The 114285-nt window shown below is 69.1% G+C and carries 95 protein-coding genes, 3 tRNA genes and 1 pseudogene (2 of these 99 only partly in view); 60 read left to right on the top strand and 39 right to left on the bottom strand.

Annotated elements, in window-relative coordinates; genetic code table 11:
- Positions 1 to 688, top strand: partial view of a prephenate dehydratase gene (gene pheA, locus D187_RS09910; RefSeq protein ID WP_002625137.1) — the 3' portion only. 173 nt of this gene lie to the left of the window's left edge; only the last 688 of its 861 coding nucleotides appear in the window; the start codon falls outside the window, past its left edge; it ends in the stop codon at positions 686 to 688.
- 6 nt (positions 689 to 694) lie between these two features.
- On the top strand, positions 695 to 1837 hold the full coding sequence (locus D187_RS09905; RefSeq protein ID WP_002625136.1) for a bifunctional chorismate mutase/prephenate dehydratase: 1143 nt from the start codon (positions 695 to 697) through the stop codon (positions 1835 to 1837).
- Positions 1838 to 1873: 36 nt separating this feature from the next.
- Here the strand turns inward: D187_RS09905 and gspC are convergent, their stop codons facing one another.
- Positions 1874 to 2737 carry a type II secretion system protein GspC gene (gene gspC / locus D187_RS09900; RefSeq protein WP_002625135.1) on the bottom strand — a complete coding sequence of 288 codons (864 nt, stop codon included), beginning with the start codon at positions 2735 to 2737 and terminating at the stop codon, positions 1874 to 1876.
- A 123-nt stretch (positions 2738 to 2860) separates the two neighbouring features.
- Positions 2861 to 3616, bottom strand: coding sequence for a toxin-antitoxin system YwqK family antitoxin (locus D187_RS09895; RefSeq protein ID WP_155893275.1), 756 nt, complete (start codon positions 3614 to 3616; stop codon positions 2861 to 2863).
- 126 nt (positions 3617 to 3742) lie between these two features.
- On the opposite strand from D187_RS09895, the gene D187_RS09890 reads away from it, so the two are divergent.
- Positions 3743 to 4609: a CapA family protein gene (locus tag D187_RS09890; protein WP_002625133.1), complete on the top strand. Its 867-nt coding sequence runs from the start codon at positions 3743 to 3745 to the stop codon at positions 4607 to 4609.
- A gap of 70 nt (positions 4610 to 4679) precedes the next feature.
- Here the strand turns inward: D187_RS09890 and D187_RS09885 are convergent, their stop codons facing one another.
- Positions 4680 to 5768 (bottom strand): YARHG domain-containing protein, encoded by a 1089-nt coding sequence (locus D187_RS09885; protein ID WP_002625132.1) that lies wholly within the window; start codon positions 5766 to 5768, stop codon positions 4680 to 4682.
- Positions 5769 to 5798: 30 nt separating this feature from the next.
- Between D187_RS09885 and D187_RS09880 the strand changes: the two genes are divergently transcribed.
- From D187_RS09880 to D187_RS09845, 8 genes are all read left to right on the top strand, one after another.
- The gene (locus tag D187_RS09880; protein ID WP_245591662.1) at positions 5799 to 6581 is read left to right on the top strand and encodes a M15 family metallopeptidase; all 783 of its coding nucleotides are present in this window, start codon (positions 5799 to 5801) and stop codon (positions 6579 to 6581) included.
- Positions 6582 to 6612: 31 nt separating this feature from the next.
- The gene (locus D187_RS09875) at positions 6613 to 9015 is read left to right on the top strand and encodes a hypothetical protein (protein WP_155893274.1); all 2403 of its coding nucleotides are present in this window, start codon (positions 6613 to 6615) and stop codon (positions 9013 to 9015) included.
- Positions 9016 to 9099: 84 nt separating this feature from the next.
- Positions 9100 to 10773: a M20/M25/M40 family metallo-hydrolase gene (locus D187_RS09870; protein ID WP_002625129.1), complete on the top strand. Its 1674-nt coding sequence runs from the start codon at positions 9100 to 9102 to the stop codon at positions 10771 to 10773.
- Positions 10774 to 10833: 60 nt separating this feature from the next.
- Positions 10834 to 12999, top strand: a complete 2166-nt coding sequence (uvrB, locus tag D187_RS09865) for an excinuclease ABC subunit UvrB (protein ID WP_002625128.1) — start codon at positions 10834 to 10836, stop codon at positions 12997 to 12999.
- Positions 13000 to 13005: 6 nt separating this feature from the next.
- Positions 13006 to 14943, top strand: a complete 1938-nt coding sequence (gene uvrC / locus D187_RS09860; RefSeq protein WP_002625127.1) for an excinuclease ABC subunit UvrC — start codon at positions 13006 to 13008, stop codon at positions 14941 to 14943.
- Positions 14944 to 15083: 140 nt separating this feature from the next.
- On the top strand, positions 15084 to 15602 hold the full coding sequence (locus tag D187_RS09855; protein WP_002625126.1) for a DUF507 family protein: 519 nt from the start codon (positions 15084 to 15086) through the stop codon (positions 15600 to 15602).
- 102 nt (positions 15603 to 15704) lie between these two features.
- Positions 15705 to 17402, top strand: coding sequence for a hypothetical protein (locus D187_RS09850; protein ID WP_002625125.1), 1698 nt, complete (start codon positions 15705 to 15707; stop codon positions 17400 to 17402).
- Between the two features lie 78 nt (positions 17403 to 17480).
- The gene (locus D187_RS09845) at positions 17481 to 17849 is read left to right on the top strand and encodes a hypothetical protein (protein WP_155893273.1); all 369 of its coding nucleotides are present in this window, start codon (positions 17481 to 17483) and stop codon (positions 17847 to 17849) included.
- Here the strand turns inward: D187_RS09845 and D187_RS09840 are convergent.
- The 3 genes from D187_RS09840 to D187_RS09830 are packed head-to-tail and all read right to left on the bottom strand — an operon-like array spanning position 17839 to position 21303.
- Positions 17839 to 18741, bottom strand: a complete 903-nt coding sequence (locus D187_RS09840; protein ID WP_002625123.1) for a DUF3108 domain-containing protein — start codon at positions 18739 to 18741, stop codon at positions 17839 to 17841. The genes D187_RS09845 and D187_RS09840 overlap by 11 nt on opposite strands.
- 31 nt (positions 18742 to 18772) lie before the next feature.
- Positions 18773 to 20452, bottom strand: a complete 1680-nt coding sequence (locus tag D187_RS09835) for a DUF4091 domain-containing protein (RefSeq protein ID WP_211241483.1) — start codon at positions 20450 to 20452, stop codon at positions 18773 to 18775.
- Between the two features lie 35 nt (positions 20453 to 20487).
- Positions 20488 to 21303 carry a DUF3108 domain-containing protein gene (locus D187_RS09830; protein ID WP_002625121.1) on the bottom strand — a complete coding sequence of 272 codons (816 nt, stop codon included), beginning with the start codon at positions 21301 to 21303 and terminating at the stop codon, positions 20488 to 20490.
- A 283-nt stretch (positions 21304 to 21586) separates the two neighbouring features.
- On the opposite strand from D187_RS09830, the gene D187_RS09825 reads away from it, so the two are divergent.
- A complete protein-coding gene (locus D187_RS09825; RefSeq protein WP_002625120.1) occupies positions 21587 to 21793 on the top strand; it encodes a hypothetical protein in 207 nt (68 codons plus the stop codon).
- Positions 21794 to 21806: 13 nt separating this feature from the next.
- Here the strand turns inward: D187_RS09825 and D187_RS09820 are convergent, their stop codons facing one another.
- Together D187_RS09820 and D187_RS09815 are read right to left on the bottom strand one after the other, a co-directional pair.
- The gene (locus tag D187_RS09820) at positions 21807 to 22472 is read right to left on the bottom strand and encodes a YggS family pyridoxal phosphate-dependent enzyme (protein ID WP_002625119.1); all 666 of its coding nucleotides are present in this window, start codon (positions 22470 to 22472) and stop codon (positions 21807 to 21809) included.
- Positions 22469 to 23068: a Maf family protein gene (locus D187_RS09815; protein WP_002625118.1), complete on the bottom strand. Its 600-nt coding sequence runs from the start codon at positions 23066 to 23068 to the stop codon at positions 22469 to 22471. Before D187_RS09815 ends, D187_RS09820 begins: the two co-directional genes overlap by 4 nt.
- A 45-nt stretch (positions 23069 to 23113) precedes the next feature.
- On the opposite strand from D187_RS09815, the gene D187_RS09810 reads away from it, so the two are divergent.
- A complete protein-coding gene (locus D187_RS09810; RefSeq protein ID WP_002625117.1) occupies positions 23114 to 24208 on the top strand; it encodes a GGDEF domain-containing protein in 1095 nt (364 codons plus the stop codon).
- Between the two features lie 66 nt (positions 24209 to 24274).
- On the opposite strand, the gene D187_RS09805 is transcribed toward D187_RS09810, so the two are convergent.
- Complete coding sequence (locus D187_RS09805) at positions 24275 to 25840, bottom strand: peptidylprolyl isomerase (protein WP_002625116.1); 1566 nt, start codon at positions 25838 to 25840, stop codon at positions 24275 to 24277.
- Positions 25841 to 26074: 234 nt separating this feature from the next.
- Between D187_RS09805 and mreC the strand changes: the two genes are divergently transcribed.
- From mreC to rodA, 4 genes are read left to right on the top strand one after another with little or no spacing between them, the layout of a single operon-like run.
- Positions 26075 to 26938, top strand: coding sequence for a rod shape-determining protein MreC (mreC, locus tag D187_RS09800; RefSeq protein WP_002625115.1), 864 nt, complete (start codon positions 26075 to 26077; stop codon positions 26936 to 26938).
- Positions 26935 to 27441 (top strand): hypothetical protein, encoded by a 507-nt coding sequence (locus tag D187_RS09795; RefSeq protein ID WP_002625114.1) that lies wholly within the window; start codon positions 26935 to 26937, stop codon positions 27439 to 27441. The genes mreC and D187_RS09795 overlap by 4 nt, the downstream gene beginning before the upstream one ends.
- Positions 27438 to 29465 (top strand): penicillin-binding protein 2, encoded by a 2028-nt coding sequence (mrdA, locus tag D187_RS09790; protein WP_002625113.1) that lies wholly within the window; start codon positions 27438 to 27440, stop codon positions 29463 to 29465. The genes D187_RS09795 and mrdA overlap by 4 nt, the downstream gene beginning before the upstream one ends.
- Positions 29449 to 30600 carry a rod shape-determining protein RodA gene (gene rodA, locus D187_RS09785; protein WP_002625112.1) on the top strand — a complete coding sequence of 384 codons (1152 nt, stop codon included), beginning with the start codon at positions 29449 to 29451 and terminating at the stop codon, positions 30598 to 30600. The genes mrdA and rodA overlap by 17 nt, the downstream gene beginning before the upstream one ends.
- A 1-nt stretch (position 30601) precedes the next feature.
- Here the strand turns inward: rodA and mgtE are convergent, their stop codons facing one another.
- Positions 30602 to 31981: a magnesium transporter gene (gene mgtE, locus D187_RS09780; protein WP_002625111.1), complete on the bottom strand. Its 1380-nt coding sequence runs from the start codon at positions 31979 to 31981 to the stop codon at positions 30602 to 30604.
- Between the two features lie 94 nt (positions 31982 to 32075).
- Here mgtE and D187_RS09775 point away from each other — a divergent pair, with 94 nt between their 5' ends.
- The gene (locus D187_RS09775; protein WP_002625110.1) at positions 32076 to 32819 is read left to right on the top strand and encodes a PilZ domain-containing protein; all 744 of its coding nucleotides are present in this window, start codon (positions 32076 to 32078) and stop codon (positions 32817 to 32819) included.
- A gap of 73 nt (positions 32820 to 32892) precedes the next feature.
- On the opposite strand, the gene trxA is transcribed toward D187_RS09775, so the two are convergent.
- Entirely contained in the window at positions 32893 to 33222 is a 330-nt protein-coding gene (trxA, locus tag D187_RS09770; protein ID WP_002625109.1) for a thioredoxin, read from the bottom strand.
- Positions 33223 to 33421: 199 nt separating this feature from the next.
- Here trxA and D187_RS09765 point away from each other — a divergent pair, with 199 nt between their 5' ends.
- The 8 genes from D187_RS09765 to D187_RS09730 all read left to right on the top strand — a co-directional run bounded on the left by D187_RS09765 (position 33422) and on the right by D187_RS09730 (position 42605).
- Positions 33422 to 33793 (top strand): hypothetical protein, encoded by a 372-nt coding sequence (locus D187_RS09765; RefSeq protein WP_002625108.1) that lies wholly within the window; start codon positions 33422 to 33424, stop codon positions 33791 to 33793.
- A 30-nt stretch (positions 33794 to 33823) separates the two neighbouring features.
- Positions 33824 to 34633, top strand: a complete 810-nt coding sequence (locus D187_RS09760; RefSeq protein WP_002625107.1) for a cytochrome C assembly family protein — start codon at positions 33824 to 33826, stop codon at positions 34631 to 34633.
- A gap of 2 nt (positions 34634 to 34635) precedes the next feature.
- Complete coding sequence (gene hemA, locus D187_RS09755) at positions 34636 to 35946, top strand: glutamyl-tRNA reductase (protein ID WP_002625106.1); 1311 nt, start codon at positions 34636 to 34638, stop codon at positions 35944 to 35946.
- Entirely contained in the window at positions 35943 to 36884 is a 942-nt protein-coding gene (gene hemC, locus D187_RS09750) for a hydroxymethylbilane synthase (RefSeq protein WP_002625105.1), read from the top strand. The genes hemA and hemC overlap by 4 nt, the downstream gene beginning before the upstream one ends.
- 40 nt (positions 36885 to 36924) lie before the next feature.
- A complete protein-coding gene (locus D187_RS09745) occupies positions 36925 to 37656 on the top strand; it encodes a uroporphyrinogen-III synthase (protein ID WP_245591670.1) in 732 nt (243 codons plus the stop codon).
- 142 nt (positions 37657 to 37798) lie between these two features.
- On the top strand, positions 37799 to 39646 hold the full coding sequence (locus D187_RS09740) for a GspE/PulE family protein (protein ID WP_002625103.1): 1848 nt from the start codon (positions 37799 to 37801) through the stop codon (positions 39644 to 39646).
- 98 nt (positions 39647 to 39744) lie between these two features.
- The gene (locus tag D187_RS09735) at positions 39745 to 41256 is read left to right on the top strand and encodes a metallopeptidase TldD-related protein (protein ID WP_002625102.1); all 1512 of its coding nucleotides are present in this window, start codon (positions 39745 to 39747) and stop codon (positions 41254 to 41256) included.
- Between the two features lie 11 nt (positions 41257 to 41267).
- A complete protein-coding gene (locus tag D187_RS09730) occupies positions 41268 to 42605 on the top strand; it encodes a TldD/PmbA family protein (RefSeq protein ID WP_002625101.1) in 1338 nt (445 codons plus the stop codon).
- Positions 42606 to 42623: 18 nt separating this feature from the next.
- Here D187_RS09730 and D187_RS09725 read toward each other — a convergent pair whose 3' ends face one another.
- From D187_RS09725 to D187_RS56715, 6 genes are all read right to left on the bottom strand, one after another.
- Positions 42624 to 42995: a VOC family protein gene (locus D187_RS09725; RefSeq protein ID WP_002625100.1), complete on the bottom strand. Its 372-nt coding sequence runs from the start codon at positions 42993 to 42995 to the stop codon at positions 42624 to 42626.
- A gap of 44 nt (positions 42996 to 43039) precedes the next feature.
- On the bottom strand, positions 43040 to 45565 hold the full coding sequence (locus tag D187_RS49725) for a DUF1592 domain-containing protein (RefSeq protein WP_002625099.1): 2526 nt from the start codon (positions 45563 to 45565) through the stop codon (positions 43040 to 43042).
- 47 nt (positions 45566 to 45612) lie between these two features.
- Complete coding sequence (locus tag D187_RS09715; protein WP_002625098.1) at positions 45613 to 46911, bottom strand: DUF1552 domain-containing protein; 1299 nt, start codon at positions 46909 to 46911, stop codon at positions 45613 to 45615.
- A gap of 293 nt (positions 46912 to 47204) precedes the next feature.
- A complete protein-coding gene (locus D187_RS09710) occupies positions 47205 to 47426 on the bottom strand; it encodes a hypothetical protein (RefSeq protein ID WP_155893272.1) in 222 nt (73 codons plus the stop codon).
- 137 nt (positions 47427 to 47563) lie between these two features.
- On the bottom strand, positions 47564 to 48481 hold the full coding sequence (locus tag D187_RS09705; RefSeq protein WP_002625096.1) for an aldo/keto reductase: 918 nt from the start codon (positions 48479 to 48481) through the stop codon (positions 47564 to 47566).
- Positions 48482 to 48490: 9 nt separating this feature from the next.
- Entirely contained in the window at positions 48491 to 49177 is a 687-nt protein-coding gene (locus D187_RS56715) for a hypothetical protein (RefSeq protein ID WP_002625094.1), read from the bottom strand.
- Positions 49178 to 49477: 300 nt separating this feature from the next.
- Here D187_RS56715 and D187_RS09690 point away from each other — a divergent pair, with 300 nt between their 5' ends.
- On the top strand, positions 49478 to 49972 hold the full coding sequence (locus D187_RS09690; protein ID WP_043428973.1) for a GbsR/MarR family transcriptional regulator: 495 nt from the start codon (positions 49478 to 49480) through the stop codon (positions 49970 to 49972).
- 30 nt (positions 49973 to 50002) lie between these two features.
- Here the strand turns inward: D187_RS09690 and D187_RS09685 are convergent, their stop codons facing one another.
- Both D187_RS09685 and D187_RS09680 read right to left on the bottom strand, forming a co-directional pair.
- A complete protein-coding gene (locus D187_RS09685; protein ID WP_002625088.1) occupies positions 50003 to 51151 on the bottom strand; it encodes an SDR family oxidoreductase in 1149 nt (382 codons plus the stop codon).
- 57 nt (positions 51152 to 51208) lie between these two features.
- Complete coding sequence (locus tag D187_RS09680; RefSeq protein WP_002625086.1) at positions 51209 to 52495, bottom strand: NTP/NDP exchange transporter; 1287 nt, start codon at positions 52493 to 52495, stop codon at positions 51209 to 51211.
- A 231-nt stretch (positions 52496 to 52726) separates the two neighbouring features.
- Here D187_RS09680 and D187_RS09675 point away from each other — a divergent pair, with 231 nt between their 5' ends.
- The 7 genes from D187_RS09675 to D187_RS09645 all read left to right on the top strand — a co-directional run bounded on the left by D187_RS09675 (position 52727) and on the right by D187_RS09645 (position 61218).
- Positions 52727 to 53401 (top strand): NUDIX hydrolase, encoded by a 675-nt coding sequence (locus tag D187_RS09675; protein ID WP_002625084.1) that lies wholly within the window; start codon positions 52727 to 52729, stop codon positions 53399 to 53401.
- A gap of 56 nt (positions 53402 to 53457) precedes the next feature.
- Entirely contained in the window at positions 53458 to 54849 is a 1392-nt protein-coding gene (locus D187_RS09670; RefSeq protein WP_043428972.1) for an MFS transporter, read from the top strand.
- A 125-nt stretch (positions 54850 to 54974) separates the two neighbouring features.
- On the top strand, positions 54975 to 56540 hold the full coding sequence (locus tag D187_RS09665; RefSeq protein WP_002625080.1) for a hypothetical protein: 1566 nt from the start codon (positions 54975 to 54977) through the stop codon (positions 56538 to 56540).
- A 49-nt stretch (positions 56541 to 56589) separates the two neighbouring features.
- Complete coding sequence (locus tag D187_RS09660; protein WP_002625078.1) at positions 56590 to 57333, top strand: HAD family hydrolase; 744 nt, start codon at positions 56590 to 56592, stop codon at positions 57331 to 57333.
- A 116-nt stretch (positions 57334 to 57449) separates the two neighbouring features.
- On the top strand, positions 57450 to 58574 hold the full coding sequence (pdhA, locus tag D187_RS09655) for a pyruvate dehydrogenase (acetyl-transferring) E1 component subunit alpha (RefSeq protein ID WP_002625077.1): 1125 nt from the start codon (positions 57450 to 57452) through the stop codon (positions 58572 to 58574).
- A 44-nt stretch (positions 58575 to 58618) separates the two neighbouring features.
- Positions 58619 to 59605 carry a pyruvate dehydrogenase complex E1 component subunit beta gene (locus tag D187_RS09650; RefSeq protein ID WP_002625075.1) on the top strand — a complete coding sequence of 329 codons (987 nt, stop codon included), beginning with the start codon at positions 58619 to 58621 and terminating at the stop codon, positions 59603 to 59605.
- A gap of 5 nt (positions 59606 to 59610) precedes the next feature.
- Positions 59611 to 61218 carry a pyruvate dehydrogenase complex dihydrolipoamide acetyltransferase gene (locus tag D187_RS09645; RefSeq protein ID WP_002625072.1) on the top strand — a complete coding sequence of 536 codons (1608 nt, stop codon included), beginning with the start codon at positions 59611 to 59613 and terminating at the stop codon, positions 61216 to 61218.
- Between the two features lie 66 nt (positions 61219 to 61284).
- Here the strand turns inward: D187_RS09645 and D187_RS09640 are convergent, their stop codons facing one another.
- Positions 61285 to 61497 (bottom strand): hypothetical protein, encoded by a 213-nt coding sequence (locus D187_RS09640; protein WP_002625070.1) that lies wholly within the window; start codon positions 61495 to 61497, stop codon positions 61285 to 61287.
- 128 nt (positions 61498 to 61625) lie between these two features.
- Here D187_RS09640 and D187_RS09635 point away from each other — a divergent pair, with 128 nt between their 5' ends.
- Both D187_RS09635 and D187_RS09630 read left to right on the top strand, forming a co-directional pair.
- Positions 61626 to 61904 carry a DUF2795 domain-containing protein gene (locus tag D187_RS09635; RefSeq protein WP_245591659.1) on the top strand — a complete coding sequence of 93 codons (279 nt, stop codon included), beginning with the start codon at positions 61626 to 61628 and terminating at the stop codon, positions 61902 to 61904.
- Between the two features lie 178 nt (positions 61905 to 62082).
- Positions 62083 to 63240: a sensor histidine kinase gene (locus D187_RS09630; RefSeq protein ID WP_002625066.1), complete on the top strand. Its 1158-nt coding sequence runs from the start codon at positions 62083 to 62085 to the stop codon at positions 63238 to 63240.
- On the opposite strand, the gene D187_RS09625 is transcribed toward D187_RS09630, so the two are convergent.
- Entirely contained in the window at positions 63212 to 63808 is a 597-nt protein-coding gene (locus tag D187_RS09625) for a hypothetical protein (RefSeq protein ID WP_002625064.1), read from the bottom strand. The genes D187_RS09630 and D187_RS09625 overlap by 29 nt on opposite strands.
- A 66-nt stretch (positions 63809 to 63874) precedes the next feature.
- Between D187_RS09625 and D187_RS09620 the strand changes: the two genes are divergently transcribed.
- Positions 63875 to 64849 (top strand): response regulator, encoded by a 975-nt coding sequence (locus tag D187_RS09620; RefSeq protein ID WP_002625062.1) that lies wholly within the window; start codon positions 63875 to 63877, stop codon positions 64847 to 64849.
- A 75-nt stretch (positions 64850 to 64924) separates the two neighbouring features.
- Here the strand turns inward: D187_RS09620 and D187_RS09615 are convergent.
- From D187_RS09615 to gltX, 5 genes are all read right to left on the bottom strand, one after another.
- A tRNA-Glu gene (locus D187_RS09615) sits at positions 64925 to 64996 on the bottom strand.
- 50 nt (positions 64997 to 65046) lie between these two features.
- A tRNA-Glu gene (locus D187_RS09610) sits at positions 65047 to 65118 on the bottom strand.
- 23 nt (positions 65119 to 65141) lie between these two features.
- Positions 65142 to 65212, bottom strand: a tRNA-Gln gene (locus tag D187_RS09605).
- Between the two features lie 70 nt (positions 65213 to 65282).
- Positions 65283 to 65702 (bottom strand): hypothetical protein, encoded by a 420-nt coding sequence (locus D187_RS09600; RefSeq protein ID WP_043428967.1) that lies wholly within the window; start codon positions 65700 to 65702, stop codon positions 65283 to 65285.
- A 70-nt stretch (positions 65703 to 65772) separates the two neighbouring features.
- Positions 65773 to 67215 carry a glutamate--tRNA ligase gene (gltX, locus tag D187_RS09595; RefSeq protein ID WP_043428965.1) on the bottom strand — a complete coding sequence of 481 codons (1443 nt, stop codon included), beginning with the start codon at positions 67213 to 67215 and terminating at the stop codon, positions 65773 to 65775.
- Positions 67216 to 67326: 111 nt separating this feature from the next.
- Between gltX and D187_RS09590 the strand changes: the two genes are divergently transcribed.
- From D187_RS09590 to D187_RS09580, 3 genes are read left to right on the top strand one after another with little or no spacing between them, the layout of a single operon-like run.
- The gene (locus D187_RS09590) at positions 67327 to 67911 is read left to right on the top strand and encodes a hypothetical protein (protein ID WP_002625055.1); all 585 of its coding nucleotides are present in this window, start codon (positions 67327 to 67329) and stop codon (positions 67909 to 67911) included.
- A complete protein-coding gene (locus D187_RS09585; protein WP_002625053.1) occupies positions 67908 to 68828 on the top strand; it encodes a myxosortase-dependent metalloprotease, MXAN_2677/MXAN_2678 family in 921 nt (306 codons plus the stop codon). Before D187_RS09590 ends, D187_RS09585 begins: the two co-directional genes overlap by 4 nt.
- A complete protein-coding gene (locus D187_RS09580; RefSeq protein ID WP_002625051.1) occupies positions 68825 to 69769 on the top strand; it encodes a myxosortase-dependent metalloprotease, MXAN_2677/MXAN_2678 family in 945 nt (314 codons plus the stop codon). The genes D187_RS09585 and D187_RS09580 overlap by 4 nt, the downstream gene beginning before the upstream one ends.
- A 51-nt stretch (positions 69770 to 69820) precedes the next feature.
- Here D187_RS09580 and D187_RS09575 read toward each other — a convergent pair whose 3' ends face one another.
- On the bottom strand, positions 69821 to 71779 hold the full coding sequence (locus tag D187_RS09575) for a protein kinase domain-containing protein (RefSeq protein WP_043428964.1): 1959 nt from the start codon (positions 71777 to 71779) through the stop codon (positions 69821 to 69823).
- A gap of 251 nt (positions 71780 to 72030) precedes the next feature.
- On the opposite strand from D187_RS09575, the gene D187_RS09570 reads away from it, so the two are divergent.
- The 9 genes from D187_RS09570 (at position 72031) to D187_RS09530 (ending at position 83172) form a co-directional block, all read left to right on the top strand.
- Positions 72031 to 72594: a chemotaxis protein CheW gene (locus tag D187_RS09570; RefSeq protein ID WP_002627892.1), complete on the top strand. Its 564-nt coding sequence runs from the start codon at positions 72031 to 72033 to the stop codon at positions 72592 to 72594.
- Positions 72595 to 72608: 14 nt separating this feature from the next.
- Positions 72609 to 73970 carry a CheR family methyltransferase gene (locus D187_RS09565; RefSeq protein ID WP_245591658.1) on the top strand — a complete coding sequence of 454 codons (1362 nt, stop codon included), beginning with the start codon at positions 72609 to 72611 and terminating at the stop codon, positions 73968 to 73970.
- 28 nt (positions 73971 to 73998) lie between these two features.
- Positions 73999 to 75609 (top strand): methyl-accepting chemotaxis protein, encoded by a 1611-nt coding sequence (locus D187_RS09560; RefSeq protein WP_002627890.1) that lies wholly within the window; start codon positions 73999 to 74001, stop codon positions 75607 to 75609.
- A gap of 31 nt (positions 75610 to 75640) precedes the next feature.
- On the top strand, positions 75641 to 76018 hold the full coding sequence (locus D187_RS09555) for a response regulator (protein WP_002627889.1): 378 nt from the start codon (positions 75641 to 75643) through the stop codon (positions 76016 to 76018).
- Positions 76019 to 76026: 8 nt separating this feature from the next.
- Positions 76027 to 76605 (top strand): chemotaxis protein CheW, encoded by a 579-nt coding sequence (locus D187_RS09550; RefSeq protein ID WP_002627888.1) that lies wholly within the window; start codon positions 76027 to 76029, stop codon positions 76603 to 76605.
- An 11-nt stretch (positions 76606 to 76616) separates the two neighbouring features.
- Entirely contained in the window at positions 76617 to 79142 is a 2526-nt protein-coding gene (locus D187_RS09545; protein WP_002627887.1) for a hybrid sensor histidine kinase/response regulator, read from the top strand.
- A 61-nt stretch (positions 79143 to 79203) separates the two neighbouring features.
- Positions 79204 to 79677, top strand: coding sequence for a hypothetical protein (locus D187_RS09540; protein ID WP_002627886.1), 474 nt, complete (start codon positions 79204 to 79206; stop codon positions 79675 to 79677).
- On the top strand, positions 79677 to 81062 hold the full coding sequence (locus D187_RS09535) for a tripartite tricarboxylate transporter permease (RefSeq protein ID WP_002627885.1): 1386 nt from the start codon (positions 79677 to 79679) through the stop codon (positions 81060 to 81062). Before D187_RS09540 ends, D187_RS09535 begins: the two co-directional genes overlap by 1 nt.
- Before the next feature lie 118 nt (positions 81063 to 81180).
- On the top strand, positions 81181 to 83172 hold the full coding sequence (locus D187_RS09530) for an ankyrin repeat domain-containing protein (protein ID WP_245591656.1): 1992 nt from the start codon (positions 81181 to 81183) through the stop codon (positions 83170 to 83172).
- Positions 83173 to 83219: 47 nt separating this feature from the next.
- On the opposite strand, the gene D187_RS09525 is transcribed toward D187_RS09530, so the two are convergent.
- Together D187_RS09525 and D187_RS09520 are read right to left on the bottom strand one after the other, a co-directional pair.
- Positions 83220 to 84212, bottom strand: coding sequence for an extracellular catalytic domain type 1 short-chain-length polyhydroxyalkanoate depolymerase (locus D187_RS09525; RefSeq protein WP_043429151.1), 993 nt, complete (start codon positions 84210 to 84212; stop codon positions 83220 to 83222).
- A gap of 76 nt (positions 84213 to 84288) precedes the next feature.
- On the bottom strand, positions 84289 to 84921 hold the full coding sequence (locus D187_RS09520; protein WP_043428962.1) for a TetR/AcrR family transcriptional regulator: 633 nt from the start codon (positions 84919 to 84921) through the stop codon (positions 84289 to 84291).
- Between the two features lie 128 nt (positions 84922 to 85049).
- On the opposite strand from D187_RS09520, the gene D187_RS09515 reads away from it, so the two are divergent.
- The 3 genes from D187_RS09515 to D187_RS49720 all read left to right on the top strand — a co-directional run bounded on the left by D187_RS09515 (position 85050) and on the right by D187_RS49720 (position 94181).
- Positions 85050 to 85859: an alpha/beta fold hydrolase gene (locus D187_RS09515; protein ID WP_245591655.1), complete on the top strand. Its 810-nt coding sequence runs from the start codon at positions 85050 to 85052 to the stop codon at positions 85857 to 85859.
- 485 nt (positions 85860 to 86344) lie between these two features.
- Positions 86345 to 87925: a M4 family metallopeptidase gene (locus D187_RS09510; RefSeq protein ID WP_002627879.1), complete on the top strand. Its 1581-nt coding sequence runs from the start codon at positions 86345 to 86347 to the stop codon at positions 87923 to 87925.
- 154 nt (positions 87926 to 88079) lie between these two features.
- The gene (locus D187_RS49720; RefSeq protein WP_002627877.1) at positions 88080 to 94181 is read left to right on the top strand and encodes an Ig-like domain-containing protein; all 6102 of its coding nucleotides are present in this window, start codon (positions 88080 to 88082) and stop codon (positions 94179 to 94181) included.
- Positions 94182 to 94186: 5 nt separating this feature from the next.
- Here D187_RS49720 and D187_RS49715 read toward each other — a convergent pair whose 3' ends face one another.
- The 3 genes from D187_RS49715 to D187_RS09485 form a co-directional block, all read right to left on the bottom strand.
- The gene (locus D187_RS49715) at positions 94187 to 95884 is read right to left on the bottom strand and encodes a CHASE3 domain-containing protein (RefSeq protein WP_162159633.1); all 1698 of its coding nucleotides are present in this window, start codon (positions 95882 to 95884) and stop codon (positions 94187 to 94189) included.
- A gap of 172 nt (positions 95885 to 96056) precedes the next feature.
- Positions 96057 to 97091 (bottom strand): M48 family metallopeptidase, encoded by a 1035-nt coding sequence (locus D187_RS09490; RefSeq protein WP_002627874.1) that lies wholly within the window; start codon positions 97089 to 97091, stop codon positions 96057 to 96059.
- The gene (locus tag D187_RS09485; protein WP_002627872.1) at positions 97088 to 97855 is read right to left on the bottom strand and encodes an EcsC family protein; all 768 of its coding nucleotides are present in this window, start codon (positions 97853 to 97855) and stop codon (positions 97088 to 97090) included. The genes D187_RS09490 and D187_RS09485 overlap by 4 nt, the downstream gene beginning before the upstream one ends.
- 179 nt (positions 97856 to 98034) lie before the next feature.
- On the opposite strand from D187_RS09485, the gene D187_RS09480 reads away from it, so the two are divergent.
- Complete coding sequence (locus tag D187_RS09480; protein ID WP_002627869.1) at positions 98035 to 98667, top strand: DedA family protein; 633 nt, start codon at positions 98035 to 98037, stop codon at positions 98665 to 98667.
- 4 nt (positions 98668 to 98671) lie between these two features.
- Here the strand turns inward: D187_RS09480 and D187_RS09475 are convergent, their stop codons facing one another.
- Positions 98672 to 99691 carry a histidine kinase dimerization/phospho-acceptor domain-containing protein gene (locus tag D187_RS09475; RefSeq protein WP_051256280.1) on the bottom strand — a complete coding sequence of 340 codons (1020 nt, stop codon included), beginning with the start codon at positions 99689 to 99691 and terminating at the stop codon, positions 98672 to 98674.
- Between the two features lie 201 nt (positions 99692 to 99892).
- On the opposite strand from D187_RS09475, the gene D187_RS09470 reads away from it, so the two are divergent.
- From D187_RS09470 to rpsD, 5 genes are all read left to right on the top strand, one after another.
- Positions 99893 to 101968, top strand: a complete 2076-nt coding sequence (locus D187_RS09470; RefSeq protein ID WP_020917910.1) for a heparinase II/III family protein — start codon at positions 99893 to 99895, stop codon at positions 101966 to 101968.
- 57 nt (positions 101969 to 102025) lie between these two features.
- Positions 102026 to 103351 carry a nucleotide sugar dehydrogenase gene (locus tag D187_RS09465; protein ID WP_043428961.1) on the top strand — a complete coding sequence of 442 codons (1326 nt, stop codon included), beginning with the start codon at positions 102026 to 102028 and terminating at the stop codon, positions 103349 to 103351.
- A 172-nt stretch (positions 103352 to 103523) separates the two neighbouring features.
- The gene (locus tag D187_RS09460; protein ID WP_002627862.1) at positions 103524 to 104063 is read left to right on the top strand and encodes a hypothetical protein; all 540 of its coding nucleotides are present in this window, start codon (positions 103524 to 103526) and stop codon (positions 104061 to 104063) included.
- 319 nt (positions 104064 to 104382) lie between these two features.
- Positions 104383 to 104844, top strand: coding sequence for a hypothetical protein (locus D187_RS57630; protein ID WP_043428960.1), 462 nt, complete (start codon positions 104383 to 104385; stop codon positions 104842 to 104844).
- A 150-nt stretch (positions 104845 to 104994) separates the two neighbouring features.
- A complete protein-coding gene (gene rpsD / locus D187_RS09450; RefSeq protein ID WP_002627856.1) occupies positions 104995 to 105627 on the top strand; it encodes a 30S ribosomal protein S4 in 633 nt (210 codons plus the stop codon).
- Between the two features lie 22 nt (positions 105628 to 105649).
- Here the strand turns inward: rpsD and D187_RS09445 are convergent, their stop codons facing one another.
- Complete coding sequence (locus tag D187_RS09445; protein WP_002627855.1) at positions 105650 to 106408, bottom strand: SDR family oxidoreductase; 759 nt, start codon at positions 106406 to 106408, stop codon at positions 105650 to 105652.
- Between the two features lie 100 nt (positions 106409 to 106508).
- On the opposite strand from D187_RS09445, the gene D187_RS09440 reads away from it, so the two are divergent.
- A complete protein-coding gene (locus tag D187_RS09440) occupies positions 106509 to 108242 on the top strand; it encodes a TldD/PmbA family protein (RefSeq protein WP_002627854.1) in 1734 nt (577 codons plus the stop codon).
- A gap of 774 nt (positions 108243 to 109016) precedes the next feature.
- Here D187_RS09440 and D187_RS51590 read toward each other — a convergent pair.
- The 4 genes and pseudogenes from D187_RS51590 to D187_RS09420 all read right to left on the bottom strand — a co-directional run bounded on the left by D187_RS51590 (position 109017) and on the right by D187_RS09420 (position 113385).
- A pseudogene (locus tag D187_RS51590) lies at positions 109017 to 109818 on the bottom strand (hypothetical protein).
- Positions 109819 to 110380: 562 nt separating this feature from the next.
- On the bottom strand, positions 110381 to 110761 hold the full coding sequence (locus tag D187_RS53720) for an AMP-binding protein (RefSeq protein WP_002627849.1): 381 nt from the start codon (positions 110759 to 110761) through the stop codon (positions 110381 to 110383).
- A gap of 458 nt (positions 110762 to 111219) precedes the next feature.
- Positions 111220 to 112227 (bottom strand): C2 family cysteine protease, encoded by a 1008-nt coding sequence (locus tag D187_RS09425; protein WP_002627848.1) that lies wholly within the window; start codon positions 112225 to 112227, stop codon positions 111220 to 111222.
- A gap of 177 nt (positions 112228 to 112404) precedes the next feature.
- Positions 112405 to 113385 (bottom strand): hypothetical protein, encoded by a 981-nt coding sequence (locus D187_RS09420; RefSeq protein ID WP_002627846.1) that lies wholly within the window; start codon positions 113383 to 113385, stop codon positions 112405 to 112407.
- 157 nt (positions 113386 to 113542) lie between these two features.
- Between D187_RS09420 and D187_RS09415 the strand changes: the two genes are divergently transcribed.
- Complete coding sequence (locus D187_RS09415; protein WP_043428958.1) at positions 113543 to 113767, top strand: hypothetical protein; 225 nt, start codon at positions 113543 to 113545, stop codon at positions 113765 to 113767.
- 136 nt (positions 113768 to 113903) lie between these two features.
- Here the strand turns inward: D187_RS09415 and D187_RS59700 are convergent, their stop codons facing one another.
- A protein-coding gene (locus tag D187_RS59700; protein WP_002627842.1) for a T3SS effector IpaJ family cysteine protease crosses the window boundary here: on the bottom strand, positions 113904 to 114285 show its final stretch. 992 nt of this gene lie beyond the right edge of the window; only the last 382 of its 1374 coding nucleotides appear in the window; its start codon lies beyond the right edge, outside the window; the stop codon is at positions 113904 to 113906.

Below are 114285 nucleotides of genomic sequence, written 5' to 3'. Positions count from 1 at the left end.
GGGCTCGGTCAGCCAGCACCTGGACTGGCTCGTGCACGAGGTGGATCTGCCCATCCAGGCCGAGTGGGTGTACCCCATCACCATGAACCTCATCGGCCGTGGCCGGGTGGGGGAGGGGGATTCCCAGGCCCGGCTGGCGCTCGTGCGCGAGGTGCTCTCGCATCCGGTGGCGCTCGGGCAGTGTCGCGAGTTCCTGCGCACCCGGCTGCCCCATGCCCAGGTGGTGCCGGTGAGCTCCACGGCGGAGGGCGCGCGCCAGGTGCGCGAGCGTGCGTCGGAACAGGGCCTCGCCGCCATCGGCAGCGCCGCGTCCGCGACCCTGTATGGGTTGGACATCCTGGCGGCGCACATCGAGGACCACCCCGACAACGCCACGCGCTTCGTGCTCGTGGGACCCCGGCCCTTGTCGCTCGCGCGGCCGGGACGCCCGAAGACGAGCCTGCTCATCACCCTGCCCGCGGACTTCCCCGGGGCGCTCCACCAGGTGTTGTCCGTGTTCGCCCGTCAGCAGGTCAACCTCGTGCGGATCGAGTCCCGGCCCACCCGCAAGCGCCTGGGCAACTACTTCTTCTTCATCGATGTCGATGCCGCCCTGTCCGCCGAGCCCCTGTCCACGGCCCTCACCGAGATAGAATCGCTGGGTTGTTCGGTCCGGGTGCTCGGTTCGTACCCCAGTCACGGAGTGTAGGCCGCCATGTCCGATGTCGTGGATTTGCAGCAACTGCGTGTCGCCATCGAGCAGGTGGACGAGGAGCTCCTCGACGCCCTGCGCCGCCGCATGGATCTGGCCGAGGAGATTGCCCGGTCCAAGCTCGCCACCGCGTCGCCCATCCGGGATCAACGGCGCGAGGATCTGCTCCTGCAGCGCATCCGGGCCGCGGCGCTGGCGCGCAAGCTGGACCCGCATGAGGTGGAGCGGCTCTACCGCTTCATCATGGAGATGTCCGTCGCCCGGCAACACGCCTGGGTGACGGGGTTGGACACCATCCCGCTGCGCGTGGCCTACCCCGGCATCGAGGGCTCCTACAGCCACCAGATGGCGCACAATCGCTACGCGGGCCGCTCCGGGGGCGTGCTCCTGTCCGGCTTCGACACGCCCCGCCAGGCGGTGGACGCGCTGCGCCAGGGCGAGGTGGATCTGGCCCTGCTGCCCATCGAGAACACCACCGCGGGAGCCATGTACGACACGTACGACGCGCTCGCGGAGGAGGGTGTCACGCTCATCGCGGAGCTGGTGGACGAGGTGCACCACCGGCTGCTGGGCCTGCCCGGCGCGAAGCTCGAGGCGCTGCACTCCGTGCGCTCCCATCCCCAGGCGCTCATCCAATGCGAGTCCTTCCTGCGCGAGCGGCTGCCCCATCTGCGGATCCTGCCGGAGCTGGACACGGGCATCGCGGCGCAGCGGGTGCGCGAGTCCAATGATCCGGGCATCGCGGCGATCGCGAGCGACTCGGCGGCGCAGCGCTTCGGGTTGGTGGTGCTGGAGCGCGACCTGCAGGGCGCCAAGGGAGACTTCACCCGCTTCGTCGAGGTGGCGCGCGAGGCCTCGCCCCTGCCGGCGGAGGTGCCCTGCAAGACGTCCCTGGTGATGGTGCTGGAGAACAAGCCCGGCACGCTCGGCAAGGCCCTGCTGGTGCTCGCCGAGCGCGGGGTGAACCTGGCCAAGCTGGAGTCGCGCCCCCTACCGGGTTCGCCCTGGGCCTACCGTTTCTTCCTCGACCTGGAGGGCCATGCCGCCTCCGCTCCCCTGGAGGCGGTGCTGCGCGATCTCCAGCCCTATACCCAGTCCATGCGCCTGCTCGGCACCTACCCGCGCGTGGATCTGAAGCCGGCGTGAGTCCTCCCGGGGACGGGCGGTCAGGTCCAGCTCCCGTCAGCCCTCGACCGTGTAGGTCTGGTGCTGCACCTGTCCGTCCCGCTCCACCTCCAGCTCGATGCGTGGGGCGTCGCGCAGGCGCGTGAAGGCCTCGAGCGCGTGCTCCATGCTGGTCAGGGACAGGCCATTGATGCGCCGCAGGACGTCCCCGTTGCGCAGCCCGAGCCGTGTGTAGAGGGAGTCCGGGCGGATGGAGAAGAGCTTGAAGCCCTTGGCCACTCCGTCCTGGAAGGCGGGGACCACCCGGGCCTGCATGGCGACCTGGTTGAGGTTGGCGAGGGTGTCGGCCACTTCCTGGCGGGAAATCTTGTAGTTGCCGGGACTCACCTGCCGGATGGACGAGGATGGCGCCAGGGGGGCGGGAGCGGCCGGGGCGTCGAGCGCGATGGCCGACCGGGACTCGATGGCCTCGAACCGCCCGTCACGCGAGAGCAGGACCCGGGTGCGATCGATGGCGATCACCCGCGCCCCCTGCCACTCCCCGCCGAGCCACAACGAGCGCGTGCGTTGGGTGGGAGTCTCGAGCACGGAGGCGAAGGTGTGGAGCGAAGAGGCGCCACGCATCGTGCCCAGCAGCCGCAGATCCGTGCGCGTGGGCACGGACTCCGGGTGGGAGGGGATGACCTCCCGGCGTAGCTTCTCCGGAAGTCCGAGGTAGCGACGCAGCGGGACGAGGGCCAGGGGCGTGGGGATTTCTTCCCGGCGTGGAGACACCTTCCGGACCACCGCGTCCGGGTCGGGTGGAGGGGGTTGCAACCAGGCATCCACGACGGAGTTCAGCGCGGAGGCGAGCATCAGGCACGCGCAGGCCACGCACAGCAGGCAGAGGGCGGGAAAGGCACGGCGGAGCAGGAGGTTCATGCGGCGCCTCCAGAGCAAGCCCGGGACCAACGGCCGCTCCCGAGGGGTACGCTTCCCCTCTCACCCTTCCGATGCGCCGGTTTGTCAGGAGCGCGCGCGCGGGAGCTGACAGAACGTCGGCCCTCAGTCGATTCCGTCCTCGGGAGTTGGCATCCGCATCAGGTGGGCCCGGATGTCCTTTCGTATCCACGCGTGCGGCAGCCCGTCGTGCATCGGGCGCTCACGCCTGTCATCCTGGCGGCGATACGCTGGCAGTTCCGGTCTGGTCTTGCGTGCGCGAAGGTACTCCGCTCGGGACACCTCCTCGTCGTCGACGAAGTAGTGCGGGTATCCCGGCTCCAAGGTGGACCCCTTCCACCGCCGGGAGATCCCCGCTCGCCTGCCGCGGAGGTAGTGATTTTCCTCGTATGGGAACAACGGATGTCCCCAGCGCTCGACACCATGCAGCTGGCTGTTCTCGTGCTCGCGAAGCTCGGAGATGAAGCCACCACTGACCCACAAGTCGATTCCCGAGCCACGGATGAAGCGCGTCCGGACGAGTTCGCGTCCCGCCTCATCGAACTGCCGCGCGAGGCCGTGCATCTGTCCCCTGACCCAGGGAACCCGCCATTGCACCGTCCCGTCGTCGTGGCGGGACACCTCGAGCCCGTGCGCCCGGCCCTGGGCGTCGAAGTAGCGCTCCGAGAAGATGGTCCCCTCGGAGGACCATGAAATCGAGGCTCGCCCCCTGGCGTGGATGAACTGGCCCCAGAGGCCATTGTCGTTGCGCCCGAATTCCTCGAACCGGGCCGAACGGGGAACACCCGGTGGCCAGACCAGACGCCTGCCCGCCAGGCGCACACGTGATGGCCGGCTCTTCGTCAGCGGTGTCTTTCGCATCGGGGCCCCTGACGGGAAGCTCCTGGTGACCTGACTGGATTCTCCCCGTGAAGACGGGCGAGACCCGCGCCATCATGTCCCATGTCCATGTTAGGGCTTCTCTTGTTGTGCCTGGGGGCGGCCCCCGTGACGGTCTCCGCCGCGGGCGATCTGCACCTGGGTTCCTCCTCCACCGAGGCGCACGTGAAGCCGCTGTCCCGGCTGCTCCAGGGCGACGTGCGTCTGGTGAACCTCGAGGGTCCCCTGTCGACATCGGGCCGTGAATCCGGAATGGCGGCGGATGGGACGCCCACGGGCCCGCTGCGCTTCAACGGGCCTCCGGCGGCGGCGAGGTGGCTCGCGGGCCGCGTGGATGCCGTCTCCCTGGCCAACAACCATGCGCTGGACCAGGGGCCCGAGGGCCTCGCGGAGACGGTCTCCGTGTTGCGCGAGCAGGGCATCCAGGCGGCCACCGGGACCACGGACGCGGAGTTGGTGCGCGGGGGCCGGCGGCTGCGTCTCATCGCGCGCGAGCTGCCCGAGTCCTGGTCCCCCGAGGACGAGTCCGCGCTGGAGTCACGGGTGCGCGAGGCGCGCGCGGTGGGCCCGGTGCTGGTGTCGCTGCACTGGGGCCGCGCGGGGGAGCTGTTGCCCACGGTGGATCAGCGCCAACTGGCGGCGAGGCTCATCGACGCGGGGGCCACGGCGGTGCTGGGGCATGGCCCGCACACGGCGCAAGGCATCGAGCGGCACGGGCGCGGCATCATCGCGTACTCGCTGGGCAACCTGGCCTTCGCCTGTGGCTGCACGGACGAGCGCGACGCCTACGTGCTGCGCTTCCGCATCGATGGCGCGGGGGCGGCGGTGGACGTGGAGGCGGTGCCGCTGCGGGCCGGACTGCGCGAGCCTCCCCGGCGCGCGGACGATCCGGGCGTGGCCCAGCTGCTGCGGAGCCTCTCGGAGGACCTCGGCAGCCAGGTGCGCCTGAAGGGCGGACGGGTGCTCATCCGCTGACCGGAGCCCGGCGCGGCGTCTGCTGTCTTCTCTGTCTCGGCACCACCCACACGGGGCGGTCAGGGGCTCATCAAGCCCCGGAGATGAAGGCGGGGTCGGGCGCGCGCTGCTCGGGGTCGGCGATGAGGAAGTCCTCGTCCTTGAGGGCTCCGCCGAGTTCCTTCTCCACCGATTGGATGAGCTTCGCGTTGCGCTGGTCGTTCTTCGTGAGGCGCGCGTCGGTATAGGTGGGGTCCGGCTTGTACCAGGGCATGCGCGCGAAGTGCTCCTGGAGCAGGGGGGATTTGAAGGGCCGTCCCCGCCGGGCGTAGATGGTGTTGCGCAGCAGGCGCAGGTCGCGCAGCGACAGCTCGCGCAGGTCCTTGAGCGAGAGCACCTCGTCCAGGGACCTCTCCATATACCCGCGCGAGGCGTCATCCGAGGCGAAGCTCCCCAGGGCCCGGCTGATCAGCCCCAGCTCGATGCGCTCCTCGGCGGAGAGCTTCTTGATGTCCGGTGCGACGGCGTCCACCTGCTGGCGCTTCTCGCGCGCGGAGAGCTCGGCCTCGTGGTACTTGCAGTCCTTGGACTTCTCGGCGTCCTGCTCGAAGGACCAGACCCAGCCCAACGGATGGCCCAGGACTTCGTCCTCGGTCTGTCCCGTGTAGCCGCGTAGGGAGCACGCGTAGACGGTGCGGCCCTTGACGTCGTCCTCGTAGGAGGGGACGTCGCCCCACCACTTGCCGGCCTCGCTCAGCAGGGCATCCTGTCTCTCCTCCAGGTCCTGATAGGTGAAGCCCAGCTCGTACCTCGCGATGTGCTGCACGTTCTCGCGGTCGACGGGTGACAGGAGCTTGTAGGTGAAGTTCTTGTTGGGCTTGAACCAGGGCTGCTTCTGGAAGTGCTCGCGCAGCCAGGTCTTGCGGAAGCCGGCCCAGCCATAGCGGGCGAAGATGGTGTTGCGCAGCAGGGACAGCTCGCGCAGGTTCTTTCCCTCCAGGCTGGGGCAGAGGGGAGGCGTCGACTCGTCGTCATCGGTCTCCGGGTCGTCTTCCTTTCCCGGTGTGCATAGGGGGGATTCGGAGTACCCGGGAATGTCCCGGGCCGCGGCGGGGACGTAGGGCTCCGCCCCGAGGGCGGGCGCCGACGCGACGAGGGTGGCCAGCACGAGGACGCGCATGTGTGTCACGCTAGGTCAATGCATTGGCGGTTGCACAGTCCCTGGCCCCTCCTGTTCTCGCTCGTGGTGGCGGTCCGTGCCGGGGGGGCGGAGCCTTCCGTTCCCGCCGCATCCGGGGCCGACTCCCCCCCACGCGCCCTGGCGTGTCTGGCGAAGTGGTACCCGGTGGAGCCGGTGAAGGTGGAGGGCGCGTGGCACTACAAGCTCGGCGCGGCCACGTACCCCTGGGATGACGGGAAGACGAAGTCCTTCGCGCAGAAGCTGGAGTCCCCGGACCTGGAGGACACGTTCTCCATTCCCTATGTCTCCGGGCCCATCCAACCGGTGACGCGCGAGAACGAGGACCCCGGACGCATCCGCTTCGATCCGCTCTTCCACGCGGCCTACGGAGACTCCGAGGCGAAGGTGGACGTGGTGGGCATCGACTTCCTGGGGCAGACGCTGAAGGTGCACCGCGCGGTGGCGCCGGCCTTCGGGCGCGTGGCGAAGCGGCTCGACGCGGTGTTGAAGCGGGAGCCATCGCTGCGGCCATACCTGCGCGGCCTGGGCGGCACCTTCGTGTGGCGGAAGATCGCCAATACCCAGCGACAGAGCGCGCACTCCTATGGTGTGTCGATCGATGTGAACGTGAAGCGCTCGCACTACTGGGAATGGGCGAAGCCGAAGGAGCCGGTGCGCTGGGCCAACCAGATTCCCCAGGTGCTCGTGGACGCCTTCGAGGCCGAGGGCTTCATCTGGGGCGGGCGCTGGTATCACTACGACACGATGCACTTCGAATACCGGCCGGAGTTGTTGGATCCCGCGTGCCGGTAGGATGAAGCGGTTGGAACCCGAGGGGGATTGAATGCGACGGATGGACCTGCGGCCGGTGGGGCGCGTGTTCGTGCTCCTGGTGGCCACGATTGTCTTCACGGGGGCGGCTCCCCAGGGCCAGGCGGCGCGGGAGGCGGAACTCACGTCATTGCTCCGCCATCTCGCGACGCAGGGGGCGGATGCGTCCGATTCCAAGGGGTGGAGCCACCTGGCGCTGCCGGGTCCGAACGACGTCATCCTGGGAAAGGGCGCCAGGACGCTCGGGGCCGCCGCGGCTCGTCTCCAGAAGGCCTACGCCCTGACACCCGAGGCCGCCCGGCACTTCCTGGCCGCGCGGCTCTGGCTCGTTCCACCGGGTGAGTCGTGGGAGTCGCTGTCCGAGGAGCAGGCCCTGCGCGCGTTGGAGGCCCACCGGGCGGCATTGCACGAGGCGCCGGGACATCCCGCGCTCGTTGCCTCCCTGATCGACAATGTGTCTGAACTCCTCAACGTTCCCGGGTATGCGCGAGCCGTGGCCGAGGCACTCGACACGGCGCCCGATCCAGCGGCGCTGGCGCTCCGATTGGCCCGGCTCGGACATTACACCTGGTCCTCCGAGTTCGCCGCGTACGCGGTGAGCCGCGAGCCCGAGACGCTGCCCCAGGCCCTGGACATCTTCGGACTGGACTCGCATGACGAGCGGGCGACCCAGTTCTACCTCGCGGCCTGGCGCGCGCTCACCGCGAGCAAGCAAGCCGCCTTCCCGCGGGAACTCGCGGAGCGCCTGGTCCGCAACCTCCTCGCGCAGTCACGGCCAGCACTGGCATTGAAGGTGCTGGATGCATTTCCGGCCGACGCCCGTCAGGCGCTGCTCGCGAAGGACGGGGAGGCGCTGTCGGAGAAACAGCGGCTGGCGCGGGACGAGCTGGGCCTGAGCATCGCCCTGACGTTGTTGGCCTCGGGCCGGGAAGCCGAGGCGCGCCTCTGGCACGAGGCGGTGAGGGCTCGGCCGGTGGTGGCTCCCGAGGAGGAGGGTGACGACGAAGGGCTCGGGGAGCGCGCGACGCTCCATCGCGAGCTGGCTGACTTTCTCTTCGCGTGGAAGCCCGGGGCGGATTCCTTCGAGCTGCTCCTGCTGCGAGTGGATGACGCGTTCGGGACGGCGGGCGCCATTCTCTGCGCGCGAGCGCTGGCTGCTCGCTTCCCGGAGCATGCGCGTAATGAGTTGGACTGGGCAGGGCGAATCGGTGACCGTTCCATGGTCAAGGAGTTGTTGTTCCTCCCGGCTGATCGTTTGAGCTTCCTCTCCGCCGCGCGAGCGGAGATGGAGGCGGCGCTCCAGGAGGAGCGGGCCCGGCTCGAGAAGGCACGCGCCCAGCTCACACCGCCCACCGAGCCGCGAGGCACGGCCGCACCGGACCCGATGGCCGCGCGCATCTCGGCCCACCTGGCCACTCCCGCCCTCCAGGTCTTCAGCGAGAAGGAGCTCCCGAAGGCGCGCGGGAAGACCGCCTGGAAGCCCATGAAGACACTGACGTTGCCGGAGGGCTTCCGGCTCGTGCGGGCCGAGCGCTCGAACCAGAAGGTCGTCGTGGTGGCGCTGTCGCAGCGGTTGGATCCGGTGGGTGAGCTGTCGGGTGGAGGGTACTGGGTGTTGCTGTCGGAGGACGGAGGCCAACACTGGGAGGCGCCGCTCTACACCGGTCTGCGGCAGTACCAGCCGTACGAGCTGGAGAAGGCGTCGCCCGTGCCCCTGCTGGACGGGCAGGTGTTGCGCCTCGCCGCCTCGGTGCGACAGCTCGACGAGAAGTCCGTCACCTTCCCGCCCATCGATCTCGAGGTGAAGCGCGAGGTGAAGAATCGGATGCTGGAGGCGCCGCTCGCCGCGCTCCGCCAGGACACCGATGGTGATGGACTCACGGACCTCGTGGAGGACCGGTTGCTACTCGACGCGAAGGCCGCCGATACGGACGGAGATGGCACGCCCGATGGCAACGACACGCTGCCGCAGGTGCCCGCGGTCTCGTCGGCGCCGCCAGCGGATGTGCGGGCCGAGCTCGTGTCCACGCTGCTCTTCGAGCTGGCCGGGAAGAAGGATGTCCCACCGGGCCTGGTGACCGGAGTTCCCCCGGGGGAGTCGCGGGCGGATCCCCTCCGGCTGCCCCAATTCCAGGCGCCCACCTCGCTCGAGGATCTCTCCTTCCTGTCGCTGGACCGGTCGGAACTCCGAGGCGTCCACGCTCCGGCCACGACCGTGACGTTCAGCGAGGCGGAGCTTCAACGTGCCCGGGAACGCTTCGGCATGTTCTTCCCGCTGGACATCGAGATCCACGTGAACCTCGCGGGGGATCGGGCGCTCCTCGTCTGGAACGAGCGGTGGCGCGGGGGGTCCTTCCTGGCGCGTCGCGACAAGGGGCGCTGGGTGCTCGAATCGCGCGGGAACTGGGTGACCTGAGCAGGCGTGCTCCCCTGGCGGTTGCCCACTTCGGAGCGCACGAGGAACGCGTGCTCCGCCGCCGGGCGTGGTAGGGCTTCGGGGATGAAGCGATTGCCGTTGCTCCTCGCCCCCCTGGTGCTCCTCGCCTCCGCCGCCCGGGCCCAGTCCACGCCCCCCGCGGAGAAGGCCGCGGCCCGGTCCCTGGACGCTTCCCGGCTGCGCGCCCATATCGAGTTCCTGGCTTCGGATCTGCTCGAGGGCCGGGGGCCGGGCACGCGCGGCGACGCCCTGGCCCAGCTCTACATCGCGACGCAGTTCCAGTTGCTCGGGCTCCAGCCCATGCCCGCGGGGCGGGGCTACCTCCAGCCCTTCGAGCTGGTGGGCATGACGGGGCATCCCGAGACGATGGCCTTCACCGGCCCCTCGGAGACGCTGCGGCTCCAGTCCGGCGCGGACTTCATCGCCCACGCCGGGCAGCCGTCCGAGAACATCGAGTTGAAGGACTCGGAGCTGATCTTCGTGGGCTACGGCATCCAGGCGCCGGAGTTCGACTGGGACGACTTCAAGGGCGTGGACGTGCGGGGCAAGACGCTGCTCATCCTGAACAACGATCCCGAGGATGACCCCTCGCTCTTCGCGGGGAGGACGCGGCTGCGCTACGGCCGGTGGGACTACAAGTACGAGCAGGCGGCGAAGGTGGGCGCGGCGGGGGCGATCCTCCTGCACACGACGCCGAGCGCGGGCTACCCCTGGCAGGTGGTGCGCACGTCCTGGTCGGGAGAGCAGTTCGAGCTGCCCTCGGGAGATGTCCCTCGCCTGCGGGTGAAGGGCTGGACGACGGAGGAGGCCACGCGCCGGGTGCTGCACCTGACGGGCAAGGACCTGGACGTGCTGCGCGCGGCGGCCCAGAAGCGCGACTTCCAGCCCGTGCCGCTGGGCGTGAAGGTGTCCACGCGCTTCGCCAATCAGGTGCACCGCCGTCCCACGGCGAACGTGCTGGGCCTGCTGCCCGGGAGCGATCCGGTGCTGTCCAGGGAGGTGGTGCTCTACACGGCGCACCATGATCACCTGGGCATCAAGGAGGACGCGCAGCCGGGCGAGGACGCCATCTACAACGGGGCGGTGGACAACGCGTCCGGCGTGGCGGCGATGCTGGAGGTGGCGCGGGCCTTCACCGCGCTGCCCAGGCGCCCGGCGCGCTCCATCCTCTTCGCCGCGGTGGCCGCCGAGGAGCAGGGCCTGTTGGGCTCGCGCTACCTCGCCGAGCACCTGCCGGTGCCGCCCGGACGCGTGGCGGCCAACCTCAACATCGACGGGCTCAACATCCACGGGCGCACCCGGGACGTGACGGTCATCGGCCTGGGCAAGTCCTCACTGGACAAGCCCCTCATCGCGCTGGTGCGGGAGCAGGGCCGGGTGGTGAAGCCGGACCAGTTGCCGGACCGGGGCTTCTTCTACCGCTCGGACCAGTTCAACTTCGCGAAGCTGGGAATTCCCGCCGCCTATTTCAGCAGTGGCCTGGACTTCATCGGCCGCCCGGCGGGCTGGGGGCGCGAGCGCCGGGAGAAGTGGGAGGCCGGGCACTACCATCAGCCCTCGGACGAGGTGGGTCCGGAATGGGACCTGTCCGGCGCGCTGGAGGACGTGCGCTTGTTCTTCCTGCTGGGGGCTCATGTCGCCCGCACCCGGGAGGCTCCGCGCTGGAATCCGGGCGACGAATTCGAGGCGCCCCGCCGCCAGGCGCTCGAGGCGCTGGACTCCGGGGGAGCGAGGTAACGAACGCTTTCCATTCATCCCTACGGCACCCACTCACTCTGGGTGTTAAGGCTTACAGCCATGCCTGAATTCCAGATCGTCAGCGACTACAAGCCCCAGGGCGATCAACCGCGCGCCATCGGTGAGCTCACCGAGGGGATTCTGCGGGGAGATCGCTACCAGACGCTGCTGGGCGTCACCGGCTCGGGCAAGACCTTCACCATGGCGAACCTCATCGCCAACGTGAAGCGCCCCACGCTGCTCATCGCGCACAACAAGCTGCTCGCCGCCCAGCTCTACGGGGAATACAAGGCGCTCTTCCCCCACAACGCCGTCGAGTACTTCGTCTCGTACTTCGACTACTACCAGCCCGAGGCCTACATCCCCACCTCGGACACCTTCATCGAGAAGGACTCGTCGGTGAACGACGAGATCGAGCGCATGCGCCACTCGGCCACGCACTCGCTGCGCACGCGTGACGACGTGCTCATCGTGGCGAGCGTGTCGTGCATCTACGGCCTCGGTACGGCGCGCTCGTACGTGGATCTGGCGGTGACGGTGAACGTGGGCGCGGAGCTGGGCCGCGACAGCTTCATCCGCCGGCTGGTGGAGAGCCAGTACGAGCGAAACGATCTCGACTTCCACCGCGGGACGTTCCGGGCCCGGGGCGACACGGTGGAAGTGTTCCCCGCCTACGAGGAGGAGCGCGCGGTGCGCGTGAGCTTCTTCGGCGACGAGGTGGAGAAGATCACCGAGTTCGATCCGCTGCGCGGCGTGACGCTGGGCGCGCTGGAGAAGGTCGTCATCTTCCCCGCGAGCCACTACGTCACCGAGGCGGACACGCGCAAGAACGCGCTGCAGACCATCCGCGACGAGCTGAGCGAGCGGCTCCAGGAGTTCCAGCGCGAGGGCAAGCTCTTGGAGGCGCAGCGGCTGGAGCAGCGCACGATGTACGACCTCGAGATGATCGAGCAGATCGGCTACTGCAACGGCATCGAGAACTACTCGCGGCACTTCTCGGGGCGGCGGACCGGAGAGCCACCGCCGTGTCTCATCGACTACTTCCCGCGCAACATGCTGGTGCTCATCGACGAGAGCCACCAGACGGTGCCGCAGATTGGCGCCATGTACCGCGGGGATCGGGCGCGCAAGGAGACGCTGGTGGCGCACGGCTTCCGCCTGCCCAGCGCCCTGGACAACCGTCCGCTCAAGTTCACCGAGTTCGAGGAGATGGTGCAGCAGGCCGTCTTCGTGTCGGCGACGCCGGCCGAGTACGAGCTGCAGAAGTCCAAGGGCGTGGTGGTGGAGCAGATCATCCGCCCCACGGGCCTGACGGATCCCGAGGTGGAGGTCCGCCCGGCGCGCAACCAGGTGGACGACGTGCTGGAGGAGGTGCGCCAGCGCGTGACGAAGAACGAGCGCGTGCTGGTGACCACCCTCACCAAGCGCATGGCGGAGGACCTGACCGAGTACCTCACCGAGGTGGGCGTCAAGGTGCGCTACCTGCACTCGGACATCGGCGCCATCGAGCGCACGGCGATCATCCGCGACCTGCGCAAGGGCGAGTTCGACGTGCTGGTGGGCATCAACCTGCTGCGCGAGGGGCTCGACATCCCCGAGGTGTCGCTGGTGGCCATCTTCGACGCGGACAAGGAAGGCTTCCTGCGCAGCCACGTGTCGCTCATCCAGACGATCGGCCGCGCGGCGCGTAACCTGAATGGCCACGTCATCATGTACGCGGATGCCGTGACGGACTCGATGCGCGTCGCCCTCGAGGAGACCAACCGCCGCCGCGAGGTGCAGCGCGCCTACAACACGGAGCACGGCATCACCCCCAAGGCGGTCAAGAGCAACATCCTCGACCTGTCCGAGCACCTCTACGACGGCGACCCCACGGCGCTGCCCATGGCGGCCGACTCGGCCAACGACGTGCTCGAGCCGAAGGAGATCAAGAGCCTCATCGCGCAGACGACCAAGGACATGCAGCACTACGCGGACGAGATGGAGTTCGAGAAGGCCGCGGCGATGCGTGACCGGTTGCTGATCCTCAAGGACATGGACCTGGGGCTCAAGGCGCCCAGCCGCGCGCTGCTCAACGCTCCGGCGAAGGCGGACGACGAGCCCAAGGCGGGCACTCCGGGAGGCCGCAAGGGCAAGGGCTACAAGCGCGCGAGCGGCTCCTCCCGGGGGAAGGGTGGGGGACCGCCCCACGGCAAGACGGGAATCGGCCCGAGGAAGAGCCGCTAATCACCCATGGACGCGAAGCTCGAAGCCAAGCTGGAAGCGCTGCCCACCGAGCCCGGCGTGTACCTGATGAAGGACCGCCGGGGCGAAATCATCTACGTGGGCAAGGCCATCAACCTGCGCAACCGGGTGCGCTCCTACTTCACCCGCACCGGGGACGCGCGCGCCTTCGTGTCCCTGCTGGACAAGTTCCTCGGGGACCTGGAGACGGTGATCGTTCACAACGAGAAGGAAGCCCTCCTCCTCGAGAACGAGCTCATCAAGAAGCACAAGCCGCGTTTCAACGTCCTGCTCAAGGACGACAAGCAGTACATCTCCCTGCGGTTGGACAGGAAGCAGTTCTATCCGCGGTTGGAGGTGGTGCGGCGCTACGAGAAGGACGGGGCGCGCTACTTCGGCCCATACTCCAGCGCGAGCGCCATCCGCGAGACGCTGCGCGTCATCAACCGCTTCTTCCACCTGCGCACGTGCACGGACCACGTGCTGGCCAACCGCAAGCGGCCCTGCCTGTTGCACCAGATTGGCCGGTGTCCGGCACCGTGCGTCTACCCTGTACCGGAGGACGAGTACCGCAAGAGCGTGGACGAGGTGGTGCTCTTCCTGGAGGGCAAGGCGGGAGAACTGGTGGACGGGCTGCGCGCGCGCATGAAGCAGGCCTCGGCGGAGCTCAAGTTCGAGGAGGCCGCGCGCATCCGCGACCAGTTGCGCGCCATCGAGCGCAGCCTCGAGCGGCAGAAGGTGGCCACCACCGACTTCAAGGATCAGGACGTCTTCTCCTTCCACCGGGAGGGCGACCGTCTGCTCGTCTACGTTCTCTACGTGCGGCAGGGGCGGCTCAATGGAGGCCAGGCGTTTCCCCTGGGCAGCCAGGAGTTCCCCGACGAGGAGCTGCTGCCCTCCTTCGTGAACCTCTACTACGACCAGGGCAACTTCGTGCCCGAGGAGGTGCTCATGCCCCTGGACGTGGAGGAGCGCGAGGGCCTGGAGGCGCTGCTGACCGAGCGCAAGGGCGACCGGGTGCGGGTGATGGTGCCCAAGCGCGGCGAGAAGCGCGACCTGGTGGAGATGGCGCAGAAGAACGCCGAGCAGGCCGCGCTCGAGCGCCGCCGCACCAAGGACGAGACGGAGAACGTGCTGCGCCGGCTCCAGGAGCGGCTGGGGCTGCGCCGCCTGCCTCGCCGCATGGAATGTTTCGACATCTCACACTTCCAGGGCGCGAGCATCGTGGCCTCCCAGGTGGCCGCCACGGATGGGGAGATCGACAAGTCGCGCTACCGGCGCTACCGCATCAAGACGCTGGAGAAGCAGGACGACTTCGCGAGCATGCACGAGGTCATCACCCGCCGGCTCAAGCGGGGCCAGGAGGAGGAGGACCTGCCGGACCTGCTGGTCATCGACGGAGGCAAGGGACAGCTCGCCAGCGCGCTCGCCGCCGCGAAGGACCTGGGCGTGGAGGGGGTGGACATCGTCTCGCTGGCCAAGAGCCGGGACCTGGAGGTGCATGACCGCGACGAGGAGAGCGCCCAGAGCCCCGAGCGCGTCTTCCTGCCCCACCGCAAGGATCCCATCGTGCTGCGTCAGAACTCGGCGGAGCTCTACCTGCTCACGCGGCTGCGCGACGAGGCCCACCGCTTCGCGATTACCTTTCAACAGAAGAGCATGCGCCGGGGCAATTTCCGCTCGGCGCTGGACGACATTCCGGGCGTGGGCGCGACGCGCAAGAAGCTCCTGCTGCGCCACTTCGGCTCGCTCAAGCGCGTGCGCGAGTCGACCATCGAGGAGCTGGCCGAGGTGCTCGGGCCCACCGTGGCCGAGCGCGCTCACGCGGCGCTCCATGGCCATCAGGACGAGGACGAGGCCGACCCGATCCGCGAGGCGTCCCTGGCGGATGCGGATGATTTGATCAACGAAAAGTCAGAAGAAGGCTCGCCACCCGGCTCGCCGTGATTAATTTCCGGTTTAACGCGGGGCTGATGAGGCCGCTGCATCCGCGAAGTTCTTGGGGTTTTTCATTGCGACCGGGCTCGGCGCTGATTTATAGCGGAAAGGTCCAGTCGAGACGTCTTCAAGGGGCGAGGGACCTAATTATGAGGCTCTATCCGAAGGTGATCCCAATCATCTCCCGGGAGGTCGTCCAGAGGCTGATGCAGGACGGCGATGTCGAGGTGGAGCAGATGCGCGTCGCCGACGCCGAGATGGATCTGTCCGCCATCATGCGCGAGTACCTGGCGAACGAGGAGCGTGTGAATCAGGCCACGCGCGAGGCCCTGGAGCGCCGGGGCTACGACTACTCCAAGTTCAATCAGGTCAAGCGTGAGATGGCCGACGTCCGCGGCTTCAAGATGGGCGACGAGGGCATCGAATACGTCATCAACCAGATGATTGAATTCCTGCTCATCAGCCGCAACGTGGAGGAGGTCTACGCCGCCGATAACGTGCTGCGGCAGAAGATCCACGTGGTGATGAAGAAGCACCTGGACGTGGACGAGGAGATCGACCGCGAGGCCCGCTCCCGCCTGCGCCACCTGCAGGAAGGCACGAGCGCCTTCGACATCGAGTACAACAAGACGGTGGAGCAGATCCGTCGGGCGCGGGGCCTCATCTAGTCGGAGAGGAGGCAGGCGCAGCGGGCCCCTCGTTTTCCGGCCCCCCCCAGCCTCCATCCGCTGCCTCCGCTGCTTACCCTCTTTTCAGAGGAGGCAGCGTCGATGGTCGGAATCTTCTCCCCCTTCATGGTCGCCGGGTTGCTCACCGCCAGCCCGGCCGGCTTCACCTTCGATGGTCCCGAGGTCACCGCGCGCACGGTGGGGAACGTCGGCTACTTCACTCAAGGTCCCACGCCCTTCGCGGACCTCTTCGAACGGGGAGCGGGCTCGGTCCAGTTCTCCGCGCGGGAGCGAATCGCGGACCCGCGGGCCACCTACGGGGACGCCGGGCGCCTGGAGGCCACCTTCACTCTCGGGGCCACCACGTACCGGGTGGAGTTGGATCAACCGGGCTTTCCTCCCGCCCAGGGCACCGGCTCCCTGCCTCCGCCTCCCGCCCAGCCCATCTCCGGCGGGGTGGTGGTGAACCAGGCGCTGCATGGAGGGGCGGCGCTCGGCTCCCCCGCCATGTCCCGGGTGCATGCGGCCGCGGCGCTCTGGGGGGTGGGGCGACTGTGGCGCAATGGCCAGTTGATCACCGACAAGGCCATCATCCACGCCGCCGCCCTGTCGCACGGCGCCCATGCGGACGATGACACCTTCCGGTTGCTCCCGGTGGCGCGCGAGGGAGACACGGAGCTGAGCGTGCTGGTGTGGAACCTGCCCCTCCAACTCGAGCCCCGCGGCTTCATCCAGTTCGACTTCGATGACGTGGCCATCTCCGTGAATGGGCTCGAGGTGCCCGCGCTCGCGGCCGTGCCCACCGCCGGGGCGTTCGTCGGAGTCTCTCCGCCGAGCACGCCGGTTCCGGGCGGTGTGTTCCTCGGGGGCGTGGCCACCCCCACTGCGTCCTCCCCGACGTCGCCGCAGCAGGGAACGGGAGGCTCGGGTCTGGCGAACGCGGGACAGGGAACGGCTGGCTCGGGCACGGTCCAGACCGCGACCTCGCCCCTGGCGGGCACGGGGCAGACCGGTGCCTCCCCCCTGGCGAGCACGGGCCAGGCCGGTGTCACGCCCCTGGTGAACACGGGACAGAGCGGAGCCACGCCCCTGGCGAACGCGGGACAGACCGGGACGTCCGCGTTGGATCGGCAGCGCCTCGGGCCGGAGGTCTTCGATCGGACCACGGAGCGGGTGGCGACCGCCACCTCCAACGCGCTGCCGACCGATGTGGCGGCGAGCACCACGAGCTCGGCGAACATCTCCGAGACCTTCCAGAGTCCGGAGCGGGTGGCGATCTCCACCCAACCCGCGGGGGGGACCGGTGTCATCTCGCCCCCCACGGTGCCCAACGGCTTCCTGAATGATCAGCGGGTGAGTCTGTCCGACAACCGGCCTCCGCCCGCGCTCAATGGCTTCGTTCCGCTCTCCCCGGGCGCGTCGGGCGTGCCTTCCGCCGTGTCCACCCAGGGCTCGTTCTCCGTCGTCCCGCTGGTGCCAGGGGTGGCGGGTCCGGAGTTCGCCTTCGGGGGCAATCGCGTGTCGACCGACGTGGTGGCGACGCCGGGCCCGCTGACTTCTCGCGCGGTGGCGGTGCCCCTCGTGGCCACGCCGCAGCCGCTCAATGGCCAGCCGCCAGCGCCCCTCGTGGCCACACCGCGGCCGCTCAACGGGACGGCCGCGGTGCCGCTCATCGCCACGCCGCCGCCGCTCAACACGCAGCCCCTGTCCGTCGGGGCGGCCGGTGGCGCCGTGGTGCCCGGGAGTGCCGTGGCGCCCGGTGCCGCCGCGGCGCCCGCCGTGGGCGGCTCGGGGCGGTGAGGCTCCGGCCCGGCTCCGCTCGAGGGGGGAGCCGGGCGAAAAATTGACCCCTCGCTACGCACCTGTAGCTTGATGGGCATGACGACACCCGCTCTCGCTCGTGGTGCCGCTCCCGCGAAGCTGCGCCGCGTGGGGGCGGATCCGCTCCGCCAGTCCATGCTGTACTTGGCCCACCTGCTGCCCGAGCGGGCCGATGCCACCGTGATGATGGACTTCCTGGAGGACGATCTGCGCGAGGGGCTCGACGCGCTGAGCGACGTGGAGGCGCACTTCACGGAGCTGCTCGAGGCGCTCCGGCCAGAGGCCGTCTGCCCGAGGGGGCTGATCGAGGCGGGGGATGATCTGCTCGTGCAGGAGCGGCTGGAGCTGCTGATGGACGTGGTGATGCGCCTGCGCCGCCGGCTGTCGCAGGCGGCGGGGCTGATGCGTCAGACGCCTACCACTTGAGGGCTTCCTTACCCTGGGACTGCCGCGCCTGTTCGCCCGGACGGGAGAACGAGGTGAGCGTGGCGCGCACGGCGCCCAGGTCGATGCTGCCCACGGCCGCGAGCGGCAGGCGGCGCGCGTCGTCGGAGATCCACACGTGGACCTCGCGCGACTGCGAGGGCTTGTCCAGGCGCACCGCGGTGCCCGACAGGTGCCAGGCCTCGAACTCACCCAGGGGCATGGACACGTGCTCACGCTTGAGCACGGTGCCCGCCATGCGCCACATGCGGCGCACCCCGTAGACGTCGAAGCACACGGGCAGGCCTTCCTTGAGCGGCAGCTGGCGCAGCATGTAGATGGCGCCGGCCACGTCCAGGCCATCGTGCTCGTAGGTCAGGTCGTTGTGGCCCTTCTTGCCCTTGAGCGTGTAGTCCACGCGGACGCTGCGCCGGTTGGGGTTGAAGGCCACCTCCACCGTGCGCCGCACCTCGTTCTCCATGGCGTCCTCGGTGTAGCGCGAGCTGCGCAGCGTCTTGGGGTGCAGGTAGCTCACGGCGGTGGCATCCACCCGGCGCACCTTGGAGAAGAAGGAGTTGGTCTGCACCTTGATCTGCACGGGCAGCACGCCGTCCTGCTTCTTCTGCACCTGCATGGTCATCTTCCCGGCGGTGGCGCCCATGGCGTCGAGGTCGAAGTCGAGCAGCTCGCCGGGAGCGAACGCCATGGGGTTGCGCGGCTGGGGCAGGACCTGGGTGCAGCGCGGCACCGAGACCGGAGCCGCGGGGGCCGCCGGGGCCGCCGTCACCGGTTGGGCCTTGTGTTCCTCGGGCCCATCGGTGTCCGGAAGCTGGGCCCAGGCCGCGGAGGAGAAGCACAGCAGCAGGGGGGCGAGGGCGGTACGCATGGGGTTCATCCTTGCTTCTCCAGGTGAGGGGGCTCCAACGTCACTTCGGATGGACGCCCGAACGCTTCGCTTCTTCAGCCGCGTTCCAGCGCTGGCGCAAGCGCGCCGTCATCTCGCGGCGCACCTGCTCCCATCGGCCGCCATTCAACTCCACCTCGTACCCCGAGCGGGTGAGCCGTCGAGCGGCCTCGCGGGCGAAGGCGCGCTCCCCCAGCGACTCCAGGAGCTGGAGGTACTCGTAGTCCTCCAGCCCATCGCGCAGGTGCTTGAGGCGCAGGGACACCACGGGCTGGTGGCGGGAGAGGCCCGTGTGCGCCGGGGTGCCCGGGTAGAAGAAGGTGCCGTCGCCGTTGCCGCCGAACTCGAACACCTCCTTCCAGGGGTCCTTCGTGTTGTAGGCGAAGACGGTGTCGAAATAGAGCTCGCCGTCCACGCCGGAGAGGAAGGCCAGCGGCCCCATGGCGCGGTTGAGCGGGGCGGGGTGATCCACCATGTACGAGGCCCAGCCGCTGTAGGCCTTCTCCGTGGCGGAGTCCTTGGCGGGGCCGCCCGTGCAGCCGTGCGAGTTGCAGCTCTGGTACCACCACACCTTCACGTTCGGCGCGAGCTTGCCGCGCAGGGTCTGCAACGGGACGACGTTGCGGCACGTCTGGGGGCCGGGGCGGGGGAAGAAGCAGTTGAGGGTGGGGGCGAGGATGTCCGCCGAGCCGCGCAAGGCCTCGTCCAGGGGCGAGGTGACGAGCACCGGCACGTCCTTGCCGGCCGTGCGCACGCGCAGGGCCTGGGCGCGCACGAGCGGCACGTCCTCGGGCTTGGGCTCGTCCTTGGCGTAGAAGAAGAGCTGGGCGGGCCAGCCCTTGTCCTTGGCGTGCTCGGCGAAGGCCCGGTAGTACGCGGCCTTCTGCTCGTCGGTGCGGGCGGCCTTCGAGTCGCGCACGTCCACGGTGGTGAAGCGGGCGCCCGAGGGCAGCGCCGAGCCGTCGAGGAAGGGCCCCACCTCGGCGTCATAGGCGCGGAAGTCCAGCACCGCGCGGCCCTCCTCGAAGCGCACCGGCGGGGGCTCCATGCTCATGCCATGGGCGCTGACGCGGTGGGCGAGCAGCGCCGTCACGTAGTCGCGCAGCAGCGTCTGGGCCTCGGGTGACTCGGGCTTGAGTCCATGGCCCTTGGCGATGCTGTAGAGCGAGATGCCGAAGCTGTTGGGCAGCGACGAGGTGGCGGGCAGGACGAAGGGTTGCACCTCGGCGGTGAAGGGCACGCTCGCCGCGGGCGCGCCTTCCATGTCCAGCTTCAGCGCGCCCTGGTAGGTGCCGGGCCGCTGGGTCTTGGGTGCGCACAGCTCCACGTAGAGCACCAGGGGGGCCTGGGTGTCCTTCCGGGGCGCCTCCACCGGAACGAGCGGGTCCGGCCACGCGCCCGTGCCTCCCTGGGAGTTGGAGGGCGTCTTCACCTCCAGGAATTCCTCGCGCCACACCGAGGCCTCCAGGGGCGTGCCCGGTCCCCGCAGCGCGAGCGGCGCCACCTGGACGCGCGACACGCCGGGCGGCAGCACCACCTGGGCCCCCTCGCACTCTCCGCGAGCGAGGCTCAACCGGGCTTCCTTCTCACCCGGGAGGGACACGCCCGGCCGCACCTTCTCCAGGGCCGACACCACCCGTGGCGCGGGCGCCACGGTCATCATCCCCGCCAACCACCAACCGACCATCCCCACTGCCGCCATGTCACCCCTCGGTTCGCGGCCGCCGGCGTGCCGCGCTAGATGCCGTTCTTGGCCGTCACCGCCGGCGCTGGCGTGACGACCTTGCCCTGCTTGTAGTCCTGCAGTTCCGCCACCACCGCGCCCAGGGCGAGCTCCGCCTCGATGCGCACGGGCAGGTGCCGCGCGTCCGCCGTCAACCAGGCCACCATGTCGCGCTTGGAGGCCATGTTGCCGGAGAACTCGGTGTGCACGCGCAGCCGCAACACCTCCTGGCTCCCCTGCGCCGTGGTGAGCGTTTCCTTCGCTTCCACCTTCGCCTTCATCACGAAGTTCTTCGAGCCGGTGAAGACGGGATAGGTGTACTCCTGGCCCACCTCCAGCACGCGGTTGCGCAGCGCGAAGGTCGCCCCGGTCACGTCGAGCGCGCCCTCGAGCACCTCGAGGTTCTTCTCCGAGGGGGCCTCGCCTTCCTTCTGCTTCACCACCTGGGCGCTCCGGCCATCGTCGCTCAGCTTCACGCGCACGCGGCGGCGCTTGTGGTTCTGGTCCTCGTGCATGTCCGAGCCCAGCACCCGCTGCGAGTTGAAGTCCCAGTAGCTGACGTACTTGTCCTTCACGGGCCACACGCCCGCCACCGCGTCCGACTTCGCCAGCGACACGATGGGCCACACGTCCTTGCCCCACTGCCGCATGGGGGCGCCCACCGTCACCTGCGCCGAGCCCGCCGTCATCCCAAGGTAGTGCACCCGGTAACTCGCTTGTTCACCGGGGCCGAACGCGGACACTCCCGTCGTCCCCTGGGCCAACGCCCCTCCCGCCCCCAGGAGGCTCAACAGCACGCCGCTGAACACTCCCTTGAACTGCTGATGCATCTGATGGCTCCTGGCTCGGTAACCCCGCCACCTGGCCAGTGGGCAGGTGCGGAAGGTAGGTAGCGGTATCCTGGCATGGCAACGCCTCGTCACCAGTCCGCCCACCGGCTGATTCCTCGTGGACGAATCGCCGGAGCCGCCATTCAATCCCGGATTGGTCCGGCCGTGTGCGTCTCACGCGGAGAGTGTGAGTTCCTGGCGGCACAGCTTCCGGCCAGCCAGGCCTCCCCCTCCCGGGCTCGCCGGGCTGCTAACGTCGCCCGGCTGGCCCAGGAGGGACGCGATGCCGCTGGACTACTACGACGACGACGAGGACAAGGCCTCCGCGGGCAAGGGCGCCCGGAAGGACTTCGACTGCCCGGAGTGCTCCGCCAACAACCCGACCGATGACGCGCTCAAGGACGGGCAGGAAGTGATGTGCAACTACTGCGGCTGCTCCTTCCTGGTGAAGGCCACGGACGACGGCCGCTTCAAGTTCCGGGAAATCTGAGCCCCCGGAGGCCTCACGCGCGCTCGCCGAAGAGGGCGGTGCCCACCCGGACCAGGGTGGCTCCCTCCTCGATGGCGAGCTCGTAGTCATGGGTGGTCCCCATGGACAGGCCCGGCAGTCCATGGCGCTCCGCCAACGCCCGCAGGGCGCGGAAGTAGCCGCGCGCCACCTGCTCGTCGTCGGTGGGAGGTGGCAGCGACATGAGGCCGTCGATCCGCAGCCCGGGCAGGGCGCGCACGGTCTTCAGGAAGGACTCCACCTGCTCGGGCGCGAGACCACTCTTGCTGGCTTCCCCGCCCACGTTCACCTCCACATGGCAGGGCAGGGGAGCCTCCAGCCGGCGCCGCGACAGCTCCTCGGCCACCTCCAGCCGCTCCAGCGCGTGGTAGGCGTGCGCCGCCTTCGCCACGTACTTCACCTTGTTCGTCTGCAGGGGGCCAATGGCGTGCCAGCGCAGCTCCTTCAGGTCCGCCAGCTCCGCGGCCTTGTCCCGCAGCTCCTGGGCGTAGTTCTCCCCGAAGTCGCGCTGCCCCGCCGCGTATGCCTCGCGGATGAGCGCCGCCGGCTTGAGCTTGGACACGGCCACCAGGGTGACGGATCCGGGCGGCCGGCCCACCCGCGCACACGCCGCCGCCATCCGCTCGCGCACCTCCGCCAGGCGCTCCGCGATGCCGCTCATGACGCGCTCCAGGGAAGTACCACGCCCGCCCGGGCGAGCAGCTCGAGCGTCTCGCCCAACGGCAGGCCAATCACGTTGGTGGGGCTGCCCTCCACCGCCGCCACCAGGAAACCGCCCTTGCCCTGCATGGCGTAGCTGCCCGCCTTGTCCAGCGGCTCCCCCGTCCCCGCGTACCAGGCGATTTCACCGGGACCGAGGGTGCGGAAGGTGACGCGGGTGCGCACCAGGGTGGACTGCCCGGCGCCGGGGCCCGCGAGCGCCACGCCGGTATAGACTTCGTGGGTCCTGCCCGACAGCCGACCCAACATGTCGCGCGCCTCGGCGGCGTCCCGGGGTTTGCCGAGCAGTGCCTCTCCGAGCGACACGGTGGTATCCGCCGCGAGGACCCAGGCCTCCGGGTGCCGGAGCGCCACCACGCGGGCCTTCTCCTGGGCCAGCCGCAGCACGTAGGCGCCGGCGGGCTCGCCCGGCTGGGGGGTCTCGTCGATGTCCGCCGCGGAGACCTCGAAGGTGAGGCCGAGCTGACCGAGCAGCTCGCGCCGCCGCGGCGAGGCGGACGCGAGAACGAGCCGAGTTTGACCCACTGGTGTGTGCATGTTACGGCTCGCCTCTAGCAGAACTGCGCCCTGGAGTGGATCTGGATGAACTCCGCGGAACTCCTCGCGGCCATGACGCGTACGGTGGAGCAACTGGCCGCCTACAACGACATCGCCAAGGCGCTCACCTCGACGCTCGAGCTGCGCGAGGTACTCAACCTGATGATGGAGAAGATCCGCAGCCTGTTGCGTCCGCGCAACTGGTCGCTGCTCCTGCAGGACGAGCGCACGGGCAAGCTCTACTTCGAGATCGCCGTGGGCGAGGGCGCCGAGGTGCTCAAGGGCCTGCAGCTCGCGCCGGGCGAGGGCATCGCCGGCACCGCGTTCGCCACGGGGACGGCCCGGCTGGTGGAGGACGTGTCCCATGACCCGGCCTTCGCCTCGCGCTTCGACGACGCGTCCACCTTCCGCACCCGCTCCATCGTCGCCGTGCCGCTCATCGCGCGCGGCCAGGTGCTCGGCGTCATCGAGCTGGTCAACGGCGTCATCGACAGGCCCTTCACCCAGGAAGATTTGATGGCGCTCACCGCGATTGCCGACTTCGCGGCCATCGCCATCGAGAACGCGCGCAACTTCCGCCGGGTGCAGGAGCTCACCATCAAGGACGAGCACACGGGCGTCTACAATGCCCGGCACCTGCGCGCCCAGCTCGAGCACGAGGTGCGGCGCTCCCAGCGCTTCCACCACCCGGTGTCCCTCATCTTCCTGGATCTGGATCGCTTCAAGTCCATCAACGACGCCCACGGGCACCTGGTGGGCAGCGCCGTGCTGCGCGAGGTGGGCGAGCTGCTCATGTCCTGCTGCCGGCAGCTCGACTATGTCTTCCGCTATGGCGGCGACGAGTTCGCCCTGCTGCTCGTGGAGACGAGCACGGATGGGGCGGTGACGACCGCCACGCGCATCCGCGATGCCTTCCGCAAGCAAGTGTTCCAGCAGGCGGCGGAGCTGGAGCTCCGGGTGACGGCGAGTCTCGGGGTGGCCACCTACCCGGAGCACGCCCTGTCCGCGGTGGACCTCGTCCGGGCGGCGGACTTCGCCATGTACGCCGCCAAGGCCCGGGGCCGCGATGACATCTGCGTCGCCGTGCCCCAGGGGGAGCGGCCCTCCGGGGGGCCGGGCTCCATGATGGGCAAGAAATGAAACAGGGGGCGCTCCCCGGAATGGGAGACGCCCCCTGGGGTGGCGAGCCACGGAGCCCGCCGGGGCTCAGCCGCCGGCCACCTGATCGAGCGCGGCGGGGTTGGTCTCCACCTTGCCGCTCTTCTTCAGCGCCTTGATGAAGGAGTCGGCCACCTCGTACTGCTTGGCCTGCTGGGCCTGCTGGCGCAGCTCGTCGCGCTTCTCGGCGAACTTCGCATCATCCGGCAGCTGGCGCTCGGTCACCTGGGCCACGACGAAGCCCTCGCCCACGGGGTAGACCTGCTCGAGCACGCTCGGCCCCTGGGTGGCGAACACCGCGGTGAGCAGCTCCGGCGCCGGGCCGAGGTTGGGCACGTTGGGGCTGGCGGCGTTGAAGGTGTCCGTCTGCACCGCCTCCGGACGCGTCTCCTGCTCGAAGCGCAGGAGCGCCGGCTGGCCCTCCTTCTCCGGGGGGAACAGGGCGGTGAGCGTCTGGCCGCCCTTCACCGTGGCGAGCGCCTTGTCCGCCTCGACCCGGGCGAGCTCCTTGGCCTTGTCCTTCTTGTACAGGGTGGTGGCGATCTCGTCCTGCACCTCCTCGAGCTTCTTGTCCTGCGCCGGCTTCTTCTCCTCCACCTTCACCAGGTGGATGCCGTACTTCGTCTCCACGGGCTGGGTGAGCTTGCCGGGCTCGAGCGCGAAGGCGGCGTTGGCGAGCGCGGGCTCCCAGTTGCCCCGCTCCACCCAGCCGAGATCTCCCCCGCTGGCCTTGGTGCCCGGATCCTCGCTGCTCGTGCTCGCCACCTCGGCGAAGTCCTTGCCACCCTCGATCTCCTGGCGCAGCGCCTGGGCGCGCGCGAGCACCTGGGCCTTCTGCTCCGGCGTGGCGTCCGGGGCGAGCTTGAGGAGGATCTGCCGCGCGTGGACGCGCTCGGGCTGCTGGTACACGAAGCGGTTGGCCTCGTAGTACTCCTTGATGGCCTTCTCCTGGGCCTGCTTGTAGGCGGTCAGGTCCGCCGGGGTGGGGGCGGGGACCTTGTCGGCGTACATGGAGGGCAGGAAGCGGGCGAACACGACGCGGGCCTGGTTGCCCTCCTTGGCGAAGCGCGTGCGCACCTCGTCATCGGAGACGACCACGCCGGCCTGCACCACGCCGAGCAGCTTCTGCGCGGACAGCCGCTTGCGCAGGTCCTCCTCGTAGTCCGCGGGCGACTGGCGGAAGAAGTCGCGCAGCACCTGCTGGTAGGTGGCGTAGTCGAACTGGCCGTCCTTCTGGAAGTCCGGGCTGCGCTGCAGGATGCGGAGGATCTCCTCGTCCGACGCCCGCAGGCCCTGGCGCGCGGCGGCCTGGGCGAGCAGCTCCGTGTTCACCAGCCGGTCCAGCACCGTCTGGGGGAGACCGAACTGCCGGGCGACCGCCTCGGTGATGGGCTGGCCCTGCTGGCGCAGGTACTGCAACTGTCCGGCATACTCGCGGCGGAACTCGTTGATGGGGATTTCCTTGCCGTTGACCACCGCCGCGGCCGCGGGGGCGCCGGCGGGGTTCACGTCGCTGAACCCGTTGCTCCCCGGGCCGAACTGCACGGTGAACACCACCGCGATCGCGATGATGAAGAGGAGCGAGACGACCTTTCGGAGATCCAAAGAGCCCATGATGCCGTAACCGTTTCCGTACCTTGAAACGCGCCGATCAGCTCTTCCCGTGGAAGGTTTCGCGGCGCGCGTGTGTTGGGTGCCCGGTTCGGATGGTGGACGTTGTGACGCCCCCCACCGTGAAGACCTTGACTGCCTAGAGCAACACCCCGGAAAATGCAAGCGATTCAGAGTAGTTAGCGAGCCCCCCGACCCATCCGTCGCCCCCCCCTCTCCCACACGGACCTCCACGAAGTGCTGTCGCTTCTCAAGCGCTACCGGACCTTGCTGATCGTGAGTGCCCTCCTGCTCTACCCGTTCGGGGCCTTCCTGACGACGGGTGGCCGACGCGGGCGGGATCCCAATGTCGTGGACCGGCTCGTCATCGGACTGACGGCCCCCGTGCAGCGGGGGCTCGTGGGGCTCATCGACGGGGTGAAGGCCGTGGTGTTCGGCTACATCGACCTGCGCGAGGTGCGTCAGGAGAACGAGCAGTTGCGCGCGGAGAACCTCCAGTTGAGGGCGAGCGTGCACGCGCTGGGCGAGACGCGGATGGAGAACGAGCGGCTGCGCGGCCTGCTCGCCTACGCCGAGGCGTCGCCCGGGCCGGACATCCCCGCGCGGGTCATCGGGGTGAACCCGGTGGCCAAGCTGCTGTCGGTGCGCATCAACCGGGGCGAGTCGGACGGGGTGTTCCGCGGCATGTCGGTGGTGACGCCGGACGGCATCGTGGGCCAGGTGGTGCGCACGACGGGCGGGTGGGCGGACGTGGCGCTGGTGACGGACGTGCAGAGCCGGGTGGCCGCGCAGGTGCAGCGCTCGCGGGCGCGAGGCACGGCGGCGGGCGCCGGCAAGGGGCCGCTGCAATTGGAGAACATGTTGCGCATCGAGGACGTGCAGGAGGGAGATCTCATCATCACCTCGGGCACGGACGGCGTGTACCCGCCCGGGCTGGTGGTGGGCAAGGTGACGCGCCTGGAGAAGACGGAGCACGGCATGTTCCTGGGCGGTCACATCGTGCCCGCGGTGGACACCACGCGGCTGGAAGAGGTGCTCGTGCGCGGCAATCCCTTTGGCGCCAGCGCGCAGGGTGGCGCGGGTGAGGGGGGCGGACGATGAAGTTCCTCGTCACCCTGGCCCTCGCGCTGCTCTTGCTCACCCTGGAGTCGGTGCTGGTGCAGCAGCTCGGCCTGGCCATCAGCCGCATCGACGTGACGGTGGTGCTGGTGGCGTTCCTGGCGCTGCGCGCGAGCCTGCTCGAGGGCTCCTTCTCCGCCTTCGCGGTGGGCTACCTGCTGGACTTGATGAGTGGCCAGCCCACCGGGCTCTTCACCTTCCTGGCCGTCTTCACCTTCCTGGCGTGCAAGCTCGTGGTGCGCCTGACGGACGTGCGCAGCCGCGCGGCCTTCGTCCTCTTCGCCATGGGCGCGGACCTGGGCCATGGCGCCCTGGTGAGCTTCTTCACCTGGCTGACCATCAAGGATGGCTCGGCCTCGGCGCTGCTGCCGGGCCTGCCGCTGCAGGTGACGCTCACCGGCGTGGCGGCCGCGCTGCTCTATCCGCTGCTGCGCCGCTTCGAGGTGTCGCAGGATCGCTCTTCTTCCGCGGGGTTGCTGCGTTGACGCCTCCTACTCTGTCCGAGACGACTCCTGGGCGCGACCTCAGGCACCGCTTCCTCTGGCTGGGTCTGGCCATGGTGGCGGGCCTGACGGTGCTCTCCATCCAGCTCTACCGGCTGCAGATCACCCAGGGCGAGGAGTACGCCGCCAAGAGCGTGGCCAACTTCGTCAAGGAAGTGCGGCTGCGCGCCGACCGCGGCCTCATCATGGACCGGCGCGGCACCATCCTCGTGGACAGCCGCCCCTCCTTCGACGCCTTCGTCACCCCGGCCTTCTGCGCCCAGTGCTCCGAGGCGGTGCTGCCCCGCCTGGGTGAGCTGCTCGGGTGGGATGACGCCACGCGCAAGCGCATGGACGATCAGGTGCGCGTGGCGCGCCGCGCGGCGCCCTTCCTGCCGCTGCCCGTGCGCGTGGACCTCACGCGCGACGAGTACGATCGCATCAACGCCCGGCGCGACATCCTCGACGGCGTGGAAGTGGTGCCCGTGCCCCACCGCTACTACCGCACCGGCAGCGTGCTCTCGCACGTGCTCGGGTACATGAATGAAATCAACCCGGACGAGCTCGAGCGCCTGAACGCGGATGGAGCCCACTACGCCCTGGGGGACTACGTCGGGCGGCGCGGCCTGGAGCGCACCTTCGAGTCCACGCTGATCGGCACCGACGGCGTGCGCAAGGAGGTCGTCAACGCGCGGGGCCGGGTGCTCGAGGAGTTCAACGACAAGCTGGGCGAGGACTCGGTGGTGCCGTCGCGGCCGGGCAACAACCTGGTGCTGTCGCTCGACATGCGCCTGCAGGAGGAGGCCGAGCGCGCGTTTCCGGGCTCGGCGGGCGCCCTGGTGGTGGTGGACGTGAAGACGGGCTTCATCCGCGCGCTGGTGTCGCGCCCGGGCTTCGATCCCAACCTGCTCACCGGCCGCATCACCCCCGCGCAGATGGCGGCCTTGTCGAGGGATCCGCTCCAGCCGATGGTCAACCGCGTCTCGGCCAACCACTTCAGCCCTGGCTCCACCTTCAAGGTCATCTCCACCCTGGCCGCCTACAAGTCGGGCCTGTTCCGGCCGGAGTCGCTGGTCAACTGCACGGGCAGCTACCGGCTCGGCGCGCGCGCCTGGCGCTGCCACAAGGACAGCGGCCACGGGCCGGTCAACGGCAAGACGGCGTTGCAGTACTCGTGCGACTGGTGGTTCTACAAGGTGGCCGACACCATCGGGTTGGATCCCATCGCGGACATGGGCAAGGCCCTGGGCATGGGCTCCCCCACGGGCATCGGCGTGCTCGCCGAGGTGCCGGGGATCATGCCCTCCAGCGAGTACCACGACAAGGTCTCCCCCGGGGGCTACACCAAGGGCATGGCGCTCAACAGCGTCATGGGCCAGGGCGACGTGAACGCCACGCCGCTGCAGGTGGCCATGATGTACGCGGCCATCGCCAATGGCGGCACCCTGCTCAAGCCGCAGCTCGTCGAGCGCGTGGAGGGCCTGGATGGCGGGGTGCTCGAGAAGTTCGAGCCCCAGGTGGTGCGCACGGTGGAGATCCCCGAGGCGCACCGCAAGTCGGTGATGGAGGCGCTCGTGTCGGTGGTGCAGGAGCCGGGCGGCACGGCCTTCCGCTCGTGGCTGCCGTACCGCGAGCGGCTCGCGGGCATCACGGTGGCGGGCAAGACGGGCAGCGCCCAGGTGGCGGCGATCGGCGCGATTCGTCTCAAGGAACACCAGATGGACTTCTTCCAGCGCGACCACGCGTGGTTCGCGGCGGTGGCGCCCGCCAATGATCCGGAGATCGCCGTGGTGGTGCTCAACGAGCACGGAGGCCACGGTGGCGTGGACGCCGCGCCCGCCGGCATGGCGGTCATCACCCGGTACTTCGAGCTGAAGAAGGATGACGCGGCCCATGCGCCGCCGCGCCAGAGCACCCCCTATGTGCCGGGGCTGCCCACCACGCCGGCCCAGGACGGCGCGGCGCTCACCCGGGGCGCTGTCAAGGCCACCGGTGGGACGGGAGGCTCGGATGCAACTGCGGATTGAGCGGCGCATGCTGCCCCACGTGCCGTGGGGCCTCATCCTGAGCGTGCTCGCGCTGATGGGGCTGGGCATCTTCAACCTGGCCTCGGCCTCGCGCTCGCAGGCCTCGCCGGTGTGGACGAGCCAGGCGGTGTACGCGGGCGTCAGCGTCCTGGCCGCGCTCATCGTGTGCCTGGTGGACTACCGCGTCATCAAGAACCTGGCGCTGCCCATCTACGTGCTCAACATCGCGGCGCTGCTCGCGCTGCGAGTCATCGGCCACAAGGCCAAGGGCGCCGAGAGCTGGTTCGTGATCGGCCCCATCCGCATCCAGCCGGCGGAGTTCATGAAGATCGGCGTGCTGCTGATGCTCGCCAAGGTCTACCACGACGACTTCAAGCCCGGAGACGGCTCCTATGGCCTCAAGCGCCTGGTGAAGCCGGTGCTCGTCGTCATGGTGCCCACCGCGCTGGTGCTGGTGCAGCCGGACCTGGGCACCGCGCTGATGATCCTCCTGTCCTCGGCGACGGTCATCCTGTTCGGCAAGGTGCGCTGGTACCTGGTGGCGGTGCTGCTGGTGGGCTTCTTCGCCGGCGCGGGCATCATCTGGAACGACTACGTGCGGGACGTGCCCGAGCCGCGCACCACGATCGTGCGGCACATGCTCAAGCCGCACCAGAGCAAGCGCATCTCCGGGTGGTTGGATCCCGAGTCGGACCTGCGCGGCAGCGGCTACCACGCGGCCCAGTCGAAGATCGCCGTGGGCTCCGGAGGGCTGCACGGCAAGGGATGGAAGGAGGGGACCCAGACGGGCCTGTCCTTCCTGCCCGAGCAGCACACGGACTTCATCTTCTCCGTGTGGGCCGAGGAGCACGGCTTCGTCAAATGCGTGATGCTGCTGGTGCTCTACGGCTTCCTGTTCATCTTCGGGCTGGGCGTGGGGTTCACCGCGCGCGACCGCTTCGGCGCCTTCGTGGCCGTGGGCGTCGTGGCGATGATCTTCTGGCAGGTGTTCGAGAACATCGGCATGGTCATCGGCCTCTTGCCGGTGACGGGCATCACCCTGCCGCTGCTCAGCTACGGCGGCTCCTCGCTGGTGAGCGTCATGCTGTGCATCGGGCTGCTGGTGAACATCAGCATGCGCCGCCACATGTTCTGAGCTACAGCACGCGGCCGGTGAGGATGAGCGTGGCCACGGTGAAGTAGATGACGACGCCGGTGACGTCCACCAGCGTGGCCACGAAGGGGGCGGACGCGGTGGCGGGATCCAACCCGAGCCGCCGCAAGAGGAAGGGCAGCATCGAGCCGCACAGCGTGCCGAACGTCACCACGCCCACCACGCTCAGGCCCACCGCCATGCCCACCCAGGCGAAGTGCGGCCCGTAGAGCGACTCGTGCTCGGGCCAGACGAGGATGCGCAGGAAGCCCAGCGCCCCGAGGAAGACGCCCAGCGCCACGCCACTGGTCATCTCCCGCGCGGCGACCTTCCACCAGTCCTGGAGCGTGACGTCGCGCACCGCCAGCGCGCGGATGATGAGCGAGGTGGCCTGGGAGCCCGAGTTGCCGCCCGAGGAGATGATGAGCGGCACGAAGGTGCCGAGGAACACCGCCTGGGCGATGGCGTCCTGGTAGTGCGCCATGGCGGTGGCGGTGAACATCTGCCCCACGAAGAGCACCGTCAGCCACCCCACGCGCTTCTGCAACATGCCCAGGATGCCGATGTCCAGGTAGGGCGCCTCCAGGGCCTCCATACCGCCGATGCGCTGGATGTCCTCGGTGGCCTCCTCCTCGGCCGCGTCCAGCACGTCGTCCACCGTGATGATGCCCACCAGCACGCCCCGCGAGTCCGTCACCGGCAGCGCCACCCGGTCGTACTTCTCGAACAGGCTGATGAACTCCTCGCGGTCCGCCGTGGCCGGGATGCTCACGAGCTGCCGATCATGGATGTCCGTCACCGGCGTGGAGGGCGCCGCGAGCACCAGCGACGCGAGCCGCACGTCGTCCAAGAGCCGGCCCTTCTCGTCCACGATGTAGAGCACCGCCAGCGTCTCGCGGCCCTGGCCGTGGGTGCGCACGTACTCGAGCGCCTCCCCCGCGGTGAGGTTGCCCGGCAGCGTGAGGTACTCGGGCGTCATGTAGCGCCCGGCGCTCTTCTCCGGATAGCCCAGCAGGGTGCGCGCCAGCTTGAGTTGCTCGGGCGACAGCGACGTGAGGATCCGCTTGGTGACTTCCGCCGGCAGCTCCTCCAACAGGCGCGTGCGATCGTCCGGCGCCATCTCGTCGAGCAGGTTCTTGAGCTGTTCGCGGCCCAGCGTGTCGACGATCTCCGTCTGCTGCGAGGGCGGCAGGTACTCGAACACCAGCGCCGCCGAGTCCCGGGGCAGCAGCCGGAAGAGGATGCCGCTCTCGTCGGCGGGGAGATCCTCGATCACCTCGGCCATGTCCGCCGGGTCCATGTCCGAGAACGCATCGCGCAGCGCGTTCCAGTCCTTGGCGGCGATGAGCGCGTCGAACTCGGGCTTCAGGAGGTTTCCCAACATCTCAAGACTCCACGCGCGGACGAAGTGGCGCATGGTGTATGAATCCCGGCGCCGGGGGTATGCAAATCTGTCCGGGTCCCCCAGGAGGTAGAAGATGGAGCGCAAGGGCTCGAGAAAGAAGGTTCCCGCCCAGGCCGTGGCCCCCGAGCAACCGGCGGCCGCCCCGCCGCCCCCCGTGGTCCGGCCCGAGCCGCCGCGCACGGTGGTGCCTCCCCGGCCCGAGCCCCGGGCGGAACCCTTCTGGCGTCCAGCGTCCTCGCTGCCCGCCGCGCGTCCCGGGTCTCCCTCCCGCTTCTCGCCGACCCCCATCGCCGCGCGCAGTCCCTCCGCTCCCATCATCGGGGTGGGGAGCGAGGAGGAAGTGGAGCACCGGCGCTTTCCCCGCGCGCAACTCGCCACGAGCTTCGAGTTGTGGATCGACGAGGGGGGAGCGAGGCGCTTCACGGCCACGCTGCGCTCGGTGAACGTGAGCGTGGGGGGGGCCTTCCTGGAGAGCACCTTCTTCCTGCCCCTGTCCACGGAGCTCCGGGTGCGCTTCTCCCTGGCGCCCGGGGCCGCGCCCGTGGAGGCCCGGGCCCTCGTGGTGCGTGAGCAACGGCCGATGCGGGACGGGATGCCCTCCGGCTTCGGCATCCATTTCGAGGAGTTCTACGGCCAGACGGAGGTGGCGCTGGCGCGGCTCTTCCTGGACCTGCGGCTGCGCGCGTTCGCGGAGGAGTACCTCGCCTCGCCCCGGGCCCGTGGGCTGTCCGACGGGCTGGAGCGGGTGGTGGACGCACTCGCCGCGTGGGAGTTGCTCAAGGCCCAGACGTCCACGGACCTGTGGCGGGGCGAGTGAGTCCCGCGCGGAGCCCCGAAGGCAACCCCCCAGGGGAAGCTCAAGGGGTGCTCCGCGCGGAGGACGGCGGGAACTACAGGGCCTTCTTCACGGCCTCTTCGATCTTCGACCGGGGCACGGAGCCGACGATCTGATCCACCACCTTGCCGCCCTTGAAGACGAGCAGGGTGGGGATGGAGCGGATGCCGTACTGCTGGGGGGTGTCCTGGTTCTGGTCGATGTCGATCTTGGCCACCTTGAGCTGGCCCTTGTACTGGGTGGCCAGCGCGTCGATGGCGGGCGCGATGGCGCGGCACGGGGCGCACCACGTGGCCCAGAAATCCACCAGCACGGGCTGGGTGGAATCCAGCACTTCCTTCTTGAAATCCCCATCTCCAACAGTCAACACGTCAGCGCCTGCCATGGTGTCTCCTCTCGCTCGTGGGCCGCTTCGGCTGGCGCGTCCTCTAATACGCGCCTACCTGGCCTGCAAGCATGGGACCTCGCCGGGTCCATTGCCTGCCTACGTAGATGCGGACGGGGCTCGGACGTCGCACCCCATCCGCCTCCGTGTGGTAGTTGGCACTTCGGCCCAGGGCCGGGCGGTGTAGAATGGGACCTTCATGAAGCTCTTCCTTCCCCAGACCCAGCTCGAGGAGTGGGCGCTGGAAGACAAAGCGGACGTCAAGGACGGGGTCCTGGTGGTGACGGGTGAGCCGGGTGTGTACCCGGTGGTGCCCGCCGTCCACATCGTCCAGTTGGTTACGGGCGAGGACACCAACCGCCTGGTGTCCAAGGTGAAGACGGAGGAGCAGCTCGAGTCCCTGGGGGCCGAGCAGATGGCCGACTCCGTGTTGCTCGGAGAGACGGCATATGAGGTGGTCCCCGGTTATGTAGCCGAGGTTCCATCCCCCTCGGATGCTTCCTCGGAGGACGGCAAGGCAGGCTCGGAGACGGACCTGCTCGCCGCATTTCTTTTGAACAAAATGGGCTGACGCGCTCAGTCCAGTGGGTTGTTAGCCGCCATGAACCACGCGTTGGTCTCACTCGCCTGCCACGCCTATGTCGTCGCGGCGCTCGTCTATCTGGTGTACCTCGTCCGCCAATGGGAAGCGCTGGCGACCGCGGGCCGCGTGCTCGTGGGCACCGGGCTGGTGCTGCACGGAGTGGCCCTCTTCGGGCTCTTCGGCGCCCAGGGAGGCCGCCCGGTGGGAATGGCCCAGGGCTTCTCCACCTTCGCCTTCCTGCTGCTGGCCATCTTCCTGGTGGTGGATGTGCGCTACCGCCGGCCGGTGATGGGGGCCTTCATCACTCCCCTGGCGGTGGCGGTGCTCCTGCCGGGGCTGTTGCTGGATGGGGGCACGCCCCTGCCGCCGTACGTGCAGCGGCCCCTGTTGCCCGTGCACATCACCATCGCCCTGTTGGGCGTGGCCGCCTCGGCGGTGGCCGCGGGCGTGGCGGGCATGTACCTGCTCATGGAGCGGCAGGTGAAGGGCAAGCGCTTCGGCCTGCTCTTCGCGCGCCTGCCCTCGCTCGAGTTCCTCGACACCCTCAACCGCCAGCTCGTGGTGGTGGGCTTCATCGCGCTGTCGGTGACGCTGGTGACCGGGGCCTTCTTCTCCAGCGCGGCGCCGGGCTTCGTCTGGTCCTGGCAGTCCAAGCAGATCGCCACCCTGGTGGCCTGGGTCGTCTTCGCCGCGCTCGTCAGCGCGCGCTCCTTCGGGGGGTGGCGGGGCCGGCGTGTCGCGCTGCTGACCATGACGGGGTTTGGCTTGTTGCTGCTGTGTTTCCTGTCGTCGTACGACTTCACGCACGTGGGTGGAGGCTGGCGCTAGCTATGGAGTTCCTGTGCATGGGTGTGTCGCACCGGACGGCGCCGCTGTCCGTGCGCGAGCGGCTCGCACTGCCCGAGTCCCAGCAGGTGGAGTTGTTGCGGCGCCTGGCCCAGGCGCCCCACGAGGCGATGCTCGTGTCCACGTGCAACCGGGTGGAGCTGTACATGGCCTCGCCGGACGTGGCCCAGGCCCGCGAGGGCGCGCTGCGCGAGCTCCAGGCGCTCGGCGGCCCCGAGACGATGGAGCACCTCTACGAGCACCGGGGCGAGGACTCGCTGGTGCACCTCTTCCGGGTGTCGGCGAGCCTGGACTCCATGGTGCTCGGCGAGGCGCAGATCCTCGGTCAGGTGAAGGACGCGTTCGAGCGGGGGCAGGGCTCGGGGGCGGTGCGCGGCGAGCTGACGCGGGTGTGCGCCGCGGCGTTCGGCTGTGCCAAGCGCGTGCGCACCGAGACGGCCATCGGCCGCTCCGCCACCTCCATGGCCAGTGCGGCCGTGGCGCTCGCGAGCAAGGTGTTCGACGGGCTGCGCGACAAGACGGTGTTGCTGGTGGGCGCCGGGGAGATGTCGGAGCTGGCCGCGCGCCACCTCAAGCAGGCCGGGGCCACGCGGATGCTGGTGACCAACCGCACCTTCTCGCGCGCCGAGGCGCTCGCGGCGGAGGTGGGTGCCACCGCGCGGCCCTTCGAGGAGCTGCTCGCGCTGCTCGCCTCGGCGGACGTGGTGGTGTGCAGCACCGCCTCGCCCGTGCCCCTCTTCACCCAGGAGAACGTGGCCTCGGTGGGCAAGGCGCGCCGCTTCCGCCCGCTCTTCATGGTGGACCTGGCCGTGCCGCGCGACATCGCCCCCGAGGTGGGAGCGCTGGACTGGGTGCACGCCTACGATCTGGACGACATCCAGAAGTTCGTGGCGGACAACGCCGCCGCCCGCGCCGAGGAGGCGCAGAAGGCGGGGGTGCTCGTGGCCCAGGAGGTGGCCCGCTTCGTGCGCGAGCGCGCCGTGCGCCAGGGCGTGCCGGTGCTCGCCCAGCTGCGGCAGCGCGGCGAGGCCATCGCCCGCGCCGAGGTGGAGCGCACGCTCGCCGCGCTCGGTGAGAGCCTCAACGACAAGCAGCGCAAGAGCGTGGAGGCCATGGCGCGCGCCATCGTCAACAAGCTGCTGCACGAGCCCACCGCGCGGCTACGGGCGGTGGGGCCCGAGCACGAGGGCAACCGGTTGGCGGGCGCCGCCGCCGAGCTCTTCGGGCTCGAGGGCTCGCCCAACGCGCCGGACGCCTCCGCTCCCAACGTGGTGGCCACGGGAGGCAAGGGATGAAGTCCATCCGCATCGCCACCCGGCAGAGTCCGCTGGCGCTCTGGCAGGCCCGTCACGTGGGCGCGCTGCTCACCCGGCTCCATCCCGAGCTGCAGGTCTCCTTCGTGGAAATGACCACCGCGGGTGACCGCTTCCTCGCCGCGCCCCTGTCCACCGTGGGCGGCAAGGGGTTGTTCGTGAAGGAGATCGAGCAGTGCCTGCTCGATGGCCGCGCGGACCTGGCCGTGCACAGCCTCAAGGACATGACGTCCGTGCTGCCCCCGGGCCTGCTGCTCGCGGCGCTGCCCACGCGCGAGGATCCCCGCGACGCGCTCTGCGGCCCTCCCGGCTTGTCGCTGGAGCGGCTGCCTCCGGGCGCGCGCCTGGGCACGTCCTCGCTGCGGCGCAGCTGCATCCTGCGCGCGCGGCGGCCGGACCTGGAGATCGTCAGCCTGCGCGGCAACGTGCAGACGCGGCTGGCGCGCATGCGCGAGTTGCAACTGCATGGCGCGGTGCTCGCCTTCGCGGGCCTCAAGCGCCTGGGCCTGGAAGCGGAGATCGCCGAGGTGCTGCCCACCAGCGTGAGCCTGCCGGCGGTGGGGCAGGGCGTGCTCGCCATCCAGTGCCGCACGGAAGACGCCGCGGTGCGCGGCCTGCTCGCGCCGCTCGAGGATGCCACCACGCGCGTGGCGGTGACGGCCGAGCGCGCCTTCATGGCCCGCCTGGAAGGGGGCTGCACCGTCCCACTCGCGGGACATGCCACCGTGCAGGGCCAGACCGTCCACTTGCGTGGACTGGTGGGGCGGCCGGATGGCACGAAGGTGGTGCTGGGCGAGCGCAGTGGCCCGGTGGAGGCGGCGCTCGCGGTGGGCGACGCGCTCGCGGAGGAATTGTTGTCGCGTGGCGCGGCGGACATCCTGCGTGATTTTGGTCGCCTCGCTTCCGCGCGGGAGTCCTAGAGTCGAGTCCGTGGACAGGCGACTCGAAGGTATCCGCGTTCTGGTGACGCGCCCCCGTGACCGTGCGGAGGAGCTGTGCTTCCTCCTCGAGGACGAGGGCGCGCAAGTGCTGCACGTGCCGTTGCTGGAGCTGGTGCCTCCGGAGGATTCGCGCCCGTTGATGGCGGCCGCGGAGTCCATCCAGCGCTACAAGTGGGTGGTGTTCGCCAGCGCCTCGGCGGTGGACGCGTTGATGGAGGCGCTGCGCGAGGCGGGCACGACGCAGTTGTTGTCGCCCGTGCGCTTCGCCGTGGTGGGGCCGCGCACCGCGCGCGCCGTGGAGGGCTACGGGCTCAAGGTGGCCGCCGAGTCCCCCAGCGGCACGGGCGAGGCGCTCGCCGAGGTGCTGCGCCCCGCGCTCAACCCCGAGGACGAAGTGCTGCTGCCCGCGGCGGAGGAGGGGCGGCGCGAGCTGGAGGACGCCTTGCGCGAGCACGGCGCGCGGGTGACGCGGGTGACGGCCTACCGCGCCCGGCCCACGGTGCTGCCCGACGAGACGCGGGCCCTGCTCGAGGCCTCGCCGCCCGACGTGGCCCTCTTCGCCTCGCCCCGGACGGCGGAGGCCTTCCTGGAGGACGCGGGCCGTGAGCGGCTCGGCGCGGCCCGGCTGGTGGCCATTGGCCCCACCACCGCCGCGGCGCTGTCCCAACTGGGGCTCGTGGTGGCCGCCGTGGCCGAGCGTCCCACCCCCGAGGCGCTCGTGGAGGCGACCGTCCGGGCGGTTCGCGGATAGACTGCTCCTCCGGGCTGTCTCCGGAACAGGAGCAAGTGGCTGGAAGCCCGGGTCCCGGGTGTGGTTGCCTGGGAACCGCCGTGAACGCGCCGGGATTGCCTGGCTCGCTGGCCGTGTTGCTCGTGGCCGCAAGGAGATGCTTTTGCCCGCGCCCGTGACCCCGTCCGCTCCCTCTCCGAACCGGAGCAGAACCGACTTCTCGCTGTCCTTCGTGCTCGACGCGCTCGTCTCCCAGCGGGTGCTCACCGCCGAGCAGGCGCAGAACATCCTCGCGCGCGAGCAGGCCGCCCGGGCCCGGGTCCTCAAGAACCAGGGCGTCGCGGCCAAGGACACGACGCGCTACGACGTGTCTCCCGTGGAGATCGTCGCCGCCTTCCAGGTGCCGCTGGCGGAGGGCCGCGGCGTGCTCGACGAGGACCGGGTCACGGAGATCGCCGCGCGCGCCGCCGGCATCCCCTACAAGAAGGTGGATCCGCTCAAGCTGGACATGGCGCTGGCCACCCGCACCGTCTCCCGGCCCTTCGCGCAGAAGAACGTGCTGCTGCCGCTCGAGCGCGGCCAGGACGGCCGGCTGGTGGTGGCGGTGGCCAACCCCTTCGATCAGGAGCTCTTCGAGAGCATCCACGTGCTCACCGGCATGCCCATCGATCCGGTGCTCGCCTCCAAGGGCGACATCCTCCGGGCCATCGCGGACATCTACGGCTTCAAGCGCACGCTGGCCAAGGCCGCGGATGACTTCAGCGCCAATCCGGGCAACTCGCCGCAGGTGAGCAACTTCGAGCAGCTCGTCACGCTCAGTGGCCGCCAGGAGCTGGACGCCGCGGACCAGCCCGTGGTGCAGGCGGTGGACTACCTCTTGCGCTACGCCTTCGACAACCGCGCCTCGGACATCCACATCGAGCCCAAGCGCAACACCTCGCTCGTGCGCCTGCGCATCGACGGAGTGCTGCACCCCGTCTACACCCTGCCCGCGGGCGTGCACCCGCCCATCGTGTCGCGCGTGAAGATGCTCTCGCGCATGGACATCTCCGAGAAGCGCAAGCCCCAGGACGGCCGCATCAAGACGGAGAAGGACGGGCGCGAGGTGGAGTTGCGCGTGTCCTGCCTGCCCACCGCCTTCGGCGAGAAGGTGGTCATCCGCGTGTTCGACCCGGAGACGCTGGTGCAGGACATCGCCCAGCTCGGCTTCGATCAACAGGAGAAGGGCGTCTTCGAGTCGTGGATCGATCAGCCCCACGGCATCATCCTCGTCACCGGCCCCACCGGCAGCGGCAAGACGACCACGCTCTACTCGGCGCTCAAGGCCGTGGCGGGGCCGGACGTGAACGTCACCACCATCGAGGATCCCATCGAGATGGTGTGGGACGGCTTCAACCAGGTGCAGGTGCAGCCCAAGGTGGGGCTCGACTTCGCCAACGCCCTGCGCAGCATCCTGCGCCAGGACCCGGACGTCATCATGGTGGGAGAAATCCGCGACGAGGAGACGGCGGAGAACGCCGTGCAGGCCGCGCTCACGGGCCACCTGGTGCTCTCCACGCTGCACACCAATGACGCCATCGGCTCGGTGGCCCGGCTCAAGGACCTGGGCGTGCCGCCCTTCCTGCTCGCCCAGAGCCTCATCGGCATGATGGCCCAGCGCCTGCTGCGGCGCGTGTGCCCGCACTGCGCCCAGCAGACGTCGCTCACCCAGGACGAGCTGGCCATGCTGGGCACCCCCATCCCCCTGCTGCCCAACGGGGTGCGCATCGTCAAGGGCGTGGGGTGCGTGCGCTGCCGGGGCACCGGTTACTGGGGCCGCACGGGCGCCTTCGAGATCGTCAACATGAACAACGAGCTGCGCGAGTTCATCTCGCGCGGCGCCAACCACACGCAGATCCTGGACGCCGCGCGCCGGGCGGGCACGCGCACGCTGCGCGAAGCCGCCGTGCGAAAGCTCGCCATGGGTCTTACTTCCTTCGACGAGGTGGTGCGCATGACGTCCCTGAGTTGAGCCGGGGCCGCTGGGAAACTCCCGGTGGCGACCTCCTGGTTCCACCGGGGTGCGCGAAGATGGGTACTCGAGAAGTGCACGGTAGGAGGAGACACGGGATGACGCGACAGGACCTGGTGGGTGGCGGCACGGACGAGGCACTGCTTGGCGGTGCGGAGGCGGAGCGGACGGGCACTCGAGGGCCCGCGGAGGGAGTCGGGTACTTCGCCCGCTTCGGCGTCACCGAGACGCTCATCCGCGAGACACTCGCCGCGGCGCTGTCGCGCGGCGGGGACTACAGCGACTTGTTCTTCCAGCACCGCGTCTCCACCTCCATGTCCCTGGAGGACGGCGCGGTGAACCGGGCGTTCACCACCGTGGAGCTCGGCGTGGGGGTGCGCGTCGTCAAGGGAGACCAGACGGGCTACGCCTATACCGAGGAACTGTCCCAGGAGGCGATGCGCAGCGCCGCGCGCACGGCGGCGGCGATCGCGGATGGACCCTCGCGCGCCGGCCCCCAGCACTTCCACGTCTTCAAGGATCTCCCCCAGCGCTACGTGCTCCAGGCCGGCTGGGACGCGGTGCGCCCCGAGCAGAAGCTGCCCATCCTCGAGGGGCTCAACTCGGCGGCCTTCCAGGCCGACGGCCGCGTCGCCAAGGTGAGCCTGTCCTTCTCGGATGAGCATGGCGCGGTGCTCGTGGCCGACAGCACCGGGCGCATCGTCGAGGACGTGCAGCCGATGACGAGCCTCTACCTGTCGTGCGTCGCCGAGCAGAACGGCAAGCGCGAGCAGAACGCGTACGGCGTCGCCGGCCGCGCGGGGTTGGAGTTCTACTCGCGCGACAGGCTGGAGCGCATCGTGCGCGAGGCGGTGGCGCGCACCACCATCCTGTTCGACTCCGTGCAGCCGCCGGCCGGGGAGATGCCGGTGGTGCTCGCCGCGGGCTCCTCGGGAATTCTCCTGCACGAGGCCATCGGCCACGGCATGGAGGCCGACTTCAACCGCAAGGGCACGTCCATCTACGCGGACAAGCTCAACAAGCCCATCGCCCACCCCTTCGTGAACATCGTCGACGACGGCACGAACGAGCACGCGCGTGGCGCCATCAACGTGGACGACGAGGGCAACGTGCCGGACAAGACGATGCTCGTGGAGAATGGGGTCCTCACCACCTTCCTCCACGACTCCATCTCCGCCCGCCACTACAAGGTGAAGCCCACGGGCAACGGCCGGCGCGAGAGCTACCGCCACGCCCCCCTGCCGCGCATGCGCTCCACGTACATGCTGCCGGGGCCCCACACGCCCGACGAGATCATCGCCTCCGTGAAGAAGGGCATCTACTGCTCCAACTTCACCAACGGCCAGGTGAACATCGGCGCCGGCGACTTCACCTTCTACGTGAAGAACGGCTACCTCATCGAGGACGGCAAGCTCACGCGCCCCATCAAGGACGTGAACATCATTGGCAACGGGCCCAAGGTCCTGGAGAAGGTGGACATGGTCGCCAATGATCTCGTCATCGACGAGGGCGGCTGGACGTGCGGCAAGGATGGACAGGGCGTGCCCGTGTCCCAGGGCATCCCCACCGTCCGGGTCGCGTCCATCACCGTGGGCGGGCGCAACGCGTGAAAGAGGCCGGCATGAGCACGACGAACAGCACGAGTCTGGAAGAGACGGCGCGGCAGGCGGTGGACCTGGCGCGCCGGCACGGGGCCAACGAGGCCTCGGCCACCGCGGGCCGCATGCGTGAGCTGGAAGTGCAGTGGCGCGATGGCCGCGTGGAGAAGGTCTCCGAGGCGACCACCCGCGGCCTGTCGCTCCAGCTCTTCGTCGACGGGCGCTACTCCGCCGTCTCCACGAGCGACTTGCGCCCCGAGGCACTCGAGCGCTTCATCTCCGACTCCATCGCGATGACGCGGGTCCTCACCCCGGACGAGCACCGCCGCCTTCCCGAGCCCGAGTTCTACGCGGGGCGCGCCAGCGTGGATCTGACGATCGAGGATCCACGCCAGGCGCAGCTCTCCTCCGAGGAGCGCCAGCGCTTCGCCCGGGAACTGGAGGAAGGTGCCCGCTCAGCGGAGGGCAAGGGCGCCATCCTCTCGGTGACCACGGGCTTCGGCGACCTGTCCCGCGAGGTGTTCCGTGTTACCTCCAATGGCTTCGAGGGAGGCTCACGCTCCACGCAGTTCGCCGCCTCCGCGGAGGTGAGCGTGCAGGATCCGGATGGACGCCGCCCGGAAGAGGGCGACTCCGGCTTCGCGCGCTTCTTCGAGGACCTGCCCTCGGCGACCGCACTGGGCCGCCGTGCCGGAGAGCGGGCCCAGGGCCGCATCGGCTCGGTGAAGGGGGCGTCGGCGGTGCTGCCGATGGCCGTCGACAACAAGGCCGCGGGCCGGCTCGTGTCGATGCTCCTCTCGTCCATGGTGGGCGCGGCCATCCAGCAGAAGCGCTCGTTCCTCGACGGGAAGCTGGACCAGCAGGTGGGCAGCTCGCTGCTGTCCCTCTCCGACGATCCGCACCTGAAGCGGGGACTCGGCTCGCGCCTGTTCGACGGCGAGGGCCTCACCTCCCGCCCGATGGCGCTGTTCGAGGAGGGCGTGCTGCGCACGTACTTCATCGACAGCTACTACGCCCGCAAGCTCCAGACGCGTCCGACGACGGGGGGCCCCTCCAACCTCTCCTGGAAGCTGGGAACGAAGGACCGGGCGGGGCTGCTGACGGACCTGGGCGAGGGCATCCTCGTGACGGGCTTCCTCGGGGGCAACTCGAGCGCCCTCACCGGTGACTTCTCGCTCGGCATCCAGGGCTTCCGCGTGCGCGGAGGACAGCTCGCCGAGCCCATCAGCGAGATGAACATCTCCGGCAACCAGTTGGACCTGTGGAAGCGGCTGGTGGCCGTGGGCGGCGATCCCTACCGCTACAGCACCTCGCGCACGCCCACGCTCGTCTTCGAGGGCGTGCAGTTCGCGGGCACGTAGCCAGGGGCCGCCGGGCCCTCACGCGGGCTCGATGAAGTTCAACCGGTAGCCGTCGGGATCCGAGAGGACGACTTCCCGCGTGTGCCACGGCTGCCGGGTGGGGCCATCCACGCTCACCCCGAGCGCCTGGGCGCGCGCGGCCACCTCCTCCACGCTCAGCGCGCCCACCCGGATGCCAATCAGCACGCCCGCGCCCCGGCGGCCCTCCACGGGCAGCGCCGCGGGCGCCTTGACCAGGTACACCTCGGCCTGGTTCTCCCACCGCAACTGGAGGAAGGGCGGATCCGAGCGCAGCCGCTTGAAGCCGAGGGCCTCGTAGAAGGCCGCGGAGCGCTCGACATCCGAGACGAGCAGCTTCACGAAGGACGACAGCAGGGTTTCAGTCTCCATGCGCGCCGTCTGTATCACGCGCGGCGCGCTGGAGGGCCACCCGGTCAGCGCTTGGCGCAGTAGCCGAAGTTGGTGCTGGCCCCCGCGGACAGTTGATTGTTCCAGGACTCACCGGTGAACGAGACCACGCTGCCGGACGCGGAGGCGTAGGAGCTCCAGGCGCTCGTCAGGGTGCCCACGATCGTGATGGAGACCTTCCAGGTGACCGTGGTCGTGCCCTTGTTCGTCAGCTTGACGTTGTTGCAGTAGCCGGTTCCCCAGTCGCTCTGGACGGTCTGGGTGATCTGCAGGCCGCTTGCGGGAGGGGGCGTGCCCGCGTCGGTGCCCGTGCCGCCGTCGGGGGGACGCGTGCCGCCGTCGGTGGTGCCCGTGCCGCCGTCGGTGGTGCCCGTGCCGCCGTCGGGGGGACGCGTGCCGCCGTCGGTGGTGCCCGTGCCGCCGTCGGTGGTGCCCGTGCCGCCATCGGTGGTGCCCGTGCCGCCGTCCGTGGACGGAGGAGGCGGCTGCTGCGTGACGTCCTCGCCCCAGCGCTGGGTGAAGCGGGGCAACTGGGTCACGGAGACGATCAGCTCCGGAATGCTCAGGTTGTTCTGGAGGAAGCGCTTCGTGAGCTGGCTGGCGGCGCAGGTGTTCTCCTCGCCCGCCACGCCGTAGGCGAAGCGCAGCCACTGCAGGGAGAAGCAGTCCGCCACGTCCGGGCTGCTCGCGAGCTTCACCTGGAGCCCATCCACGCCCACGAAGGTGCCCTGGGTCGACTTGGAGGCCAGCACCTCGCCACTCGCGTCCACCAGGCTGCCGTTGGCCATCTTCGGCTTGTAGCGGCCCACGCTGTCGAACTGCTCGAAGCCGAAGCCGATGGGATCCATCAACTGGTGGCACGTCGCGCAGGCCGCGTTGCGCGAGTGCTCCTGGAAGCGCTCCCGGTTCGTCTGTTGCGTCCCCGTGTCACCCAGCTCGAGATCCAACCCCGGCGGCGCGGGAGGCAGCGGCTGGCACAACAGGCGTTCGCGCACGAGCTTGCCGCGGCGCACGGGAGAGGCGGCCTGCGGCGTGGCCTGCGCGGAGAGGATGCCACCATGGGTGAGCAGTCCGCCGCGGCCCGTGCCCTTGAGCGACCACATGTTCGCCCCGCTGGGCGAGGTCGTCCCGCCCACGGGCATGTTCAGTCCGTAGAACGTGGCCAGCGTGTTCGAGGCGAACGTGTAGTCCGCGGAGAACAGCTCGGAGAGCTGGCCACTGCCCTGGCGCACGATGTGATCGAACAGCTCCAGCGTCTCCGCCTTCATCGCCGTGCGCAGCTCGGGGCTGAAGTTGGCGAGGACGAGGGGATCCTTCTGCACCTGATCCACCCGCTCCAGCTCCATCCACTGGCTCACGAAGTGGTTGAGCAGCGGGCGGCTCCGGGGCGAGGTGAGCATCCGGCGCGCCTCGGCGGCGATCTGCTCCGGCGTGTGCAGCTGGCCCTGCTTCGCCTTGGCGAAGAGCGCCGCGTCCGGCATCGAGCCCCAGAAGAGGTACGACAGCTCCGAGGCCACCTCATAGTCGGTGAGCACGTACCGTCCGCCGCCCTGGTGCATGCCCAGCTCGGAGCGGTAGAGGAAGTTGGGCGACAGGAGCATGGCGGTCGTCACGGCCTTGATGCCCTCGGAGAAGCCCTCCTCCGCCGACACCTTCGTGTAGAGCGCCTGGTAGCGCGTGCGCTCCGTCTCATCGAGCGGTGCCCGGAAGGCGCGCGCGCCGAAGTCCTGGATGAATTGGAGCGCGCAGGTCGCGCTCGCCGAGCACGAGACGTGCCGGGACAGCTTCTCCACGGCGGCCGCGGCGGCCTGCTCGGAGGCGGTGAGGAGCTTGTCGGTGAGCAGCTGGCCCACGGCCCGGGCCGCCGCGGCGTTGTCGAAGCCGTTGGCCACTTCCTCCGCGGGCAGGGACTCGCCCCACGTGGAGGGCTCGTCCAGGTAGAGCAGGTCGGTCAGGGTGTTGTCGTACTCGAAGCGCGTGAGCATGCGCAGCTGGCGCCGGGCGGTGGGATCGAGCTCATCCGCCGCGCAGGCCTCCTGCGTGGGGGGCGTGGCGTCGCAGGAGCCGGGCACGCCCTGGACGCGCTGGGTGAAGCGCTGGAAGTCCGTGTAGAGCGCGCTGTCGGGGCTCAGCAGCTTGCCGCCGCCATGGCCCAGGGGATGCTGGCCCGAGGGCTTGAGCAGCAGCAGCGAGGCGCCGCCGTACTGCAGGCGCGCGACCGCCCGCACCGTGTTGAAGTTGTTCTCCTCCGCGCCGGGCTCGCCCTCGGGCGTGAGCACCAGGCGCGTGCCCGCCGCGCTTCCGCCGGCGTTGTGGCAGGTGATGCACTGCGCGGACATCACCGGCTCCCACATCCGGGTGCGGAAGAACTCCGCGTCATCCGGGCATCCGGTCGGGTCCGTCGGGTCCAGTCCCCCCGGCTGGGGCGGAAACTGCTCGGAGGGCCCTCCCGTGGAGGGAATCTCCTCCCCGGGCGTGGCCGGAGGGGCCAGCCCACAGGCGAGGGAAGAGGCAAGGGTGCCAAGGGCAACGAGGTGCCGGAAGGTCAGCACGGGTCCACCTGGGGGGAGGGGGGAGCGGGAGAGGGGGGAGCGGGGGATCAGACGAGCCCGGAGAGCGGGCCGGTGGAGCGCGAGGCGTCGCCGAAGGTGTCGAGCGTGAGGCCCATGCCCTGACAGACCGAGGTGAGCAGCTTCTGGTGCGGCGTGCTGGTGTAGCGCAGGTAGCGCCCGAAGCGGAACGGCGTCCCCGAGCCCCCGGCGAGGATGAAGGGCACGGAGCGGCACGTGTGCAGGCGGCTGTCGCCGAGCTCCTTGGCCCAGAGCACCAGGGTGGAGTCGAGCATCGTGCCCCCCGTGGTGCTCGAGAGATCCGGGCGGGCCTGGAGCGCGTCGAGCAGATAGGCGAACTGCTCGGCGAACCAGCGCTCGCACTTGACGAAGCTCGCGACGCCCGCCGTGTTCGAGTCCACCTTGTGCGACAGCTCGTGGTGGGCTTCCGAGGCGCCCGCCCAGGTGAACACCTGGGGGGCGATGGTGTGGGACCACTGCAGGGACGCCACGCGCGTCATGCCGCAGGAGAGCGCGTTCACCAGCAGATCCATCTGCATCTTCCCCACCTGGGGGAAGTTGGCGTTGGCCTTGGCGTCGATGACGGCGGGCATCTGGCCGGGCGAGCACGCGGTGGTGCTGGCCGCGGCCAGGGCCTGCTCCGTCTGGCGCAGGGACTGGATGTGCTGCTCGAGCTTGAGCTTCTCCTCCGCGCCCACCTGCGAGGACAGGGCCGAGAGATCGGTGCGCGCCACGTCCAGCATGCTCTTGCGGCGGCGCAGCAGTCTTTCGGCCGTGGTCGCGGTGCCCCCGGTCGAGCCGAAGAGGCGCTGATAGGCATTGAGCGGCACGTCCTCGGGGGACACGAAGACGCCCGGTGCGGAGTAGGACATCCGCGTGGATTTCGAGGCACCCCAGAGACTCGTCTGGACGCCGAACTCCAGCGACTTGAAGCGCGAGCCCTGGCCCAGTTTGCTCGCGACGTACTGGTCGATGGACATGCCCGCGGTGGTGCTGCTCGCCGTCCCACTTCCGGTGAGCATGTGCGTCATGCCCGGATCGTGGTTGTCCGCCCCCACGAAGTCGAGCCCATCACAGACGAGCAGCTTGCTGCGCAGCCGGTTGAGGGGCTCGAGCATGCTGCCCGCGGCGAACGTGAAGCTCGTCTCCGTGCCCGTGGGCCGCCAATGCTTGTGCACCGTGCCATTGGGCGTGAAGAAGACGATGAGTCTCTTGGCCGCGGTGGGAGTCGCCGCCTGCGCCTCGCCATTGAGCAGCCGTACCAGGGGTGACGCCAGCAGGGTGGCGCCAATTCCCGCGGTGAATTGTCTTCGCCCCAATCGCCTCATCGCACCGACTCCCATCCCGTCACTGCGTGGTTGCTGCTCGTGGATCTTCATGCCGGGTCCGACGTCAATCCCTCTCCCGGAAGTCGGGCCGGACGAGGCGGCGCGGACTCCCCACTAGTCGGGCCTTGCTCTTATTGATAACTAATAAAATCTGACGGTTCTGTCCATGAGTCATCGCAGACATGCCCGAGTGGGCCTGGACCCAGGTAGGAAAGACAACTCCCGCTGACTACGTGGCAATCCCATACAAATACAGCCACGCCGGATAAATCCTTTGCGCCGGATAAATCCTTTCAGCCGTCCAGGGCATCCATCCGCGAGAGCACCGCGGGCACATCGCCGCGCGGCACTTCGTGACAGGAGTGAAAACCCGAGGCCCGCTCCGTGGCGATGATGGGGATGTCCCTGGCCGCCGCGAGCGCCCGGTGGTTGCGCGGGAAGGACTCCTCCGGGTGGTGGCTCACCGCCTCGTTCAGGTCGGCGTGCGGTTGCCGCGGTGAGGGCGGATCCTCCACCAGCACACACCGCGCGGGTGCGCCGCCACGGCAACTCGGGCGGGGAGGGTTCCACGAGACGGGACGCGGTGCTCGGGAGCCCTCTCCCTCCGCATGACGCAACGACCCGGCTCGTCCCTGGCACCCTCCCCGCGGTTTCAGGGCACCTCGGTGCCCTGGGCGGCGCTCCACACCGAGAACCAGTCCTGGGTGTCCAGGTTCAACGAGAGCGCGCGGACGGCCGAGGTGATGCGCCCGGTGTCATTGGTGCCCAGCACGGGGATGATGCGCGCGGGGTGCCGCAGCAGCCACGCGTAGAGGATCTGCTCGGGGAGCGCCTCGTGCTTCTGGCCCAGGCTCGCGAGCACCTCGCGTACTCGCGTCTCGGCGGCCCCCCCGCCCGTCAGCAGCCGTCCCCCGGCGAGCGGGGACCACGCCATGGGGCTGATGCGCTGGCGCAGACATTGATCGAGCGTTCCATCCAGGAAGGGCTCGGGCCGCAGGGGGTGGAGCTCCACCTGGTTGGTCACCAGCGGGAAGGGGAGCCAGCTGGAGAGCATGTCGAACTGGGCGGGCGTGAAGTTGGACACCCCCAGGTGGCGCACCTTGCCCTGGGCCCGCAGCGTCTGGAGGGCCTCGGCCACCTCCGAGGGATCCAACAAGGGGCTGGGCCGGTGCAGCAGCAGCACGTCCAGGTAGTCCGTGGCGAGCTGGCGCAGCGACTGCTCCACGGACGCGATGATGTGCTGGCGGGAGTAGTCGTAGTGCTTGAGCCGGTTGGCGGGCCGCGCGGGATTCACCAACATGATGCCGCACTTGGTCACCAGCTCCATGCGCTGCCGCAGTCCAGGCTGGGCCCGGAGCGCGGCGCCGAACGCCTCCTCGCACTGGTAGCCGCCGTAGATGTCGGCATGGTCGAAGGTGGTGATGCCGCGGTCCAGGCACGTCTGGATTTTCTCCAGCACCCGTTGGACGCCAGCGCCCTGGGGATCCTGCAACAGGCGCCACACGCCATAGACGAGCCGGGAAACCTCGGGCCCCTGGGGGGCCATGGTCACGCGCGAGAGGAGGGTCATCCGGTCACCTTACAGGTACACGTTGAACAGCAGGCCCGTGGTGCCGAAGGGCATGTGGACGTTCTGTCCGCCCCCGTCGATGCGCAGCGCGAGGCCCAGCGTGCCCGCCACGCTCACCCGGGGGACGAAGTAGTACTCGACGCCGAATCCGCCCTGGAGCCCGAAGCCGATCGCCTGCCCGTAGTCGAGCTGGAGTCCGCCCTCGATGAAGGGGCGCAGGTTGCCGCCGAGCAGGTGGTGGCGCACTCCCGCGCCGACGGAGAACCCCACACCGAAGGCCGGCGTGAAGGCCACGTCGAGACCCAGGTTGAAGCGCAGGGAGTCCGCCGGGGTCAGGTGGAAGAAGCCGCCCACCGTGGGCAGGCCGCTGACGCCGAGGACCACTCCCTTGGCTCCGGCCACCGCGGCGGTGCCGTCTCCCGCGCTCGAGTCCGAGGCATTCGACTGCGTGGGGGCGGCCTTCGGCGCGGGGGCGGCCTTCGGCGCGGGGGCGGGCGCAGGAGCGGGGGCGGGCGCAGGCTCAGGCGCGGGAGCAGGCGCCGGAGCGGGAGTCGCCGCCGGAGCGGGGGCGGGCGCTGGAGCGGGGGCGGCCTTCGGCGCGGCGGCCTTCGGCGTGGGAGTGGTTTTCGGTGCGGCGGCGGCGGGGAGCACCGGCAGCAGGAGGCAGGCGACGGAGGAGAGCAGGGCGGAGCGCATGGTGTTGGGACCTCGGCGGAGGGAAGGACGTCGGGGCGTCCTTATAGTGGGAGGACTTCCCTCCCTGGGGCCCAACCTCGTCTGGTTGGAGCCGGCGATGCCTCGGGTGGGGGCCGTCGCGTTCCTCGTGACCGCCGGAGCGTGCTGGGGTCTGCTCGCGCTCGCTGCCCGCGTCTTCGCGCGCACGGACCCTTGAAGGAAAGTCCAAGGGAGGGATGGGTGGAGTTTTCTGTCCTTCCTGAAAAAAAGGATTGTGCGGCTTTCGCTGATGTTGGAGAACCGGGCGCGGAGGATGTAGCCATGGGTAAGAGAGCGGGCGCGAAACGGGACGAGGCGGCCGTGGGCCGGTTCGTCGAGCGCTTCGCCCTGGCGCTGTCGGACGACGGGTTTCCCCGAATGCCCGCCCGGGTGTTCGTGGGGCTGCTGGTGTCGGAGCAGGAGACGAGGACGGCGGCCGAGCTGGCCCAGCAACTCCGGGTGAGTCCCGCGGCCATCTCCGGTGCCGTGCGCTACCTGGTGCAGATGGGAATGGTGTCGCGCGAGCGCGAGCCGGGACAACGCAGTGATCACTACCGGGTTTCCTCCAACGCCTGGTACGAGGCGCTCGCCCGGCGCGATCAGATGCTGCTGCGCTTCGAGCAGGGCTTGCGCGAGGGCATCGACGCGGTGGGCGCGGAGAGCCTGGCCGGTCTCCGGTTGGAGGAGTCACGGCAGTTCTTCGAGTTCGTCCGGGGCGAGATGCCGCGCCTGCTGGCGCAATGGCGCGAGCAGCGCGCCGCGACGGGCCGGGACTGAGCACTTCCTCCCCGGCCCCACGGCCTTCGCTCAACCCGCCTGGGCGGGCCGCGCCTGCCGCTCGTGCCACGCGGCGAGCACCTCGCGCTCCCGCTCCGGGGAGAGCCCGCCGCGCTTGCGCAGTTTCTCCTGCTGCTCTGGAGTCAGCCCCCGGAACCAGGCCAGGGTGTCGCGCGCGGTGTCCACGACGGGGCGGAACTTCAGGCCTCGCTCCACGGCCCGGGCGTTGCTGACCTGGCCGACGCCCGCCGAGTCCCCGGTGGAGGGAACCCAGACGGGCAGGTCGCTCCAGCCGCTCACCTTCTGCTGCTCCAGGAAGGCGGCATCGGCCCAGGTGAAGGTGGCATCCGACTGGCTGGCCTGCTTGCACGCCTCCAGCAGCTCGCGGACGGTGAGCGGCCGGGTGGGGCCGGTGGCGTTGAAGACGCCGAAGTCGCGGTTGTCGAGCGCGTGCAGGGTCCACTCGGCCAGATCCCTCACGTCGATGAACTGCACGGGATCCGAGCCGTCTCCGGGCGCGAGCACCTCGCCGCCCCGCGCCACGCGCTCGGGCCAGTAGGTGAAGCGCTGGGTGGGATCCTCCGGGCCGACGATGAGGCCCGGGCGGATGTTGGTGGTGCGTCCGGGGAAGGCCGCCTCCGCCTCCTGCTCACAGAGCGCCTTGAGCGCGCCGTAGTTCTCCTCGCCGATGGTCTCGTTGGAGGGGTCGCTCGTGGTGGCCACGGGCGCGGTCTCGTCGAGGCCCGGCCGGCTCAGGTCCTTGTAGACGGAGATGCTGGAGATGAAGACGTACTGGCCCACGTGGGGCGCCAGGAGCTGGGCCGAGGCGCGCACCAGGCGGGGCACGTAGCCGGAGGTGTCGATGACGGCATCCCACGTGCGGCCCTCGAGTGCCTTCAGGCCCTCGCCCTTGTTGGGATCGCGATCCCCCTGGAGCTTCTCCACGTCGGGGAAGAGCTGGGGCCGCGTCTTGCCGCGGTTGAAGAGGGTGACGGTGTGGCCGCGCGCGCGCGCCGCCTCCACGAGTTGAGGGCCCAGGAAGGCCGTGCCTCCGAGGATGAGGATGCGCTTGCCTCCTCCCTTGGGCGTGGACGTCCGGGGGGTGGTGGCACAGCCCGCGGCCCAGAGCGAGCCAAGCGCGGCGGCTCCCTTCAACAGCCCTCTGCGAGACAGCTTCATGGGAACGACCTCCTCTTGTTGAGCAAATCCGAAGGAAAGGGACGAAATGCCGAGGGGTCAGCGGGCCGCGTCCGTGGACGCGTTCCACGCGGGCTGTGCCGGGGGCAGGTGCGCGCGCGAGTAGCGGGCGAGCCAGACGGACACGGTGAGCCACAGACACGCGACGGGCACCGCCGACAGCGCGAGTCCCATGGGCCCCAGCCCCAGCACGTCGAGGCCGCGGTACAGCCAGGAGCTCACCGTGTCGCTGCCGCGGTACACCACGGTGTCGATGAAGCCCTTGGACTTGTACTTCGTCTCGCGGTCCACGCCGGTGAAGAGGATTTCGCGTCCAGGGCGCTCGAGCGCGTAATGCGAGGCATTGCGCAAGGCCTTGAACGAGATGAGCATGCCCATGCCGGGCAGCAGCGCCAGTCCGGCGAACCCGAGCGCGGTGATGAGGGGCGCCACCGCCAGGGCCGCGCCCAGCCCGAAGCGGTGGATGAGCCGGCCCGTGACGCCCAGTTGCAGCACGAGCGTGAGCACCTGCACCCAGAAGTCGATGTTCGCGAACGCGGCCGCGCGCGCGTTGGCGCCGGAGGCCCCGCGGTCCACGATGTGGACCTGCTGGTAGTAGAGGAAGGTGGAGGTGGCGGCGTAGAGGAGCATCTGCAGCGCCAGGCCTCGCAGCAGGGGAGAGGAGAACAGCAGCCGCAGGCCGGCGAAGACGCCTCCGCCCACGGGCGCCTCGGCGGAGCGGGCCTGGGAGGGGGCGACGGTCTCCTGCCGGGACAGCCGCCGCACGCATTGGGCGCTGGCCTCCAGCAGCACCGCGGTGATGAGCATCAGGTTCGTGGCGCCCACGGGTTCGGCCAGGAGCTTGACGAGGAAGGGGCCCACCAACATGCCCGTCGTGCCCCCCGCGGCGATGAACCCGAACAAGCGCCGGCCCTGCTCGTTGACGAACAGGTCCGCCATGAAGGTCCAGAACACGGAGACGACGAAGAGGTTGTAGACGCTGACCCAGACGAAGAAGGCGGGCGCCACCGCGTTCCTGTCCACGCCCAGCTTCAGCACCCCGAAGAAGATCAGCAGGTGGAGCAGGAAGAAGCGGTAGACGAGCGGGAGGACGCGCCGCCGGGGCCAGCGCGACACGAGCGCGGAGAAGACGGGCACCGCCACGAGCATCACGAGGAAGGTCGCCGTGAAGAGCCACGGGACGCCCTGGACGCCCTTGGCCGTCGCCATCTCATCCCGCAGGGGCTTGAGGATGGCGTAGCCGCACATCAGCGTGAAGAAGTAGAGGAAGGACACGAGGACCGGGCCGATCTCTTCGTCCTTCACGTTCACGAATCGCTTGAGCATGGCCCCCACGCTGCTGAGTAGGCGTGCGAGCCCAACCTCTCGCGGGTGGGGATATTCCCAGGGCCGCGGGTCGAGGGTTCACGGGGGCCCGCTTGTTGTCGTCTTCATGACGCGCGAGGCCGTCGGGGCGGGAATGCGGAAATCGACCGCCCTGGGGTCCGGGCGAGGTACGACAATATTCCGGGGGAGTCGGCACGGCCCCGCGTCACGGTCTTGGTTCAGGGAGCGGTCATGCGTTCGAGCAGTCAGTCCTCGGTCACGGACATCGAGGTCATCGAGGATTTCTCGGCCACGGCGAGGTGCGACGAGGGTTTTCTGCGCGTGCGGAGGCTGCGGTGTCAGAACCGGCGCGCGGACGGGACGGCGTCCAAGGTGTACCGGGTGGACGTGGTGGACCGGCCGCGGTTGGACGCGGTGGCGGTGCTGGTGTACCGGCGGGGCGAGTCGGGGCTGGAGGTGCTCACGCGGATGAACCTGCGGCCGGCGGCGTACTTCCGGCGCGGCAAGGACATGACGGTGCCGGATGCGGCCAGCTACCTGCGGGTGGAGGAGATCGTCGCGGGCCTCTTGGAGCTCGAGGACAAGGGCGAGGCGGGACTGCGGCACCGGGCGGCCGAGGAGGTGCGGGAGGAGGCGGGCTATGACGTGCGGCCGGAGGAGGTGCGGCTGCTCGGCGCGGGCTTCTTCGTGGCGCCGGGCATCCTGTCGGAGAAGGTGTTTCCGGCGGCGGTGGACGTGACGGGCCGGGAGCCCGGCGTGCCCAAGGGGGACGGCTCGCCCCTCGAGGAAGGCACCGAGGTGCGGTGGCGGCCCATCCGCGAGCTGCTCGCGATGTGCCGCGGCGGGGAGGTGCCGGACGCGAAGACGGAGCTGTGCATCCTGCGGCTGCTCGCCGAGCAGGAGTGATTCACTCGGGGCGTGATTGGCGGTGGGGCGACAAGGCGGGTAGGGTGCCCGGCGCCATGCATGACGCCGCCCCCTCGTCCTCGTCGCCTCGGCCGGAGTATTCACGGGCCTTCCGCCTGCGCCGCGCCCAGAACTGGCTCACCCTCGGCAGCATGTACGCGGCCATGTACATGGGCCGCTACAACTTCTCCTTCGCCAATGCCACGCTGTCGGGGCAGTACGGGTGGAGCAAGACGCAGGTGGGCGCCATCATCAGCGCGGCCACCTTCATCTATGGCCTCTCCGCCATCTTCAACGGCCCCCTGGCGGACCGGATCGGCGGGCGCAAGGCCATGCTGGTGGGCGCCGCGGGCGGCACGGTGTTCAACCTGGCCTTCGGCCTGGGCGCCTATCTGGGCTTCCTCGGCACGGGGCCGCTGCTGCTCGGCTACCTGGCCACGGTCTGGTCGCTGAACATGTACTTCCAGTCCTACTCGGCCCTGGCGCTCATCAAGGTGAACTCGGGCTGGTTCCACATCGCCGAGCGCGGCGTGTTCTCCGCCATCTTCGGCTCGATGATCCAGGGTGGCCGGGCGCTCATCTACTTCATCGGGCCCTTGCTGGTGGCGACGCTGCCCTGGCCCTTCGTGTTCTTCGTGCCCGCGGTGGTGATGTCGCTGCTCGGGTTGCTGACCTACCTGTGGGTGCGCGACTCGCCGGACGAGGCGGGCCTGCCGGCGCTGGACACGGCGGATGCGTCCAGCGGGTACACCGGCCAGGTGGACTTCAAGTACGTGGCGCGCGTGGTGTTCACCAACCCCGTCACCCTCACCATCGCGGCGGCCGAGTTCTGCACTGGCTTCGTGCGTCATGGCTTCGAGCAGTGGTTTCCGCGCTACATGCTGGAGGCGCAGAAGCTGCCGCTCAACAGCCCCATCTTCCAGAAGGGCGCCACGGGCGTGGTGCTCGCGGGCATCGCGGGCGCGTTCGCCGCGGGCTTCATGTCCGACCTGCTCTTCAAGGCGCGCCGGCCTCCCGTGGCCTTCATCGGCTACGCGCTGCAGGTGGTGTGCATGGCCATCATCTGGAAGGCGCCCAGCCTCGAACTGGTGATCGCCGCCTTCGTGGTGAACTCCTTCTCCATCAGCATCGTGCACTCCATGCTCTCGGGCACCTCCTCCATGGACTTCGGGGGACGCAAGGCCGCGGCCACCGCGGCCGGCATGTTCGATGGCATGCAGTACGTGGGCGGCTCGGTGGTGGGCGTGGGCATGGGCTCGCTGTTGGATCACTTCGGCTGGGGCGCCTGGGGCCCGAGCATGATCGGCTTCTCCCTGGTGGGGGGCCTGCTCATGCTCACCCTCTGGAATGCCCGTCCCAAGGCGCATGGTGGCGCCGACGCGCCCTCCGTGGCCCCGGCGGTCCCTCCTCCCGCGACCGACGCCTCCCAGGCCAGCTCCGGGCATTGATGTAGGTGACGGGGACGGTCCCTTGGGGCCCCAAGGAGGTAGGGGACGCGTCCCGGGGGGTGGAGGGTGACCTTGTCCCCTGGGGCCTCTGTCGTGTGACAGTTCCGTGACTTAAAGTGGAGGGTGTGTCCCCGACACCCTCGCCCCTGTTGCAGAACCGGTTGGAAGTCCACGACCGCAAGCAGTTCGAACTCAAGCTCGAGTATCAGCCCTCCGGAGCGGATGACGAGACGCGCTATGTCGTCGAGACGTACCTCTTCCTGCCCTCGAGCCTGAACATCGACGCGGAGACGTATCCGCGTGCGAGCTTCTACGGGGACATCCACAACTACGTGCGCTTCAAGACGCCGGTGATGAGCCTCGAGGAGGTGTTGTTCTCGGGGCGCTCACCGCTGATGCGGCTGGAGGCGGCGCTGCGCACGGGGCTGATGGGGGAGAGGGATCTCGTCTATCAGGCGAAGCTGTTGTCCTGCGTGTTCCGGGGCGCGCTGCGGCGCTTCGCGCGGGACGTGGAGGAGCACTGCGAGGGCCTGGGCCGGGCGGCGGCGTCCGAGGGGGGATGCGCGCGGCTGGAGGGCGACGCGAGGGCGACGCGCGCGAGCGTGCGGCAGATCCTGGATCGCTTTCGCACGTGGGTGCGCGCGGTCAACCAGCATGGGTTGAAGGAGAAGACGCGCGCCTCGCTGCGCCTGGTGGACGAGTACCTGAGCCTCACGGTGGAGCAGTTCTTCCGCAAGGCCGTGGCGGACATGGCCGAGCAGCCCCGCGCGGGCTTCTCCTTCGAACTGCGCAAGGAGCTGATGGAAGAGGTGGTGCGCGAGGAGAAGTACCGCCGCGACAACCAGTTGCGCTCGGTCATCAGCCCCACGGGAGACAACGAGGAGTACCTGCACCGCTTTGGCTTCCTGAAGAAGTTCTGCATGAACATCCTCTTCCTGTCGGCGCGCAGGGATCAGAAGCGCCAGGGGTGGGAGGAGGTGCTGTTCGCGCTCGCGGCGGGGGTGGCCATGGCGTTCGCCTCGGCGGTGGCCATCTGGGCGCAGGGCCGCTACACGCAGGCGAGCCTCAATTTCTTCCTCATCATGATCGTGGGCTACATGATGAAGGATCGCATCAAGGAGGGGATGCGCCGCATCTTCAGCCAGGTGGCGGCGCGGCACCTCTATGATCGCACGGCGCGCATCGTGGAGCCGGTGACGGGGCGGTGCCTGGGCTCGTGCCAGGAGAAGGTGGACTACTGGCGCCCGGCGCGGGTGCCGGCGGAGGTGGCCGCGCTGCGCTCGCGCGATGATCTCATCACCGCGTCCCAGGGGGAGCTGTCCGAGACGGTGCTGCGCTACCAGAAGCAGGTGGTGCTGGACGTGGACCTGCTGCCGCGCACCGAGCGGGGGGTGGAGGGCATCACCGACATCATCCGCATCAACGTGGGGCGCTTCCTGCACGACATGGACGAGCCGGAGTACGCGCTGGAGTACGTGGACCTGGAGGACTTCTCGGTGGGGCGGGTGCGCGGCGCCAAGAGCTACCAGGTGGATCTGGCCTTCCGCTTCATCGTCCAGGAGTCGGGGCAGGAGCGGGTGACGCTGCACCTGGTGCGGCTGGTGCTGGACCGCAACGGCATCAAACGGATGCTGCGCCTGTACCCCGAGCAGCAGCCCCCCCAGCCCGAGCCGGTGCGCTCGGCGGCTTGAGCGGTTGAATTCCCCTCCCCGGGGGGCCCGGTGCCTTGTAGAAGGGGGCATGGCTTCGGATCTCAAGACCCGGGTGCGCGAGGGCTGGCAGCAGACCCTGCGCGGCATCCTGGAGCGGGCGCGGGCGATGGGCCCGCAGGCAGTGCTGGCCTTCGACCTGGACTCCACCCTCTTCGACAACAAGCCCCGGCAGGCGCGCATCCTGCGGGAGTACGGGCTGGCGAAATCGCACGAGAAGCTGGGCCAGTGCGAGCCCCAGCACTGGGACAGCGGTTTCGACATGCGCGGCGCCATGCGCAACTGCGGCCTGTCGCACGAGGAGGTCGAGGAGCATTTCCCCCGGGTGCGCGCCTTCTGGTTGGAGCGCTTCTTCACCAGTGACTACTGCGTGGACGACGAGGCCATCGAGGGCGCCGCCGCCTTCACCCATGTCGTGGCGGACTCGGGCGCGCACCTCGTCTACGTGACGGGCCGCCACGAGGCCATGCGAGCGGGCACCGAGGCGTGCATGCGCGAGCGCGGTCTGCCCGTGCCCGGCGAGGGCCGCGTCCACCTACTGATGAAGCCGAACGCGAGCGACAACGATGACGCCTTCAAGCGCGAGGCCCATGCCCGGCTGGGGCAGTGGGGCACGCTCATCGCCGCCTTCGACAACGAGCCCACCCACGCCAATGACTACCTGCGCCGCTTTCCCCAGGCCCAGGTGATTCACCTGGCAACGGATCATTCCGGTAGGCCCGTGACGCTCCTGGAGGAGATTGTTTCCGTGCCGCACTTTTCACACGAATCTTGACGCGGCGCGGCTAGACGAAAGCCCTTCGCAGTCCCCTTGCCGCGCGCTATGCAGGCGCCTCGGCGTTTTCGCCGCTCCGGAAGCGGGGCGGCCTTCAACTGTACGGAGGAGTGGCGGTGGCCAGCCCTTACTCGAAGGACCTGCTGTTGACGATGTACCGGAAGATGTACCTCATGCGCCGCTTCGAGGAGCGCACCCAGCAGCAGTACGGCCTGGGGAAGATCGCCGGCTTCTGCCACCTGTACATCGGGCAGGAAGCGGTGGCGATCGGTGTCAACGAGGCGATCCGTCCGGATGACTACATGCTCTCGGGCTACCGCGATCACGCCCAGCCGCTGGCGCGTGGCTCGCACCCGGGAATGATCATGGCGGAGCTGTTCGGCCGCACGGGTGGCTACAGCAAGGGCAAGGGCGGCTCGATGCACATCTTCGACATCGAGCACCACTTCTACGGGGGCTACGGCATCGTGGGTGGGCAGATTCCGCTCGCCGCGGGCATGGCCTTCGCCAGCCGCTACCGCAACGAGGACCGCATCACCGTGTGCTACTTCGGTGACGCCGCGGCCAACCAGGGCGCCTTCCACGAGACGTTCAACATGGCGGTCAAGTGGAAGCTGCCCGTGCTCTACATCTGCGAGAACAACCGCTACGGCATGGGCACGGCCATCAGCCGCGTGTCGGCCGAGCCGGAGATCCACAAGCGCGGCGCCGCCTACAACATGCGCCACGAGGCCGTGGACGGCATGGACGCGCTGAAGATGTACGAGGCGGTGAAGGACGCGGCCGCCTACATCCGCGCGGGCAACGGTCCGGTGCTCATGGAGGCCAACACCTACCGCTTCCGCGGCCACTCGGTGGTGGACCCCGCCACCTACCGCAGCAAGGACGAGGTGGAGGAGGAGCGCAAGAACGACCCCATCCCGCGCCTCATGAACTACATCCTCAAGCACAAGCTGGCCAAGGAGTCGGAGTTCGAGGCCATCGAGGCCGAGGTGAAGGCGCAGGTGGACGAGGCGGTGAAGTTCGCCGACGAGTCGCCCGAGCCGGCGCTGGAGGAGCTGTGGCGCGACACCATCGTGGAGGAGGGCGAGGAGGACGTGCGCCCCCGCGAGCGCGTGTTGGGCGTGAAGGTGGACAAGTGGCCCTCGTACCCCTCGGGCAAGGAACTCAAGGTGACTTGGGATCTGGAGCCGCGCGCGCAGGCGGAGAAGGCCGACAAGGACGCGGGGCTGAAGGGTTAGTTCTCCATTCCACTGACTGACGATTTTCGCATTCGGAGCCAACGATGGCCGAGTTGATGTATCGCGAGGCGCTGAACCAGGCACTCGCCGAGGAGATGGAGCGCGACGCCCAGGTCTTCCTGATTGGTGAGGAAGTGGGCCGCTATCAGGGCGCCTTCAAGGTGTCGCAGGGTCTGTTGGACAAGTTCGGGAGCGCGCGCATCATCGACGCGCCCATCTCCGAGCTGGGTTTCACGGGTCTGGGAGTCGGCGCGGCCATGGTGGGCCTGCGCCCCGTGGTGGAGATGATGACGTGGAACTTCGCCATCCTGGCGATGGACCAGATCGTCAACAACGCCGCCAAGCTGCGCCACATGTCGGGCGGCCAGCTGCGCTGCCCCATTGTCTTCCGCGGCCCCGGCGGCGCGGGTGGCCGTCTGTCCAGCCAGCACAGCCAGGCGCTCGAGTCCACCTACGCCCACTTCCCGGGCCTCAAGGTGATCGCCCCCGCCACCCCGGCGGACGCCAAGGGCATGCTCAAGGCGGCCATCCGGGATGACAACCCCGTGGTCATGTTCGAGGGCGAGCGCCTCTACGCGCTCAAGGGCGAGGTGCCCGAGGGCGAGCACATCGTCCCGCTCGGCAAGGCGGACGTGAAGCGCGAGGGCAAGGACGTGACCATCATCACCTGGTCGCGCATGTACTACTTCTGCGAGGAGGCCGCGAAGCAGCTCGAGGCCGAGGGCATCTCCGCGGAGATCCTCGACCTGCGCACGCTGCGCCCCCTGGACGAGGAGGCCATCCTCGCCTCCGTGCGCAAGACGAACCGCGCCGTCATCGTGGAAGAGGGCTGGCCGCTGGCCGGCGTGGGCGCGCAGGTGGTGGACATCATCCAGTCCAAGGCGTTCGACGAGCTGGATGCGCCCGTGGTGCGCGTGACCGGTCTCGATGTGAACATGTCCTATGCGGCGAACCTCGAGAACGCGATCCAGCCGGACGCGCCGAAGATCATCGCCGCCGTGAAGAAGGTCCTCTACCGCGAGGGAGCCTGAGACGTATGGCCACGCCCATCCAGATGCCTTCCCTCTCTCCGACGATGAAGGAGGGAAAGATCGTCAAGTGGCTCAAGAAGGAGGGCGACAAGGTCTCCTCTGGCGAAGCCATCGCCGAGTGCGAGACCGACAAGTCGAACCTCGAGATTGAGGCCTACGACGATGGTTACCTGCTGAAGATCCTCGTGCCCGAGGGGGAGATGGCCACCGTGGGTGCGCCCATCGCCATGCTCGGCGCCAAGGGGGAGAAGGCCGACGCGGGTGGGGGCGCCAAGCCCGCCGCTCCCGCCGCCGCGCCCAAGGCGGCGGCTCCCAAGCCCGCCGCCGCCCAGCCCGAGGCGAAGAAGCCCGAAGCGCCCCAGGCCGCCGCCTCCGGTGGTGGGGACGACGGCATCGCCATCGCCATGCCCTCGATGTCCCCGACGATGACCGAGGGGAAGATCGTCAAGTGGCTCAAGAAGGAGGGGGACAAGATCTCCTCCGGCCAGGCGATCGCCGAGGTGGAGACGGACAAGTCCAACCTCGAGGTCGAGGCGTACGACGACGGCGTGCTCGCGCGCATCGTGGTGCGCGAGGGCGAGATGGCCAAGGTGGGTGCGCCCATCGCGTACCTGGCGGGCAAGGGTGGGGCGAAGCCGGCTCCTGCTCCGGCCGCGGCTCCGGCGCCCAAGGCTCCCGCCGCCACGCCCGCCGCGGCGGCTCCGGCGCCCAAGGCGAGCGCTCCGGCCGCCGCTTCCGGGGGCCGGCTGCGCGCCAGCCCGCTGGCGAAGCGCATGGCTCAGGACAAGGGCCTGGATCTGTCGCAGATCAAGGGCTCGGGTCCCGCGGGCCGCATCGTGAAGCGCGACATCGAGGCGGCGTCCACGCAGGCCGCCGCTCCCGCCGCGCGCAAGGCGCCCGCCGCCGCTGCTCCCGCCCAGGCCACGGGTCCTCGTCCCGAGCCGAAGTCGGTGCCCCTCTCCACCATGCGCAAGGTCATCAGCCAGCGCATGGCCGAGGTGAAGCCCGGGGTGCCCCACTTCTACCTGTCGGTGGACGTGGAGATGGACGCCGCGCTGAAGATCCGCGAGGAGGCCAAGGCCCTGGAGTCCAAGGTCTCGGTCAACGACATCATCGTGAAGGCGTCGGCCATGGCGCTGCGCCGCTACCCGAAGATGAACGTGTCGCTGCAGGGCGACGCGATCCTCCACTTCGAGACGGTGGATGTCGGCATCGCGGTGGCCATCGAGGACGGCCTCATCACCCCGATCATCCGCGACGCGGACAAGAAGGGGCTGAGCGCCATCTCCGCCGAGGCGCGTGACCTGGCCGAGCGTGCCCGCAAGCGCGCCCTCAAGCCGGCGGAGTACACGGGTGGCTCGCTCACGGTGAGCAACCTGGGCATGTACGGCATCGACTCGTTCATCGCCGTCATCAACCCGCCCCAGGCGGCGATCCTGGCGGTGGGCTCCGTGTCGGACAAGGTCGTCGTGCGCGACGGGCAGATGGTGATCCGCAAGGTGATGACGGTATCGCTCTCGGGCGACCACCGCGCCATCGACGGGGCCATCGGCGCCGAGTACCTGCGGGAGCTCAAGGCGCTGCTCGAGCACCCGATGCGGCTGCTGTTCTAGTCCGCGTCGTCCTGGCGGGCCGCCCACGACGGCGGCCCGCCCGGAGTGCTCGGTATCACGGGGCCGCTACTCCCGGGTGGAGGCGGCCGATTCGTCCATGTCCTGCTCGAGTTGACGCTGGGCGTCAGTGACGTCGGCCTGCTCCGCCCGCTTCGTCCCCGTGGGCAGATCCTCTTCCCGCTCCGCGGAGCGACCCTGGATGCCGGGCCAGGGCTCGGGGTGCGTGGCCTGCACGTGCTTGATCTTCTCCGAGTACCCCGCGCTCTTCTTCTTCGTCATCTCGTCCTCCTGGTATGTGGTCGGAGTGCCCTCATAGGGTGGGGACGGGAGCGGAGAGGGCCAATGGGCAGGTGGATGCCCGACCGCCGCTCCCATGGCTGCTGGGGCGGCACACAGGATGGATGAAAATGAAACAAATCCATGGAGGGCCTGGGTTGGATGATCCGGCCGGGCTGGTGCTGGCCCTTTCCCAGGCCCTGCGGGGCGCCGTCTTCCCCCTGTCCCGGACGCAACTGGTGTGGCTGGCCCGGGAGAACGATGCCGCGGCGTCCCTGCTGACGCGTTTGAGCGGCTTGCCAGAGGGAGTCTTCGCGTCCCTGGCGGAGGTGGAGCGCGCCCTGGGCGTCCAGGCGGGTGAAGGCACGCCCGCCACCGTGCCCCCGCCGCTCAGTCCGAACCCGCGCTGAACCGTTCCACGGTGCGTGGTCTCCAACGGTTGTCGAACGGACTTGCCGGAGCGTGAGGCCGAGGGAGCGTCAAACACGGCCCATCGGGTTTTGTGCGCGACGTGGTATCTCTTGGGGGTGGGCGCAGTGGTGGGATGGGTGGGAGTGTGCTGGTCGACCTGGCCCGGAGAGGAACTCCATGAATCCGTCTGACCTCCCCGCCGTCCTCTACGTCGACGACGACGCGCTCAACCTGCGGGTGTTCGAGGCGAACTTCGGCCAGAAGTTCCGCATCTTCCGCTGCTCGACTCCCGCCGAGGCGCTGACGTTGTTGGAGCAGAAGCGCAACGAGATTGGCGTCATCCTGTCGGATCAACGCATGCCGGGGATGACGGGCGTGGAGCTGCTCGAGCGCGCGCGCTCGCTGGCGCCGGACGCCAAGCGCATGCTCGTCACGGCCTACTCGGACATGCAGGCGGTGATCGACGCGGTGAACCGCGGCCAGGTGAGCCGCTACTTCGTCAAGCCGTGGGACCGCGCCGAGGTGCTGGCCGCGCTCGAGGACGGGTTGAAGATCGCCCGGCTGGAGCTGCGCGTGCGCGAGGTGGAAGGGCGCATGATGAAGGCCGAGCGTCTGGCCACGCTGGGCCAGGTGACGGCCGGCATCGCGCACGAGCTGATGGGCCCGGTGGGCTACCTGTCGCAGAACGTGGCGTCGCTGCGGCGGGATCTCGAGTGCGTGGTGCAGTACGCCTCCAAGCACCTGGCGTCGGATCCCGCGCCGGATGTGGCCAGCGTGCTCGAGGATCTGCCCTCGCTGTTGCAGGACCTGGCCTCGGGAGCGGATCACCTGCGCGGGGTGGCGCTGGGCTTGAGGGCGCAGGCGCGCGGCGATGACATGGAGGCCTCGGCGGATGTGGCCGAGGTGGTGTCCTTCGCGGTGAAGCTGGCGCGCGCCGAGGTGCGCGACCGCGCCCGCATCACCACCATGGGCGAGCCGGTGAAGGTGACGTTCGGGCCGGTGAAGCTGTGCCAGGTTCTGCTCAACCTCATCGTCAACGCCGCGCAGGCCATGGAGGGCACGGGCCGGCCGGGTCGCATCGAGGTGCGCTGGTCCTCGCGCGATCAGGACGTGGTGCTCACCGTGGCGGACAACGGGTGTGGCATCCCCCAGGAGCTTCAGGAGAAGGTCTTCCAGCCCCTGTTCACCACCAAGCCGGTGGGCATCGGCACGGGGCTCGGCCTGTCCATCTGCAAGGAACTGGTGGCGCAGTTCGGGGGCACGGTGCGGCTGTCCTCGAAGCAGGGGACGGGCACGGAAGTCGAGCTCACCCTCCGGCGAGGCCCGCTCCCCTGAGTCCGAAGGCGTTGTGCAGCATCCGCCAGACGCGCAGGAGCGCCTCCTGCTCGCTCTTGAGGATGTGCTCCACCAGCACCTCGCGCCGCGGAGGCGTCTCTTCCTCGTCCCCGGCGCGCCACACCACCACCAGCGCGTAGTTGCCGTCCGGGCGCTCCACCACATCCACCGCCGTCACCTCGTCGAACGGCACCCACTGGGCGCGCGTGGCCCCCGGGGCCCAGCGCAGCCGCTCCAGCCGAAGCCGCTCGGAGCGGAAGTGCAGCACGAAGCGGCGCCGGCCGAGCTGTCCCTCCAGCCAGAGCGCGAGCCCCACCAGCGCGGCCGCCAGGAGGCCCGGCACCCAGAACAGGCCCAGGCCCTGGCGGGCCCCCTCCACCCACGCGCCCACCAGCGCGAGCAGCGTCAGGGGCACGGCCATCCCCAGACAGACGGTGGGCAGCAGTCGCTTCCAGTACGAAGGGGCGCGGGATTCGCCGAGCAGACGGCCGGGCTCGTAGCGCAGCCGGACGTCGCCCAGTTGACGCGGAGCGGGGTTGTCCTCCAAGGCTTCCGAGAAGCTCGCCACCGCCCCAACATAACCCCCTGGTGGCCACGCTCGAAGTCCGTCGCGAGCTGTGCGATTCTCGAAAGCATGGACCTCCCCTTCGAGACGGATGAGAGCAGTGGAGGTGAGGGGGGTGGGGGCACCCTCGCCTCGACCGTGCTGGTGGTGGACGACGAGCCCGTGGTGCGGGATGTGTGCGCGCGTCTGCTGGCCCGAGAGCCGGACCTGGTGGTGACCCTGGCCGAGGACGCGGAGCAGGCGCTGATGCTGCTCGACTCCCAGCGCTTCGACGTGCTCATCACCGACAAGAACCTGCCGGGCATGGGCGGCGTGGAGCTCATCGCCGAGGCTCGCGCGCGCCAGCCCTCGCTGGAGGCGGTGATGATCACCGGCTACTCCAGCTCCGAGTCGGTGATCGCCGCCTTCGCCGCGGGCGCCAGTGACTACATCCTCAAGCCCTTCGAGGATTTGCGCCTGGTGCGCGCCAAGGTGCGCGCCGCGCTGGAGCGCCGGGCGGGACGGGTGAAGGGCCGGGAGCAGGCGCGGCGGGTGGCCCGGGAGGCCGCCGAGCTGCTGCAGGCGGGCGAGCAGGCCTCCCCCCAGGCGCGCCAGCAGATGGAGAGCCAGCTGCGCGCGTACGAGCTCGCCAGCCGGATGTCGCCGGGAGGCCAGGTGGCGGTGGTGGGCAGCACCGAGGCCCTGCGGACCCTGTTGGAGGAAGGCCTGGAGGCGGTGGCCTTGCCGCCGGACTCCCCCGCGCTCCTGGGCGCTGCCGTGGTGGTGCTGGAGACGGGCGCGCCGGACTGGTGGGACATCGCCGAGCGCCTCCAGACGGCCTCACCGGACGTGGTGTTGCTCGCCGGCCCCCACGCGGACCTGGCGGATCTCCTGGACGCCATCACCCTGCGCCTGGAGTTGGTGGGCTTCGGCTCCTCGTCGCCGCGGGCGCTGCCGGAGCGGGTGCGCATGTTGCTCATGCGCCGCAACCTGCAGCGCGCCCAGACGAACCTGGCCTCGGCCCTGATGGCCTTCCGGGAGAGCCTCGCGCGGGGCGGTGCCTAGGACGAAGGGGGAGGGGAGGGCGGGCCCGCAAAAGCGAAGCGCCCGCTTCTCCGAGGAGAGAAGCGGGCGCTTCAGTGACCCTGCCGGGATTCGAACCCGAGTTTGAGCCGTGAGAGGGCTCCGTCCTAACCACTAGACGACAGGGCCAGAAAACAGAACCCCCACCTTCCCAAGAAGGTGGGGGCCTTTGCTACGAGTGACCCTGCCGGGATTCGAACCCGAGTTTGAGCCGTGAGAGGGCTCCGTCCTAACCACTAGACGACAGGGCCGGTAGACAACCGGGTACTGCGAGCTGGGGAACTAGGATTCGAACCTAGATAAGCAGAGTCAGAGTCTGCTGTCCTGCCGTTAGACGATTCCCCAAGAACCGCTCAACTGCCCACTCCGTACCGCAACCACCCCGCTGATTCAACTGCTTTTTCGAACCACCGGGCTACCGCGACTTCTTCCCCGACTTCGGCTCTGCTTTCTTCACCGGCTTGCTGCTCGCCGGAGCCGATTTCAGAGGTACCACATACACCCGAACTTCGTCATTTGCTTCGTAGATATTCAACCCCTCGAAGTTCTTCCCCGAGGGATTGGTGATGTGGACCGCCTTGACGCCCGGCTGGTTGACGATGGCCCGCCGGGGATAGGAACTCACGGGATAGACGATCTTGTAGTACTCGAGCGTCTTCTCGTAGTCCCCCGGCGCCCGGTACCTGTTCTCGCCCACCTTCTGGGCGCCGTCAGGCAACTGAGCCCCGCTCACCACCTCCGCCACCGCCACCGCCGCCCAGAGCGCCACCACCACCGCCCCGAGCGGGCGCGCCTTATAGAAAAGGCCCTTCCGGCTGTCAAGCACTCGTGTCATCGGCGCGGAACAATAGGGCCCTGGCGCGGTGGTGTCCACTCCAACCTGGGGCCCCGGCGTCCCGGGCCTCCTAGCCGACGCGGGCGAGCGCCGCGTCCAGGCGGTGCAGGGACTCCTCGCGCCCCAGGAGCTCGAGCGTCTCGCCGATGCCCGGGCTCACGGTGCCGCCCGTCACGGCCACGCGCACCGGCTGGGCGACCTTGCCCATGCCCACCGCGGCCTGCTCGCTCACCTTCTTCACCACCTCGTCCAACCCGGCGGCGTTCCACTGGGCGAGCGCGGCGGCCTGCTCGCGCACCTGGACGAGCAGGGGCTTGGACTCGGCGGTGAGGTGCTTGGCCGCGGCCTTCTCCTCCAGCGCCACGCCGTGCTGGAAGTACTTGAGCGCCATGTCGGCCATCTCCTGTTGCGTCTTGGCGCGCTCGCGGAAGGCCATCACCACGCGCTCCAGCCGGGGGTCGCCCGCCTTGATCTGCACGCCCTTGGCCACCAGGAAGTCCGCGAGCGTCGAGGCCACCACCGCGGGGGCGAGCAGCTTGAGCCACTGCTGGTTGAGCCACAGCAGCTTCTCCGGGTTCCACACCCCGGACGTGGTGCCCACGTGGTCGAAGTCGAACCACTCGACCATCTGATCGCGCGAGATGACCTCGTCGTTGCCGTGGCTCCAGCCCAGGCGCACGACGAAGTTGAGCAGCGCCTCGGGCAGGATGCCGTTGCGCTTGTGCAGCATGACGTCCGCCTCGGGGTGCTTGCGCTTGGACAGCTTCTCGCGGTCCGGCCCGAGGATGAGCGGGAAGTGGGCGAACTCGGGCGGCTTCCAGCCGAGGGCCTGGTAGAGCATGAGCTGCGGGAAGGTGGAGTTGACGTGCTCCTGCCCGCGCCCCACCAGGGTGATGTCCATGGTGTGGTCGTCGATGACGCAGCCGTAGTTGTAGAGCGGGATGCCGTCGGCGCGCAGCATCACCCAGTCATCCAGGTCCGAGTACGCCTTGGTGATGGGCCCGAGCGCCTTGTCGTTGAACGTCACCTCGCCCTCCTGCGACGGCATCTTGAAGCGGATGACGGCGGAGCGGCCCTCGGGCACGTCCTTGCGCTCGCGGCAGGTGCCCTCGTACTTGTAGGTGCCCGGTTTGCCCGTGGCCTTCTCCACGGCGGCGCGGCGCGCGTCGATCTCCTCGCGGGTGCAGTAGCAGCGGTACGCCTTGCCCTCGGCGAGGAGCTGGTCCGCGTACTGCTTGTACAGGTCCAACCGCTGGGTCTGGAAGTAGGGGGCCGCGGGCCCCTCCTTGCCGGGCCCCTCGTCCCAGTCGATGCCCAGCCAGGTGAGGCCGTCGAGGATGGCCTTGACGGACTCGGGGGTGGAGCGCTCCTGGTCGGTGTCCTCGATGCGCAGGATGAACACGCCACCGTGGCGCTTCGCGTAGAGGTAGTTGAACAGGGCGGTACGGGCGCCCCCGATGTGCAGGTAGCCGGTGGGGGACGGAGCGAATCGGACGCGAGGTGCGGAGGCCATAGTCGGAGGGGGCGGATAGCAGGAGCGGTCTCGTGTGGTCAACGAAGCGGCCGCTTCCCGGTCCCGTGAGCACCCGCCATGCATTAAACTGCCGGGCATCGAGGCCCATTCATGACCTGTTCCAGCGCGTTGCGCGTCCTTCTTTCCGCCGTTGTCCTGCTCTGTCTGCCCGCGAGCGCCACCACCCTGCTCCAGATGGACCTGCCCGAGCTGTCGCACTCGGCCGATGTCATCGTCCACGGCACGGTGCGCCGCATGGAGAGCCGGTGGAGCGGCGATCGCCGCCTCATCGTCACGGACGTGGAGATCCAGGTGACCGAAGCCCTCAAGGGGCAGGCGAGCGGCACGGTGCTCGTCACCCAGCGCGGGGGGGAAGTAGGCGACATCGGTCAGAAGGTGAGCGGCCTGGCCTCCTTCGCGCCGAACGAGGAGGTGGTGGTGTTCCTCCAGCGCCGCGGACCCGCCTTCCATGTCTCGGGCATGGCGCAGGGCAAGTACAAGGTCCTGCGCACCGAGGGCGAGACGCGCGCCATGGCGGTGCCCGAGTCCACCGGGGAAGCGCTCCTGCTGGACGCCAGGACGCACCAGACCGTCACCTCCTCGCGCCAGGCCCTGCCGCTCTCGGACCTCAAGGCCGCCATCCGCGCGGCGCTCCAGCAGCCGGCTCCGATGCGCTCGCAGGAGAAGCGGCCATGATGGGCACCACCGCCCTGCTCCTCTCCCTCGCCGTGGCGCAGAGCAGCCCCTATGTGCGCAGCCATGTGGACAAGGACGACTCGAGCACCCAGTGCCTCTTCTGGACGACACCCACCCTCACCTGGAACCTGAGCAGCGTGGGCAACCCGGAGAGCGTGGATGAGCAGAAGCAGCGCGAGTTCGCGGCCATCCGCGCCTCCTTCCAGAGCTGGCAGCGCATCTTCGAGGACTGCGGCAACCTGCGCTTCTCCGAGGGGCCACTGCTCGACGAGCGCCGGGTGGGCTACGTGCAGAAGGAGGAGAACCACAACCTCGTTCTCTTCCGCTCGCGGCGCTGCCAGGAGATAGCGCCCGCGGCCGACAAGTGCTGGGCCGAGGAGACGTGCGGCAACGTCTACGACTGCTGGGACAGCGATGATCGCACCATCGCCCTCACGCTCACCACGTATGACGAGCGCTCCGGCATCATCTACGACTCGGACATCCAGTTGAACGCGAGTGGCTTCGTCTTCACCACCGTGTCCAGTCCGCCCTGCGCCCAGCCCATCTCCAGCAAGACGCCCAACTGCGTGGCCACCGACGTGCAGAACACCATGACCCACGAGCTCGGCCACCTCGTCGGCCTGGATCACACGTGGTTGAGCTCCTCCGTCATGTACCCCCAGGCGCCCTCGGGGGAGGTCTCCAAGCGCATCATCGACGCGGGCTCGCGCGACTTCGTGTGCCGCGCCTATCCCAAGGGTCTCGCCAGCCAGAGCTGCCTCACGCCCACGCTCAACGCGTCGTCCCCGGGTGACACCTCCCTCGCGCTGGGCAGGCAGGTCGCGGGGTGCTCCACCACGGGCGGCGCGCCGTGGCTCTCCGCGCTGGCGGCACTGAGCTGGCTGGGGTGGCGGCGCCGGGGCGTTCGCTCATGACGCGCCCGCTCGTGATGATGGCGTCCGCGGTGCTCTGCCTCTGCGCGCCTCGCGCCGGGGCGCAGGTCTACCACCGGACCCTGGTCGAGGGCCGGCCCTTCTGTGTCTTCTGGCCCGGGCGCGAGTACGTCTACCGCCTGGACGCGGCGGGCAGTGCTCGCACCCCGGGGGACTCCGAGTTCGCGGCCATCGAGGCCTCGGTGGAGTCCTGGCGCGCGGTGTCCGCCACCTGCAGTGACTACACCTTCCGCAGGGGGCCCGACATCGCGCACCCCTCCGTGGGCTATGTCGAGCCTCCCCCCGGGGTCGAGTCCTCCGAGGTGAACGAGAACGTCATCACCTTCCGCGAGCAGGACTGCAACGACGTCACTCCTCCGGGAGACCCCTGCATCAAGGGCGGGACCTGCGGCAACCTCTACTCCTGCTGGGAGCACGGTGGGGGCATCCTCGGGCTGACCACCACCACCTATGGCAAGAGCTCCGGCAAGGTCTTCGACGCGGACATCGAGCTCAACGCGGCCCCGGCGGGCAGGGGGTTTCTCTTCACCACCGTGGACTCGCCGCCCTGTGACGGCAGCCAGACCTCCGGGTGTGTCTCCGCCGACGTGCAGAACACGGTGACCCACGAGCTCGGCCACGTGGTCGGGCTGGACCATGTTCCCGAACAGCCGGGTTCCACCATGGAGCCCTCCGCGTTCCCCGGAGAGACGAACAAGCGCATCATCGACGTGGGCAGCATCGCGGGCTTCTGTGATGCCTACCCCCGGGGACTCCCGCCCACCCAGTGCGGCGAGAACCCGGAGCTCGGCCGCCGCTTCCAGGCGGTGTCCCACGTCCCGTGGTCCGGGTGCGCGGCGGCGCCCGGCGCCCTGCTGCCCGCGGCGGCGCTGCTCGGCGCGTGGGCATTGCGCCGACGGCGCGGGCGCACGCACGGCCCGTGAGTCCCGGCCGCGGCCCGAGAGCCCCGGCCGCGGCGCGCCGACGTGCCTTCCTCAGCGCTCGCGGGGAGGCACCAGCCGGATGACGAAGGGGTAGTCCACCGCCGTCGGGCGGCCGTCGATCACGATGGGCTTGTAGAGGCGCGCTTGCAGCGACTGCACCACCGCCTCGTTCATGTGCGGCAGGCCCTTGATGACGCGGCAGCTCTCCACGCTGCCCTTGGGCGTGATGACGCACTTGACGATCATCACACCCGACACGCGCGCCGCGCGCGCCTCGCGCGAGAACACGATCTCCTTGCCCTGGATCTCCACCGGACGGGGCATGCCCTCCTGGAAGGGCACGGGACCGTCGGCCTTGCGCGACTCCACCGCCGGGGCCACCGCCACCACGGGCACGGCCACCGCCGACGTGCTCTTGGTCTCCGAGGGCGGAGGCGGCTCGGCCTCCAGCAGCACCGGCGCGGACATCGAGCCCACGGCCGCCGCCGGCGAGGCGCCGTTCGAGGCCATGGCCCGCTCCACCCGGCTGGACGAATTCCCCCGGCTGGCCGTGCGCACCCGCTGCATCTTCTGGGAGAACACCACCTCGCCCGAGCCGCCGGTGATGACCGTCTCCGGGTGGTAGCCGTCCAGCGTGAAGGTGAACTCGGCGGTGAAGGTGTCCTGGCCCTTGTCCTTGGGAATCTCCAGCAGCAGCGGCGTCGTGCCGCGCTCCTCTCCCTTGTAGAAGACGTGCGCTCCCGTGGGCTGGCTCATCAGCCGGAAGCGCACCACCGCGTCCGCCGCGGGCTCGACGGGGGCGGCCTGGGGCGCCGCGGCGACCACCGGCTCGCTCCGGGGCGCCGACGCCGACCCGAAGAGGCTCGAGGACAGCAGCAGCCCTCCCGTGAGCAGCACCGCGATGCCTCCACCCACGAGCCCGCCGATGAGCAGCGTGCGCCGGCGCGCCTTCTGGATGTCGGGCGGCACCTCCACGCTGATGTCCACCGCGAGCGTGTCTCCGCTCGAGTGGTTGTCCGCGGAGAGGCCCGCGAAGAGCGGCGTCTTGTGCGGCCCGGTGGTGCTCTGCCCGCTCGGGTGCCTGAAGATGCCGCTGTGGCCGCCCGCCTCCATGCTGGCGGTGCGCAGGGCCTCCAGCAGCTCGTCCATCGTCTGGTAGCGGCGCGCCGGATCCTTCTCCATGCAGCGGCGCACCACCGCCTCGATGCTCATGGGCACGGAGATGTCCGGCCGCACGGAGCTGAACGCGGGGGGCAGCTCCTTGTGGTGGGCGAAGATGAGCTCGATGTGATCCTTGGAGACGAACGGCGGCCGGCCCACCAGCATCTGGTAGAGCACCACGCCGAGCGAATACACGTCGCTGCGCACGTCGGCTTCGTTGCGCGCCTGCTCGGGCGCCATGTACGCCGGGGAGCCCAGGAAGGTGCCGCTCTGGGTGATCTCCGGATTGGGCGCGTTCTCCGACACGGCGATGGACTTCACCAGTCCGAAGTCCAACACCTTGACGTGGTCCTGGTCGGCCTCGTTGAGCAGCATGATGTTGGCCGGCTTGAGGTCGCGGTGGACGATGCCCTGGTTGTGTGCCTCGCGCAGTGAACGGCAGATCTGTTGGGTGATGCTCAGCGCGCGTGCCCAGGCGATGGGACCCGACTCCGCTATCGCCTGGCCGAGGGTGCGGCCCTCGATGTACTCCATGGCGATGTAGTAGATGCCGTCGTCCGTCTGCCCGTAATCAATCACCGTCACCGTGTTGGGGTGGCGGAGCTTGGAGGAGAGCGAGGCCTCGCGCAGGAAGCGCTTCTGGAAGCCCGGATCCTTGCTCGTGGGGAAGTGGGGGTTGAGCACCTTGAGCGCCACCACCCGGTCCAGGGGCGTCTGCTTGGCGCGATAGACCCGGCCCATGCCTCCCACACCCAGCGGCTCGAGGATGCTGAAGCGGCCGTTGAGCGTTCGCCCGATGAGGGGATCCGTCCCCGTATCACCTGGACCCTGTGAGTCGCCGGTCACCATAATTTCGTCGTGCTCCCCCATCCCGCGGCCGGGTGGGAACCATTCTTCCAGGAAGTGGAGTCAAGCCATGAAACCACAACTCCCGGAAACACGCGACTTGGGAGCGGGTGCTTGCTTGGCTCCCATCCTCGGGGTGCTCGCCGAGGGACCAGGGGGCGAACGGGATGCGCGGCCCGCATTGACGGGTTCGGCGTGATCGGACTACCGTTCCATCCCTCCCCCTCCCGCGGACACGTTCAGGCGGGCCCGCCATGGTCGACTTCCCTCCAATGACGGCTGATGCCCAGGCGAGACGTGCATCGGTCCAGAAGCGCTTGCTGGTGCTGGAGGAGGAGATCGTCCGGCTGCGGCGGGAGCTGAGCACGCTGGGCGTGGACCAGCGCCTGCCGGGGCTCTACCTCACCGTGGAGGTGGCGGGCTCCACCGCCCTCTTGCCCGTGGAGGCGGTCCTGGAGGTGGTGCGGCTGGTGGCCATCGAGCCCCTGCCGGCGGCCCTGCCCCATGTGCGCGGCACCATGCTCTACCGGGGCACGCCCGCGGTGGTGGTGGACCTGGCGGCGCTGCTGGGCGTGCCGAGGGAGCCGGACCTGGACGCGCACCTGGTCATCTGCGGCGGCACGCGCATGGTGGCCGTGCTGGTGGACCGGGTGCGCGACCTCGTCGAGTCGCCCGTGCTGGTGGAGGGGTCCGTCGAGGAGGGCGTGCCCACCGCGTGGGACAGGACGGGGCTGATGGCGGGCCTGTGCCGCACGCCCGAGGGCATCCGCCCGCTGCTGCGCGCCTCGGCCATCCTGAACGTTCCGGAGGGCGCGTGAAGGAGCCGGGGAAGGTGGAACGGCTCGATGACGCGGCGCTCGGAGGTCTGGAGTCCGTCCTGCGCGCCGAGTGCGGCATGGTGCTGGCCCCCAGCGTGCGCCGCTCGCTGGGCACCGCCCTCACGCGCGCGGCCGAGGCCCAGGGCCTGCCGCCGCTCGACTTCCTCCACCGGCTGCTGGCGCGCGACACCGGGGCGGTGGAGTCCTTCATCGGCTACGCGGTCATCGGCGAGACGTACTTCTTCCGCCACCCCGAGCAGTTGCGCGAGCTGGCGCGCGTGGCCTCCGTGCATGTCGGGCCCTTCCTCGTCTGGAGCGCCGGGTGCGCCAGCGGCGAGGAGCCCTACAGCATCGCCATGGCCCTGTTGACCGCGGGCCTCTCGCCCGAGCACATCCGGGTGGTGGGCACGGACGTGTCCGGCCGCGCCCTGGACAAGGCCCGGCAGGGCGTCTACTCGCCCTGGTCCGTGCGGCGCATGGAGCTGGCGCTGGAGCGGCGCTACCTCACCCTGCGGCCCGACTCCGTCACCGTGCCGACCGAGGTGCGTGCCCGGGTGGAGTTCCGGCGGCACAACCTGGTGACGGATCCTCCCCCCCTGTCCGGGGCCCAGGCCATCTTCTGCCGCAACGTCCTCATCTACTTCCCCCCCGAGACCATCCCCACCGTGCTCAAGCGGCTGCTCGCGGCGCTCGCTCCGGGTGGCTGGCTCTTCCTCGCGCCCGCCGAGCTGCCCTTCACCCGGGGGCTGGGGCTGGAGGAGCAGATGGTCGAGGGCCTGCCCGTGCTGCGCAAGCCCCTGACGGCGGGGCCGCTCCCGGTGCCCCCCGCCGAGCCCGCCCCTGTCCGGGGGCCGTCGCGGACGCCCGGCGCACCGTTCCAGATGGTTCCCGTGCTCCACTCCCCGCCCGCCGTGGCGTCCCTGGCTGCTTCCCTGCCCGAGACGCTCGCGCCCGCGGCGCCCTCGGGCCCCCTGGTGCGCGACACCCTGGAGCAGGCGCGGGCCGCGGCGCGCGCCGGACACTTCGAGCAGGCCGAGGCCTTCGCCCGCCTGGCGGCGCGCGAGCTGTCGCCCGAGGCCTACCTGCTGCTGGCCATGGTCGCCGAGCAGCGAGGAGACGTGCGCGAGGCCGTGGCTTGCGTGCGCAAGGCGCTCTATCTGGAGCCGCAACTGGCCATCGGGCATGCGATGCTCGTGGCGTTGTATGGACAGCTGGGTCAGGCCGATGAGGCGGAGCGGGCGCGGCGCAACGCACTCCGGGCGCTGGAAGGTCTGGATGACGAGCTGGTGCTGCGTGGAGTCGAGGAGATGACGGTGGGTGGGTTGCGGCGCGCGCTCGTGCCAGGAGTGAAGATGGGAAAGTCGGGTGCGCGATGAGCGCCGCTCGTTGTTCTGAGGAGGTCCCATGGACGGCAATGGCATGAGACCACTGACGATCCAGCGGCTGGACATGCGGCGGCTCAGCCTGCGCACGCGGATCGTGGCCATCACCGCGGTGTCGGGCGCGCTGGTCATCGCCCTGCTCGTGGCCGCCTTCTCGCTGCAGATGCGCGAGGCGCTCAAGGTGGAGTTCGCCAAGCGCGCCGCGGCGGCGAGCCATTCGCTGGCCAACCACCTGTCGGCCGCGCGGGACACGGAGGCGCTGCGGCAGGCCGCTGCCGCCGCGCTGCGCCATCACCCCGACCCCGACATGGCCTATGTGGTGGTGCGCGGCCCCGAGGGCGACATGCTCGCCCACACCGCGGTGGAGCGGCTGGTGAGCCCGGCTCTGCTGCCGCAGGTGTCCCTGAGCACGGCGCCTCGAGAGCTGTACGTGGGAGGCCGGCCCGTGCTGGAGATCTCCGCGCCCATCGTCTCCTCGTGGCCCGGCGCCCCTCCGGACGCCATCGAGCGGGTGGGCTCGGTGCAGGTGGGCCTGGAGCTGAGCGTGCTGGAGAAGGCCGTGTCGGGCATGGTCGTGCGCGTGCTCGGACTGGGACTGCTGACGCTCGCCGGCTGCCTGGTGGTGGTGTCCGTGCTCTGCCGCATGCTCATCATCCCCCTGGAGCGCCTGGCGCGCGCGGCGGCCGGACTCGCCGCGGGCGACCTGCGCCAGCAGATCGAGTCGAGCGGCATCGACGAGGTGGGCGACCTGGCGCGCAGCTTCGCCACCATGGCGGAGATGCTCACCAACATGCTCAAGGATCTGCGCAGCGCCGCGGCGGACATGGAGCGCGAGGCCACCAACGTGCTCGCCACCTCCTCGCAGCAGTCCGCCATGGCCAACGAGCAGGCCTCCGCCATCCACGAGACGGGCGCCACCGTGGCGGAGATCGCCCAGACGTCCCGGCAGGCCACCTCCTTCGCCGACACCGTCATCTCGGGCGCCAGCCGCTCGGACTCGCTGAGCGCCGAGGGCCAGAAGGTCGTCGGCGAGAGCGTGGCCGCCATGGAGAAGCTCAGCGAGCAGGTCAAGGCCATCGCCCTGGCCATCACCGACCTCAACGAGCAGACGCTGCAGATCGGTGACATCATCACCACGGTGAAGGACGTGGCCGAGCAGTCCAACCTGCTCGCGCTCAACGCCTCCATCGAGGCGGCCAAGGCGGGTGACCAGGGCCGCGGCTTCGCGGTGGTCGCCATGGAGATGCGCACGCTGGCCGAGCAGTCGAAGATGGCCGCCAACCAGGTGCGCGCCCTGCTCGGCGAGGTGCAGAAGGGCACCCGCGCCGCGGTGATGGCCACCGAGGAGGGCAGCCGCCGCGCCCTGAACGCCATGGAGCTCGCCCAGAGCGCTGGCGCCGCCATCAAGGGCCTGTCCGATCTCATCCGCGACTCGTCGTCGGCCGCCCGGCAGATCGCCGGCAACACGCGCCAGCAGACCATCGGCGTCGAGCAGATCGCCGTCGCCATGAACGAATTGACCATTGCCATGCAGGACAACGTGGAGGGGACCAAACGCATCGAGCAGGTGGCGGGCAATCTCTCCAACCTGTCCAGACGCTTCTCCGACCTCGTCGGGAAGTACCAACTATGACCGGGGGGTTGCTCGTGGAGGACGTGGAAGAATGAAGGTGCTCATCGTCGAGGATACGAAGACCATCACCAACCTCATTCAGGTCTACCTGATGGGGTGGGGGCTGGAGTTCTTCGAAGCGGGAAATGGCGTGCAGGGGCTTGCCCGCGCCCGGGAGGTGAAGCCGGATCTGATCATCTCCGACGTGCAGATGCCGGAGATGGATGGGTTCGCGCTGTGCGCGGCGGTGAGGGCGGATCCCATCCTCTTCTCCACGCCCTTCGTGATGCTCACGTCGCTCAAGGACGACGCGAGCCGGCAGCGGGGCCGGCTCGTGGGCGCGAGCGCCTTTCTCAACAAGCCCGTGGGGGTGGATGACCTGCGCGAGAAGGTGCGCAGCATCCTGAAGCTCCCCGCCAGCAAGTACTGAGAGGCGTCATGGTCGGCGACGAGTCACGCGGGAAGATCGACTACACGGCGCTGCGCCGCAAGCTGGACGAGGCGCAGGCGGTGCTCGAGGGAGCCCAGGTGCTCAGTCCGGAGCGCCGCCGTGAGGTGCTCGCCGAGCGCGCGCGCATCCTGGCCGAGTCACGCCAGGAGGAGCGTCGCGAGACGGTCTCGGTGCTCGCCTTCCGAGTGGGAGGCGAGCGCTACGCCGTGCCCATCGACGCGGTGGACCACGTGCTGGAGGCCCGGGGCCTGTGTCCCCTGCCGGGGGCGCCGCGCCACGTGCTCGGCGCGCTGGTGTCGCGCTCGCGCGTGGTGCCGGTGCTGGACCTGCGGCAGGTGCTGGGCCTGGAAGGCGGCGGCATGTCGGATCTGGCGCGCGTGGTGGTGGTGGAAGTGGCCGAGGAGTTCTTCGGGATGGCGGTGGAGGAGGTGGATGGACGGCAGGAGTTGCCCCGCGTGGACCTGTCCCAGCCGCCGCCGGGTCCCTTCACCTGGCTCACACGCAACCGGTTGATGGTGTTGGATCTCGTGCAACTGAGCGATCCGTCCGTGGCGGGCCGGGGATAGGACGAAGACGCATGGACCCCCGGGTACTGCGCAGTCTCTGGCCCATCTTCGCCGCGGAAACACGCGAGCAACTGCAGACCATCGGCACGGCGGTGCTCGGGCTGGAGCAGGGCACCGCCGAACAGGCCGCCGAGCAGCTCACCGCCCTCAAGCGCGAGGTGCACAGCCTCAAGGGGTCCGCGGCCAGCCTGGGCCTGTCGGACATCGAGCAGTTGGTCCACGCCATCGAGGATGGGCTCGCGCGCTGCTCTCCGGGCCACGTGCCGCCGCCGGGCCTGGTGGACTCCACCCTGCGCAGCCTGTCGGCCATCGAGGCCGCGCTCAACCGGGGCGACGCGGGCGAGCCGCCCACCATCGAGGGGCTCGCCGGGCTCCTGGCGGGGCTCGGCCGGGGTGGCTTCGTGCCGCCCGCGGAGACGAAGACACGGGTGTCCGCGCACTTCCGGCGTGACGGACTGCAGACGCTCGAGAAGCTGGAGTCGGCGCTGGGCCGGTTGTGCTCGCCCGGGCTGGAGGATCGTCCCGGCGCCGTCTGGGAGGCGGTGGGGCTCGCCGAACTGCTCAAGGCCGCGGCCAACACCGCCGGCATCACCGCCGTGGAGTCCCTGGCGAGCTCCATCCGCGCTGGCTTCGCGCGCATGGAGGAGGCGGGAGTCGGCGCCAGCGTGGCGGCCTCGGACATCGCCGGGGCGCTGGTGCAGCTGCGCGGCTCGCTGGAGGCGCTCGCGGAGGAGACGGCTCCCGAGCCCGCCTCGGCCCCGGTGGAGCCCGAGGTGACGGCGCGCTCGGCGGCCGGCCGGCGTCAGCCGGACATGGACCGGGCGGTGCGCGTGTCGGTGCGCACGCTCGACTCGCTGGCCCTGCAGGTGGAGCAGCTCGCGGCGGGCCGCGCCCAGCAGTTGCGCCGCGCGGAGGCCCACCGCGAGCTGATGGAACAGACCAACCACGCCCTGCTGCAACTGGAGCGCGCGGCCCAGCAGCTCGCCTTGTCCGGCAACGGGGGTGGGGCGCTGGAGTCGCTGCGTGCCGGCGTGGGTCAGGTGCGCGGGGTGCAGAAGCGCCTGTTGCAGCTCTCCAAGGACACGCACCGCGAGGGCGAGCAGCTCGCGCTCGTGGCCCAGGTGGTGCGTGACGACTTGAGGGATCTGCGCATGGTGCCCGCGTCGCAGATGCTCGAGCCGCTCAAGCGCACGGTGCGCGAGCTGGCCGCGCGGCTGGGCAAGGACGTGGAGCTGGTGCTCGCCGGTGGGGACGTGCGCATCGACCGGCGCATCGTGGACGTGCTCAAGGATCCGCTCCAGCACCTGGTGCGCAACGCCCTGGACCACGGCCTGGAGTCCACCTCCGAGCGCGTGGCCGCGGGCAAGTCCCCTCGCGGGATGTTGTCCGTCCGGGTGGAGCCGCGGGGCACGCGCCTGGCGGTGGTGGTGGAGGATGACGGCGCGGGCCTGTCCCCGGAGAACGTGCGCGCCACGGCGGTGCGGCGCGGGCTGCTCGGCGAGGCCGAGGCCGCCAAGCTCACCGACATGCAGGCCGCGCGGCTCATCTTCGAGCCGGGCTTCTCCACGCGCGAGCAGGTGACGGAGACGTCCGGCCGGGGCGTGGGCCTGGACGTGGTGCAGAGCACGGCCACGCGGCTGCAGGGCGCGGTGGACGTCTCCTTCGTCCCGGGCGAGGGCACGCGCTTCACCATCGATCTGCCCCTCATCCTCGCGGGCGCGCTGGGGCTCCTGGTGCGCGCCGGCACGTCGGTGGTGGCCATTCCCTCGGACGCGGTGGAACGCGTGCTGCGGCTGATGCCCGGGGACGTGGGCACGGTGGCCGGCCACGTGGTGGCGCGCGTGGAGGACGAGCAGCTGCCCTTCCACGCGCTCTCCTCGTCCATCCACATGCCGCGGCTGCCCCTGGCCATCGAGTCCGGCAAGCCGCAGACGGCGATGGTGCTGGCGCTCGGCGGCGTGCGCGCGGTGTTCGCCATCGACGCGGTGGTGGGCCAGCAGGAGATTGTCGTGCGCTCGCTGGGCCCGCACCTGCGCGGCGTGGCGCACCTGGCCGGAGCGGCCGTGCTGGACGACGGCAGCGTGGTGCCCGTGCTCAACGCGCCCGAGTTGTTGCGTGTCGCCGCCGCGCCCGTGGTGCTGCGCGCCGCCACCGAGACGCGCCGCCCGCACATCCTCGTGTGCGACGACGCGCTCACCACGCGCTTCGCCATCAAGTCGCTGCTGGAGATCGCCGGCTACTCGGTGGTGACGGCCGGTGACGGACAGGAGGCGCTGGGCATCCTCGAGCGCACCCCGTGTCAGCTCGTGGTGAGTGACTGGCAGATGCCCCGGCTGGATGGCATCGGCCTCACCCGGCGCATCCGCGCGCACCCCAAGCTGTCCAACATCCCCGTCATCCTGTGCACCTCCCTGGACAGTCCCCAGGAGCGTGCCGCCGGCCTGGAGGCGGGCGCGGACGGCTACCTCGTCAAGCGCGAGGTGGAGCGTGGCAAGCTGTTGGATTTGGTGCGCCAGCTCCTGCCCACGAGCGTGTAGACAGGCTGGAACACGTGGTCCTCCTCGGTGGGGGGTAGTCGCGCGCGGCTACCGGATTGAAATGAAAAAACACAACCCGCGGCACGGCCACCTGGCCGAGGTCTGGGGCGATACGGTCGATCTGCGGCACCTGGCGTGGTCCATCGGAATCGGGCTCGTCGTCAGCCTGTCCTGCTTCCTCCTGGCCAGCCATCTCCTGGTGGACCGGGTCGAGAGTGCCGCGCTCGCGCGTGCCTACGCGATGCTGGCGGGTCTGGTCGGCTGCGTTCTGTCCGGCGTCATCTGCGGGGCCTTGTTCCCTCCCAAGCGCGAGGTGGTGGAGGACGGGGCGGCCGATCCATCGTGGCGCCAGGAGGTGTTGAACGGGCTCGCCGCGCAATCCGGCGGACTCGGCTCGGTGGCCGAGCTGCCCCCTTCAGTGGTGAGTGAGATGAAGGCGCTGCACATCTACGAGCTGTTCGCGAATGCCCCGCCGGCACGAGCCGAGGCGCCGGGGATTCCCCAGGCCGTACCTCCGGCGACGGAGGAGCGCTAGTGCAAGCGGACTTCCTGAATCAGCTCCTGGTCGCCGCGGGCATGGGGCTGCTCGGCGCGGTGGTGTTCGCCGCCATCGGCTTGATCTCCGGGACCGACGAGACGACGACGCTCGCACCGCCGACCCTGCTGGTCGCGCTGCTGGGCGTGCCGCCCGTGGGCGTCTTCACCTTCTTCCTCGCCGGGGCGGTCGCCAAGCACATGACGCATGCGGTCCCCACCGCGCTGCTCGGCATTCCCGGCGATACCACCGCCATTCCCCTGCTGCAGGACGCCAACATCCTGCGCAATCTCGGCGTGCCGCACATCGCGCTGCGCAAGATGGTGTCCGGAGGGCTCCTCGCCGCCTTCCTGGCGGTGCCGCTGGCGGTGTCGTTCGCCGTCCTGCTCGCGCCCTTCGGCGACATCATCTCGAAGTCGGCGCCGTGGATCTTCGTGACGGCCGCGGTGCTGATCGCCTACCTGTCTGGCGGCCGTTGGGCCTCCGTGGTCACGTTGGTTCCCTTCGTCCTCGTCATCGTGGCGCTGCAGGCGTTCACGGCCAGCCGCGGCGTCAAGCTCAGCGTGAGCTACTTCCTCGGAATCGCCATCGGCCCGCTGGTGGCCGACCTGTTCTCGGTGCTCTCCCCGCTCGAGGGTCCGCGCATGCGGCGCGACCGCGTCCGGACGTTCTCGCTGGCTCCGGATGTGAAGAGCTGGTCGGGTTATTTTCCCAACCCCTTCAAGGTGCTCGATGCCACCCAGACCCGCTGGACGCTCGCCGCCGCGGCGGTGTCGAGCGCCACGTTCGTGTTCAGCCCGGTGGCGATGACGGTGGTGCTGGGCGAGGCCGTGGGCTCGCGCATCAAACATGCCTATCACCGGCTGACCACCGTGCTGGCCGCGCGCAACGGGGTGACCGAGGCCACCTACATCGCGGAAGTGCTGATTCCGCTGATCGCTTTCGGCCTGCCCTTGAGTCCGGTGGCTGCTGGCCCGGCGGCACCGCTGTTCAACGCGCCTCCGCGATTCACGGTGGATGCCGCCACCGGGCAGACGAACAACCTGCACGACCTGCTCAGCCACTGGGAGTTCCTGGGCTACGGCATGCTGTCCGTGGTGCTGGCGGCGCTGGTGTCCTACCCGTTCGCGATGAACCATGCGCGGCGGGCGGCGCTGTTCGTCTCGCGCAAGGTGAGCCACGAGGCCATCATCGCCACCTTCGTCGGCCTGATCATCGTCATCAGTGTCTGGGAAGGACAGGTCCTGGGGCTGCTGGTGATCCTGACGATGGGACTGCTCGGCGGGCTGTTGTCGCGCACCCTCGGATTCAACACAGGCGTGCAGTTCATGGGCTACTACACCGCAGTGCTCACCGTGCCCGCGTTGCTCAAGCTGTTCACGTGAGGGGGGCGTGCTGGACGATCCCTCCCAGCCCTGCGCACCGAAACACTCGTCCCATTGGAGCGCGGCGTCCTCGACGATTCCATGCACGCGCTCCCATTCGGTGGCAGGTTCACGCGTCATGTCCCGTACCCAGACGCCCAAGAAGGTGGATGTCGCCGCGCTGATGAGGAAGGTGGACCGATTGCTCGACGAGTCGCCGCCCGAGCTGGACGAGGCCATTCCGCTCCTCCGTCAGGTGGTCGCTGCCGAGCCTGACCACCTGCGGGCGCTGCACTCCCTGAACTGGGCGTTGGACCCGGCGAGGCGCGGAGAGCCTCACCGGTGGGAGCGTGAGCTCAAGGCCGAGCACTGGCGGATCCGCGACCACCTCCTTGCACTGACCCGGGGCACGAAACCCGGCGGAAAGCTGACGGATGCCCAGCGGGCCCGCTCCCTGGCTCTGAGCCAATGGGCGGAAGAGGTGGTGAGGGGTCATCCCACTCCGGCTCAGCTCGATCAGGTGGAGTCCGCATTGGATGAAGCCCATCACCTGCGGGACCTCGTGGATCATGCTCGTGCTCGCCGGGGACTCGAAGCCTGGCGCCTGCTGACCGGGAAGAAGCCGGAGAAGGGGTACCAGGAGTTGCTCGCCCGGGTGGAGGAGTCGCCGGGGCTGCGAGCCTTCGACGTGGAGGGGGACGACGATCCGCTCAACTTCCAGGGACTGGAGGGGGCGTTCTCCGATGGGGACTTCCTCGCGTGGCTGCGCGAGCAGAAGCCCGCGGCTCGTCCCAAGGGCCAGAAGGGCAAGGCGCTGGATGAGGGATTCCTGCTCGCGGCGGGGCTGGATGCCGCACCCCACTTCGGGCCCGGCTTCGTCAGCGGCGGGCGGGTGGGCCGGGTGCTGGCCCTGCGAGCGCTGGGCGCGAACCTGGAGGCGCGAGATAGCGACAAGCGCGGCGCCCTCCACCTGGCCGCGATGGTGGACGACGCGGCGCTGGTGCGGGAGCTGCTCCGCCTGGGGCTCTCACCGTTGGTCACCGACAACACCCGGGCTACGGCCCTGCACGCCGCCGCCGAGCACGACGGTGTGTCTTGCATCTCCCTCCTGGCCCGGGGCGGGGTGCCAGTGGACGCGCTCGACAGCGACGGCAGGTCGGCGCTCTTCAACGCTCGGCGGCCGGAGGTGGCCAGGGCGCTCATCGACGCGGGTGCCGACCCCAACGCTGGCAAGGGCTGGACGCCGCTGCATCAGCACGCGCGCTTCACGGCGCGTGGGCCGGTCATCGAAGTCCTGCTCCAGGCGGGTGCGGATACCACCCGCGAGTCCTCGGATGGGAGGACCCCCGCGCAGGAGGCGCTGGACGAGAAGAACCCGCACCTCGCCCAGCTCATGGGCGCGAAGGCCCCCTCGGGCAAGGGCGGACACCTGGACGTGCGGCCCCTGCTAGACGCACTGGGCAGGCAGCGGAAGGTGCTGCTCGAGGCCTGGTATTTCGAGGACGAGGACGTGGAGTCGGTGGAGCGCGTCCTGAAGAGCCTCGTGCTGGGGGGCGCGACCTCCTGGGATCAGGCCGCGGCGGCGCTTCAAGGCGCACGGCCCTGGGTGGCCATGGCGGTGGTGGAGCTCGCCCGCGCCGTCCTTCCACCCGAGAAGAAGGCGCCGTCCTTTTCCAAGGCTCCCCGTTTCGTGCGAGGGGACCTCACGGTTCAGGGCGACGTGGACCTCGACGGGCCGCTGCTCGTGACGGGGAACCTGAAGGTGGAGGGCGTGCTGCGCAACGCGGGCCCAGAAGGACTGCTGGTGGTGGGCGGTTCATTGCGTGCCACCGGGGTGGACACGAGCGGCGAGGTGGTGGTGGGCGAGGACGTGGAGGCCCAGGTCGTGTGGGGCCATGGCAACGATCACTCGCTCCGGGTGGGAAGGGCCTTGAAGGCGGAGGTGGTCATCGAGGATGACCACGATGTCCAGGCCCGGGTGAAGGCCAGGCACCATTTCGAGAGTGGCGGGTTCGACTCCTCGGACGCGGCGCTCGGGAAGGTCTTCGCCCGCGGCGCCTTCTCTTCCGATGGGCTGGACCGGGACAAGCTCTTCAACCTGCTGCGCAAGGGCAGGTCCGCGCTGGCCTGACTCAGCGGCTCTCGGGCCGGACGCCCCTGGGCCACCGGGTCCTGGTGTCAGCGCGTGTGCTGTTTGAAGAAGTCCCACATGAGGGTGGTGGCATCGGGACCGGAGGGATCGGAGAACAGGTAGGCGGGGTCACCACCGGGCCAGGCGTGACCCATGCCCTGCATCTCATACTTCTGGACCAGCAGACGCCCGCCGTAGGCGTAATCCTTGACGGTGTAGCCGCGGCCACCGGGTACGCCGCCATTCCGGACCTGGGTGGGGCGGTAGGGCACGCTGTCGTTGTCGGCACCGTCATCACCGTAGTCATTGGTTTGCAGGAATTGCCGTACCACCTGTTCGCCGTTGAGCGGGTTGACGACGTCATCCTCGGTCCCATGGAGGACGAGCACCGGGACCCGCCAGCGCGGCTTGCCCGAGCATGCCCAGGCGTCATGGCCGCGATCATCGGGATTGTAGATGCTGCCAAAGAGCATGGCGTAGGCGCTGCCGGAGGCGGTGGTCGCCGCCTTGTACATCGCCCCCGCGCCCACCATGCCGGCGGCGAACACATCCGAATAGCAGGCGAGCAGGATGCTGCTCATGACCGCGCCGGAGGAGACTCCCCCGACATACACGCGGTGCTCGTCCACCGCGTAATGGCTCTTCACCCAGCCCACCATGCCCACGATGATGGAGGGCTCGCCCATGCCGCGCTCCATGTTGGTGGCGATCATGAAATTCCAACATTGTGTTCCATTGGAGAGCGTTGCCTGGTTCGGGTAGAGGACCAGGAACCTCTCCGTGTCCGCTTTCTGGTTCAGGCGGGTGAGACCCGCGAACTGATCGGGGTTCTGGAAACATCCATGCAGGGCCACCACCAGTGGAAGCTCCTCGCCCGGCTGATATCCGGTGGGGACCCAGAGCTGGAAGCCTCGGGAGCCCCAGGCATTCGCATAGTGGCCATTCACCCAGGAGCCGGCATGGGCCGGGGCCCCGGACAACGCGAAAAGCACGAGCAGCAACGCACCGATGCGCACGAATGCGCCATGACTCCGCTTCATGGTCATCTCCTTGCTTCCTGCTTCAGTGTGGGCACTTCATTGGAGCGCGCGGGGTGGGCGCGGAGGTGCTGCGCTTTCAGCGTCCTCCCAGCATGCGGAGCGCCAACTCGGCGTGGATATCGGCGAGCGTGTCGACATCGAGCGTGCCAGCCGGCTCGTACCAGTACGGGAGGCGCACCCCCATCGCGGAGATCGCCGCCGCGGTTGCAACCGCGTGGGGAGGCGTGAACCGTCCCATGGCCACACCCCGCTCGATCACCTCGAGCAGCAAGGCGGTGGATTGGTTGCGCAGCGCCATCGCCGGTGCGGCGAGCTCGGGTGGCAGTGCGTGGCTCTCCTCGTTCACCACGACCGACAACTGCGGGTGGGTCGCATGCATGACGGTGTGGGCCCGGATGAGCGCTCGGACCTGCGCCTCCGGCTCGGTGCCCGCGCTCAGCAACACCTTGCGGAGCGCTTCGTGGTGCGCCTCGTGGCCGAGCTGGACGAGCTCCGCGAGGATGTGCTCCTTGGAGGCAAAGTGCGCATAGAGCGCGCTCGGCTGGAGCTCCAGCGCCTTCGCGACATCCCGGATCGACGTGCCATGAAACCCCTGGCTCGCGAAGAGCCGCAGGGCCGTCTCCAACACCCGCCGCCGAGTTCCCTCGGGCACCGTTGCCGGAAGGGTCGCCTTCTGGATCTGTAGACGTGACCGGGGCAGGGAGCGCATGATTCGCCTTCTGAACGATCGTTCGTTCAGTCGAAGTGGATAACACACCCTGCTGGCTCTGTTCAATCGTTCGAATGGGAGATCGATCGTTCAGGAGCCCATCGGAACCCGAGGCCCTGTCCATGTCCATGATTCAGCTTGATGACCTGTCGCTGCACCTCGAGGAGTCCGGTGCGGGCGAGCCTGTGTTGCTCCTCCATGGACTTGGCTCCTCGGGACGGGATTGGGAGCTCGTCGCGCCTGGGCTCGCGGCGCACCACCGGGTGCTGGTTCCGGATGTCCGAGGCCACGGACGCAGCGACAAGCCGGAGGGGCCCTATGGGGTGCCGCTCTTCGCCCGGGATATGGCCGCTCTCTGCGAGCGCCTGGGTCTCACCCGTGTGCATGTGGTCGGGCTGTCGATGGGGGGGATGATTGGCTTTCAGCTCGCGGTGGAGCGGCCGGCGCTCGTGCGCAGCCTGACCGTCATCAACAGCGGGCCCGACATGGTTCCGCGGACACTGCGCATGCGGCTCATGTTCGCCACGCGGATGCTCCTGTTGAAGACGCTCGGACCGAGGACCCTGGCCAGGCTGATCGCACCGAAGCTCTTTCCCAAGCCGGAACAGGCGGTGCTCCGGCAGCGGGTCGAGGAGTCCATCGGAGCCAACGAGCCGGGCGCCTACCAGCGCGCGACCCGTGGGCTCGTCGGCTGGAGTGTCCTGGAGCGCCTGAAGGAGATCTCCTGTCCGGTCCTGGTCCTCGCCTCCGACCACGACTACACCCCGCTGTCCGCGAAGAAGGCGTATGCCAGCCTCCTCGCGGACGCCCGCCTCCAGGAGCTGAGGGACTCGGGTCATGCGGCGCCGATCGACCAGCCCGGGCAGATCCTCGAGGCGGTGAAGGGCTTCTTCGCCGAGGTCGAGGGAACGGCTCGCGAGGCGCGGACCGTGGGCTGAACCAGGGCCACGGGAGGTGTCAAAACCAAGAAATCAAAACCAGGAAAACAAAAAAGACATGGGCTCGTGCTAGTCTTCATTCGCATGTTTCAAGAGCCGAGAGGGCTGGGGTCTGATCAGACTCCAGACCCTCTGAAGTGTCCGAATTCACGACAGTGAATGAGCGGAGGCGAAACCCATCGTTTTTGATGGGTCTGGTTTGTCTTGTGTAAATGTTGTTTACATTTTCATGCGCGGGCGTTGCCGCACCCATGCTCCAGTGGGGCTTCAGCGGGAGGCCGGCATCATTGAAATCCTGAGGGGTTGGGGAGTCGGCATGCATCCTGCTCTGCGCCACACCTCTCCCGGAGGGAAGGTGCATGAGGATGAGGTGATTGGTGGCCACCTGGACTCCATCAACTTGAACGACCTGCTCTTCACGGTGCAGTGAATCCCATTTCCTTTCCTCTCCAGCGGAGTCTCTCACCCTTGATGAAGGAGTCCCCATGCGCCACTCCCTGTTCGCCGCTTGTGTTTCGCTTTCGCTCGGTGCCTGTGGAGGCACCACACTCCCCGAGCCCGCCGTGGATGACGCCACGCAAGTCATTGCCCCGGATCTTCCAGAGGATGTCCGCTCCGCGCTCGCCGTGCTGCCCTCCGCGCGGATCATCGGCGCGCATGGGGACGGGGTGCCCTTCATGATTCGGGGCGATTTCGGCCGGGCGAGTGGCTCCGCGCGCGAGCCCCTGGCCGCCATCGCTCCGGTGTTCCGCCTGCGGGCCTCGGACCTCGTCGTGCGGCGAAGCTCCCGCGACGAGCGGGGCCACACCCACGTGCGCTATTCGCGTACCTTGAATGGGTTGCCCGTGTTCGGCGAGGAACTCATCATTCACCTGGATGAACTCGGGCGCATCTACGCGGCCAACGGCTCGGCGCGCGGTGGAGAGGCCGTGGCGTTGCCCGCCCAGGCGAGGTTGTCGCACGAGGCCCTCGAGCACGCCGCGCTCGCGCTCGTCCCGGGCGGTGAGCGGGTGCGGGGCGAGCCCCGGCTCCAGTACGCTCGTTCCAGCACGGACTCGCGGCTGAAGCTGGCCTACGAGCTGGTGGTGGAAGACGCGTCGGGTGGCGAGCGCGTGCGGGAGCACGTGTTCATCGATGCCCTGGAGGGCACCCTCGTCCTGCGCTTCTCGGACCACCACGAGGCGATGGACCGTGCCATCTACTCGAGGGCGAACAGTGGCAACGTGCTGGTGCGCCAGGAGGGAGAGGCCCCCACGGGCGACGCGATCGTGGACGCGGCCTACGACAACCTGAGCCGCTTCTACGCCTGCTACCAGGGTCTCTTCTCCCGTGACTCGTACGACAACGCGGGCGCGCCGTTGGTGGCCAGCGTCCACTTCATGCGCAACTTCGCCAACGCCTATTGGAATGGCTATTCCCAGATCATGTGTGGCGATGGTGATGGGCGCACCCTCGATGCCCCATGCTCGGACCCGGACATCATCTTCCACGAGATGACCCACGCGGTGACCGGTGCCGAGTCCGGCCTCGTCTATACGGGTGAGTCCGGTGGCCTCAACGAGTCCATGTCCGATATCGCCGCCGTCTTCTGCTCGAGCTGGGAGACGGGCTGGTCCACCGGGCCCGACATCTGGAAGCTGGGCGAGGTCTCCTGGACGCCGGCCACCGCGGGGGATGCGCTGCGCTACCTGGATGATCCGCGCAACGACGGCCGCTCGCTGGACTACTACCCCGACTACACCTCGAGCACGAGCGTGCACTACAGCTCGGGCATCAGCAATCTGGCCTTCGCGCTGTTGTCCAAGGGAGGCCTGCACCCCCGGGGCAAGACGAGCGTCACCGTGGCGGGCATCGGCGTGGAGCAGGCGGCGCGGATCTTCTACAAGGCGGGCACGGACTACTTCACCGCGAGCACCACCTTCGCCCAGGCGAAGGCGTACACCGAGCAGGCCGCGCAGGAGCTCTCCTACTCCACGGGCTCCGTGACGGCGGCCTGGGAGGCGGTCGGCGTGGGCATCACACCTCCTCCCGCCCTCGCGGCGGGGGGTGCACACCGTCCGTTCTGAACCGGCCGGTACGCGGCAACCCGGTGGGCCTGCTCCAGAGCGAGGACAGGCCCCCTTCTCCCCTCGGACCAGGTTTTTCGCATGGGTCGCGATCCAATCTTCCTGGAATTGTACAATAATCCAGGAAAGAGGTTTTGCTTCGCGGGGGAGACCCATGCGGTTCCTGGTGACGTTGTTCGCGGCGGCACTCGTGCACGCTTCGTGTACACCCACGGCTGAAGAACGCACGACGAGTGAGGCGGAAGCCTCGCGGAAGCCGGAGACGGCCCGGGTCTTCGTGGCGGGCAGCCGGTTGCTGAAGACCGAGAAGGCCGTGCCTGGCCGCTACATCGTCGTCCTCGACGACAAGGTCGTGGCCCGGGCCCAGGTGGCCTGGCTCTCCGCGCTTCACGGGGCGAGCGTGAAGCACGTGTACTCGCGTGCCCTCCAGGGCTTCGCCGTGACGATGTCCGAGGCCGCCGCGCTGAAGCTGAGCAACGATCCGCGCGTGCGCTATGTGGAGGAGGACTCCAGGCTCTCCTTCATGGGCACGCAGTCGAACGCGCCCTGGGGACTCGACCGCATCGATCAGCGGGAACGGCCATTGGACGGGACGTACCAACCGGATCAGAGCGGCAGCGGAGTCCACGCCTACGTCATCGACTCGGGCATCCGCTTCTCCCACTCCGAGTTCGGTGGGCGAGCGGTCCCTGGCTTCACCGCCTACGATGACGGCAACGGCTCCAACGACTGCGACGGCCACGGCACGCACATCGCGGGAATCATCGGTGGGGCGACGTATGGGGTGGCCAAGGGGGTGACCCTGCACTCCGTGCGGGTGATGGACTGCGAGAACGTGGGCTACGTGTCCGATCTGATCGCGGGCATCGACTGGGTGACGGTCCACCACGAGAAGCCGGCGGTGGCCAACATCAGCCTGTCCACCTCCGCGACGACGTCGCTGGACGACGCGGTCACCCGCTCCATCAACGCCGGAGTCACCTATGCGGTCTCGGCGGGCAGGGTGGGCTCGCTCAACGCGTGCCTGCTGTCTCCTGGCCGGACGCCCGCCGCGCTGACGGTTGGCGCGTCCAACTCCAATGACTCCGTGGCCTCCATCTCCAACGTCGGCGGCTGCGTGGACCTCTACGCGCCAGGCGTCGGCATCACCTCGGCCTGGGGCACCAGCGATACCAGCACCCAGATGCTCGACGGCACCTCGATGGCGGCCGCGCATGTGGCGGGGGTGGCGGCGCTCTACCTGGAAGCGCATCCCCAGGCCACGCCCGCTGAAGTCTCCACCGAGCTCATCACCCGCGCCACGCCCGATGTGATGTACCCGGGTTCCTCCGACCCGACGTATCGGCTCCTGTACGCCCGCGGCAACGGGCCTGACCAGGCTCCGCCGCGAGTCCTTCTCACCGCGCCCGCCGTCGGTACGACGGTGAGCGGCACGGTGCACCTGTCCGCCACCGCGACGGATGAATCGGGCATCGCCAAGGTCGAGTTCTTCCTCGGCGACCGCTTGATCGGCTCGGATGCCACGGCGCCCTATGCGCTGGCGTGGAACAGCCTCACCACCCTCAACGGTCCGGTGGTGCTCTCCGCCCGGGCCTATGATCTCCACTACAATCAGGGGGTGAGCACCCCGGTCGAGGTGACGCTCGCCAACGCCGGGGAGGCGCTGTTCGAGCCCGCGATGGGAGTGCCTGTCTGCACGGCGGTGGGCGGCAGGTGCGACTCGGGACGGCTCCTGGAGGGACGGGCGAGCTCCGGCCCCGAGCCCCACGCGCCCAACACCCTGGGTGGCCTCTGCCCGGACGGGCAGGGGGGCACGTACCTCGAGACCCCCTCGCTGCAGCGGCTCCTCGTCTTCCCGAGCGATGGCACCACCTTCCAGGCGGGCAAGGAGGTGACGATCCAGGCCACGATCTTCGTGAAGAAGAGCGCCTACTACGCGACCTACGAGCACCTGGAGCTCCTCGCCGCGGCCGACGCGAGCAATCCCGTCTGGACCCACATCGCGACCCTGTGGGCGGGGGAGGGTCTCCAGGTCTTCTCGGCCAGGTACCTGCTCCCCCTGGGGGGCATGCAGGTCATCCGGGGCGTGCTGACCGAGGATATGAGTTCCGCGACCAAGACCTGCGTCCGGTATGGCTGGAGCACGGACCATGACGATCTGGTCTTCGCGGTGGGCCAGGATCCGGATCCCACGCCGCCCGCCGTGGCCATCACCTCGCCAGGGGAAGGCGCCACGGTGGACAGCGTGGTCCCCATCAGGATCGAGGCGAGTGACAACTTCGGCGTGCAGCGCGTGGAGCTGTACGCGGGCTCGACCCTGCTCACGACGGACACCCAGGCTCCCTACACGTGGAGCTGGGCGACCCGGACGCTGCCCAACGGCCCCTATACCCTCACCGCGCTCGCCCACGACGTGGCCGGCAACGTCGCGCAGAGCACCGTGAACGTGCTCGTGGACAACGACTTCACCCCACCGTCCGAGCCCGTCATCACCTCGCCCGCCGCCGGGGCCACCGTGAGTGGCACCGTGTCCGTCGAGGTGGCCGCCAGCGATGACCGGCAGGTGACCAAGGTGGAGTTCTTCGTGGATGGCATGCTCGTCGGGACCGACACGACGGCGCCGTTCGCTCTCGCCTGGGACTCGGTGAGCGTGTTCAACGGTGGCCACACGTTGAGCGTCAAATCCCATGACGGAGCGGGCCAGTCGGCGACGAGCGTGCCCATCACCTTCATGGCGAGCAACGCGGGCAACGCGCGCTATGATCCGGTCTTGAAGGCTCCCCGATGCGACGGCGTGGCGGAGCGCTGCGACACCCGCGGTCTGGTCCAGGGACGGGGACAGTTCTTCGGTCCCGAGCTCAACACACCCAACACCCTGGATGGGTGCCTCGACGGCACGCGCACGGAATCGCAGGCCGAGTCGGTCTCCCGGATCCGGGTGATCCGCCAGGACGGCACGGCCCTGGCCGCGGGCAAGCGGGTCCGGATCGAGGTCGACGTGGTGGTCGCCAATACCCAGTCGCTGCCCTATGACAGGCTGGATCTGTACTCCACGGCGGATGCGACCCAGCCCTCGTGGAACTACATCACCACGGTCTGGCCCACGACGGTGGGCGCGCAGACGCTGTCCGCGGAGTACGTCCTGCCCGCTGGCGGCTTGCAGGCCGTGCGCGCGGCCTTCAACCTGGTGATAGGCCCCGGAGCCTGCGCCGAGGATCCGAGAGAGGCCTCGTTCAACGATCGCGATGACCTGGTCTTCCCGGTCGTTCAGGAGACAGACTCCGTTCCTCCCCAGGCCGTGCTCACCGCGCCCGCCCCGGGCGCGACGCTGACGGGCAACGTCACGCTGTCGGCCACGGCGAGTGACAACTTCGGCGTGGTGGCCGTGGACTTCCATGACGGGCAGACCTTGATTGGAACGGATGCCTCGGAACCCTTCGGCGTGGTGTGGGACACCCGGAGCGTCGCCAACGGCAGCCACACGTTGACGGCCCGGGCGCGAGATCTGGCCGGGCATGTGGTGGCCTCGCAACCGGTGACGGTGACGACGAACAATGACTTCACCGCGCCGGAGGTCTCCATCACCGCACCCGCCCCGGGCGTCCGGGTGAGCGGGTCCGTGCTCCTCTCCGCGAACGCCACGGACAATCTGGGCGTCAACCGGGTCGAGTTCTTCGTGGACGGGGTGTTGCTGGCGAGCGACACGACGGCGCCCTTCGCCGTGAACTGGAGCAGTGGCTCGTGGGCGAGCGGGAACCATCTGCTGACCGCCAGGGCCCACGACGCGGCGGGCAATGTGGCGACCTCGGCGCAGGTGCCGGTGACCACCGTGCCCGAGCTCACGCCGCCCTCGGTTGTGATCACCGCGCCCACCAGCGGCGCGACGCTCGTCGGGCCCGTGACGATCTCGGCCAATGCCACCGACGCCTCCGGTGTGGCCCGGGTCGAGTTCTTCGTGGATGGGGTGTTGCTGGCGAGCGACACGACGGCGCCCTTCGCCGTGGACTGGGACAGCAACGCGTGGGCGAGCGGGAGCCACACCCTGTCCGCCAGGGCCCATGACAGGGTGGACAACATGGCGACGAGCGCCGAGGTCGCGGTGGCCACGAATCCGTCTGGCGGCGCCGTGTACGATGCCGCGCTCCGCGTGCCGACGTGCGCCACGCCCAACAACGTCTGTGACACCACGCTGCTCGTGAGCGGCCGGTCCTCCTTGGAGTCCAATGGGCCCAACACGATCAATGGGACTTGTTCCGACGGAGCGGGAAACAGCGGCACCGGGCATCACATCCAGCGGCTCAAGGTGTCCGAGGTCAATGGAGCGCTCTTCGGCCAGGGCCGGCGCGTCCGGATCGAGGTCCACGTCGACGCCCTCAGCACCTCCACGGATGCGCTCGATCTGTTCTCCGCGAGCGATGCCAACAACCCCTCGTGGACGTACCTGACCACGTTGCGGCCGGGTGCGACGGGGCCCCAGGTGCTCTCGGCGGAGTATGTCCTGCCCTCGGGCTTCCTGCAGGCGGTGCGCGCCCAGTTCCGCTCGGGCGGCTCCAGCGGCTCGGCGTGCAGCGTTGGCATCCTGGACGACCATGACGACCTGGCCTTCGCGGTGGATGTGAACCCGGTGGTGGCACTCACCGCTCCCGCCAACAACGCGCGGGTGCGGGGCTCGGTCGTGGTGACCGCGACGGCCTCCAGCGCCCAGCCCATGGAGAGGGTCGAGTTCTACGCGGACGGGGCGCTGTTCGGCACCGACACCAGCGCGCCCTATGAGGTGAGCTGGAACAGCACCGCCATGGTGGACGGGGCCCACTCGCTCACCGCCAGGGCCTACGACATCGGGGGGCACGTCGGAACCTCGCCCGCGGTCGGGGTGAACGTCGACAACACTCCGCCGGACGTGGCCCTCACTTCTCCCACGCAGGGAATGTTCCTCCAGACCCGCGCCCTGCTCGAGGCCACCGCCAGCGACACTGGAGGGGTGGTGACGGTCGAGTTCTACGTGGATGGGTCGCTGATCGGAGCCGACAGCAGCGCGCCCTACACGGTGGACTGGTTCGCCATGACCGTGGGGGAGGGGGCCCATACGCTCTCGGTGAAGGCCCATGACCGGGCTGGCAACGTCCGCACCTCCGCCGGCGTCGGGGTGACCGTCGACTACTCCTCGCCGGTGACGAGCATCAGCGCTCCGGCGCGCAACGCCCAGGTCGGGGGAACCGTCCAGATCAGCGCCACCGCCAGTGACACCGGAGGGGTGACGAGGGTCGAGTTCTACGCGGACGGGGTGCTGCTCGGCACGGATGCCAGCGCGCCCTATGAGATGAGCTGGGACAGCACCGCGGTGGCGGATGGGGCTCACACACTCACCACGAAGGCCCATGACCGAGCCGGCAACGTCGGCACCTCGGGCGCGGTCCTGGTGAACACCGACAACCTCCTGCCGGAGGCGGCGCTCACCGCACCCGCTCAGGGTCTGTTCCTGCGGGGCACTGTCGTGCTCGAGGCCACCGCCAGCGACAACCAGGGGCTCTCCAAGGTCGAGTTCTACCGAGGCACGACGCTGCTCGGCACCGACACCAGCGCGCCCTATGCGGTGAGCTGGAACACCACGGGCGTGGCGGACGGGGTCCAGACCCTCACGGTGAAGGCCCATGACCGTGCTGGCAATGTCCACACCTCCGCCGGGGTAGGGGTGACCCTCGACAACACCGCGCCGACGACGGCCCTCGCCACTCCCGCGGAGAACGCTCGGGTCCGGGGCACCGTCCTGGTCAGCGCCACCGCCAGCGACACCGTGGGCGTGGTGGGGGTCGAGTTCTACGCGGGGGGGACGCTGCTCGGGACGGCCACCACGGCACCGTACAGGGTGAGCTGGGACACGACGACCGTGGCCAATGGCGGTGCCGTCACGCTCACCACGCGGGCCTACGACGCGGCGGGCAACGTCACCGTGTCCGCGGGTCGGATTGTCACGGTGGACAATGTCGCGCCCACCGTGGCCATCACCTCGCCGACCAACGGGGCCTCGCTCTTCCTGAGCGCCACCCTGCAGGCCAGTGCCAGTGACAACGTGGGGGTTGCCCAGGTGGTGTTCTACGACGGAGGCACCGTCATCGGCACGGACACCACGGCGCCCTACAGCGTGAGCTGGAGTCTGCTGCTCGTCTCCAAGGGGATGCACACCTTGACGGCCAGGGCCCATGACGCGGCGGGCAACGTCACCACGTCGGCGTCCATCTCCGTCAAGGTGAATTGACCCGCTCAGGCCCGAGGCATCCGCACGAGGAAGGTCGTCCCTGCTTCCTTCGAGGACTCCACCTCGACGTGGCCGCCGTGCGCCATGACGACGTGCTTCACGATGAAGAGCCCCAGACCAATGCTCCGGCTGCTCTTCTGGTTGGAGCAAGCCCCTCGCTGCATGGGCTCGAAGAGCCGCGAGCGCAGCTCGGGCGGAATGGGCTCGCCCATGTTGTGGATGGAGAGTACGGGGTCGCCGCTGCTGCCTCGTACCTCCACCCGTACCGGCGTGTCCGGGGGGCTGTAGGCCAGCGCGTTACACAGCAGATTGGAGAGAACCTGGGCCAGCCGGTCTCCATCCCACTGGCCCCACCCGTCTCCCTCGAGGTTCAACTCCACCGACCTGTCCGGATGCGCCAACCGCACCTCCTCCACCGCATGGTGGGCGAGCTCGTGGAGGTTCACCCGCCTGCGATCGATGGGTATGCGGCCCAGCCGGGCTTGCGTGAAGTCGAGCAGGTCTCGAATCATCCGGCTGGCACGCTCGGCGACGGAGTGGATGCGGACGACGGCCGTCGTCGTCTTCTCGTCCAACTCGCGGCGCAGCAACGACGCCGTGGAGAGGAGGATGGCGTTGAGGGGGGTTTTCAGGTCGTGGGACACGATGCCGACGATCTGCTGCGCGAAGTCCGCACGCTGCCGCTCCTCCTCCCGCTGGCGCGCGAACCGGGTCACGTCCCAGCTGATGGTCAGCACGGAAACCACCTGGCCGTGTGCGTCGCGCTCGGGAACGAAGCGCGTCTGAAAACAACGCTCTCCGCGCGAATCCCTGACGGGGACGACCATCGTCGCGTCCTCGCCCGCGAACGCCTTGTCGAGTGCCTCCATACAGAGTGTCAGCGCCTCGGAAGACAGTTCCAGCTCATGAGGGGTCCGACCCAGCAGCTCGTCGGGACCATGGCCCATGGCGTGGCAGGTGGCCGCGTTGACATAGATGAGCCGACGCCGCGGGTCGTAGCGCGTGACGATGTCCGGGCTGTTCTCGGTGAGCTGGCGGTAGCTTTCCTCACTCTCGCGCAGCGCCGCCTCCGCCAGGGCCTGCCGACGGTAGCCCGCCCAGGCCGAGCCACCGACGAGGGCCAGGGTGACGCATATCGAGAAGATGAAGAGCCGTAACTCGTGCCCGCGGTGTTGCGCCTGCGCCGCCAGCACCGTCAGAAGGTGTTGCTCCTCCTGGTTCACCTCCTGGAAAACGCCGCGGACCTCGTCCATGGTTCTCTTTCCCAGGTCCGTGCGAACGATGGCCAGGGCCGCTTCTTCGCCCCCCTCCTGCCGCCGGAGTTGGATGGTGCTCGCGAGCTCCTCCATCTTCGTTTCGACCAGGGGCTCGAGCCTCTCGACCCGCTGTTGTTGAGCGGGGCTGTAGGCGGCCAGCTGTCGCACCTCCGCGAGGACCTCCTGGTACCTTCCCAGTGCCTCCTGGTAGGGGGCGAGATAGGACTCATCGCCCGTGACGAGAAAGCCACGCTGGCCTGTTTCGGCATCCACGAGGATGCTTTGGAGGCGCTCCGTCGCGAGTTGAATGTCCTGGGTATGCTTCACCCATGCTTCCGCTTCGATGAGGCTTTGCCAGGAGCGGTTGGAGGCCCAGAGGAGGAGTGCGAGGAGCAGGCTGGCGACGAGGGCCAGCCCGGCCGGCTGAAGCGGCAACTTACGTCTCATCGACCGATTCCCCCCAAGGGCGCTGGCACGAGAAGCACGAGGTGTTGGCACCGCCATCCGTCATCAGCACCCCCGCCATGCCCTGGCATGGGCAACCCATCGGCAACACGCCCCTGGATCACTCCTATTCTGAGGTGCTGGACGGGAGGCGGGCGAACCCTCGCCCGTGCTCTCAGGCCGCGACGGGATTCTTGGCGCGCTCATAGTGGCCGGACAGGATGTCCAGATAGTTGCCGTGTTCCACCCACTCCAGCAGGTGCATCACCCGCCAGGCGATGAAGGGGTGGCTCTGGTTCATCGTGAGGAGCATCGCCAGCAGGCCGTCGAACCAGCTCGACTCCTCCTGCTTCGCGAGCGTGCGCGCCTGCTGGACGAAGGGCGCCAGCTTCATCTTCGTGCGCTGGCGGGTGCCGGGCCGGTGGCCTCCCGCCAGCTTCATCAGCACGCCCAGGGAGGCGCTCAGGTCACGGCAGGCGAGCAGGCCCGCGCGGTCCGCGGTCAACTCGGAGCAGCGCATCCATTTGTAGAGTGCCTTCTGCAACGGAAAGCTCAGCCACTGTCCCACGGTGCCCAGCAGGCCACTGCCACCCGCCAGCACCAGGGCCACCGTCCGGTAGAGGCCGTGCTCCGCGTGCAGATGGCCCAGCTCATGTCCCAGCACGGACTTCACCTCGGTGTCGTCCAGGTGATCGAGCAGGCCCGCGTACACGATGACGGCGGGCTCCTCCGTGCCGAAGGTGACCGCGTTGGCATGGGGGGACTCGGAGAGGAACAGCGTCGGCTGGCTGGGGAAGTCCAGGCCATGGCGAGCCTCCTCGAGGAGTTTCACCAGCTCCGGGAATTGTGCTTCTCCGCACATGACGGTGGACGACAGGCACTCCAGCCGCAGGCTGCGCTCGCCCAGGTTGGACATCAGCCAGCGCACCAGGGCGGGGAAGCCCGGCAGCGCCTTGAGCGCCGCCAGCGTCGAGCGATCCAGTGAGTGCTCATAGGCACTCGAGCTGATGCGGGTGAGCGGTTCCTCGGGGGTGAGGAACAGCGCCTGCCCGCACGCCCCGCATTCGCAGCGCGAAGGCTCGAGCACGGCCTTGGGCACCTGGACACGGTTGCGCCGTCCGCAGTGACGGCACGTCAGCAACTTGACGGGGACATCCTTCTTGTCTGGCCAGAGGGCCGCCGCCAGCTCGGCATGGGACTCGTGCTTCATGACTTCCTCCCACCGGAGGCGCGCCGCTTGGGCTTTTCCTCCGCCGATTCACGCACCGTGGCATCCACCACGTCGTCTTCGTTTTCTCCGGACGGTTGTCCGGTGAGTTCGCGGCGCGTCCTGAGTTCTTGGATGCAGCGATCTCCGACGCGGGAGGTGAGGACCTTGTTCATCGACGAGCCCACCGCGATGCCCACCAGGGGCAGGGCACGCACCAGACTCTTGGAGAGTTGGAGGAGCGCGATCCGGGTCATCACGCTCACCAACATCTTGGAGACCTCGTGCGGGGCATACTTCCAGAGGGCGATGCCCTCGACCTGGGCCATGTCCAGGAAGGCGTTGCGGCCGCTCTTGGCGTCGTAGGTGCCCACCGAGGCGAGGAGGAAGGCCAGTTGCCGCTCCTCCTCCTTCCGGATGTCGAAGCCGTGGAGATGGCTGAGCACCAACGCCATCTCCACCTCGTACTTGAGGAGAAAGCCCATGTCCGCGAGGGTTCCGCCGAGGACCGCGGCCAGACTGCCCACGCCCGGAATCAGGGCGGGCGCCGCGGCCAGTCCCCCGGAGATGGCGGCACGGGTGGAGAAGTAGCTCACCACCGCGGCCGCGGCGGCCTCACGCGTTTCGGCCTCGCTCGCGAGCTTCTTCTTGCGCGCCTGTCCCAGGTACTCCTCGGCCAGTGCGATCAGGCTGTCCGTGTCGGAGATGATGCGTTCGACGGCCGAGAGGAGCTTCTGCCCCTGGCTTTGATCCTCTGCCTCTTTCATGGATTTCCCCCCTCGAGGTGGAACGACACCGTGGGATGGTGCCCAGGCGGATACTACTCCGCGCCAGCCATGGGGCGATCGCTCGCGGGCTGTTTCTGGCAGGCAGGGGAGCGGGCTTCGGGCCCCGTCCCTTCTCCGGTTGACGCGGAATGCGCACCCTGTAGCCGTCAGGAGGCTCGGTGGAAGAGCAGATCGCCCTGTGGATCGCTGGTTTCTCGTATCCCGCCGTCTTCCTGCTGCTCGTGCTGTGCGGGGTGGGTGCGCCCCTGAGCGAGGAGCTGGTCGTCCTCACCGGAGGGCTGGTGGTCGCGCGCAGCGGCGCGAGCTTTCCCATCATGGTGCTCGCCGCCTACCTGGGCATTCTCGCCGGAGACAGCGCGCTGTACCGGATCGGCTACGCGCTCGGCCCTCGGGTCTTCACCCATCCGAGGTTGGCCAGGATGTTGCCGCCCGCCCGCGTCACGCTCCTGCAGGAGATGTACATGCGGCGCGGGCCCCTGGCGGTGTGGCTCGCGCGCTTCCTGCCGGGACTGCGCGCTCCGGCCTACCTGCTCGCGGGCGCCACGCGGCTGCCCTACCGCCAGTTCGTGCTGGCCGATGGTTCCGCCGCCTGGATTCCGGCCCTGGGCATGACCTGGCTGGGTGTGCGCTTCGGTCCCCGGGTGCTCGCGGACGTGCAGGGCGGGCTGCGCTGGCTGCTCGCTCTCGTGTTCGCCGTGGGCGTGGCCGTGCTCGTGCGCCGCTGGTGGAAGCAGCGCGCCGCGCTTCGGGCCTCGCGCATCCTCGGTGCTGCTCCCGAGGGGAAGGCCTGAGCCTTCACTCCGGCAGGCGCGGCAGCAGGACGGTCAGCTCGAGCCCCGTGTCCTCCTGAACCACCGAGACCTGACCCTCCGCCCGACGCGCGAGCCGCTCCAGCGAGGCCTGGGCGCGGGGAAGGGGAGGACGGACGACCTGGGCCTGGACGCGCAGCCGCCATTGCTGTGCCCCCTCCGGCAGGTCCACCCGCATCACCGTCTCCGAGGCGCCCGCGCCCGTCAGCAGCCGCTCCAGGGCCCGTACCATCAACCCCAGGGTCATCCGGGGAGCCCGCACGCGCATGGGCTCCTCGGGCAGCTCCAGCCGCGCGGCGCACGGCCGTCCGGGACCGAAGGCCGCGCTCAACAGGGGCCGTCCATCGACCGCGGGAGGTCCATCGCCCCGCTGCCGCCGCTGGAGCCGGGTGTTGAGATCTCCCGCCGACTGGCGCATGCGCTCCAGGTAGCGCTTCATGGGCGGGCTGAGCTCCCCGGCCATGCCCTTCATCATCATCTCCACGTAGCCCTGGAGCACGAGCAGGGGCGTCCTCAAGTCATGGGCCGCCCGGGACCAGGCGCGCTCCCGCGCGGCGAGCTGCTCCACGAGCCGCAGCCGCTCCTGGCGCAGCCTCTTCTGCTCGGCCCGGCCCGCGTCCTCGCGCGCCAGGGACGCCAGCAGCGCGTCGCCCAGTACCGTCAACCGAGAGAGGTGCTGGCGCAGGAGCGGATCCCGGCAGGGCTCGCCGAGCACCAGCACCGCGCGCCCCTCGTGGAAGCGCTGCCAGGGATGGGCCCGGGCCGACTCAGGAGGCTCCTGGCCGCGCAGCGCGATCCGCAGCTCCTGTTCATGCAAGGCGGCCCCGCTCGTCCCCGTGAGGCCAACGGCCGCCTCCACGAGGGCGTTCAAGCCCGCTCTCGCGCCGTGGTGCAGCGCCTGCTCGGCGATCGCCGACAGCAGCCGCTCCACCCCGGAGGCGCCCACGCCCCTACCCACCTCTTGCCCGCTCCAAGCACCATCCAGCACATCCAGAGGAATGGGCATGGCGCGGGGTGGACGCAATGCTCCTTCTTCAGGGAACACCGGGAGCCAGGGAATGAAAACCTTTCCACCCCGTGGGCCCTCACCTCTCACCTTTTTACTGGCCTCCGGGGTGCACCCTGGCCCCCAGGGCAGCTCCTTGCCTCGGAAAAACGCGTGGCAGACCAATTGCTAATGGATGCGTCCGGCAAGGAACGGAGCGCGATGAGCACGCTGAGCTACTACTCGACGATCGCAAGGCTGGCACCCGCTGGGCTCGCCCGAGGCATGGTGCGCCGGGTCCACGGGGTGGCGCGGCAGGCGCTCTACAAGAAGCGCGAGCGGCTCGACGAGCGGGGGCTGCTGGCGGCCTTCGGCGTGGACTCGGCGGAGGCGCTGGCCGACCGGGCATTGGAGGTGGGGGCGGGGGGCGCCTGGTGTGACGTGGCGCGGCGGGCCTCCGTGTTGGAGGCGCTCGAGCGCATGCCGGGGGCGGTGGAGCGGGCGCTGGCGCGGGCCCGGGCCGCGTTCCGGGGCGAGTTCGATGTCTTCGGCACGCACGTGTGCTTTGGCGAGGGCCAGCCGGTGGACTGGTCCCTGGACGTGGGCAGCGGCTACCGCTACCCGGTGGTGCCGGTGGAGCGCTTGAAGCTGGCGCAGCCGGGCGTGGATCCGAAGTACCCGTGGGAGCTGGGGCGGCTGGATTGCCTCGTGGCGCTCGGCCAGGGCTACTGGGTGGAGCGTGAGGAGGCCGCGCGCCGTGCCTTCGCGCGCGACTTCGTGGCGCGCACGCTGGACTTCCTCCAGGCCAACCCCGTGGGCGAGGGCGTGCACTGGACGTGCGCCATGGAGGTGGCGCTGCGCGGGGCCAACCTGGCGCAGGCGCTGTGGATGTTCGCGGATGCGCCCGAGGCGCGCCGGCCGGAGTTCCTCGTGCCGGTGCTGCAAGCGCTCGCCGAGCACTCGGCCTGGGTGGAGACGCACCTGGAGGATGGGGGCGCGGTGCCCAACAACCACCTCGTCTCCAACCACGTGGGCCTGCTCGTGGTGGGTCTGCTGTTTCCCCGGTTGCCGGACGCGCCGAGGCAGGTGGCGCTGGCGGCGGCGGGGTTGCGCACCCAGGTGGAAGCGCAGGTGCACCCGGACGGCAGCTCCTTCGAGGGCTCCGTGCCCTACCACCGCCTGTCGGTGGAGCTCTTCACGCTGGCCTTCGTGGTGGCGCGCTCCCAGGGCGTGGAGCTGGGCGAGGTCTACACGCAGCGCCTGCGCGGCATGTTCGCGGCCTCGCGCGCGTGGTGCTCCGAGCGAGGCCTCGCGCCGCAGATTGGCGACAACGACTCGGGCCGCGTCTTCCCCTTCCGGGAGCGGGAGCCCCGCGAGCAGGGCTACCTGGTGCCGCTGGGCGCCGCCCTCCTGGGCGACGCGTCCCTTGCCGGGGGCGAGTATCCGGACGAGGCGGCGTGGCTGCTCGGGCAGCCGGGGCTGGCCCTCTTCGAGGCCCTCCCGGCCGCCGCGCCCGCGGTCTCCACGGGATTCGCCGCGGGTGGCTTCCACGTGCTGCGCGGCGCGGGCGCGGTGGTGACGGTGAGTGCCGGGGCCCAGGGGCAGGGCGGGGTGGGGGGGCACAGCCACAACGACAAGCTCTCCTTCGAGCTGCACCTGGACGGGCGCCCCGTCATCGTGGATCCGGGCACGGGCACGTATACGCGCGATCCCTCGGTGCGCAATGCCATGCGCTCCACGGCCGCGCACAACACGCCGCAGGTGGATGGCCTGGAGCAGGCGCGGCTGGAAGCGCATCGCCTGTTCGCGCTGCCCGAGGCGGCGCGGGCGCGCGTCGAGGTGTTCCAGACGGGCTCCGGGTTGGATCGCCTCATCGCGCGGCATGACGGCTACCGGCTCTTGTCCTCGCCCGTGGGCGTGGAGCGCACCTTCGTGCTCGACAAGCGCGAGCGCGCGCTGGGAGTCAGCGATTCTTTCGTCGGGGTGGGGCTTCACGAAGTGGTGAGCCGGATCCACCTTCCGGACCGCGAGGCGAGATTGAGAGAGCCCACGGCCGGAGAGCTGGCGCGGGCGCTGCGAGTTCCCCAGGCCCCGCGGACTTTCGAACCGCTCGCGGTGGAGCTGGGGCCAGAAGGCTCTCCCGTGGCGGTGGTGCTCTTCGAGCGGGGTGTGAGCCCGCGACTGGAGACGTCCCGGTATTCACCGGGCTACGGGCTCCTCGAGGAGTCGCGGGTGGTGGTGTTCGGAGCGCGGTTGTCGCCTCCGGCGTGGCTGCGGTGGGTGGTTGTTTTCGGGTGATGGTCTTGGATGGGCATGACGGGAAGACCCGCATGCCCTCAGGTGGAGGGTGAGAAGATGCGCGTTATGGTGAGCCCGTTGCTGACTCGGATCCGTCGGCGTGAGGCGAAGGTGGGCGTGGTGGGAATGGGCTACGTGGGTCTCCCGCTGGGCATGGCCTTCGCGGAAGCGGGGTTCCCGGTGACGGGGCTGGAAGTGGACTCCCGCAAGGTGGAGAGCATCGCCAAGGGTGAGAGCTACATCAAGCACATCAAGAGCGAGCCCCTCAAGGAGCTGACCCAGGCGGGCAAGCTCACGGCGACCACGGACTTCGCCAAGGCGAAGGAGCTCGACTGCATCATCATCTGCGTGCCCACGCCGCTCACCGCGTCGCGTGAGCCGGACATGAGCTACATCATCAAGACGGGCGAGGCGCTCGCGCCGCACGTGCGCGAGGGCCAGCTCTTCATCCTCGAGTCCACCACGTACCCGGGCACCACGGACGAGGTGCTCAAGCCGCTGCTCGAGAAGGGCGGCCTCAAGGCGGGCGTGGACTTCCACCTGGCCTTCAGCCCCGAGCGCGAGGATCCGGGCAACAAGAACTTCAACACCAAGACGATTCCGAAGATCGTCGGTGGGCACACGCCCGCGTGCCTCGAGGTGGCCCAGGCGCTCTACGCGAGCGCCCTCAAGGACACGGTGCCCGTGTCGAGCACCCGCGTGGCGGAGCTGTCCAAGCTGCTGGAGAACATCTTCCGCTGCGTGAACATCGCCATGGTCAACGAGATGAAGATGCTCTGCGACCGCATGAACATCGACGTGTGGGAGGTCATCCAGGCCGCCAGCACCAAGCCCTTCGGCTTCATGCCCTTCACGCCGGGCCCGGGCCTGGGTGGGCACTGCATCCCCATCGATCCCTTCTACCTCACGTGGAAGGCGCGCGAGTTCGAGTTCCACACCAAGTTCATCGAGCTGGCCGGCGAGGTGAACCAGCAGATGCCCTACTACGTGGTGCAGCGCACCATGGAGGCGCTCAACAAGGTCAAGAAGACGCTCAACGGCTCCAAGGTGCTCTGCATCGGCGCGGCGTACAAGAAGGACATCGACGACATGCGCGAGAGCCCCAGCCTGCGCGTCATCACCCTGCTCAAGGGCACGGGCGCCGAGGTGGACTACCACGATCCGTACGTGCCCAAACTGGAGGAGGGCCACGGCTTCAACTTCAACATGAAGTCCGTGCCGCTCACCCCGGAGACGCTCGCCGGTTATGACGCGGTGCTCATCCTCACCGACCACTCGAACATCGACTACGCCGAGGTGGTCAAGCACTCCGGCGTCATCGTCGACACGCGCAATGCCTGCAAGAACGTGGGCCCCGGGCGTGAGAAGGTGACCAAGGCCTAGTTTGACGCGAGCGGATGGCGCGGGGCGCCGTCCAGCCGCGTGGATGGCCCCAGGGTGACGCCTCGAGAGAGGTGTCACCCCGGGGCCTGTTTCTGTTGGGCGTGGCGGATGACTTGAGGAGTCACGTGCGTGCGTGCTTGACTGCGCCGTCCCAGTCTTGCGGAGGCACATCATGGCTCGCGGCAATCCCACTCCCGGCGTCGAGGTCCAGGGTCCTATCGTCCAGGCCTTGATCGCCTCCGTGGAGATCGTGCGCCCCGAGGTGCTGCGCATCCTCGCCTCGCATGGGATTTCGCCCTCCACGCCTCGCTCGGGCTACCCCCTGTCGGAGGTCCTGCGGTGTCTGGAGGACATCCAGGGGCGGGTGGGCCGCGTCACCGTGCGCGCCATCGGCCAGCAGGTTCCCCGGCACACGGCTTTTCCGCCCCACATCACCAGCTTCGCGATGGCCCTGTTCCTGATGAACGCGGCCTACCGCACCAACCACCAGGGCGCGCAAGACATCGGCGGCTACCACCACGAGCCCGTGGACGGGCAGTCCTCGCGCATGCGGTGTGACAATCCCTACCCCTGTGATTTCAACCAGGGCGTGCTGGAGGGCCTCTACGCGCGCTTCACGGGCCGGGGGACGTTGAGGCTGCGCATCGAGCACGCGTCCGAGGACTGCCGTGCCCGCGGCGCCACCTCCTGTACCTACCGCCTCAAGTGGTGAGCGGGCCCGGCGGCGTCGTGTGTGTGTCGCTTCGTGGATGGATGGAGTGTGCCCACGACACGCTGGAGCGGTCGTCCATGCCGTGAAGTCGTTCAATCCCCTATGGTTCTTCGAGGATGTCCTTCCGCGAAGTCCTCAAGGCAAGGGGGTTGGAATGTCGCGAGCCACTCCGCTTCTACTGGCGATGCTACTCCTCGGCATGGGCTGCAGACCGGGGGCACGAGGTGAACCAGGGCCGCGGGGGCCGGCGGGGGAGCGGGGACCCATGGGGCCGCAGGGGACCGCGGGACCGCAGGGGGTGGCAGGGGAACGAGGAGCCATGGGGCCGCAGGGGCCGGTGGGCCCCGCCGGGCCTCCTGGCTCCTCCGCGCCATTCGTTCCCATCCGGACGACGCTCGCCTACACGAATCAAGTGAAGGACCTGGAACCCTCGGAAGCGCCCAAACTCCTCCGGACCGTGGGCACCTTCACCAAGGAACTCGCGGACACCGTGATTGAGCTCACCTGGCAGTCGCACATCCGGACGGAGGGGGATGGCGGCTACTGCAGCTTCGACGTTCGCATCGATGGAGAGTCGATGCCCGTGCCGTCCGGCCTGTGGCTCGGTGCGACGCTCCACGATGCGAATGATGCGCCGGTGCACCTGTACCTGGAGTTCCCTGGCCTCGCACCCGGCGCGCACGTGGTGACGCTCTGGTCTCGTGGCGTGAATGGCGCCACGGCTTGCATCGACAACTCCGGGAGCTTCCTGAGAACGGTCCACGTCGTCGAGACGTACTAGGTCCGCCGGCTGGACGACGGTGGAGACGGCCCGCCGCGGGCCCAGGTGCCTCCGTCGCCCTTGACGGCGGGCCTCCATGTCCTGTAATTGATAATGATACTGATTCTCAATTTCAACTTGGCGGGACACGCCAGGTGAGGAGGAGCGGACGTGGCACGAGATACGGGACCTCGCGGCAGGGTGTGCCGTCGGCTGGGAGTCGCGCTGTCGAACATCTCCGCGAAGGATCCGGACAAGGATCCGGTGTTGCGTCGGCCGTATCCCCCCGGGCAGCATGGGGCGGCGTCCAGGCCATCGGTGAGCGACTACGGGCAGCGGCTGCGCGAGAAGCAGAAGCTCAAGTTGTTCTACGGCCTGCTGGAGAATCAGTGCCGCCGGGCGTTCCTGGAGGCGCGCCGCTCGCCGGGCAATACGGGCACGGTGTTGCTGCAACAACTGGAGAGCCGTTTGGACATGGTGCTGCTGCGCGCGGGGTTGGCGACGAGCATCCGCCAGGCGCGGCAGTTCGTGCGCCATGGCTACGTCCAGGTGGATGGGGTGCGCACGAACATCCCCAGCTTCCGGTTGCGGCCGGGCAATGAGGTGCGCTTCGGCCCGAACCACCGGGAGCTGCCGGTCGTGCGCAACAGCTTCGAGCGGATGAAGGGCCGGAGCGTTCCGGCCCACCTCGTGGTGGTGGAGGACGGGCGGGGCGTGCGCTACACGCGCGTGCCCGAGCGCGAGGAGATTCCCGTGGACGTCAACGTGCCCTTCATCGTCGAGTTCTACGCGCAGCGCGCGTGAGCGCCGGACGCTCCGGGGGGCGTCAGGAGTCCTGGGGCGCGCCGGTGTCCGGCGAGGCGTAGTACGCGAGCACCTCCCGGACGTGCTCGGGCCGCGTGTACACGTCGCCGCGGGGCCGCTCGATGAGCTCCTGGATGACGGCGGCGACCTCCTCGGCGCGCTGGGCCCCGGGAATGGCGCGCGAGTCGGTTCCTCCTCCGAGCGCGTTGTCGCCGAAGTCGGTGGCCACCGGGCCCGGGAGCACGGCGGACACGTGGATGCCGGGGAAGCGCTCGCGCAGCTCCTGCCTCAGGTTGGCCGTGAGCGCGTTGAGGGCATGCTTGGCGGCGTTGTAGGCGGAGCGCTCGGCCACGTGGGGCACGCGCCCGAGCATGGACGAGACGTTGATGAGGTGCCCCGTGCCGCGCTCCTGGAAGTGCGGCAGCACCGCCTGCATGCCGTAGAGCGCCGACTTGACGTTCACGCGCATCATCTCGTCGAAGTCCTCGTCGGTGAGCGCGGAGACGGGCCGGGTGATGCCGCGCCCGGCGTTGTTGACCCACACGTCCACGCGCCCGAAGCGGGCGAGCGCCGCGTCGAGCACCCGCCGGACGTCCTCGCGCAGGGTGACATCCGCGGGCACGGCCAGTGCCTCGGAGCCCGAGCGGGCGGCCACCTGGCGCAACTCGGACTCCCGCCGCGCGGCGAGCACCACGCGGGCGCCCCGCGCTCCCAGCGCCTGGGCCAGGGCGGCGCCGATGCCCGCGCTCGCGCCCGTGATGACCACGACCTTGCCGTCCACGAAACGCTCCTTTCCGGAGCACGTTGCCTCTCCGGTCCATACCTCGCGGGTCCTCTATCGCCTCGACCCCCCAGGGGGCCAGTCGGGATAGAGTCGCGGCGTGAAAACCCGAACCTCATCCGCATTCGCGCTGCTCGCCAGCTCCGTCTTCCTCACCGCCGCCACGCCCGCGCCGGACGCGCGCGTGTCTCTGCTGGACGCGATGGAGGAGGAGCTTCAGCGCAACCAGCGCAACCTGAAGCTGCAGAACCACGAGCCGCCGTACTTCATCAGCTACCAGCTCAAGGACACGGAGCAGACGAGCCTCGTCGCCCGCTACGGCTCGCTCTTCCTGGACAACACCTCCCGCTACCGCCGGATGTACGTGGACACGCGCGTGGGCTCGTACGAGTTCGACAACTCGGGCCCCGAGGAATACACGTACTTCGTCGGGGGCGGACGCGGCACGAGCTACATCGTCAACAAGGAAGGGCCGCTGGACGACTCGTCGCTGGCACTGCGCACCGCGCTGTGGCTCGCCACGGACGAGAAGTACAAGGCCTCGCTCTCGCAGCTGCTCAAGAAGAAGGGGGAGAACGTCTACACGGTGGAGGATCCCAAGCAGCCGCCGTCCTTCTCGAAGGAGAAGCCGGTGCGCTCCATCCAGCCGCCGGTGGCCTTCCCCTTCGACCATGATCGCTGGGCGCGCGTGGCGCGCGAGCTGTCGGCGCGCTTCAAGGAGCACCCGGAGATCTTCGACTCGGAGGTGCGGGTGACGGCGGACAAGGTGGGCCGCTACTTCGTGTCCTCCGAGGGCAGCCGCATCCTCTCCGAGGAGGTGATGTATGGCGTGCACGTGACGGCGGTGACTCGCGCCGATGATGGACAGCTGCTGGACGACTCGCGCAACTACTACGCGCCCACCGAGGCGGGGCTGCCGGACGAGAAGACGCTGGAGGCGGCGGCCACGCGCATCGTCGAGGAGCTCAAGGCCCTGCGCAAGGCGCCGGTCATCGATCCGTACACGGGGCCGGCGATCCTCGCGGCCGAGGCGGCGGGGGTGCTCTTCCACGAGGCGGTGGGGCACCGGCTGGAGGGGGACCGGCAGGATGGGGAAGGGGAGGGCAAGACGTTCCGGGGCCAGGTGGGCCGGCAGGTGCTGCCCACGTTCCTGAGCATCGTGGATGACCCGACGGTGCGCGCGCTCAAGGGCGAGCCCCTCAATGGCTTCTACGAGTACGACGAGGAGGGGGTGAAGGGGCAGCGCACGGTGCTGGTGGACAAGGGCGTGCTGCGCAACTACCTGCTGTCGCGTCGGCCGGTGGAGGGCTTCCTGCAGTCCAACGGACACGGCCGCAGCCAGGGGACGGCCAAGCCCGTGGCGCGCATGGCCAACCTCATCGTCGACTCCACGAAGCAACTGGATGACGGGGAGCTCAAGAAGCAGCTCATCGCGGAGGCGAAGCGGCAGGGCAAGCCGTATGGCCTCATCATCCGGGACATCACCGGGGGCAACACCAACACGTCCAGCTATGGCTACCAGGCGTTCAAGGGCGTGCCGCGCATGGTGTTCCGGGTGGATGTGAAGACGGGCGAGGAGACGCTGGTGCGGGGAGTGGAAATCGTGGGCACGCCGCTGTCGGCGGTCAATCGCATCATGGCGACGGGCCGCAAGCAGGGGGTGTTCAACGGCTTCTGTGGCGCGGAGAGCGGCAACGTGCCGGTGTCGACGGTGGCGCCGGCCATGTTGCTGCAGGAGATCGAGCTTCAGCGGGCCGAGGAGGGCAAGGATCGGCCGCCGCTCCTGCCGAGCCCCGCGCGGGGCGGAGGCACCACGAGCGGCGCGGCGAAGTAGGACGTGGGGGGGGACAGGTTCGAAGCCTGTCTCCCCGACCACCTGATAGAACCTTCAAAGTCACCGAGTAGTAATAGGGGCTCCTTCTAGAGCACCTACATTGCGGCTTCGCCGCTGTGCGTCGAGGATCGTCTAGGAGGAGGATCATCCTTCGGCTCCTCCCTCCGCTTCTGCCTTCTACACAGCTTGGATCTTGCGTCTTCCTCATGTCACAGAGCAACGCTGCCGGAATCTCTATGTGCCATGCGTGCGGCGTGGCACATGCCCCGAAGAGCTATTACCACCGCGGATCGGCGAGTGCGTCGGAGGAGCCGCAGAGGGCGCCAGCAAATTACGCGTCCATGGGTCCGAATCGCGTTGACCAGACACACTCGTACGGCAGCCGCTGGGTGAGCGCGGGCGAGCCCACTCAGTCGCCCTGCGCACGCGACGGCTGCGGCAACGTTGAAGGCAACGTCAAGATCTTCATGGACGAGTGGGCAGGATTGGACGGCGTCAACGAATGCAGCGAGATCAAGTGCGCCAAATGTGGATGGTTTACGCTGTACAGATGGAGGGATGAATTCTAAGGAGCACCCCTTTCAAGGTGGATAGGAGCGAATCTCCCAGAAACGGCTACCAAGCAGGTCTCTGGGGAGAAAATACCTCTCCCTGGGCGCGGGAACGGCGCGTCAGGGACTCTGCCCCGCTGCTTCATGTCGGAATGACTGACTTCGCGCAGTCCTCTGCTGTCCGGGGCAACCGCGCTCGCCCTGTGACTGTCTTTCTCGTCCGTCACGTGGACTCTTGTCCCCGAAGGACACGTGCGGTCGCCACATGCCGTCGTGCTTCCGCTCCCGACACATACCCCTTCCTGGTCTTCTTCTTGGGCTTGCGTGGATGCTTGCGCAGCCGGGCCGGATTGATGTCCGCTGCCATCCTCAGCAGCGTCTGGCTGAGTTCTGGCGCCGACTGGGTCTCGAATTCGTCCCACTCCGCTTCTGGCACGGCAATCATCATCCCGCTGTAGGTGCTCCTCACCTCATCGGCGATGTAATAGGTGGACACCTGCCAGTTCTTTGCTTCCAATTGATGCTCGGTCTCCACCGCCACCTGGAGCACCGCCAGAACGTTGTACGTCATGACGGACACACCGAAAGCCAGGAGCACGGCTCTCGGGTTGCCCAACCCCGCCACCCCGGAAGCCTCGCAAGGGCTTCAATCTCTTTTCACTCGCCGCCAGGTGGTTTCCATCCAGCACTCGCACCCGGTAGCCCGCGGCCCACGGCGTCTGCTGAGCCTTCATGGACTGGACCACCGGCGTCAGCTTCTCGCCGCACCCTCGTACCAGCGCTTGCACCACTGGAGGCTCGGTGCGATTGACCTTGTCATACAAGGCGGTGAGCGACACTCCCAACTCGGCGCTGGCCTGGGCCGCCGCATGCAGCGACGGTTTGAGCCCTAAGGCCACCAACGCCATCAGGTCCACCACGGTGGAGAAGAGCAACTCGCGCGTGTACTGCTGGTCGCGGTGTTGCTCGAACGGCTCATCCACCCACTGTCGGCTGAGCGCCTGCTGCATCAGCAGGCGCGCCATGACCGTCAACGGGCTTTTCTTCTTGAAGCGCTCGAACACTGCTTGCAGGGCCATGGTCCTTCCCTCCGAAGTCACTCCGGAAAGATGACCTCAGCGGTCACTGCATGCTGCTCCCTCTGATGCCCGCTTGCTGTCTCGCCAGCTTCCCTTTCTGGGTAGCATCATCTATCCGACCTTGAAAGTGGTGGTTCTAAGGAGCCCATGAAGCAGAGGCCGTCGGGAGTGGACTGGGCGCAGGTGCTCAGCAGGACGTTCGACTTCGACGTATTGGCCTGCGTGAGGTGTGGAGGCCGGCGGCGGCTCTTGGCGTACGTGAAGCAAGCCGGAGCAGTGCGAGCTATTCTGGAGCACCTGGGCTTGCCCACGGCAGGTGCCAGCCTGACTCCGGCGCCAGCGCCACCCCAGGCCGCGTGGTGTTGAGGCCCGCGCCGCCACAGCCAACAGGCCCAAGCCCCCTGCTCCCCTGCGCTGCCCCTGCTGGCAGGTCGGCCGGGGCCGACGTGTGCCTCAAGGCGGCCGCACTCTGCGTGCACCGGCATGGCTCACTTCTCTTGGGCTCCTGTCAGCTGCCTTCCCCCTCCTCTCTGCCCCAACCCCCTGCCCTCAACCGTGCCCCTATTTCTCTTATGCGCCGAAGCGAGGAGCGGTCGCACTCGTCGAGTTCGGGATAGTCGAGCAGCATCTGCAGCATGGTCGGCACCAGGTTAATCGCTGTAGCACGGTGCTCCTGGACGGCGGCGAGATAGGCGTTTGGCACGAAGCCCGGCAGCACCACGCTGCATGCGCCGCGCATCCAGAAGGGCAGCACGAACGTGCCACTCGCGTGGAGCAGCGATGCGGCGTGCAGCATGCGGTCGTCGCGCGTGAGCGGAAACAGGTCAAGCAGCACGTTGCGGCAGATCGCGGCATAGCTGCCCTGGGTGTGCTGCGCCGCCTTGAGCAAAGTATAGGACGGATAGGAGCCCTGTTGAGGGCGGCGGGCTGGTGAAGAGGGGCCAAGAAGGGCCGCTGGAGGGTGACACGCGGGCTGTGTGCCGGGCCGGAGCAGAGGCTGTTCCGCCCCTCGGGGCACATGCCGGCCCAAGCGGCCCAGCCAGGCGGCAGGCCGCAGGGGCGTGGGCTTCCAGGTCACTGTGGGTGCTTGGGCTCAACACCACATCCAGCGCGAACGTTCGGCGCAGCAGTCCCGCCCAATCCAATCGCGGTGTGCGCTCCATCGTCGACTCCACCGTCGCAGCCTGGGCCGGGCTCTCCTCCTCCTGCCCCGGCTCCGCCTCCGCTTGAGGGAGCAGAAATGGCCGCACTTTCGCGCCTGCAGCGAAGATGCCGTGGATCCTTGTGAGGTTTGTCCGAGGCGGAGGCACCAGCGACCTCTCCTCGGCCTGGGCGAGCCGTGGCGGGCTACGGGAGCGGAGTGGTCACGGTCTCGAACGTGGCCCTGAATCGACTCAGCGACATCTCGACGGTGTCTTTCCCGGTGCCCAGAACCGGGTACTGGGGGCCGCCGTGCGGATTGCGTACCTCCACCATGTGCTCGTTCTTGCTCCGGGAGAACCGGGTGCCCACCACGGTGTAGGCGTGCCGGGTTTCAATCCCTGACTTCATCCCCGCGGTGCGCTCGAAGTTGGACCCGGCGAGCACCGCGACGCCCGGAGTGTTTGCCTTGTTGAGGTGACGGAGCAACTCCTTGTCCGACATGTCCCGGATGGGCAGGTAATCCGCGCGCCTCCCCGTGAAGGCATGCATGGCGCCGATGCCCGTCCCTCCCTCGATGCCCCCATACCCCGCGGTCTGTCGCTCGCTCGTGTCCCTGTTGCTCTTGACGGACTCCCGGGCGTCGTGAAGCTTGACGTAGCCCTGTTCAGCCACCTGAGGCCAGATGACCTTCTTTCCACGGGACTTGTGGAAGTCGGGCTGCATGTCCGTGGGGAGTTGGTCGTCCACATGGACTCGCACGGGACGCAAGGTCTCGGGGTCGTGAAGATTGACATGGTACCTGCCTGGCTCCGCTTCCTGCACCATGTTCCTGATGGCGTCGGGGTCGCTGGCCACACCCGCCAGCGAGGCCATCATGTGGCAGTTGCCCAGGTTGGACTGCCTGACATGCTTGGGCTCGGGGCCGCGACGCCCATACAGCGAGGGGTCCTGGACCTGCGCATAGGGGCTCTCTCCGTAGGCGTTCCACTTGGGATGGGCGTCGTGGCTGGTCAGTCGGTGACGGTCCTCCGGGCGGTAGTCGGCGTACTGGTCGTGGTCGTCATGCTCGACCTCATGGCTGGAAGACTCGGCGACGACATGGGATGCCCGTGGGGGAGAGTCCGTGCGGCTGGCGCGAGAAGGCGCACGGCTCGAGGACCTGGCGTAGGCAGAAGCAGACGCAGAACCGCTACCATACTTGTGGCTGTACACGGGGCAACTCCGGGAGAGGAGAGGAGAGCTGCCCTGTCCATGATCAAGGAGTGTGCCAGCCTTCCGAGCCGGGTGGAGTGGGGGCTTCCCTCGGAGACCGCTCGGAAGGTGCCCCTCGCCTCCTGGTGACCGCGGTCACGGGGTGGTGACGACAGTCATCACCTTCGTGCGCTCCGTTTACTTGCCACCGCCCAGGGGACGCTTCAGCGGCAGCACGTCGAACGAAAGGCTGAGGACCGCCTTGAAGTCCTGAACCGTGTGCGGCAGGGCGCGCAGTGTCTCCCTGCTGAGCCCTCGCTCGGCGACAATGAAGACGACCGACTCTCCCTTGTAGTTGCCCGCGGCCACGCGCGCGATCCCCTTCATTCCGGTCAGGAGCCGTTGGGCCTCGGACACAGCACCCGTGAGCGCCGCCGAGACCTGCGGGTGGTTGGCGGCGTACTCGCTCAAGAACGTTCCCACGGCCTTGCCCGCACTGAGCAAGGTCCGGGCATCCGGCGGTCGGGATGACGAGCGCATGGGCGCGGAGCTCGCCGCGGAGGAGGGGGCGGGGCTTTTCGGAGGGGCGACTTGTCCGAGCCGCTCCGCTCCGGCGGTTCTGAGTGGGGCGGTGGGCGCGGCGGAGGCGGTGGGCGCGGCGGAGGCGGTGGGCGCGGCGCTGCTCGAGGGAGCCGCCTCTCCGGTCGGCTTCCTGATCATGGACCCATAGACGTTCCGCTTGGGGTCATCCTTCGCTGCTTTCTGCATCTCGGCGGTGAGCCGCTGATCCTGGGAGCGCTGCGAGTTTCCGCCGTGGGACTGCTCGCCCTCCAGGTCCGGCTTCTTGGCCGAGTTGAGCACGAGCTGATCGTCCATCCGCGGCAGCGCGGTGCTGGCGGAAGGGGAGGCGGCAGTGCCCTCCGCGGGCTTCGCGGGGGTGCCCGGCACCGCTTTCTGCGCCTCGAGGGCGGGCTTGCGCGTCTGGGGCGTGTTCGGCCCCGGGATGAAGGCCTCGACGCTGCTCTTGCCCCCGTGTGACGCATCTCCCTCGGAGTTCGACTTGAACTCCTGGCGGTCCTGCCGATACTCCTTGAGCTTGATCAGGGCCTCGTCGCCCGCGTCCCGCTTGTCCTCCCCCTCCAGAGGCCGCTCGTCTCCCTCGAGCTCGGCCTCCTCCATGTGCTGGGTGGCGTCGGTCTTGGAGGTCTTTCCCGCCGGAGAACGGCCTCGGGCCCTGTCCGTCCGTTGCGGACCTTTCGACGAGCCGGGCAGTCGGGGGGAGCCATGAGGGGGGCGGTTTGTTTTGATCACAGTACGTGCTATTTATCAGACCCCCATGAGTGGAAGCTACGGAGTTAGTGAGTTCGACTACGGCCAGTGCCCCTGCACCGGGAATTACGAACACCGGCTGATCGAGGTGGATGTGGTCGTGGAGCAGCGCAACGTGGTGCTCACGAACATTCCGCAAGGGGAGTGCCCCCTGTGTGGTTCTCAGGTCTACAAGATGCAGATCATGGAGCGCATCGAGACCTTGATGGCGACCGCGGAGCGCTCTTCCTGAAGTAGGGAGGGGCGGGCCGTGCAGCGGCCGAGCAAGCGTCGCCCGCCGCGAGACTCGCCGTTTCTTGGAAGCCGAGACGGCGCGGTTCTCATCCTCTGTGCTTGGATTGAGGCCCCCCCCGCTGCCGTCCGGATTGTCATACACCGTTGCGTGACCGACTCGTGGGTATCCAATGAGGGTCGGTGATGACGACGGAGACGCCCGTGTCGGCGTACCGCCCCGTCTTCGTCATCTGGTTCAGCTGGCTGGGATCGTCGTGGTTTCGACCCGTGGAGGGATCCATGACGGTGCCATCCGGGCGCTCCAGGACGTAGCGCAACCGGTTGGGGACGGGCTCGGGCCCGGTCGGGTGGGTGATGAAGACGACCGCGCGGAGCCTGCGTTGGTGGGGGCCGAGTGGCTCTTCGGGTCCGTCCTGGAGGTGGATCCTCATGGACTGCAGCTCCTCCATGATTGCCTCGCCGAACATCGAGACCAGGCTCGAGGCGATGGGGGGAACCACATGCACGTGGCCATCC

It is taken from the genome of Cystobacter fuscus DSM 2262 (assembly GCF_000335475.2).
In the GTDB taxonomy this organism is placed as follows: domain Bacteria; phylum Myxococcota; class Myxococcia; order Myxococcales; family Myxococcaceae; genus Cystobacter; species Cystobacter fuscus.
This window is presented reverse-complemented; position numbering and strand designations above follow the sequence as displayed.

What these genes read in the sequence shown, in the direction of transcription:
- mgtE (WP_002625111.1), bottom strand. Translation starts at nt 31,981, where the DNA reads ATGTTGGGAAACCTCCTGAAGCCCGAGTTCGACGCGCTCATCGCCGCC.
- D187_RS57630 (WP_043428960.1), top strand. Translation starts at nt 104,383, where the DNA reads ATGGGGCCGCAGGGGCCGGTGGGCCCCGCCGGGCCTCCTGGCTCCTCC.
- D187_RS09420 (WP_002627846.1), bottom strand. Translation starts at nt 113,385, where the DNA reads ATGGAGGAGGCCGAGCTCGAGGGAGACGAGCGGCCTCTGGAGGGGGAG.
- trxA (WP_002625109.1), bottom strand. Translation starts at nt 33,222, where the DNA reads ATGGCAGGCGCTGACGTGTTGACTGTTGGAGATGGGGATTTCAAGAAG.
- D187_RS09570 (WP_002627892.1), top strand. Translation starts at nt 72,031, where the DNA reads ATGGTCGACTTCCCTCCAATGACGGCTGATGCCCAGGCGAGACGTGCA.
- D187_RS09590 (WP_002625055.1), top strand. Translation starts at nt 67,327, where the DNA reads ATGACCTGTTCCAGCGCGTTGCGCGTCCTTCTTTCCGCCGTTGTCCTG.
- D187_RS09730 (WP_002625101.1), top strand. Translation starts at nt 41,268, where the DNA reads ATGAGCACGACGAACAGCACGAGTCTGGAAGAGACGGCGCGGCAGGCG.
- D187_RS09905 (WP_002625136.1), top strand. Translation starts at nt 695, where the DNA reads ATGTCCGATGTCGTGGATTTGCAGCAACTGCGTGTCGCCATCGAGCAG.
- D187_RS49715 (WP_162159633.1), bottom strand. Translation starts at nt 95,884, where the DNA reads ATGAGACGTAAGTTGCCGCTTCAGCCGGCCGGGCTGGCCCTCGTCGCC.
- D187_RS09525 (WP_043429151.1), bottom strand. Translation starts at nt 84,212, where the DNA reads ATGAAGCGGAGTCATGGCGCATTCGTGCGCATCGGTGCGTTGCTGCTC.
- D187_RS09795 (WP_002625114.1), top strand. Translation starts at nt 26,935, where the DNA reads ATGAAGTTCCTCGTCACCCTGGCCCTCGCGCTGCTCTTGCTCACCCTG.
- D187_RS09560 (WP_002627890.1), top strand. Translation starts at nt 73,999, where the DNA reads ATGGACGGCAATGGCATGAGACCACTGACGATCCAGCGGCTGGACATG.
- D187_RS09820 (WP_002625119.1), bottom strand. Translation starts at nt 22,472, where the DNA reads ATGAGCGGCATCGCGGAGCGCCTGGCGGAGGTGCGCGAGCGGATGGCG.
- D187_RS09485 (WP_002627872.1), bottom strand. Translation starts at nt 97,855, where the DNA reads ATGAAAGAGGCAGAGGATCAAAGCCAGGGGCAGAAGCTCCTCTCGGCC.
- D187_RS09895 (WP_155893275.1), bottom strand. Translation starts at nt 3,616, where the DNA reads ATGCGAAAGACACCGCTGACGAAGAGCCGGCCATCACGTGTGCGCCTG.
- D187_RS09830 (WP_002625121.1), bottom strand. Translation starts at nt 21,303, where the DNA reads ATGCATCAGCAGTTCAAGGGAGTGTTCAGCGGCGTGCTGTTGAGCCTC.
- D187_RS09725 (WP_002625100.1), bottom strand. Translation starts at nt 42,995, where the DNA reads ATGGAGACTGAAACCCTGCTGTCGTCCTTCGTGAAGCTGCTCGTCTCG.
- D187_RS09600 (WP_043428967.1), bottom strand. Translation starts at nt 65,702, where the DNA reads ATGACACGAGTGCTTGACAGCCGGAAGGGCCTTTTCTATAAGGCGCGC.
- D187_RS09660 (WP_002625078.1), top strand. Translation starts at nt 56,590, where the DNA reads ATGGCTTCGGATCTCAAGACCCGGGTGCGCGAGGGCTGGCAGCAGACC.
- D187_RS09575 (WP_043428964.1), bottom strand. Translation starts at nt 71,779, where the DNA reads ATGGTGACCGGCGACTCACAGGGTCCAGGTGATACGGGGACGGATCCC.
- D187_RS09465 (WP_043428961.1), top strand. Translation starts at nt 102,026, where the DNA reads ATGCGCGTTATGGTGAGCCCGTTGCTGACTCGGATCCGTCGGCGTGAG.
- D187_RS09815 (WP_002625118.1), bottom strand. Translation starts at nt 23,068, where the DNA reads ATGCACACACCAGTGGGTCAAACTCGGCTCGTTCTCGCGTCCGCCTCG.
- D187_RS09835 (WP_211241483.1), bottom strand. Translation starts at nt 20,452, where the DNA reads ATGGCGGCAGTGGGGATGGTCGGTTGGTGGTTGGCGGGGATGATGACC.
- D187_RS09475 (WP_051256280.1), bottom strand. Translation starts at nt 99,691, where the DNA reads ATGCCCATTCCTCTGGATGTGCTGGATGGTGCTTGGAGCGGGCAAGAG.
- D187_RS09645 (WP_002625072.1), top strand. Translation starts at nt 59,611, where the DNA reads ATGGCCACGCCCATCCAGATGCCTTCCCTCTCTCCGACGATGAAGGAG.
- D187_RS09715 (WP_002625098.1), bottom strand. Translation starts at nt 46,911, where the DNA reads ATGAGGCGATTGGGGCGAAGACAATTCACCGCGGGAATTGGCGCCACC.
- D187_RS09765 (WP_002625108.1), top strand. Translation starts at nt 33,422, where the DNA reads ATGAAGCTCTTCCTTCCCCAGACCCAGCTCGAGGAGTGGGCGCTGGAA.
- D187_RS09530 (WP_245591656.1), top strand. Translation starts at nt 81,181, where the DNA reads ATGTCCCGTACCCAGACGCCCAAGAAGGTGGATGTCGCCGCGCTGATG.
- D187_RS09640 (WP_002625070.1), bottom strand. Translation starts at nt 61,497, where the DNA reads ATGACGAAGAAGAAGAGCGCGGGGTACTCGGAGAAGATCAAGCACGTG.
- D187_RS09650 (WP_002625075.1), top strand. Translation starts at nt 58,619, where the DNA reads ATGGCCGAGTTGATGTATCGCGAGGCGCTGAACCAGGCACTCGCCGAG.
- uvrC (WP_002625127.1), top strand. Translation starts at nt 13,006, where the DNA reads ATGGACGCGAAGCTCGAAGCCAAGCTGGAAGCGCTGCCCACCGAGCCC.
- D187_RS09855 (WP_002625126.1), top strand. Translation starts at nt 15,084, where the DNA reads ATGAGGCTCTATCCGAAGGTGATCCCAATCATCTCCCGGGAGGTCGTC.
- D187_RS09675 (WP_002625084.1), top strand. Translation starts at nt 52,727, where the DNA reads ATGCGTTCGAGCAGTCAGTCCTCGGTCACGGACATCGAGGTCATCGAG.
- D187_RS09825 (WP_002625120.1), top strand. Translation starts at nt 21,587, where the DNA reads ATGCCGCTGGACTACTACGACGACGACGAGGACAAGGCCTCCGCGGGC.
- D187_RS09885 (WP_002625132.1), bottom strand. Translation starts at nt 5,768, where the DNA reads ATGCGCGTCCTCGTGCTGGCCACCCTCGTCGCGTCGGCGCCCGCCCTC.
- D187_RS56715 (WP_002625094.1), bottom strand. Translation starts at nt 49,177, where the DNA reads ATGCGCTCCGCCCTGCTCTCCTCCGTCGCCTGCCTCCTGCTGCCGGTG.
- D187_RS09845 (WP_155893273.1), top strand. Translation starts at nt 17,481, where the DNA reads ATGACGACACCCGCTCTCGCTCGTGGTGCCGCTCCCGCGAAGCTGCGC.
- D187_RS09585 (WP_002625053.1), top strand. Translation starts at nt 67,908, where the DNA reads ATGATGGGCACCACCGCCCTGCTCCTCTCCCTCGCCGTGGCGCAGAGC.
- D187_RS09870 (WP_002625129.1), top strand. Translation starts at nt 9,100, where the DNA reads ATGAAGCGATTGCCGTTGCTCCTCGCCCCCCTGGTGCTCCTCGCCTCC.
- D187_RS09805 (WP_002625116.1), bottom strand. Translation starts at nt 25,840, where the DNA reads ATGGGCTCTTTGGATCTCCGAAAGGTCGTCTCGCTCCTCTTCATCATC.
- D187_RS09735 (WP_002625102.1), top strand. Translation starts at nt 39,745, where the DNA reads ATGACGCGACAGGACCTGGTGGGTGGCGGCACGGACGAGGCACTGCTT.
- D187_RS09630 (WP_002625066.1), top strand. Translation starts at nt 62,083, where the DNA reads ATGAATCCGTCTGACCTCCCCGCCGTCCTCTACGTCGACGACGACGCG.
- D187_RS09490 (WP_002627874.1), bottom strand. Translation starts at nt 97,091, where the DNA reads ATGAAGCACGAGTCCCATGCCGAGCTGGCGGCGGCCCTCTGGCCAGAC.
- hemC (WP_002625105.1), top strand. Translation starts at nt 35,943, where the DNA reads ATGAAGTCCATCCGCATCGCCACCCGGCAGAGTCCGCTGGCGCTCTGG.
- D187_RS09620 (WP_002625062.1), top strand. Translation starts at nt 63,875, where the DNA reads ATGGACCTCCCCTTCGAGACGGATGAGAGCAGTGGAGGTGAGGGGGGT.
- D187_RS09520 (WP_043428962.1), bottom strand. Translation starts at nt 84,921, where the DNA reads ATGCGCTCCCTGCCCCGGTCACGTCTACAGATCCAGAAGGCGACCCTT.
- D187_RS09580 (WP_002625051.1), top strand. Translation starts at nt 68,825, where the DNA reads ATGACGCGCCCGCTCGTGATGATGGCGTCCGCGGTGCTCTGCCTCTGC.
- D187_RS09680 (WP_002625086.1), bottom strand. Translation starts at nt 52,495, where the DNA reads ATGCTCAAGCGATTCGTGAACGTGAAGGACGAAGAGATCGGCCCGGTC.
- D187_RS09515 (WP_245591655.1), top strand. Translation starts at nt 85,050, where the DNA reads ATGATTCAGCTTGATGACCTGTCGCTGCACCTCGAGGAGTCCGGTGCG.
- D187_RS49720 (WP_002627877.1), top strand. Translation starts at nt 88,080, where the DNA reads ATGCGGTTCCTGGTGACGTTGTTCGCGGCGGCACTCGTGCACGCTTCG.
- hemA (WP_002625106.1), top strand. Translation starts at nt 34,636, where the DNA reads ATGGAGTTCCTGTGCATGGGTGTGTCGCACCGGACGGCGCCGCTGTCC.
- gltX (WP_043428965.1), bottom strand. Translation starts at nt 67,215, where the DNA reads ATGGCCTCCGCACCTCGCGTCCGATTCGCTCCGTCCCCCACCGGCTAC.
- D187_RS09470 (WP_020917910.1), top strand. Translation starts at nt 99,893, where the DNA reads ATGAGCACGCTGAGCTACTACTCGACGATCGCAAGGCTGGCACCCGCT.
- D187_RS09690 (WP_043428973.1), top strand. Translation starts at nt 49,478, where the DNA reads ATGGGTAAGAGAGCGGGCGCGAAACGGGACGAGGCGGCCGTGGGCCGG.
- D187_RS09705 (WP_002625096.1), bottom strand. Translation starts at nt 48,481, where the DNA reads ATGACCCTCCTCTCGCGCGTGACCATGGCCCCCCAGGGGCCCGAGGTT.
- D187_RS09670 (WP_043428972.1), top strand. Translation starts at nt 53,458, where the DNA reads ATGCATGACGCCGCCCCCTCGTCCTCGTCGCCTCGGCCGGAGTATTCA.
- D187_RS09810 (WP_002625117.1), top strand. Translation starts at nt 23,114, where the DNA reads ATGAACTCCGCGGAACTCCTCGCGGCCATGACGCGTACGGTGGAGCAA.
- D187_RS09415 (WP_043428958.1), top strand. Translation starts at nt 113,543, where the DNA reads ATGAGTGGAAGCTACGGAGTTAGTGAGTTCGACTACGGCCAGTGCCCC.
- D187_RS09840 (WP_002625123.1), bottom strand. Translation starts at nt 18,741, where the DNA reads ATGAACCCCATGCGTACCGCCCTCGCCCCCCTGCTGCTGTGCTTCTCC.
- D187_RS09540 (WP_002627886.1), top strand. Translation starts at nt 79,204, where the DNA reads ATGAAAAAACACAACCCGCGGCACGGCCACCTGGCCGAGGTCTGGGGC.
- D187_RS09875 (WP_155893274.1), top strand. Translation starts at nt 6,613, where the DNA reads ATGCGACGGATGGACCTGCGGCCGGTGGGGCGCGTGTTCGTGCTCCTG.
- rodA (WP_002625112.1), top strand. Translation starts at nt 29,449, where the DNA reads ATGCAACTGCGGATTGAGCGGCGCATGCTGCCCCACGTGCCGTGGGGC.
- D187_RS09460 (WP_002627862.1), top strand. Translation starts at nt 103,524, where the DNA reads ATGGCTCGCGGCAATCCCACTCCCGGCGTCGAGGTCCAGGGTCCTATC.
- D187_RS09550 (WP_002627888.1), top strand. Translation starts at nt 76,027, where the DNA reads ATGGTCGGCGACGAGTCACGCGGGAAGATCGACTACACGGCGCTGCGC.
- D187_RS09635 (WP_245591659.1), top strand. Translation starts at nt 61,626, where the DNA reads ATGAAACAAATCCATGGAGGGCCTGGGTTGGATGATCCGGCCGGGCTG.
- D187_RS09555 (WP_002627889.1), top strand. Translation starts at nt 75,641, where the DNA reads ATGAAGGTGCTCATCGTCGAGGATACGAAGACCATCACCAACCTCATT.
- D187_RS09545 (WP_002627887.1), top strand. Translation starts at nt 76,617, where the DNA reads ATGGACCCCCGGGTACTGCGCAGTCTCTGGCCCATCTTCGCCGCGGAA.
- D187_RS09510 (WP_002627879.1), top strand. Translation starts at nt 86,345, where the DNA reads ATGCGCCACTCCCTGTTCGCCGCTTGTGTTTCGCTTTCGCTCGGTGCC.
- gspC (WP_002625135.1), bottom strand. Translation starts at nt 2,737, where the DNA reads ATGAACCTCCTGCTCCGCCGTGCCTTTCCCGCCCTCTGCCTGCTGTGC.
- D187_RS09850 (WP_002625125.1), top strand. Translation starts at nt 15,705, where the DNA reads ATGGTCGGAATCTTCTCCCCCTTCATGGTCGCCGGGTTGCTCACCGCC.
- D187_RS09685 (WP_002625088.1), bottom strand. Translation starts at nt 51,151, where the DNA reads ATGAAGCTGTCTCGCAGAGGGCTGTTGAAGGGAGCCGCCGCGCTTGGC.
- D187_RS09775 (WP_002625110.1), top strand. Translation starts at nt 32,076, where the DNA reads ATGGAGCGCAAGGGCTCGAGAAAGAAGGTTCCCGCCCAGGCCGTGGCC.
- D187_RS09760 (WP_002625107.1), top strand. Translation starts at nt 33,824, where the DNA reads ATGAACCACGCGTTGGTCTCACTCGCCTGCCACGCCTATGTCGTCGCG.
- uvrB (WP_002625128.1), top strand. Translation starts at nt 10,834, where the DNA reads ATGCCTGAATTCCAGATCGTCAGCGACTACAAGCCCCAGGGCGATCAA.